Source organism: Flavobacterium ichthyis (assembly GCF_009915155.1).
Taxonomy (GTDB): domain Bacteria; phylum Bacteroidota; class Bacteroidia; order Flavobacteriales; family Flavobacteriaceae; genus Flavobacterium; species Flavobacterium ichthyis.
Map to the genome: position 1 here is coordinate 1 of NZ_JAABLM010000006.1, position 115,343 is coordinate 115,343.

The 115,343-nt window shown below is 36.2% G+C and carries 108 protein-coding genes, 1 tRNA gene and 1 pseudogene (1 of these 110 running past the window's edge); 80 read left to right on the forward strand and 30 right to left on the reverse strand.

The features are described 5' to 3' along the window. Window positions 1–131: 131 nt before the first annotated feature. Window positions 132–842, reverse strand: coding sequence for a dipeptidase PepE (pepE, locus tag GV828_RS05850; protein ID WP_166536551.1), 711 nt, complete (start codon window positions 840–842; stop codon window positions 132–134). Window positions 843–934: 92 nt separating this feature from the next. Between pepE and GV828_RS05855 the strand changes: the two genes are divergently transcribed. The 7 genes from GV828_RS05855 to GV828_RS05885 all read left to right on the forward strand — a co-directional run bounded on the left by GV828_RS05855 (window position 935) and on the right by GV828_RS05885 (window position 6,940). After that, window positions 935–1,660 (forward strand): peptidase associated/transthyretin-like domain-containing protein, encoded by a 726-nt coding sequence (locus tag GV828_RS05855; protein WP_166536552.1) that lies wholly within the window; start codon window positions 935–937, stop codon window positions 1,658–1,660. After that, the gene (locus GV828_RS05860) at window positions 1,647–2,387 is read left to right on the forward strand and encodes a hypothetical protein (protein ID WP_166536553.1); all 741 of its coding nucleotides are present in this window, start codon (window positions 1,647–1,649) and stop codon (window positions 2,385–2,387) included. The genes GV828_RS05855 and GV828_RS05860 overlap by 14 nt, the downstream gene beginning before the upstream one ends. Then, window positions 2,384–3,097: a hypothetical protein gene (locus GV828_RS05865; protein ID WP_166536554.1), complete on the forward strand. Its 714-nt coding sequence runs from the start codon at window positions 2,384–2,386 to the stop codon at window positions 3,095–3,097. Before GV828_RS05860 ends, GV828_RS05865 begins: the two co-directional genes overlap by 4 nt. Window positions 3,098–3,112: 15 nt before the next feature. Continuing rightward, complete coding sequence (locus GV828_RS05870) at window positions 3,113–3,604, forward strand: DUF6702 family protein (protein WP_166536555.1); 492 nt, start codon at window positions 3,113–3,115, stop codon at window positions 3,602–3,604. Window positions 3,605–3,663: 59 nt separating this feature from the next. Next, window positions 3,664–5,880, forward strand: a complete 2,217-nt coding sequence (locus tag GV828_RS05875; protein WP_166536556.1) for a M1 family metallopeptidase — start codon at window positions 3,664–3,666, stop codon at window positions 5,878–5,880. Window positions 5,881–5,962: 82 nt separating this feature from the next. Next, window positions 5,963–6,331 (forward strand): Sec-independent protein translocase subunit TatA/TatB, encoded by a 369-nt coding sequence (locus tag GV828_RS05880; RefSeq protein ID WP_166536557.1) that lies wholly within the window; start codon window positions 5,963–5,965, stop codon window positions 6,329–6,331. Between the two features lie 6 nt (window positions 6,332–6,337). Beyond that, window positions 6,338–6,940, forward strand: coding sequence for a phosphatase PAP2 family protein (locus tag GV828_RS05885; RefSeq protein WP_235935420.1), 603 nt, complete (start codon window positions 6,338–6,340; stop codon window positions 6,938–6,940). Here GV828_RS05885 and GV828_RS05890 read toward each other — a convergent pair whose 3' ends face one another. After that, window positions 6,941–7,582: an O-methyltransferase gene (locus GV828_RS05890; protein WP_166536559.1), complete on the reverse strand. Its 642-nt coding sequence runs from the start codon at window positions 7,580–7,582 to the stop codon at window positions 6,941–6,943. A 68-nt stretch (window positions 7,583–7,650) separates the two neighbouring features. Here GV828_RS05890 and rlmN point away from each other — a divergent pair, with 68 nt between their 5' ends. The 6 genes from rlmN (at window position 7,651) to dnaG (ending at window position 14,687) form a co-directional block, all read left to right on the forward strand. Then, entirely contained in the window at window positions 7,651–8,694 is a 1,044-nt protein-coding gene (rlmN, locus tag GV828_RS05895) for a 23S rRNA (adenine(2503)-C(2))-methyltransferase RlmN (RefSeq protein WP_166536560.1), read from the forward strand. Between the two features lie 220 nt (window positions 8,695–8,914). Continuing rightward, entirely contained in the window at window positions 8,915–9,895 is a 981-nt protein-coding gene (locus GV828_RS05900) for a polyprenyl synthetase family protein (RefSeq protein ID WP_166536561.1), read from the forward strand. A 234-nt stretch (window positions 9,896–10,129) separates the two neighbouring features. Continuing rightward, the gene (locus GV828_RS05905) at window positions 10,130–10,690 is read left to right on the forward strand and encodes an RNA polymerase sigma factor (protein WP_166536562.1); all 561 of its coding nucleotides are present in this window, start codon (window positions 10,130–10,132) and stop codon (window positions 10,688–10,690) included. Then, the gene (locus GV828_RS05910) at window positions 10,677–11,315 is read left to right on the forward strand and encodes a hypothetical protein (protein ID WP_166536563.1); all 639 of its coding nucleotides are present in this window, start codon (window positions 10,677–10,679) and stop codon (window positions 11,313–11,315) included. The genes GV828_RS05905 and GV828_RS05910 overlap by 14 nt, the downstream gene beginning before the upstream one ends. A gap of 34 nt (window positions 11,316–11,349) precedes the next feature. Continuing rightward, window positions 11,350–12,405, forward strand: coding sequence for a hypothetical protein (locus tag GV828_RS05915; protein WP_166536564.1), 1,056 nt, complete (start codon window positions 11,350–11,352; stop codon window positions 12,403–12,405). A 305-nt stretch (window positions 12,406–12,710) separates the two neighbouring features. After that, the gene (gene dnaG / locus GV828_RS05920) at window positions 12,711–14,687 is read left to right on the forward strand and encodes a DNA primase (protein WP_166536565.1); all 1,977 of its coding nucleotides are present in this window, start codon (window positions 12,711–12,713) and stop codon (window positions 14,685–14,687) included. Here dnaG and GV828_RS05925 read toward each other — a convergent pair. Both GV828_RS05925 and nadE read right to left on the reverse strand, forming a co-directional pair. After that, the gene (locus GV828_RS05925; RefSeq protein ID WP_166536566.1) at window positions 14,684–15,310 is read right to left on the reverse strand and encodes a response regulator transcription factor; all 627 of its coding nucleotides are present in this window, start codon (window positions 15,308–15,310) and stop codon (window positions 14,684–14,686) included. The genes dnaG and GV828_RS05925 overlap by 4 nt on opposite strands. 82 nt (window positions 15,311–15,392) lie before the next feature. Further along, entirely contained in the window at window positions 15,393–16,199 is an 807-nt protein-coding gene (nadE, locus tag GV828_RS05930) for an NAD(+) synthase (protein WP_166536567.1), read from the reverse strand. 115 nt (window positions 16,200–16,314) lie between these two features. On the opposite strand from nadE, the gene gldB reads away from it, so the two are divergent. Together gldB and gldC are read left to right on the forward strand one after the other, a co-directional pair. Further along, window positions 16,315–17,274 (forward strand): gliding motility lipoprotein GldB, encoded by a 960-nt coding sequence (gene gldB / locus GV828_RS05935; RefSeq protein WP_166536568.1) that lies wholly within the window; start codon window positions 16,315–16,317, stop codon window positions 17,272–17,274. Further along, window positions 17,274–17,612 (forward strand): gliding motility protein GldC, encoded by a 339-nt coding sequence (gene gldC / locus GV828_RS05940; protein ID WP_166536569.1) that lies wholly within the window; start codon window positions 17,274–17,276, stop codon window positions 17,610–17,612. Before gldB ends, gldC begins: the two co-directional genes overlap by 1 nt. Before the next feature lie 31 nt (window positions 17,613–17,643). Here the strand turns inward: gldC and yihA are convergent, their stop codons facing one another. Next, entirely contained in the window at window positions 17,644–18,267 is a 624-nt protein-coding gene (gene yihA, locus GV828_RS05945; protein ID WP_166536570.1) for a ribosome biogenesis GTP-binding protein YihA/YsxC, read from the reverse strand. Between the two features lie 69 nt (window positions 18,268–18,336). After that, window positions 18,337–19,101, reverse strand: a complete 765-nt coding sequence (locus GV828_RS05950) for an alpha/beta fold hydrolase (RefSeq protein WP_166536571.1) — start codon at window positions 19,099–19,101, stop codon at window positions 18,337–18,339. Window positions 19,102–19,456: 355 nt separating this feature from the next. Between GV828_RS05950 and mraZ the strand changes: the two genes are divergently transcribed. From mraZ to GV828_RS06030, 16 genes are all read left to right on the forward strand, one after another. After that, on the forward strand, window positions 19,457–19,930 hold the full coding sequence (gene mraZ, locus GV828_RS05955; protein WP_166536572.1) for a division/cell wall cluster transcriptional repressor MraZ: 474 nt from the start codon (window positions 19,457–19,459) through the stop codon (window positions 19,928–19,930). After that, window positions 19,917–20,813, forward strand: coding sequence for a 16S rRNA (cytosine(1402)-N(4))-methyltransferase RsmH (gene rsmH, locus GV828_RS05960; protein WP_166536573.1), 897 nt, complete (start codon window positions 19,917–19,919; stop codon window positions 20,811–20,813). The genes mraZ and rsmH overlap by 14 nt, the downstream gene beginning before the upstream one ends. 105 nt (window positions 20,814–20,918) lie before the next feature. After that, on the forward strand, window positions 20,919–21,266 hold the full coding sequence (locus GV828_RS05965) for an FtsL-like putative cell division protein (protein ID WP_166536574.1): 348 nt from the start codon (window positions 20,919–20,921) through the stop codon (window positions 21,264–21,266). Beyond that, the gene (locus GV828_RS05970; protein WP_166536575.1) at window positions 21,257–23,254 is read left to right on the forward strand and encodes a penicillin-binding protein; all 1,998 of its coding nucleotides are present in this window, start codon (window positions 21,257–21,259) and stop codon (window positions 23,252–23,254) included. Before GV828_RS05965 ends, GV828_RS05970 begins: the two co-directional genes overlap by 10 nt. Further along, window positions 23,251–24,714, forward strand: a complete 1,464-nt coding sequence (locus GV828_RS05975; protein WP_166536576.1) for a UDP-N-acetylmuramoyl-L-alanyl-D-glutamate--2,6-diaminopimelate ligase — start codon at window positions 23,251–23,253, stop codon at window positions 24,712–24,714. The genes GV828_RS05970 and GV828_RS05975 overlap by 4 nt, the downstream gene beginning before the upstream one ends. 7 nt (window positions 24,715–24,721) lie before the next feature. Next, the gene (gene mraY, locus GV828_RS05980) at window positions 24,722–25,945 is read left to right on the forward strand and encodes a phospho-N-acetylmuramoyl-pentapeptide-transferase (protein WP_166536577.1); all 1,224 of its coding nucleotides are present in this window, start codon (window positions 24,722–24,724) and stop codon (window positions 25,943–25,945) included. A gap of 1 nt (window position 25,946) precedes the next feature. Continuing rightward, window positions 25,947–27,284 (forward strand): UDP-N-acetylmuramoyl-L-alanine--D-glutamate ligase, encoded by a 1,338-nt coding sequence (gene murD, locus GV828_RS05985; protein ID WP_166536578.1) that lies wholly within the window; start codon window positions 25,947–25,949, stop codon window positions 27,282–27,284. Between the two features lie 122 nt (window positions 27,285–27,406). Beyond that, window positions 27,407–28,732 (forward strand): FtsW/RodA/SpoVE family cell cycle protein, encoded by a 1,326-nt coding sequence (locus GV828_RS05990; protein WP_166536579.1) that lies wholly within the window; start codon window positions 27,407–27,409, stop codon window positions 28,730–28,732. 92 nt (window positions 28,733–28,824) lie between these two features. Continuing rightward, window positions 28,825–29,913: an undecaprenyldiphospho-muramoylpentapeptide beta-N-acetylglucosaminyltransferase gene (gene murG / locus GV828_RS05995; RefSeq protein WP_166536580.1), complete on the forward strand. Its 1,089-nt coding sequence runs from the start codon at window positions 28,825–28,827 to the stop codon at window positions 29,911–29,913. 63 nt (window positions 29,914–29,976) lie between these two features. Next, window positions 29,977–31,350 (forward strand): UDP-N-acetylmuramate--L-alanine ligase, encoded by a 1,374-nt coding sequence (gene murC, locus GV828_RS06000; protein ID WP_166536581.1) that lies wholly within the window; start codon window positions 29,977–29,979, stop codon window positions 31,348–31,350. Then, window positions 31,337–32,062 carry a cell division protein FtsQ/DivIB gene (locus GV828_RS06005; RefSeq protein ID WP_166536582.1) on the forward strand — a complete coding sequence of 242 codons (726 nt, stop codon included), beginning with the start codon at window positions 31,337–31,339 and terminating at the stop codon, window positions 32,060–32,062. Before murC ends, GV828_RS06005 begins: the two co-directional genes overlap by 14 nt. Window positions 32,063–32,065: 3 nt before the next feature. Next, the gene (ftsA, locus tag GV828_RS06010; RefSeq protein ID WP_166536583.1) at window positions 32,066–33,445 is read left to right on the forward strand and encodes a cell division protein FtsA; all 1,380 of its coding nucleotides are present in this window, start codon (window positions 32,066–32,068) and stop codon (window positions 33,443–33,445) included. 58 nt (window positions 33,446–33,503) lie between these two features. After that, window positions 33,504–35,450, forward strand: a complete 1,947-nt coding sequence (gene ftsZ, locus GV828_RS06015; RefSeq protein WP_166536584.1) for a cell division protein FtsZ — start codon at window positions 33,504–33,506, stop codon at window positions 35,448–35,450. A gap of 247 nt (window positions 35,451–35,697) precedes the next feature. Next, on the forward strand, window positions 35,698–36,147 hold the full coding sequence (locus tag GV828_RS06020) for a GatB/YqeY domain-containing protein (RefSeq protein WP_166536585.1): 450 nt from the start codon (window positions 35,698–35,700) through the stop codon (window positions 36,145–36,147). Between the two features lie 44 nt (window positions 36,148–36,191). Next, a tRNA-Arg gene (locus GV828_RS06025) sits at window positions 36,192–36,265 on the forward strand. A gap of 104 nt (window positions 36,266–36,369) precedes the next feature. Next, window positions 36,370–37,164 carry a zinc-dependent peptidase gene (locus GV828_RS06030; RefSeq protein ID WP_166536586.1) on the forward strand — a complete coding sequence of 265 codons (795 nt, stop codon included), beginning with the start codon at window positions 36,370–36,372 and terminating at the stop codon, window positions 37,162–37,164. A 70-nt stretch (window positions 37,165–37,234) separates the two neighbouring features. On the opposite strand, the gene rpe is transcribed toward GV828_RS06030, so the two are convergent. From rpe to GV828_RS06045, 3 genes are all read right to left on the reverse strand, one after another. Then, window positions 37,235–37,897 carry a ribulose-phosphate 3-epimerase gene (gene rpe / locus GV828_RS06035; protein ID WP_166536587.1) on the reverse strand — a complete coding sequence of 221 codons (663 nt, stop codon included), beginning with the start codon at window positions 37,895–37,897 and terminating at the stop codon, window positions 37,235–37,237. A 376-nt stretch (window positions 37,898–38,273) separates the two neighbouring features. Beyond that, window positions 38,274–39,137 (reverse strand): sigma-70 family RNA polymerase sigma factor, encoded by an 864-nt coding sequence (locus GV828_RS06040; RefSeq protein WP_007804760.1) that lies wholly within the window; start codon window positions 39,135–39,137, stop codon window positions 38,274–38,276. 98 nt (window positions 39,138–39,235) lie between these two features. Continuing rightward, complete coding sequence (locus GV828_RS06045) at window positions 39,236–40,192, reverse strand: hypothetical protein (RefSeq protein ID WP_166536588.1); 957 nt, start codon at window positions 40,190–40,192, stop codon at window positions 39,236–39,238. 98 nt (window positions 40,193–40,290) lie between these two features. On the opposite strand from GV828_RS06045, the gene GV828_RS06050 reads away from it, so the two are divergent. Both GV828_RS06050 and GV828_RS06055 read left to right on the forward strand, forming a co-directional pair. Further along, entirely contained in the window at window positions 40,291–40,833 is a 543-nt protein-coding gene (locus tag GV828_RS06050) for a hypothetical protein (protein WP_208103146.1), read from the forward strand. Beyond that, on the forward strand, window positions 40,826–41,434 hold the full coding sequence (locus GV828_RS06055; protein WP_166536590.1) for a hypothetical protein: 609 nt from the start codon (window positions 40,826–40,828) through the stop codon (window positions 41,432–41,434). Before GV828_RS06050 ends, GV828_RS06055 begins: the two co-directional genes overlap by 8 nt. A gap of 69 nt (window positions 41,435–41,503) precedes the next feature. Here the strand turns inward: GV828_RS06055 and GV828_RS06060 are convergent, their stop codons facing one another. Together GV828_RS06060 and rpsO are read right to left on the reverse strand one after the other, a co-directional pair. Continuing rightward, window positions 41,504–43,708 carry a polyribonucleotide nucleotidyltransferase gene (locus tag GV828_RS06060; protein WP_166536591.1) on the reverse strand — a complete coding sequence of 735 codons (2,205 nt, stop codon included), beginning with the start codon at window positions 43,706–43,708 and terminating at the stop codon, window positions 41,504–41,506. A 155-nt stretch (window positions 43,709–43,863) separates the two neighbouring features. Then, window positions 43,864–44,133: a 30S ribosomal protein S15 gene (gene rpsO / locus GV828_RS06065; RefSeq protein ID WP_166536592.1), complete on the reverse strand. Its 270-nt coding sequence runs from the start codon at window positions 44,131–44,133 to the stop codon at window positions 43,864–43,866. A gap of 240 nt (window positions 44,134–44,373) precedes the next feature. Between rpsO and topA the strand changes: the two genes are divergently transcribed. From topA to GV828_RS06100, 7 genes are all read left to right on the forward strand, one after another. Beyond that, window positions 44,374–46,908: a type I DNA topoisomerase gene (topA, locus tag GV828_RS06070; protein ID WP_166536593.1), complete on the forward strand. Its 2,535-nt coding sequence runs from the start codon at window positions 44,374–44,376 to the stop codon at window positions 46,906–46,908. 3 nt (window positions 46,909–46,911) lie between these two features. Continuing rightward, entirely contained in the window at window positions 46,912–48,060 is a 1,149-nt protein-coding gene (locus tag GV828_RS06075; protein ID WP_166536594.1) for a formimidoylglutamase, read from the forward strand. Between the two features lie 167 nt (window positions 48,061–48,227). Next, the gene (porK, locus tag GV828_RS06080; RefSeq protein WP_166536595.1) at window positions 48,228–49,598 is read left to right on the forward strand and encodes a T9SS ring complex lipoprotein PorK/GldK; all 1,371 of its coding nucleotides are present in this window, start codon (window positions 48,228–48,230) and stop codon (window positions 49,596–49,598) included. A gap of 58 nt (window positions 49,599–49,656) precedes the next feature. Next, window positions 49,657–50,304 (forward strand): type IX secretion system motor protein PorL/GldL, encoded by a 648-nt coding sequence (gene porL / locus GV828_RS06085; protein ID WP_166536596.1) that lies wholly within the window; start codon window positions 49,657–49,659, stop codon window positions 50,302–50,304. A 50-nt stretch (window positions 50,305–50,354) separates the two neighbouring features. Continuing rightward, on the forward strand, window positions 50,355–51,893 hold the full coding sequence (porM, locus tag GV828_RS06090) for a type IX secretion system motor protein PorM/GldM (protein ID WP_166536597.1): 1,539 nt from the start codon (window positions 50,355–50,357) through the stop codon (window positions 51,891–51,893). A 49-nt stretch (window positions 51,894–51,942) separates the two neighbouring features. Beyond that, window positions 51,943–52,830 (forward strand): type IX secretion system ring subunit PorN/GldN, encoded by an 888-nt coding sequence (porN, locus tag GV828_RS06095; RefSeq protein WP_166536598.1) that lies wholly within the window; start codon window positions 51,943–51,945, stop codon window positions 52,828–52,830. A gap of 66 nt (window positions 52,831–52,896) precedes the next feature. Continuing rightward, window positions 52,897–53,946, forward strand: a complete 1,050-nt coding sequence (locus tag GV828_RS06100; protein ID WP_166536599.1) for an NAD(P)/FAD-dependent oxidoreductase — start codon at window positions 52,897–52,899, stop codon at window positions 53,944–53,946. On the opposite strand, the gene GV828_RS06105 is transcribed toward GV828_RS06100, so the two are convergent. After that, on the reverse strand, window positions 53,947–54,330 hold the full coding sequence (locus tag GV828_RS06105) for a DUF983 domain-containing protein (RefSeq protein WP_166536600.1): 384 nt from the start codon (window positions 54,328–54,330) through the stop codon (window positions 53,947–53,949). It lies immediately after the preceding gene. A 62-nt stretch (window positions 54,331–54,392) separates the two neighbouring features. Here GV828_RS06105 and GV828_RS06110 point away from each other — a divergent pair, with 62 nt between their 5' ends. After that, window positions 54,393–56,297 carry an ABC-F family ATP-binding cassette domain-containing protein gene (locus tag GV828_RS06110; protein WP_166536601.1) on the forward strand — a complete coding sequence of 635 codons (1,905 nt, stop codon included), beginning with the start codon at window positions 54,393–54,395 and terminating at the stop codon, window positions 56,295–56,297. Between the two features lie 218 nt (window positions 56,298–56,515). On the opposite strand, the gene GV828_RS13295 is transcribed toward GV828_RS06110, so the two are convergent. After that, entirely contained in the window at window positions 56,516–56,647 is a 132-nt protein-coding gene (locus tag GV828_RS13295) for a helix-turn-helix domain-containing protein (protein WP_166536602.1), read from the reverse strand. A 141-nt stretch (window positions 56,648–56,788) separates the two neighbouring features. Here GV828_RS13295 and GV828_RS06120 point away from each other — a divergent pair, with 141 nt between their 5' ends. From GV828_RS06120 to GV828_RS13170, 4 genes and pseudogenes are all read left to right on the forward strand, one after another. Next, window positions 56,789–57,658, forward strand: a complete 870-nt coding sequence (locus GV828_RS06120) for a hypothetical protein (protein ID WP_166536603.1) — start codon at window positions 56,789–56,791, stop codon at window positions 57,656–57,658. A 230-nt stretch (window positions 57,659–57,888) separates the two neighbouring features. Further along, window positions 57,889–58,143 (forward strand): hypothetical protein, encoded by a 255-nt coding sequence (locus tag GV828_RS06130; protein WP_208103147.1) that lies wholly within the window; start codon window positions 57,889–57,891, stop codon window positions 58,141–58,143. 36 nt (window positions 58,144–58,179) lie between these two features. Further along, window positions 58,180–58,521, forward strand: a pseudogene (locus tag GV828_RS13165) (cysteine peptidase family C39 domain-containing protein); the annotation flags it as partial. Between the two features lie 30 nt (window positions 58,522–58,551). Next, a complete protein-coding gene (locus GV828_RS13170) occupies window positions 58,552–58,989 on the forward strand; it encodes an HlyD family secretion protein (protein WP_317163813.1) in 438 nt (145 codons plus the stop codon). Here the strand turns inward: GV828_RS13170 and GV828_RS06140 are convergent, their stop codons facing one another. Then, complete coding sequence (locus GV828_RS06140) at window positions 58,990–59,967, reverse strand: App1 family protein (protein ID WP_166536606.1); 978 nt, start codon at window positions 59,965–59,967, stop codon at window positions 58,990–58,992. It abuts the gene before it with no gap. 65 nt (window positions 59,968–60,032) lie between these two features. Between GV828_RS06140 and GV828_RS06145 the strand changes: the two genes are divergently transcribed. Beyond that, complete coding sequence (locus GV828_RS06145; RefSeq protein ID WP_166536607.1) at window positions 60,033–60,908, forward strand: diacylglycerol/lipid kinase family protein; 876 nt, start codon at window positions 60,033–60,035, stop codon at window positions 60,906–60,908. Between the two features lie 176 nt (window positions 60,909–61,084). Here GV828_RS06145 and GV828_RS06150 read toward each other — a convergent pair whose 3' ends face one another. Continuing rightward, complete coding sequence (locus GV828_RS06150; protein ID WP_166536608.1) at window positions 61,085–62,611, reverse strand: GH3 auxin-responsive promoter family protein; 1,527 nt, start codon at window positions 62,609–62,611, stop codon at window positions 61,085–61,087. A 199-nt stretch (window positions 62,612–62,810) separates the two neighbouring features. On the opposite strand from GV828_RS06150, the gene GV828_RS06155 reads away from it, so the two are divergent. The 3 genes from GV828_RS06155 to GV828_RS06165 are packed head-to-tail and all read left to right on the forward strand — an operon-like array spanning window position 62,811 to window position 66,280. Further along, window positions 62,811–63,293: an acetyl-CoA carboxylase biotin carboxyl carrier protein subunit gene (locus tag GV828_RS06155; RefSeq protein ID WP_166536609.1), complete on the forward strand. Its 483-nt coding sequence runs from the start codon at window positions 62,811–62,813 to the stop codon at window positions 63,291–63,293. A 4-nt stretch (window positions 63,294–63,297) separates the two neighbouring features. Further along, window positions 63,298–64,749 carry an acetyl-CoA carboxylase biotin carboxylase subunit gene (accC, locus tag GV828_RS06160; protein WP_166536610.1) on the forward strand — a complete coding sequence of 484 codons (1,452 nt, stop codon included), beginning with the start codon at window positions 63,298–63,300 and terminating at the stop codon, window positions 64,747–64,749. Continuing rightward, window positions 64,739–66,280: an acyl-CoA carboxylase subunit beta gene (locus tag GV828_RS06165; RefSeq protein ID WP_166536611.1), complete on the forward strand. Its 1,542-nt coding sequence runs from the start codon at window positions 64,739–64,741 to the stop codon at window positions 66,278–66,280. The genes accC and GV828_RS06165 overlap by 11 nt, the downstream gene beginning before the upstream one ends. A 20-nt stretch (window positions 66,281–66,300) precedes the next feature. On the opposite strand, the gene queG is transcribed toward GV828_RS06165, so the two are convergent. The 3 genes from queG to GV828_RS06180 form a co-directional block, all read right to left on the reverse strand. After that, entirely contained in the window at window positions 66,301–67,224 is a 924-nt protein-coding gene (queG, locus tag GV828_RS06170; protein ID WP_166536612.1) for a tRNA epoxyqueuosine(34) reductase QueG, read from the reverse strand. Between the two features lie 192 nt (window positions 67,225–67,416). Continuing rightward, window positions 67,417–68,439, reverse strand: coding sequence for a Holliday junction branch migration DNA helicase RuvB (gene ruvB / locus GV828_RS06175; protein WP_166536613.1), 1,023 nt, complete (start codon window positions 68,437–68,439; stop codon window positions 67,417–67,419). 31 nt (window positions 68,440–68,470) lie between these two features. After that, the gene (locus tag GV828_RS06180; protein WP_166536614.1) at window positions 68,471–68,782 is read right to left on the reverse strand and encodes a GNAT family N-acetyltransferase; all 312 of its coding nucleotides are present in this window, start codon (window positions 68,780–68,782) and stop codon (window positions 68,471–68,473) included. Window positions 68,783–68,901: 119 nt separating this feature from the next. Here GV828_RS06180 and GV828_RS06185 point away from each other — a divergent pair, with 119 nt between their 5' ends. After that, the gene (locus GV828_RS06185) at window positions 68,902–69,636 is read left to right on the forward strand and encodes a YqjF family protein (RefSeq protein ID WP_166536615.1); all 735 of its coding nucleotides are present in this window, start codon (window positions 68,902–68,904) and stop codon (window positions 69,634–69,636) included. 233 nt (window positions 69,637–69,869) lie between these two features. On the opposite strand, the gene GV828_RS06190 is transcribed toward GV828_RS06185, so the two are convergent. From GV828_RS06190 to GV828_RS06225, 8 genes are read right to left on the reverse strand one after another with little or no spacing between them, the layout of a single operon-like run. Continuing rightward, complete coding sequence (locus GV828_RS06190; protein WP_166536616.1) at window positions 69,870–71,675, reverse strand: cytochrome c oxidase subunit I; 1,806 nt, start codon at window positions 71,673–71,675, stop codon at window positions 69,870–69,872. A gap of 35 nt (window positions 71,676–71,710) precedes the next feature. Beyond that, window positions 71,711–72,877 (reverse strand): cytochrome c oxidase subunit II, encoded by a 1,167-nt coding sequence (locus GV828_RS06195; protein ID WP_166536617.1) that lies wholly within the window; start codon window positions 72,875–72,877, stop codon window positions 71,711–71,713. A 19-nt stretch (window positions 72,878–72,896) separates the two neighbouring features. Beyond that, window positions 72,897–74,432 (reverse strand): quinol:cytochrome C oxidoreductase, encoded by a 1,536-nt coding sequence (locus GV828_RS06200; RefSeq protein ID WP_166536618.1) that lies wholly within the window; start codon window positions 74,430–74,432, stop codon window positions 72,897–72,899. A 28-nt stretch (window positions 74,433–74,460) separates the two neighbouring features. Continuing rightward, window positions 74,461–75,006, reverse strand: a complete 546-nt coding sequence (locus GV828_RS06205) for a c-type cytochrome (RefSeq protein ID WP_166536619.1) — start codon at window positions 75,004–75,006, stop codon at window positions 74,461–74,463. Window positions 75,007–75,014: 8 nt separating this feature from the next. Then, entirely contained in the window at window positions 75,015–75,539 is a 525-nt protein-coding gene (locus GV828_RS06210) for a DUF3341 domain-containing protein (protein ID WP_166536620.1), read from the reverse strand. Then, window positions 75,532–76,938 (reverse strand): NrfD/PsrC family molybdoenzyme membrane anchor subunit, encoded by a 1,407-nt coding sequence (gene nrfD, locus GV828_RS06215; RefSeq protein ID WP_166536621.1) that lies wholly within the window; start codon window positions 76,936–76,938, stop codon window positions 75,532–75,534. Before nrfD ends, GV828_RS06210 begins: the two co-directional genes overlap by 8 nt. 33 nt (window positions 76,939–76,971) lie before the next feature. Then, window positions 76,972–80,031: a TAT-variant-translocated molybdopterin oxidoreductase gene (locus GV828_RS06220; protein ID WP_166536622.1), complete on the reverse strand. Its 3,060-nt coding sequence runs from the start codon at window positions 80,029–80,031 to the stop codon at window positions 76,972–76,974. Window positions 80,032–80,062: 31 nt separating this feature from the next. Next, entirely contained in the window at window positions 80,063–81,397 is a 1,335-nt protein-coding gene (locus GV828_RS06225; RefSeq protein WP_166536623.1) for a c-type cytochrome, read from the reverse strand. Between the two features lie 218 nt (window positions 81,398–81,615). Between GV828_RS06225 and GV828_RS06230 the strand changes: the two genes are divergently transcribed. Continuing rightward, window positions 81,616–82,002 carry an SPOR domain-containing protein gene (locus tag GV828_RS06230; protein WP_166536624.1) on the forward strand — a complete coding sequence of 129 codons (387 nt, stop codon included), beginning with the start codon at window positions 81,616–81,618 and terminating at the stop codon, window positions 82,000–82,002. A gap of 318 nt (window positions 82,003–82,320) precedes the next feature. On the opposite strand, the gene tsf is transcribed toward GV828_RS06230, so the two are convergent. The 4 genes from tsf to rplM form a co-directional block, all read right to left on the reverse strand. Then, complete coding sequence (tsf, locus tag GV828_RS06235) at window positions 82,321–83,145, reverse strand: translation elongation factor Ts (protein ID WP_166536625.1); 825 nt, start codon at window positions 83,143–83,145, stop codon at window positions 82,321–82,323. 129 nt (window positions 83,146–83,274) lie between these two features. Beyond that, complete coding sequence (rpsB, locus tag GV828_RS06240; RefSeq protein ID WP_166536626.1) at window positions 83,275–84,051, reverse strand: 30S ribosomal protein S2; 777 nt, start codon at window positions 84,049–84,051, stop codon at window positions 83,275–83,277. Between the two features lie 195 nt (window positions 84,052–84,246). Beyond that, entirely contained in the window at window positions 84,247–84,633 is a 387-nt protein-coding gene (gene rpsI, locus GV828_RS06245; RefSeq protein ID WP_166536627.1) for a 30S ribosomal protein S9, read from the reverse strand. After that, window positions 84,633–85,088 (reverse strand): 50S ribosomal protein L13, encoded by a 456-nt coding sequence (gene rplM / locus GV828_RS06250; protein ID WP_166536628.1) that lies wholly within the window; start codon window positions 85,086–85,088, stop codon window positions 84,633–84,635. Before rplM ends, rpsI begins: the two co-directional genes overlap by 1 nt. Window positions 85,089–85,402: 314 nt before the next feature. Here rplM and recR point away from each other — a divergent pair, with 314 nt between their 5' ends. The 29 genes from recR to GV828_RS06395 form a co-directional block, all read left to right on the forward strand. Next, complete coding sequence (gene recR / locus GV828_RS06255) at window positions 85,403–86,023, forward strand: recombination mediator RecR (protein ID WP_166536629.1); 621 nt, start codon at window positions 85,403–85,405, stop codon at window positions 86,021–86,023. Window positions 86,024–86,078: 55 nt separating this feature from the next. Beyond that, on the forward strand, window positions 86,079–86,870 hold the full coding sequence (locus GV828_RS06260; protein WP_166536630.1) for a polysaccharide biosynthesis/export family protein: 792 nt from the start codon (window positions 86,079–86,081) through the stop codon (window positions 86,868–86,870). A gap of 14 nt (window positions 86,871–86,884) precedes the next feature. After that, window positions 86,885–89,329, forward strand: a complete 2,445-nt coding sequence (locus GV828_RS06265) for a polysaccharide biosynthesis tyrosine autokinase (RefSeq protein WP_166536631.1) — start codon at window positions 86,885–86,887, stop codon at window positions 89,327–89,329. Next, window positions 89,314–90,198, forward strand: a complete 885-nt coding sequence (locus GV828_RS06270) for an ABC transporter permease (RefSeq protein ID WP_208103148.1) — start codon at window positions 89,314–89,316, stop codon at window positions 90,196–90,198. Before GV828_RS06265 ends, GV828_RS06270 begins: the two co-directional genes overlap by 16 nt. A 70-nt stretch (window positions 90,199–90,268) precedes the next feature. Further along, complete coding sequence (locus GV828_RS06275; RefSeq protein ID WP_166536632.1) at window positions 90,269–91,660, forward strand: UDP-glucose 6-dehydrogenase; 1,392 nt, start codon at window positions 90,269–90,271, stop codon at window positions 91,658–91,660. Between the two features lie 221 nt (window positions 91,661–91,881). Continuing rightward, window positions 91,882–92,928, forward strand: coding sequence for a dTDP-glucose 4,6-dehydratase (gene rfbB / locus GV828_RS06280; protein WP_166536633.1), 1,047 nt, complete (start codon window positions 91,882–91,884; stop codon window positions 92,926–92,928). Then, window positions 92,928–93,476: a dTDP-4-dehydrorhamnose 3,5-epimerase gene (gene rfbC, locus GV828_RS06285; RefSeq protein WP_166536634.1), complete on the forward strand. Its 549-nt coding sequence runs from the start codon at window positions 92,928–92,930 to the stop codon at window positions 93,474–93,476. The genes rfbB and rfbC overlap by 1 nt, the downstream gene beginning before the upstream one ends. Further along, the gene (gene rfbD / locus GV828_RS06290) at window positions 93,473–94,339 is read left to right on the forward strand and encodes a dTDP-4-dehydrorhamnose reductase (RefSeq protein WP_166536635.1); all 867 of its coding nucleotides are present in this window, start codon (window positions 93,473–93,475) and stop codon (window positions 94,337–94,339) included. Before rfbC ends, rfbD begins: the two co-directional genes overlap by 4 nt. Window positions 94,340–94,345: 6 nt before the next feature. Then, the gene (gene rfbA, locus GV828_RS06295) at window positions 94,346–95,227 is read left to right on the forward strand and encodes a glucose-1-phosphate thymidylyltransferase RfbA (protein WP_166536636.1); all 882 of its coding nucleotides are present in this window, start codon (window positions 94,346–94,348) and stop codon (window positions 95,225–95,227) included. Then, entirely contained in the window at window positions 95,224–95,622 is a 399-nt protein-coding gene (locus tag GV828_RS06300; protein ID WP_317163812.1) for a sugar 3,4-ketoisomerase, read from the forward strand. Before rfbA ends, GV828_RS06300 begins: the two co-directional genes overlap by 4 nt. 1 nt (window position 95,623) lies before the next feature. Further along, window positions 95,624–96,034: a sugar 3,4-ketoisomerase gene (locus GV828_RS06305; protein WP_166536637.1), complete on the forward strand. Its 411-nt coding sequence runs from the start codon at window positions 95,624–95,626 to the stop codon at window positions 96,032–96,034. Then, entirely contained in the window at window positions 96,031–96,975 is a 945-nt protein-coding gene (locus tag GV828_RS06310) for a GNAT family N-acetyltransferase (RefSeq protein ID WP_166536638.1), read from the forward strand. The genes GV828_RS06305 and GV828_RS06310 overlap by 4 nt, the downstream gene beginning before the upstream one ends. Then, window positions 96,972–98,051 carry a DegT/DnrJ/EryC1/StrS family aminotransferase gene (locus GV828_RS06315; RefSeq protein WP_166536639.1) on the forward strand — a complete coding sequence of 360 codons (1,080 nt, stop codon included), beginning with the start codon at window positions 96,972–96,974 and terminating at the stop codon, window positions 98,049–98,051. Before GV828_RS06310 ends, GV828_RS06315 begins: the two co-directional genes overlap by 4 nt. A 29-nt stretch (window positions 98,052–98,080) precedes the next feature. Then, window positions 98,081–99,049, forward strand: coding sequence for an SDR family oxidoreductase (locus GV828_RS06320; protein WP_166536640.1), 969 nt, complete (start codon window positions 98,081–98,083; stop codon window positions 99,047–99,049). A 34-nt stretch (window positions 99,050–99,083) separates the two neighbouring features. Then, window positions 99,084–100,370: a nucleotide sugar dehydrogenase gene (locus GV828_RS06325; protein ID WP_166536641.1), complete on the forward strand. Its 1,287-nt coding sequence runs from the start codon at window positions 99,084–99,086 to the stop codon at window positions 100,368–100,370. A 21-nt stretch (window positions 100,371–100,391) separates the two neighbouring features. Beyond that, window positions 100,392–101,867 (forward strand): oligosaccharide flippase family protein, encoded by a 1,476-nt coding sequence (locus GV828_RS06330; RefSeq protein WP_166536642.1) that lies wholly within the window; start codon window positions 100,392–100,394, stop codon window positions 101,865–101,867. Further along, the gene (locus GV828_RS06335; RefSeq protein WP_166536643.1) at window positions 101,849–102,415 is read left to right on the forward strand and encodes an acyltransferase; all 567 of its coding nucleotides are present in this window, start codon (window positions 101,849–101,851) and stop codon (window positions 102,413–102,415) included. The genes GV828_RS06330 and GV828_RS06335 overlap by 19 nt, the downstream gene beginning before the upstream one ends. Continuing rightward, window positions 102,399–103,505: a polysaccharide pyruvyl transferase family protein gene (locus tag GV828_RS06340; RefSeq protein WP_166536644.1), complete on the forward strand. Its 1,107-nt coding sequence runs from the start codon at window positions 102,399–102,401 to the stop codon at window positions 103,503–103,505. Before GV828_RS06335 ends, GV828_RS06340 begins: the two co-directional genes overlap by 17 nt. Continuing rightward, window positions 103,502–104,356, forward strand: a complete 855-nt coding sequence (locus GV828_RS06345) for a glycosyltransferase family 2 protein (RefSeq protein WP_166536645.1) — start codon at window positions 103,502–103,504, stop codon at window positions 104,354–104,356. Before GV828_RS06340 ends, GV828_RS06345 begins: the two co-directional genes overlap by 4 nt. Window positions 104,357–104,394: 38 nt before the next feature. Then, complete coding sequence (locus tag GV828_RS06350; RefSeq protein ID WP_166536646.1) at window positions 104,395–105,453, forward strand: glycosyltransferase family 4 protein; 1,059 nt, start codon at window positions 104,395–104,397, stop codon at window positions 105,451–105,453. Between the two features lie 148 nt (window positions 105,454–105,601). Then, window positions 105,602–106,597, forward strand: a complete 996-nt coding sequence (locus GV828_RS06355; RefSeq protein ID WP_166536647.1) for a hypothetical protein — start codon at window positions 105,602–105,604, stop codon at window positions 106,595–106,597. A 67-nt stretch (window positions 106,598–106,664) separates the two neighbouring features. After that, complete coding sequence (locus GV828_RS06360; RefSeq protein WP_166536648.1) at window positions 106,665–107,813, forward strand: glycosyltransferase family 4 protein; 1,149 nt, start codon at window positions 106,665–106,667, stop codon at window positions 107,811–107,813. Beyond that, window positions 107,813–108,418 (forward strand): sugar transferase, encoded by a 606-nt coding sequence (locus GV828_RS06365; protein ID WP_166536649.1) that lies wholly within the window; start codon window positions 107,813–107,815, stop codon window positions 108,416–108,418. The genes GV828_RS06360 and GV828_RS06365 overlap by 1 nt, the downstream gene beginning before the upstream one ends. A gap of 2 nt (window positions 108,419–108,420) precedes the next feature. Then, entirely contained in the window at window positions 108,421–109,062 is a 642-nt protein-coding gene (locus GV828_RS06370) for an acetyltransferase (RefSeq protein ID WP_166536650.1), read from the forward strand. After that, window positions 109,063–109,620, forward strand: coding sequence for a sugar transferase (locus GV828_RS06375; RefSeq protein WP_166536651.1), 558 nt, complete (start codon window positions 109,063–109,065; stop codon window positions 109,618–109,620). It begins immediately after the preceding gene. After that, window positions 109,613–110,761: a DegT/DnrJ/EryC1/StrS family aminotransferase gene (locus tag GV828_RS06380; RefSeq protein ID WP_166536652.1), complete on the forward strand. Its 1,149-nt coding sequence runs from the start codon at window positions 109,613–109,615 to the stop codon at window positions 110,759–110,761. The genes GV828_RS06375 and GV828_RS06380 overlap by 8 nt, the downstream gene beginning before the upstream one ends. 373 nt (window positions 110,762–111,134) lie before the next feature. Continuing rightward, entirely contained in the window at window positions 111,135–112,943 is a 1,809-nt protein-coding gene (locus tag GV828_RS06385; protein ID WP_235935421.1) for a polysaccharide biosynthesis protein, read from the forward strand. Window positions 112,944–112,979: 36 nt separating this feature from the next. Further along, on the forward strand, window positions 112,980–113,756 hold the full coding sequence (locus tag GV828_RS06390; RefSeq protein WP_166536654.1) for a polysaccharide biosynthesis/export family protein: 777 nt from the start codon (window positions 112,980–112,982) through the stop codon (window positions 113,754–113,756). Window positions 113,757–113,758: 2 nt separating this feature from the next. Next, window positions 113,759–115,343: the 5' portion of a GumC family protein gene (locus tag GV828_RS06395; protein WP_166536655.1), read on the forward strand. 773 nt of this gene lie beyond the right edge of the window; only the first 1,585 of its 2,358 coding nucleotides appear in the window; the start codon lies at window positions 113,759–113,761; its stop codon lies off the right edge, out of view.

A 115,343-nucleotide genomic window follows, 5' to 3' on the forward strand; every position in this document is an offset into this window, starting at 1 on the left:
TGTTTTTTTTGGTGTGCACTTACTTGCGTGAGGGATTGAAGTGAAAAGCCCACAGCGAGGAGGAACGACGAGGGAGGACTTGAAACGAAAAGCCCGACCCGGAGCTTGCGGAGGGACACGCCCAAAATTTTTTAAGAGATTAAATCTGCAAGATTGGTTTTAGGAGAAATTTCTTTTGGTTCGTACGCTTTTGTAAAGAGTCGAGCTGTTAAATTTCCTTCAAGAATTGTTTTGTTATCAGTTACTCGTAGCCAACTTCCTTCACGTAAGCCAAGAACGGGAATATTATTTTGGGTATGGAACTCATTTATTCTAGTTTCTCGGGTTTCTCCCATATGTGTCGAGCCTGGCAGTGGGTCTAAATAATGTGGATTGAGGTTAAAATTTAAAATTTGCAGTGCATCGAAGCTTGGTGGATAAACAATTGGCATATCGTTTGTGGTTTTAATCGAAAGTCCCGTGATGTTGCTCCCGGCACTGGTTCCTAAGTAAGGAGTTCCGTTTTCAATTACAGTTTTTAATGGGTCAAGCAAGTTAAAATGGTATAGGTTTGTTAGAAGTACAAATGTGTTTCCGCCTCCAACGAAGATTCCTTGAGCTTTTTCAATGGCTTCAATTTTATTAGAAAATGCGTGTAAACCTTGTATTTTTTTATTAACTTTAGAGAAAGCGTCGGAAACGATTTGGGTATATTCATCGTGAGAAATTCCGTTTGGCCTTGCAAAGGGAATAAATAAAATTGTGTCACAGTTTTGAAAGAGCTTTTCTATTTCTGGAAAAAGATACGCAAGGTAATTTTCACCGTGCAAAGTGGAGGTAGAAGCTACTATTAAGTTTTTCATGGTAGTAAATTGTTTAACACAAATTTATCACCTCTTTGACAATTTATTTTGATCTTTCCCGAATATTTTTACAAAATTAAATATCTACAGCTATGAAAAAATTCTACACCATATTATTTTTTGCGTTATATTATAGTATTATGGCGCAATATCAAGAAAAAAAATTAACCGGTATTGTGATGGCTGGAGCCTATCCTGCGGAAGGTGTTGAGATTTTTTCTTTCTCTAACGCTGCTACAATAAAGTCCAATGTAAAAGGAGAGTTTTCGATTATGGCCAAACCGAATGATGTATTCGTTTTTTCGAGTGTTAATTTTGAAATAACGCGAAGAACACTAACCATCATGGAATATCAAGCCGGAAAAATCATTGTGACGTTAACTCCCAGAGTCACTCAATTGGAAGAGGTTATAGTCGAAAATAATGCTCTTAACTATGGAACTGGCTCCGATGTGAAACATTATTCTAGAGCTGAAAGGAAATTACGTACCGGGGCAACACCTGTTAGATTAGATCAAGGAATTATGGTAAGCAATGACGCCATTGCTAATGCCGTTACCGGACGCACAAAAGAAATGAAAAAGGAATTAGCGGTGGAGCGGCGAGAAAAGGCTATGGCAAAATTGCAAGCCTATTTTCCTGATGATTACTTGCTCGAAAATTATAGAATTAAAAAACAATTCCTTCAAGGTTTTCGTTTCTTTGCAGTAGAAGATGACGATATTAGAACGCTCCTTGAAATTGAAAAATCTCTTGAACTCGAAATTGAGTTGGCAAAATTGGCCGCCGTTTATAAAGATGCTCATGCGGATGAATAAAATTGGGCTATTAGTTATATTTTGGATTGCCGCCACAACTTTTGGTCAGGAAAAATTAATTTCTGGAAAAATTATTTTTGGAACTAGCCCGTTGAAAGGAATCGAAATTATCAATCTAGTGAATGATAAAACGACAATTTCTGAAAATGATGGAACCTTTTCAATTTTGGCGAAAGCCGATGATTTACTAGTATTTGCCTCAGAAAATTATCGGTATAGAAGAAAAATAATCTCAGAGGCCGAAGTGTTGTCAGGAAAAGTTTTGATTGAATTAGAACCAAAACCTATAGATATTGATGAAATTTTCATTTTTAACCAACAGCTTGATGCGGTAAAGATGGGAATTTTATCTAAACCTGCAAAACGATATACCCCAGCCGAAAGACGTTTAAAAACCGCATCTGAGGCACAATTATTTTTAGGGCCAGGAATGATATTAATGCCAACCGATTTTATTTTAAATGCCATTTCAGGTCGCACTAAATTGCTAAAAAAAGAATTGGCAATCGAGAGAAAAGAAATGGCAATAGCCTCTTTAGAAAATCTTTTTGATGAAAAATATATCATTACCTCTCTTCAAATTCCTAAGGATTACGTGGGAGAATTTAAATATTTTGCTGTTGAACAAGATGATTTTGGCAAAATTCTTCAAGAAAAAAACCGAATAAAAGCTGCATTTTTACTTACACAAATTTCTCAAAGATTCAAAATTCGACGTGGTTTATGAAGAAAACTATTTTCTTAATTTTTTTATTTTTAATTAAAATTTCGGTAGCACAAGAAAAAATGCTTGTGGGAAAAGTGAATGCATTTGGTAACCTTGAAGGTATTAATGTGGTAAATTTAGTAAATGAAAAATCAGCGATAACTAATGCAGTCGGCGAGTTTCAAATTTTGGCAAAGGAAGACGATCTCATAATCTTATCTTCTTTAGATTTGGAATACAAACGAAAAATTATCTCTGAAAGCGAATTTAAATTAGGAAAATTCGTGGTGGAAATGGTTGCTAAGCCACAACAAATTGATGAAGTAACCATTACAGAATACAGGATTGACGCGGTAAAAGCGGGAATTCTATCAAAACCTGCCAGACAATATACCCCAGCCGAAAGAAGACTTTATACCGCAACAACGGGTGGCGGAATTCTGCCAATTGATGCCATTATTAACCTGATCACCGGAAGAACTAAAATGTTAGTGAAGGAAGTTGAAATTGAAAAAAGAGAAATGGCTCGCGAACAGATAAATAATTGGTTTGACGATCAATACTTAATGAAAACTTACAATATTTCTGAGGAAAAGATTGAGGCATTCAAATTTTACGTAGTAGAAAATGATGAATTGAGAACTCATCTAAAATCAAAAAATAAAGAACGAACAAAGTTGCTACTTACCAAACTTTCCATAGATTACCTAAAATTAAATTCCGAACAATAATTGTAAATTTATCAAATGAAAAAATGGGTATTTTTGATTTTGGTCTTTGCGGCAACTTCTGGATTCACCACGCATAAATTCTACGTTTCTATTAACGAAGTAAATTTTTCTGCATCCAAAAACCGATTAGAAATTACATCTAGAATCTTTATCGACGACCTTGAATTGGCATTAGAAAAAAGATTTAACACTAAGTTTAACCTTGGAACTTCTCAACAAAAAAGCGATTTCGTAGCATTTCTTCAAAAATATTTCAACGAAAAATTGCAGGTAAAAGTAAACCAAGTTTCAAGAACGCCTCAAATAGTCAACACCGAAATAGAAGATGGCGTATTTATTTGTTACTTTTTGATAAAAGATGTAGCGAAAATTCAAAACATCGAGATAAAAAACACAGCATTGATGGAACTTTATGACCAGCAACACATATTCCACATTAACGTTTCAGGAAATAAAAAAAGTGTTATGCTTACTGATGCAAACCAGTCAGAATTGTTAAAATTTTAGCTTTCTTTTCGGCTCTCAATCAAAAACCGTAATTTTCATCGTTATTTCAATTCAACAAAATGAAAAAAATCTGTTGCCTCTTATTACTTTTTCCAGCAATAATTTTTGCCCAAGAAAAAGAGTCTGAAAAAAAACGAGAATCCGGACGTTATGACAACAATCGTTTCAGTCAAATGTACGATATAATGGCAACTCCAAATATGTTCAGAACAGCTTCTGGAGCTCCCGGATCTGCTTATTATCAACAACAGGCAGATTATAAAATAGACATTGAACTTGACGATAAAAACACCAAAATTTTTGGAAAAGAGACCATCACTTACCATAATAATGCTCCTGAAGGTTTAGAATATTTATGGATTCAGTTGGATCAAAATCAAAACGCGCGTTCTTCAAAAAGTCCATTGGTTGAAAACCAAAGAATGGATCAAGCGTTGACACCTTCTGGTTTTGCCAAAAAATATAACGAAGAAGATTTTGACGGCGGCTTTAATATCGAATATGTTCGGGACGCTTCGGGAAAACCAATGCGTTATGTGATTAACGAAACCATGATGCGGATTGATTTGCCAAAACCATTAAAACCTAAAGAAAAAATTTCTTTTTCGATAAAATGGTGGTACAACATCAATAATTACAGAGTTTATGGTGGAAGATCAGGTTACGAACATTTTGATTCTGACGGAAATAATATCTACGTGATTGCACAGTTTTACCCTCGAATGGCGGTTTACAACGATGTTGAAGGTTGGCAAAATATGCAATTTTGGGGATCGGGAGAATTTGCGCTTCCGTTCGGAAATTTTGATGTAAATATTACCGTACCAGCAGATCACGTTTTGGAAGCCACCGGAGAGTTGCTTAATCGAGATGAAGTTTTTACTAAAGAACAACTAAAACGGTACAAACTCGCCGAAAACACATTTGATAAACCTATTGAAATTGTTACCCAAGCCGAAGCAGAAGCCGCATCAAAAGGATTTTCTAACAAGAAAAAAACCTGGAAATTTAGCGCCAAAAATGTAAGAGACTTTGGGATTTCATCGTCCAGAAAATTTATTTACGATGCGATGGCGGTGCAGTTATCATCTCGAAAAACCATGGCAATCTCGCTTTATCCGCCAGAAGCCAATCCGTTATGGGGAGAACTTTCTACCAAAACCGTAGCTCATACTTTAAAATGTTATTCTGCCAGAACTTTTGATTATCCGTATCCAAAAGCCATTTCAATTTCAGCGGAAGATCAAGGAATGGAATACCCAATGATTTGCTGGAATTACGGTCGTCCGGACGACAAAGGTTTTGTGAGCGACAGAATTCGTTATGGCATGCAAAGCGTGATTATTCACGAAGTGGGACACAATTTTTTTCCAATGATTGTCAATTCTGATGAACGCCAATGGTCTTGGATGGACGAAGGCCTCAACACTTTTTTGCAATATTTAGCCGAGAAAGATTTAGACCCAAATTATCCCTCGCAACGTGGTCCGGCAAAAAATATCGTGCCGTACATGAAAGGTGCCCAAAATTTCCTCGAACCCATAATGTCTAATTCCGAAACCATTCATCAATTTGGTGCCAACGCTTACGCAAAACCGGCAACGGGACTCAATATTTTGCGCGAAACCATTATGGGACACGAACTCTTTGACTTTGCTTTTAAAACGTATGCCAATCGCTGGAAATTTAAACATCCCACTCCAGAAGATTTTTTCCGAACCATGGAAGATGCTTCCGCTGTAGATTTAGACTGGTTTTGGCGAGGCTGGTTTTATTCCACCAACTATGTTGACCTTGGAATAAAAGACGTAAAACAATATCGTGTAACCGATAAAAAACCAGAAGATTTAGAAAAAGTTTCCATAAGACGCGGCAGATTTAATCAGGAAGCCGGGCCGTTTGTATATTTCGTAGAAGATAAAAATAATTTGGCTTCCGCCGATGTAACGCTTTTACAGGATTTCATTAACCAAAAATATTCATTGGAAGAACGAGCAAAAATACGTCAGCCAAAATACTTTTATGAAGTAACTTTTGAAAAACCTGGCGATATGTTGATGCCAATTTTGGTACAATTAACCTATGATGATGGTACTTCAGAAGATTTTAATTTTCCAGTACAAATTTGGCGAAAAGGTAATGATGTTGTAGGGAGAGTTTTTGCCACAGAAAAAAAAGTGACAAAAATTCAGTTGGATCCAAAAGAGCAAACTGCCGATATTGATGTTTCAAATAATACTTGGCCGAAGGAGCAGTTAAAATCTAAATTTGATTAAGCGTTAAAATTTTAGTAAGGTTTGAGTTCAAAAAAAGCCAAACGTACATTTTTAACGTATCTTTGAAAAAAATAGAAAGACTATGTTTGGAATAGGAGGTTCAGAATTGTTTTTTATTATCATCGTAGCTATTATGCTTTTCGGTGCCGATAAAATTCCAGAAGTAGCAAGAGGTTTGGGCAAAGGAATGCAACAATTACGCAACGCTACTGACGATTTAAAAAGCGAAATACATAAAACAGCCGAAGAAAATGGACTAGACAAAAATTCATTAACTGGCGGAATTTCGGACGAAGTACAAAAAGTTAAAGAAAATTTTTCCAAAATCATGGAAAACTCTAACGACAGAAGTTTTGGCTTAGACAAAATTACAGAAGATATCAACTCAGAAATCAACGAAGTTAAAGATGATATCGAGTCGATTCAAGGTCCAATTAAAAGACAACGCTAGAATTTGATGGAAACATTACTGGAGTTAGACAGAAATATTTTTATTTTTTTAAACAATTTAGGTGCTGAAACCTTTGATGGTTTTTGGGCATTTATCACCAAACAAATCAACTGGATTCCAGTTTTTGCCATTTTTGCCTATTTGGTTTTCAAACATTTAGGCTGGCGTCACGCTGTTTTGATTTTGTTGATGTTGGCATTGCTCATCACTTTAACCGATCAAACCACTAATTTTTTTAAAAATTATTTCCTTCGCCTTCGTCCCGGAAGTGATCCTTCCCTCGACGGTTTGATTAGAGCGGTTCAAACACGAAAATCTTACAGTTTTATTTCGGGCCACGCATCAAATTCTATGGCGGCAGCGTATTTTTTGTTCAGAGTTTTGAAACCCTACGTAAAATTCATGGGCTTCATATTCATTTGGCCATTCATCTTTGCTTACAGTAGGATTTATTTAGGACTGCATTATCCAGGCGATATTTTGGCCGGATACGTTTGGGGAATTTTAACTGCTACGTTAATTATGCAGTTGTATATTTTTCTTCGAAATAAATATTTTCCGCAAAAGGAACAAGTGGATCACCCCACTAACGACGAACCTTTAACTTAATCACAAAACCCGGCAAACCGTTAAGCCATCTCTAACAGGTAATAAAACAGTTTCCACTCTCGGGTCTTCTTTTAGTTTTTTATTGTATTCTAAAAGAACTTGTGTTTTTTTGTCGTTCGTTTTTATTTGTTCCAAAATTTTTCCGCTCCAAAGCACATTGTCCGATAAAATGATGCCGCCTTTATTCATCATCGGAACAATCATTTCAAAATAGTTGATGTAATTGTCTTTGTCAGCATCTATAAAAACCAAATCAAATTTTTTGTTCAAATTAGGAATTATCTCCAAAGCATTTCCTAAATGTTGAAAAATCTGGTTTCCCCAATTTGATAAATCAAAATACTTCCGTTGAATCGAAACCAATTCTTCGTTATTATCAATCGTATCAACCGAACCATTTTCTTCCAAACCTTCCGCTAAACAAAGCGTGGCATAACCCGTGTAAGTCCCAATTTCCAAAATATTTTTCGGCCGAATTAATTTCGACAACATACTTAAAACACGCCCTTGAAAATGACCGCTTAACATTCTCGGTTGCATAATTTTTTGATGCGTTTCCCGGTTTAAAGCCGCCAAAAGTTGGGGTTCATTTTCGGAGTGTTGTTCCACATAAAGTTCGAGTTCTGGAGAAATAAAATGCATAATCGTTTGGTTTTAGGCAAAATTATAAAAATATAGCAGGTATTAAAAGTAATAGTTACCTTTGCACCATGCAAATGGAGAAGAAAGACATCAGAGCGTTAAGCAAAGAACAATTGCGTGATTTTTTTGTGGCAAATGGCGAAAAAGCCTTTCGTGGCAATCAGGTTTACGAATGGTTGTGGAGCAAATCTGCCCATACTTTTGCCGACATGACCAATTTGGCAAAACCAACACGTGAAATGCTCGAAAATAATTTTGTCATCAATCACATCAAAGTCGATCAGATGCAAAAAAGCGAAGACGGAACCGTGAAAAATGCCGTTCGTTTGCACGATGGTTTGGTGGTAGAATCCGTTTTAATTCCTACCGAAACCCGTACCACGGCTTGTGTTTCCAGCCAAGTAGGTTGTAGTCTCGATTGTAATTTTTGCGCAACAGCGCGACTTAAAAGAATGCGAAATTTGGGTCCTGACGAAATTTTTGACCAAGTGGTTGCCATCGATAACGAAAGTAAATTGTACCACAACCGTCCACTTTCAAACATTGTTTTTATGGGAATGGGCGAACCGCTCATGAACTACAACAACGTTCTAAAAGCCATCGAAAAAATTACTTCGCCCGAAGGTTTGGGCATGTCACCAAAACGCATCACCTTGTCCACTTCCGGAATCCCGAAAATGATTAAAAAATTGGCGGACGACGAAGTAAAGTTCAAATTGGCCGTTTCGCTTCACTCTGCAATCGACGAAATTCGCAGCAAAATTATGCCGTTTAGCGAAAATTTTCCGTTAAAAGATTTGCGCGAAGCCTTACAATATTGGTATTCTAAAACCAAAAGTCGCGTTACCTACGAATACGTCGTTTGGCGTGACATCAATGACAACAAGGCTTCCATCGATGCCTTGGTCAAGTTTTGCAAATATGTTCCTTGCAAAGTCAACCTAATCGAGTACAACCCAATCGACGATGGCGAATTTCAGCAAGCCTCAGAAGCCTCGATAAATGCTTACATCCAAGCCTTGGAAGCTAACGATATCGTGGTAAAAGTTCGCCGAAGCCGCGGAAAAGACATCGATGCCGCTTGTGGTCAATTGGCCAATAAAGAAGGATAATTTTTTATTTTTTCGGAGCCAATCGTCAGGCATTTTTTAAACCATTTTCCCGCTTTCCGCTTCAATCTTTTCTCAATTACTGGGGTAATTGAGAAAAGGATTTCCGCTTTAATCGGGGCTAAAAAAAACTTTAGGCATTTTTTAAGCGTTTGGAAAAACTGCCGGAATCTTTCAATCTTCAATTTTCAATCATAAATCCGAAATTCCTATCTTTGCTTCAATGAAAATCACAGAGCAAATAAAGCAGCCCATCTTGCACGAAATGGAACTTTTCGAAAAAAAGTTTCATCAGGCAATGTCTTCAAAAGTGGCTTTGCTCAACCGAATCACCTATTACATCGTCAACCGAAAAGGAAAACAAATGCGACCCATGTTTGTTTTTCTGACCGCCAAAATGGTTTCGGGTGGAACAATCAACGAACGAACTTATCGTGGTGCTTCAGTAATCGAATTGATTCACACCGCAACTTTAGTTCACGATGACGTCGTGGATGATAGCAATCGTCGTCGCGGATTTTTTTCGATAAACGCTTTGTGGAAAAATAAAATTGCCGTCCTCGTTGGCGATTATTTGCTTTCAAAAGGTTTATTGCTTTCCATCGACAACGGCGATTTTGATTTGCTCAAAATTATTTCCGTAGCCGTTCGGGAAATGAGTGAAGGTGAACTTTTGCAAATAGAAAAAGCCCGAAGACTTGACATTACGGAAGACGTTTATTACGAAATCATTCGCCAAAAAACCGCCACATTAATAGCCGCTTGTTGTTCGCTTGGTGCTTGTTCTGTGTTACCCGAAAATGCAGAATTGGTCGAAAAAATGCGAAAATTCGGTGAATTGATTGGCATGGCTTTTCAAATCAAAGACGATTTGTTCGATTATACTGATGATGCTATCGGAAAACCAACCGGAATCGACATTAAAGAACAAAAAATGACACTTCCCTTAATTTATGTATTAAATACTTGTTCGCCAAAAGAAAAATCGTGGCTCATCAATTCCATCAAAAACCACAATAAGAATAAAAAACGCGTCAAAGAGGTTATAACTTTTGTAAAAGAAAAAGAAGGCTTACTGTATGCTGAAGAAAAAATGATTCAATTTCAGCGGGAAGCCTTGTCGTTAATTGAAAATTTTCCTCCTTCGCCATATAAAGAGGCTTTAGTTTTGATGGTGAACTATGTGATTGATAGAAAGATTTGATTATTCGATTATTAGATTATTCGATTATTAGATTATTAGATCATTAGATTATTAGATAATTAGAAAAATAGATAATTAGAAAAAAAGTGATTAAATATCGATAGTTAAGTCTTATTTAATTACCCACATTAACAAATTTTCTAATTTTTTTCACTTCCATGCAACCATTTTAAATCCGCAATCGTCTATGTAATAGAAATCGGATACAAATTCAATTTCCTTAAAACAAAAAAGTTGAAAGTAATTAATTTACATCAAAACGAAAAAAAATTGATTTTGCAAGCGGCGGAAAATAACCGTCAGGCACAACAGCAATTGTACTCAAAATTTTCGCCAAAGATGTTAGGGATTTGCCGGCAATATGTAAAAGATTTGCATCAAGCCGAAGATGTGATGATTACAGCTTTTATGAAGGTTTTTGCCAACTTAAAAAATTTTGAGCATAAGGGAAGTTTTGAAGGCTGGATCAGGCGAATTATGGTAAACGAATGCATTTCCTTTCTTCGAAGTAATAAAAAATTACAATACACAGAAGACGAAAATTTTTTCGAAGAAAGCCATAACAATACGGAAAGCCATTTTAATGTTGAAGAAATTCAATTGTTGATTGATAGTTTGCCGGACGGTTACAAAATGGTTTTTAACCTTTATTGCATCGAAGGATTTAAACACCAAGAAATTGCAAAGATGTTGTCCATTTCGGAAGGAACATCAAAATCGCAATTATCACACGCCAGAAAATTATTACAACAACAGATTAACAAAATAAAGAATTTTCAAAATGGGACTGAATAAATTAGAGCAGGATTTTAGAGAAAAGCTGGGTTCCCGGGAAATTCAGCCGACTGAAATGGCTTGGGACAAACTCAACGCCATGTTGGATCAAAACGAACAAAAAATCGCCAAAAAAAATAATAAAAACTGGTTGTACATTGCCGCTGCAATTTTTGTTTTTGTAGGATTAGGTTCGGTTTTTTTCAATAATTCAGAAACAATTCCGGTAGAAAAAACGGTAACCGAAGCACCCAAAAAAATAGAGAAATCGGTAACCCCAGATATAGTTCCGGTTGTTAAAAATAAGAGCCAAATTGCCGCAGCTCCTACTTTTGCGAAAGCGATAATAATAGAATCTAAAATTCCAGAAATTGCTCCAGAAGTCAACTTTGAAGAAACGCCGGCAATAACTCCGTCAAACCGCTACATCGAAGCCGATCAACTTTTGGCGGAAGCCGAAACCCGTCTTCAAGCCGAAAGAATTAATAAATATGTAACGAAATCGAATATTAAAGTAGATGCTAAAAATTTGCTTCAAAATGCTGATGATGAGGTAAATGAAGATTTTAAAAATCGATTAGTCAACTCCATTAATAAAAACTACGAAACCGTAAAAACCTCTCTCGCAAATCGCAATTACGAATAAATCAAAAATCGAACAATAATTAACACCATCAATCATGCAAAAAATAATTTTTTACGCAGTGGCAATGTTATGCCTCTTTACCGCCAAAATTTTCGCACAAGAATCTTTTGAAACACAGGCGAAAAAAATTGCCAAACAAATTCAAGTCATTACTAAACAAGAAAAAGATTCCCTAAAAATGGAGATTGAAAAGGTGAATAATGACCTTGATGACAACAAAATTACTAATGAACAAGCCGACGAACGCAAAATGCAGCTGGCTGACAAACGTGCAAAAAACATCGAAACTCGCGTAGCTCTTGAAGAAGCAAAACTTACCGAACTGGTAAAAAAACAAGTTGAAGGCACTTTACCAAGTCAAAAAGGCGTGAAACTTTCCTATCAATGGGACAATTGGGAAAACGACAAAAAAGTACGTGACAGCGTGAGAAAAACCATCAGCGAATTTCGCACAACCTCCCAATTTGTTTTCGCTTTCGGGTTCAATAACGTATTGGAAGACGGCAATTTAGGTTCAATTGAAGGCAATGATTTCAAGGTTTGGGGCTCTCGATTTGTCGAAACCGGAATCACTTTCAACACCCGAATTCTTAAAAATCACAACCTTTTACACGCCAAATACGGAGTTTCATTGATGAAAAACACGCTTCGTCCAACAGACAATCGGGTTTTCGTAAACCAAGGAGATCAAACCACGCTTGAAAATTATCCTTTAAACTTAAAAGACAGTAAGTTAAGAAATATTTATGTAGTAGTTCCCGTACATTTAGAGTTTGATTTCACTAAAAAACAAAACACCGGTGAACGCACTTATTTTCGCACTCATGAAAGTTTTCGCATCGGGATTGGCGGTTATGCAGGAGGAAATATCAAATCGAAAAGCGTGATTAGATACGAGGAAAACGGTAACAAAGTTCGCGAACGAAGCCGTGGCGATTACAACGTCAACGATTTTATCTACGGTTTGAGCGCTTACATCGGTTACGGCGAAATTTCGCTCTACGCAAAATATGACCTCAATCCCATTTTTGAGAACAACACAATCGACCAAAATAACGTTTCGCTCGGAATTCGTTTCGATCTTAATTAGTAGTTAAATAGTTAGTTAACAAATACCTGCAAAATTATTTTGTAGGTATTTTTTTATTTGGAGCAAACACTTTTGGCATTTTTTTAATCGTCGTCCCGCTTTCCGCTTCAATCTTTTATCAATTGCCCCGGATTAAAATCCGGGCAATTGACAAAAGGATTTCCGCTGCAATCGGGGCTAAAAACAAAGGTCATTTCATATTTTAATCGTCAGTAAAAAAGCAGCACGAGAAAATTTGGCGAAAGCCAAAAAATTTTCTACACAACAAATAAAAAAGTAAATTTACAGGCTCAAAACAAGCCAACATGATTTCTCGCAATACCATAGATACCGTTTTCGAAACCGCTCGCGTGGAAGAAGTCATTGGCGATTTTGTACAACTCAAGCGTGCCGGAAGTAATCTTAAAGGTTTGAGCCCTTTTTCTGACGAACGTTCACCGTCATTTATGGTTTCGCCCGTTAAACAAATTTGGAAAGACTTTAGTTCCGGAAAAGGCGGAAATGCCGTCACTTTCCTAATGGAACACGAGCATTTCACTTATCCGGAAGCCATTCGATATTTGGCAAAAAAATACAATATTGAGATTGAAGAAACCGAACAAACGGACGAAGCCAAAGCCGAAGCAAACGAAAAAGAAAGTATGTTTTTGGTATCGGAATTTGCAACTAAATATTTTCACAACACTTTATTGAACGATGAGGAAGGTCAGGCAATTGGCTATTCTTACTTTAAAGAACGTGGTTTCACTGCCGAAACCATTAAGAAATTCCAGTTGGGTTATTCACCAGATTCCTGGGATGCTTTCACCAAAGAAGCTTTAGGAAAAGGTTATCAATTAGAATTTTTAGAAAAAACCGGACTGACAATTGTAAAAGACGAAAAACAATTTGACCGTTTCAAAGGTCGCGTGATGTTCCCTATTCTTAGTATTTCCGGGCGAACTTTAGGTTTTGGCGGAAGAATTTTAACCGGCGACAAAAAAGCGGCCAAATACCTCAATTCTCCCGAAAGCGATATTTACCACAAAAGTAAAGTGCTTTACGGAATTTTTCATGCCAAGCAAGCAATTGCCAAACTAAATAATTGTTTTTTAGTAGAAGGTTATACCGATGTGATTCAGATGCATCAATCTGGTATTGAGAATGTTGTGGCTTCTTCGGGAACGGCTTTAACTCCAGATCAAATTCGGTTGATTAATCGTTTGACGAAAAATATTACAGTTCTTTTTGACGGTGATGCCGCAGGTTTGAGAGCTTCTGTGAGAGGAATTGATTTGATTTTAGAAGAAGGGATGAATGTTCGGGTTTGTACTTTTCCGGATGGCGATGACCCGGATAGTTTTGCCAGAAAAAATTCGCATGAGGATTTAGTGAAATATTTGGAGGAAAATGCCAAAGATTTTATTCAGTTCAAGGCTTCACTTCTAATGAAAGAATCGCAAAATGATCCCATTAAAAAAGCAGAACTGATTAGAGACATGGTTTCTTCTATTTCTAAAATTCCGGACAGGATTCAGCGGGAAATTTACATTCAGGAAACCGCTAGAATTATGGATATTTCGGAGCAGGTTTTGGTGAATACTTTAGCACAATTGGTTCAGAAAGATATTTCGGAATTAGATAAAAAGATAAAACAAGAGCAAAAAGTTTTTGAAGTAGTGAAAAATGAAAATTTTCAGCAGGCTTCTAAAATTGATGTTTTATATGAATTGGAACGAAAAATCATCGAAATTTTATTGTTGTACGGAAACAAGCAAGAAGAATTTGAGGATGTTTTGTTGAAAACTAATGATGAAGGTGAGATTCAAAAAGTAACAGAGAAGAAAGAATATCTAGTTCATCAACGAATTTATTTGAGTCTTCAGGAAGATGAGGTGGAGTTTACAAATCCTATTTTTAAAGAGATTTATAATAATCTTATTAATTATTTTCATCAAAACGAAAATTTCAGCGTAGAAACTTATCTTATGCAACTTCCTGTGGAATTAGCTCAAGAGGTTACTGATATTTTTATGCAAGAGGAAAAGGAAGTATTGCACAATTGGGAAGGTCAAAATATTATTGTGAAACAAAAAGACCAAACGATAGGGCAATATGTATCGGAAACTATTTTGTCGCTCCGTTGGTTTTTAGTAAATAAAATAATCGAAGATTTAAAACAAGAAATTTCAACTGAAGTCGATGCCGATAACAGTGAGATACTTTCTATGGCAATGGATTATTACCAGTTAGTCAATTTTTTTTCGGAAAAATTAGGAAGAGTAATGTCGCGCTATAGTTAAACAATTTCTAAGGTTTTTGCTTTGTTTACTAAATCTACAAGATTAGTTACATTTAGTTTAGCTAATAATCTTAGCTTGTAAGTACTAACAGTTTTTTCGTTTAGGTCTAAAATTTCAGCTATCTCCTTGTTCTTTTTACCGTCACTTAAGTATCTTAAAACCTCAATTTCTCTTGATGATAATTTACGATAGAGCCTGTCATTTTTAGCTTTTTTACCCATCATTGCAAGATTTTTTCTCACAATTTCGCTGATTACTTGGTTGCCAGTTTTTACTTTGTTTACAGCGTTGACTAAGTTATCCATCTTAGAAGTTTTGCTAATGAAAGCGCTAATTCCAGCTTTAACCGCATTTGGTCCAAACATCACTTCGGACAAACTAGTAAAAACCACAATTTTAAGATTAGGATAATCACGTTTCATAGATTTCACAAGATTAATACTTGAGAGTCCTTTGAGTTCGAGATCTAGAATTAAAATTTCAATATTTTTGTTAGCAAGTACTTCTTCTAATTCGTCGTAATTTTCTACGTGTGCCAAAATTGTAATGTCCCTGTCGCGGAAGTAACTCTTTAAACCAAAATGCACAACAGGATGGTTGTCGGCAATGCAAACTTTTATCATGTCGTTTTAAATTAAAGTTAATTATTTTAAATATTTAGTAAATTTAGTTAAAAATTCATAATTATATTAAATTTTATATAAATTATTTTAATTCTTTTGGAATTTTACACACTGGTATTGGTTCCATCTTATGTTGGTTACTTTTATTAAGCCTTTCGAATATTGAAAAAACCTCGAGTTCACGACCCGTAAAAGCTTCTTTTTCTCTACCATTTTGGTGCTGTTCCATTGCCCATTCTAACTCGTCATAACTTGCCCCTAATTGTTGTTCGTCAGTTCTATCATCGCCAAATAATCCATCTGTTGGTGCTGCAATTAAGATTGAGTTTGGCACTTGTAAATATTCTGCCAATGTAAAAACTTCAGATTTCATCAAATCCGCAATGGGACTTAAATCAACACCACCGTCACCATACTTTGTAAAAAAGCCCACCCCAAAATCCTCTACTTTATTTCCCGTTCCGGCAACTAATAAACTATTTATTCCAGCATGATAATATAAAGTCATCATTCTCAATCTAGCACGAGTATTTGCTAGAGTAAGATGGTATTTTTTATCATCATTGCTTGCTGGTACAACTGTTTGAAACAAGTCGAACACTGTGGTCAAATTAGTTTCTGCCGAAGTAACGTTGCTAAAACGAGATTTTAATTGCGCAATATGTTCTTTTGCTCGAGAAACATGACTTTCAGCCTGATGTATAGGCATTTCCACACAAAGCGTTGGCAATCCCGTTGCGGCGCAAAGTGATGAGGTTACTGCCGAATCTACTCCTCCGGAAATTCCCACAACAAAACCATTTACTTTTGCGTTTAGAGCATAATCTCTTAACCAATTAATGATGTGGTTAGCAATATTTTTTGTTTGAAATGTATTGTTTTTTTGCATCTTATTTTATTTTGATAATATTTGTTCGCCTTATATTTGTATCCGTTACTAAAGTTAAAAAAACTAATCAAAAGTAACGGTTAAGTTTTAAAAGAAAAACACTAATAAAACCTAAATGAAGAAAATTTCATTATTGCTTTTTTTGATAATAGCTTTTGTCAATTGTGATAAAAAATCAAAAATCGAAAAACAAATAGAAGAAGTTCCGGTAAAATTAGAGGTAGAGCGGTTTGATAAAATTTTCTACGAATCGGCTCCAACAGAATTAACGGCAATTAAGGCTAAATTCCCCTATTTTTTTCCTGCTGGAGAACCTGACGAGGTGTGGCTTGCTAAAAAGAAAGATCCTTTGCTGAACGAAGTTCATGACGAAGTACAAAAAACTTTTGGCGATTTTTCCGCAGAAACTACTGAATTAGAATCCGCTTTTCAACACCTGAAGTATTATTATCCGCAGACCAATTTACCTAAAATAGTAACACTTATTTCTGAAGTAGATGTGGAATCTCGTATCATTTATGCCGATACTTTACTCCTAATTTCTCTGGATGTTTATCTCGGTAAAGACCACCGTTATTACGAAGGTTTTCCGCAATACCAAAGAAAAAATTTCGAAAAAAATCAAATCTTGCCCGATGTTGTTCAGGCTTTCGCCGAAACCAAAACAGCAATACCAACGGAGAAAAATTTGCTTAATTTATTAATTTACCACGGAAAAATGTTGTATTTCAAAGATCAAATTATTCCGGAAGCTTCTGATGCTGATAAAATAGGTTATACCAATGAAGAACTAAATTGGTCTCAAGAAAACGAAGGCTACATTTGGCGTTATTTTGTGGACGAAAATTTATTGTACGACAACGACCCAAAATTACCTGGAAGATTTGTAAATCCGGCTCCGTTTTCTAAATTTTATTTGGAAATTGATAACGAATCTCCGGGAAGAATTGGGCAATTTATAGGTTGGCAAATTGTTCGCTCCTATATGAAAAACAATGATGTATCTTTGCAAGACTTATTGCAAAAAGATGCAAAAGAAATTTTTGAAAATTCTAAATACAAACCCAAAAAATAATGTCGAAAATCATTAAATCTGACATAAAAATTACCGTAGAACTTGATGAAAATCGAGTGCCCGAAAAATTATTCTGGACCGCAAAAGATGGTGGTCTTGCGAAAGAACAAGCAAAAGCTATGATGCTTTCCTTCTGGGATAGCAATGTTCAGGAAACCATGCGAATTGATCTATGGACAAAAGATATGCCGGTGGACGAAATGAAAAAATTCTATCACCAAAGCTTAGTGGCGATGGCAGATAATTTCCAGAGAGCAACGGGAGACGAAAAAATGGCAGACACCATGCGTGATTTCTGCGATTATTTTGCCGAAAAAATGGACTTGATTAAAAAATAAAAAAAGCGGATTTTTCAATAATCCGCTTTTTTTAAATAAAATTATTTTGATCCTGAAACATCTCTTGGTTAATGTCATCAATATATTGTAAAACCGCGTCTTTCCCCGTTCCTTCGGTTGAAGAAGTGATAAAGTAAGGTGGCATTTCTTCCCAATTGTTCGCCAAAAGTGCTTTTCTGTAAGCAGCAACATTCGTTTCTGCTTTGTTTTTGCCAATTTTATCAGCTTTGGTAAATATAATTCCAAACGGAACTTCAATCGTACCTAAATAATTGATAAACTCCAAATCAATTTTTTGGGCTTCATGGCGAATATCAATCAACACAAAAGCGCAAACTAATTGTTCTCTTTTCTCGAAATATTCAGTAATAAATTTCTGAAAAACTTCTTTGGTTTTTTTTGAAACTTTGGCATACCCATAACCTGGCAAATCTACCAAAAACCAATTGCTGTTAATTTTAAAATGGTTGATTAACTGCGTTTTTCCTGGTCTTGCAGAAGTTTTTGCTAAATTTTTATTGCCCGTAATCATATTGATTAATGACGATTTTCCCACGTTCGACCGTCCGATAAACGCGTATTCCGGGATTCTTTCTGCGGGACATTTGGCAACGTTGCTGTTGCTAATGATAAATTCTGCCGTGTTAACTTTCATAAAAAAATTTTGGCAAAGGTAATTAAAATAAAAAAACCGCTTTCAATTGTCAGAAAACGGTTTCAAGTTTTATAAATTGGTTTTTTTGAGCCAGTCGTGCATCAATTGGTTAAATTCGTCCGGATGTTCCATCATAGCGGCATGCCCACATTTGTCAATCCAATATAAGGAAGAATTCGGCAACAATTCATGAAATTCTTCTGCAACTTCCGGTGGTGTCACTTTATCGTTTTTCCCCCAAATAATACAAGTTGGAACATGCATTTTCGGTAAATCTTTCGCCATGTTATGACGAATCGCACTCTTGGCAATTGTTAGGGTTTTAATCAATTTAATTCTGTCATTTGCCACAGCATAAACCTCATCCACAATTTCTTTGGTGGCAATTTTCGGGTCATAAAAAACATCTTCAGCTTTTTTCTGAATGTAATCATAATCACCACGTCTTGGATAACTGTCGCCCATCGCGCTTTCATAAAGTCCTGAACTTCCGGTAATTACAAGTCCAAGCATTTTCTCAGGATACATTTTCGTATGGTACAATGCAATGTGACCTCCTAAAGAATTTCCTAACAAAATCACCCGGTCGTATCCCTTATGCGTGATAAAATCTTTTACAAATTTGGCAAAAGCCTTCACATTTGTTTTTAAAATACTTTGGGTATAAATCGGTAATTCTGGGATAACCACTTTGTACCCCTGTTTCGGAAAATATTCTGCAACACCATCAAAGTTACTCAAACCTCCCATCAAGCCATGCAAAATGATAATTGGAGTTCCTTCTCCAGCTTCAAAGTAGGTATATTTGCCGTCTTTCTTTAAATTCTCTTTCATAGTGTGATACCTCATCTACGAGGTACACAAATATATAATTTTATCGGGAAAATTATAATGCTTCGCTTTAAAATCCATTTTCATATTTGTAAGTGTTGACTTTCAGGTGTTTATTATTTTTTAAAAAATTCCACTTACGCAAAATTTACTCGTCTTAGGTACAAATTCGCTGCAAAATCAACTCCAAATCGCTTTAACACTGATAATCGCTAAAATGCTTCAAAAAAAAACCGCCTCAAATATTTGTCAGAATTTCCTATCAAGTGGTAAAACTTATTAACAAAGTGGTAGATTGTGGTAAATTGTGGTAATAATTTTTTTATTTTTGCTATTGAACAATTTAAAATGTAACTCGTTGAATACCATTACTGGAACATACGAATGTAAGGTTGATGCCAAAGGACGGATCATGATTCCGGCTCCTTTGAAGAAGCAATTGACCGATTCGCTAAACGATGGGTTCGTTTTAAAACGTTCGGTTTTTCAGCCTTGCCTCGAATTATACCCGATGCATGAATGGAATAAAATGATGGAAAAAATCAACAAGCTCAACCGCTTTGTTAAAAAAAATAATGACTTCATCAGGAAATTTACTGCCGGAGTAAAAATGGTAGAAATTGATAGTCTAGGCCGGTTGCTCATCCCTAAAGATTTGGTGGTATTTGCTAATATTTCTAAAGATTTAGTGCTGTCATCAGCGATAAATATAGTGGAAATTTGGGATAAAGATTTATATGAAGCTTCGCTTTCTAATGACGATGTCGATTTTGCAGATTTGGCAGAAGATGTAATGGGAAATTTAAACGATGACAATAATGGAATATCATAACCCTGTACTTTTAAAAGAAACCGTTGATGGACTCAACATTAATCCTGATGGAGTTTATGTGGATGTCACTTTCGGTGGTGGTGGACATTCCCGTGAAATATTGAGTCGTTTAGGGTCAAGAGGGAAATTATTTGCCTTTGACCAAGATGAAGACGCGCTTGCTAATGTTATTAACGATGACCGATTCACTCTAATAAACGAGAATTTTCGCTTTATCAAAAGATTTTTACGTTTTCACGGAATTAAAAAAGTGGACGGAATATTAGCAGATCTTGGTGTTTCATCACATCAATTTGATGTTGCCGAACGTGGATTTTCAACCCGTTTTGACGCATTATTGGACATGAGAATGAGTCAAAAAAGTGAACTTTCGGCTTATCATGTAGTAAATGAATACGACGAAACTTCGCTTCGACGTGTTTTTTTCGATTATGGCGAACTCAAAAATGCACCTGCTTTGGCTAGAACCATTTTGGAAGCCAGAGAAAAAAATCCGATAAGAAATACTGAGCAACTTAAAAATGTATTGGCAAAATATTTACCGGCTCATAAAAGCAATAAAATTTTAGCTCAAATTTATCAAGCGATTCGTATTGAGGTGAATCAGGAAATGGAAGTTTTGAAAGAATTTTTACAGCAATCGCTCGAAATTTTAGAAGAGAACGGTCGATTGAGTGTGATTTCCTATCATTCATTAGAAGATCGATTGGTAAAAAGATTTATGCGAAACGGTTTGTTCGAGGGTGAACCAGAACGCGATTTTTTTGGGAATTTTACAGTTCCGTTTAAAATTATTCAAAAATTAATTGTGCCAACCGAAGCCGAAATTGCCGTTAACAATCGTGCCCGAAGTGCCAAATTAAGAGTCGCAGAAAAAGTTTAGAGTAAGGAGTTTAGAGTAGGGAGTTTGGAGTTTGAAGTAAGAAGTTTGGAGCCAAAATCATAAATCATAAATCATAAATCATAAATCAAAAATCATAAATAAAAAATGAAAGGAGGAATGTACAGCATCTTAAAAGCAAAATTTTTAATTAATGATGACGCCGCAAAAAACTGGCAGTTCATCATCTTTTTAATTTTTTTAGCATTGCTGATGATTGCCAACTCTCACAATTACGAACAAAAAACCTACAGAATAACAGAATTAGACAAAGAAGTAAAAGAGCTTCGGTCAGAATTTGTGGACCGTCGATCAGAGTTGATGAAATTAAAAATGGAATCAACTATTTCACAAAAAATGGAACCAAAAGGAATTTTTCCGTCATCCGTTCCACCCAAAAAAATTAAAGTAGTAGAGAAAAAAGAAAAAAACTTTTTTGAAAAATTATGGCAGTAGAAGAAAAAAATATTTCTTCCAGAATTTACTGGGTTGCGTTTGCAATTTTGGTAATGTCCGTTGGAATCGTTATTAAACTCACAAATATTCAGTGGGTTGAAGGCGATTATTACCGCGAATTAGCCAAACAGCGAACCGTGAAAACCTTTGTGATTCCGGCAAATAAAGGAAATGTTTATTCAGCTGACGGAAGTTTGCTGGCTACTTCTATCCCAAATTACAATATTCGTTTTGATGCCGTTGCACCAAAAGAAGAACATTTCAAAAAAAATGTCGAAAATCTTGCCGATTCACTCGCGGTTCTTTTGGGAAAACCAAGTTCTTTTTATTTAAACGAATTTAGAAAAGCACGAGCCAACAAAAACCGTTATTTATTGGTTGCCAGAAACTTAAGTTATACTGATTATATGCGGATCAAAAGTTTTCCGCTTTTTAAATTAGGCCCAAACAAAGGTGGAATAATTGCCGAACAAAAAACGGTGAGAGAACATCCTATTGGTAAAATTGCCGAAAGAACAATTGGTTATGAACGTTTCGACGAAAACGGAAAACCCACCAGAATCGGAATCGAAGGTGCTTTCGAAAATTACTTAAATGGCAAAGACGGACGCATTTTGAAACAAAAAATTGCCAAAGGCCAATGGAAACCTATCAGCGATAATAATCAATTAGAACCTCAAGACGGTTATGATGTGGTCTCAACCATTGATGTTTACATCCAGGATATTGCACATCATGCTTTGCTAAAGCAGTTAGAATTTTATGAAGCCGAACACGGTTGCGTTGTCGTGATGGAATCTCACACTGGCGAAGTAAAAGCGATTTCTAATTTGGGTCGCGCTTCAGACGGTCATTATTACGAAAAAATAAATTATGCCGTTGCCGAATCACATGAACCTGGTTCAACTTTTAAATTAATTGATTTAATCGCTTTGCTCGATGATAAAAAAGTAGATACAAGCCATGTTTACGATACCAAAGGCGGCGACATCGTGATTAAAAATCGTCATGTTCGAGACTCAAAAAAGGGTGGTTATGGCAAAATTTCTTTAGCTAGAGGTTTCGAGGTTTCGTCCAACACAGTTTTGGTTCAGGCGGTTTATGAAAATTATAAAAATAACCCGAAACAATTTATCGATCGCATTAATTCTTATGGATTGAACAAACCGTTAGGATTGCCATTTGCTGGAGAAGGAAGACCTGTTGTGCCGCAACCTGGAGATCCAAATTGGTACGGAACCACTTTGCCTTGGATGGCTTTTGGTTACAACGTTTCGGTTACACCTTTGCAAATGTTATCAGTTTATAATGCTGTGGCAAATAATGGCGAAATGGTAAAACCAATTTTTGTAAAAGAAATAAAAAATTGGAACAAAACCATCAAATCTTTTGATAAACAAATTATTAACCCGAAGATTTGTTCGGATGAAACCCTTAAAAAAGTAAGAGCGATTTTAGAAAATACGGTAAAACGTGGAACGGGTTCTAAATTATATTCCAAAGATTTTTCTATGGCAGGAAAAACCGGAACGGCTCAAGTGGATTATGGCAAAGGAAAGCATACTGATGCCATGTATTACGCTTCATCTTTTGCAGGATATTTTCCGGCGGATAACCCAAAATATTCTTGCATTGTCATCATTCATAAGCCATCGAAAAGTAAAGGATATTATGGAGCCGACGTTTCGGGACCAGTTTTTAAAAGAATCGCCCAAAAGATTTTTACAGATGTTCCTTCTACTAATGAAATCAAAAATTTACAGCAAAAAGTAAATCTGCAGGAAAAAAGTTATGCCAATTACGGCAACTTAACCAGTAGCCATAAAGTGCCAAATGTACATGGAATGCCGGCAATGGATGCAATCGCATTGTTTGAAAATTTGAAAATGAAAGTTAAAATAATTGGTTCAGGAAAAGTGAAAAAACAATCAATTCCGGCTGGAAATCCAATCGAAAAAAATAAAACCATAATATTAGAATTATCGTGAAATCGTTAAAAGAAATATTGTATAAAGTTGCCATCGAAGCGGTAAAAGGAAGCACTGAAGTTAACATCAATAAAATTGATTTCGACTCCAGAAAGATTGCTTCTGGTGATGCTTTTGTTGCCATTCGCGGTGCTTTGGCTAACGGTCACGATTATATCGAAACTGCTGTAAACAATGGAGCAGTTGCAGTGATTTGCGATGTTTTTCCAAAAAATATTCAGCCGGATGTAACCTATATTTTGGTAAAAGATACCAATGCGGCTTTGGCATTTATGGCTTCCAATTATTATGATAATCCTTCGCAAAACCTCAAGTTGGTTGGTATTACTGGAACTAATGGAAAAACCACCATTGCATCACTTTTGTTCCAATTGTTTAAAAAAGCGGGGTACAAAGTGGGATTGCTTTCTACCGTAAAAAATGTGGTGGATGAGGTAGAATACAAGTCCTTATTAACCACTTCTGATTCGCTTACCATCAATAAATTTTTGCGTGAAATGAACGACGTTGGTGTGGAATATTGTTTTATGGAAGTGAGTTCACACGGTGTTGCACAAAAAAGAACCGAAGGTTTGCAATTCGCCGGAGGTGTTTTTACCAATCTTTCGCACGATCATTTAGATTACCACAAAACTTTTGCCGAGTACCGTGATGTCAAAAAATCGTTTTTTGATCATTTGCCCAAAAATGCTTTTGCTTTGGTCAATATCGATGATAAAAATGGTTTGGTAATGTTACAAAATACACAAGCCAAAAAGTTGACTTATGCTTTAAAAACCTATTCGGATTACAAAGCGCAAATTCTCGAAAACCAATTGTCAGGACTATTGATGAAAATTAACGGACAAGAAGTTTGGGTAAGATTAATAGGTACGTTCAATGCTTATAATTTGTTGGCAATTTTCGGAACTGCTGTTCAATTAGGCTTAGAAGAAATTGAGGTTTTGAGGTTATTATCAGAATTAGAAAGCGTTTCGGGAAGATTTCAATTTATTATTTCAGAGGGAAATATCACAGCAATCGTCGATTATGCCCACACGCCAGATGCGCTCGAAAATGTGCTCAATACCATTAACGATATCAGAACCAAAAATGAACAATTAATTTCAATTGTAGGTTGCGGTGGTGATCGAGATAAAACCAAAAGACCTTTGATGGCAAACATTGCTTCAACCTTAAGCGACAAAGCCATTTTAACTTCAGATAATCCCCGAACCGAAAATCCGGAAACCATCATTGAAGAAATGGAAAAAGGAGTCGAAGCTCAAAATTATAAAAAAACACTTTCAATAATTGATAGAAAACAAGCAATCAAAACGGCTTGTCAACTGGCAAATTCAGGCGATATAATTTTAATTGCCGGAAAAGGACACGAAACATATCAAGAAATTAACGGCGTTCGCCACGATTTTGACGATATGAAAATAGTAACCCAAATTTTACAACAACTGAACAAATAAAGAAACTATGCTTTATTACTTTTTTGAATATTTAAACAGTTTAGACGTTCCCGGAACCGGTGTTTTTCAATACATCACGTTCCGCTCAGGACTTGCAATTATACTATCATTGTTGTTGTCAACAGTTTTTGGAAAAAAAATCATCAACTTTTTGCGTCGCCAGCAAGTAGGAGAAACCGTTCGAGAATTAGGTCTTGCCGGACAAAACGAAAAAGCGGGAACGCCAACAATGGGTGGATTGATTATTATTTTTTCAACGTTAGTTCCGGTATTATTATTGGCGAAGCTGAATAATATTTACGTGATTTTGTTGATTGTCACCACCCTTTGGATGGGAACCATTGGTTTTATTGACGATTATATCAAAATATTTAAAAAAGATAAAGAAGGTTTAAAAGGAAAATTCAAGGTAATCGGGCAAGTTGGTTTAGGTTTAATTGTGGGAACGGTTTTATACTTTCACCCAGCTGTTACCGTAAGAACTGATACCGGAAACACCAATATTTTTTCAACCAATCAAACAACGGTTTCGGCAGCTCCGTTAGAAGAAAAATCTACCGCAACAACGATTCCTTTTTTTAAAAATAATGAATTTGATTACGCCGAAATTTTATCGTTTTTAGGCAATGATTATAAGGATTTCGCTTGGTTAATTTTCATTCCTGTGGTCATTTTTATCATCACAGCGGTTTCAAATGGCGCCAATTTAACCGATGGAATTGATGGTCTTGCTGCAGGAACTTCCGCCATCACCGTAGTTGCCATCGGGATTCTCACATTTGTTTCCGGAAATATTATTTTTTCCAATTATCTGAACATAATGTACATCCCAAATTCCGGTGAAATGACGGTTTACATTGCAGCATTCGTGGGAGCTTTGGTAGGATTTTTATGGTATAACACCTATCCGGCATCCGTTTTTATGGGAGATACAGGAAGTTTAACCATCGGCGGAATCATTGCTGTTCTGGCCATTGCTGTTCGAAAAGAATTGATGATTCCGGTGCTTTGCGGTATTTTCTTGGCAGAAAATTTATCAGTAATGCTACAAGTTTCCTATTTCAAATACACCAAAAAACGTTTTGGAGAAGGAAGAAGAATTTTTCTTATGTCGCCACTTCATCACCATTATCAAAAAAAGGGTTACCACGAAAGTAAAATTGTAACCCGTTTTTGGATTGTAGGAATTTTATTAGCCATTCTTTCCATCGTAACCCTAAAATTGAGATAACATGCAAAAAAAATTGGTCATTTTAGGAGGTGGAGAAAGCGGGGTTGGAACCGCAATTTTAGGAAAGAAGAAAGGCTATGACGTTTTTCTTTCTGACTTCGGAAAAATAAAAAATAATTACAAGGAAGTGCTTACCCTTAATGGAATTAAATGGGAAGAGGAAAAGCACACCGAAGATTTAATTTTAAATGCCGATTTAGTGATGAAAAGTCCGGGAATTCCGGAAAAGTCGCCAATGGTAAAAAAGATTTTGGCAAAAAATATTCCGGTCATTTCCGAAATAGAATTTGCCAACCAATACACCAAAGCTTTAACCGTGGGAATTACCGGAAGTAACGGTAAAACCACCACCACAATGCTTACCTATCATTTGCTAAAACAAGCTGGATTAAATGTAGGATTGGCAGGAAACATCGGAAAAAGTTTTGCTTGGCAAGTAGCCGATGAAAAACACGATGTCTATGTTTTGGAATTGAGCAGTTTTCAGTTAGACGGAATAATCAATTACAAACCACACATTGCCATTATCACTAACATCAGTCCGGATCATTTAGACCGTTACGATTATGATTATGGAAAATATATTGCAGCCAAATTTAGAATAACAGAAAACCAAACCAATGAAGATTACCTAATTTTTGATGCCGATGACGAAACCATTACCAATTGGCTCAAACTCAATAAAACCAAAGCGCAATTATTACCATTTTCGATGACAAAAATTATTGAAAACGGTGCATTTTGCCAAGACCAAACCATTAATATCAACATCAATAACCACCAATTTACCATGCCAACCGACAAATTAGCTTTAGAAGGAAAACACAACGTAAAAAATGCAATGGCAGCCACAACTGTTGCCCAACTTTTACGCATCAGAAAACAAACCATTCGCGAGAGTCTTTCTGATTTTCAAGGGGTTGAACATCGATTAGAAAAAGTTTTAAAAATTCAAAATGTACAATACATCAACGATTCTAAAGCCACCAATGTTAATGCGGCGTTTTTTGCCTTAGACAGTATGAATGCTCAAACCATTTGGATTGTTGGAGGTGTTGACAAAGGAAATGATTACAACGAACTCATGCCTTTGGTTCGTGAAAAAGTAAAAGCAATAATTTGTTTAGGAATTGATAACGCCAAAATTATCGACGCTTTTGGCGATGTTGTGGACGAAATGATCGAAGCTCAAAACATGAACGACGCAGTGAGATATGCTCAAAAAATGGCAGAAAGTGGCGACATAGTTTTGCTTTCGCCTGCCTGTGCAAGTTTCGATTTATTTGAAAATTATGAAGACCGCGGAAGGCAATTTAAGCAAGCCGTGCAAAATTTATAGAATGATTTTTTTGGAGCTAATCCCGCTTTCCGCTACAATCTTTTCCCTCGCAAAAAGAGCGAGAGAAAAGGATTTCCGCTGTAATCGGGGCTAGGGCGTCCTGCTAAAAAATAAACCAAGTTATGAAAGAACTAATAAACAATTTAAGAGGAGACAAAGTCATTTGGGCGTTTATCGCACTTTTGGCGTTGATTTCGTTTATGCCAGTTTATAGCGCAAGTAGTAACTTGGCACATGGAGCAAATGGTTCGGGCAATACTGTTAGCTTTTTAGTGAAACATTTTGCTCACGTAGGTATTGGTTTTCTAATGGTATATTGGGTTCACAAAGTTCCTTATCATTATTATAAAGCATTGGCAACGCCATTAATGTTTATCGCTTTTGCGACATTAGCTTTCACATTATTTCAAGGAAAAACCATTGGTGGTGCTAACGCAAGTAGATGGATACAAATCCCTTTCGTAGGAATTAGTTTCCAGCCTTCTACCATGGCGTTTATGATTTTAATGATATATGTTTCGCGTTATCTTTCTAAAAAACGAGAGGTCGAAGATACTTTTCAGCAATCATTAATCAACCTTTGGTTACCAGTATTTGCCATTTTAGCACTAATTCTTCCGGCCAACTTTTCTACAACCGCATTAATCTTCTCAATGGTTTTGATGCTTGTTTTCGTAGGAAAATATCCCGTAAAATACATCGGAATTATTTTAGGCGCCGGAATCATTTTCCTCACATTTTTTATTTTGCTTGCCAAAGCGTTTCCAGATGCCTTTCCAAACCGTGTAGATACTTGGATTAGCCGTGTGGAAAACTTCACAAGTGACAAACCGGACGAAGATGTTTACCAAATCGAGAAAGCAAAAATTGCCATAGCCACAGGTGGTATTTACGGACTTGGTCCTGGAAAAAGCGTGCAAAAAAACTTTCTACCGCAATCTTCTTCAGATTTTATTTATGCTATTATCGTTGAAGAACACGGACTAATTGGCGCCATTCTAATTTTGTCGCTTTATCTCATTTTGTTCATTCGGTTTTTGATTGCATCACATAAAGCCAACACCTTATTTGGAAAATTACTCGTCGTAGGGCTTGGATTCCCCATCGTTTTTCAGGCCTTGATCAATATGGGTGTTGCGGTAGAATTGCTTCCCGTAACCGGACAAACTTTGCCTTTAATTAGTTCCGGAGGAAGTTCAATTTGGATGACCTGTATTTCTTTGGGAATTATTTTAAGTGTCACCAAAAAAGAAGAAGAAATTGCACAAGAATTAGCCGAAAAAGAACAACGCGAAGAAGCTTTGCAACGTTTGATTGATAGAGAAATAAATGGTGAAACCGAAGAAATTTTGGAAACCACAAAACAATATACTAACGAAGAAGTTGAAAAAAGTTATGCCGTCGAAGACCATTCGGATAACCCTATGAAAGCCGTGATAGGGAAGTGATTTAAGGTATAGGATTTGAGAATTTTGATTTTCTGTAAAAAAAAATCTTAAAATCATTTTAATGTACGCAAAAAGAATAAAACAAAAATAAAATGCAAAAGTTAAAATTCATACTAAGTGGTGGCGGAACCGGAGGACATATCTATCCTGCAATTGCAATAGCCAATGAATTAAAATTGCGTTTTCCGGATTGCGAAATTCTTTTTGTGGGTGCCAAAGATAAAATGGAAATGCAAAAAGTGCCACAAGCAGGTTATCCTATCAAAGGTTTGTGGATCGCAGGTTTGCAACGAAAATTCACCATTGATAACGCTATCTTTCCCGTCAAACTATTCGATAGTTTACTGGCTTCACGAAAAATTATTAGAGAATTTAAACCAAATGTTGTCATCGGAACCGGAGGTTTTGCAAGTGGTCCGTTGCTTCGTGTTGCTGGATTTGCTGATATTCCCACGGTAATTCAGGAACAAAATTCTTTTCCGGGAATCACTAACAAGTGGTTGAGTAAAACCGCACATAAAATTTGTGTGGCATACGATAATTTGGAAAGATTTTTTCCGGCGCATAAATTAATACAAACCGGAAATCCCGTTCGTCAGGATTTGTTAGATATTGAAAATAAAAAACAAGAAGGCATTCAATATTTTGGACTTTCAGAAAATAAAAAAACAGTTTTGGTTCTTGGCGGAAGTTTAGGCTCTCGCCGAATTAACCAATTGATTGAGCAAGAAATTCCAAATTTTAAAAACCAAGATGTGCAGGTAATTTGGCAGTGCGGGAAATTTTATTTCGAAGATTATCAAAAATATTCCGATGATCAAATTCAGGTAAAAGCTTTTATCGACAGAATGGATTTGGTTTATGCTGCCGCAGATTACATTATTTCTCGGGCTGGAGCTTCGTCGGTTTCAGAACTTTGTTTGGTAGGAAAACCAGTTATTTTCATTCCGTCACCGAATGTAGCCGAAGACCATCAAACTAAAAATGCTAAAGCCATTGTGGATAAAAACGGTGCTTTGATGTTGAAAGAAAATGAACTAAACGAAAAATTTACGTCAACATTTAGCCACTTGTTAAACAACGAAAATTTACAAATTAGCTTAAGTCAAAACATAAAAAAATTAGCGAAACCGAATGCCACAAAAGACATCGTGGACGAAATAGAAAAATTAATTCAATAAAGTACATAAAAAAGTTTCAGTGAAAGGTACTCTGAAAACACAGAAACTAGCAAACAAAAAAAAATGAATCTCAATCAAATACATAACGTTTATTTCATCGGTATTGGAGGCATCGGGATGAGTGCTTTGGCTCGTTATTTTCAAAACATTGGAAAAAATATTTCGGGTTATGACAAAACGCCAACTATGTTGACTGATGAATTGATTGCTGACGGAATGCAAATTCATTTTGAAGATAATATTAGTTTAATTCCTGAAAATTATACGGTTGAAAATACACTTGTAGTTTATACTCCAGCAGTAAAACAACTTTCAGAATGGGAATATTTTAAAGAAAAAGGTTTTACGATTAAAAAGCGTGCCGAAGTTTTAGGCATTATTACCAAAGACACTTTTTGTTTTGCCGTTGCCGGAACACACGGAAAAACCACAACTTCCAGTATACTCGGACATATTTTACACCAAAGTGGCGTAGATGTTACCGCTTTTTTAGGTGGAATTGTAGAAAATTATAATTCAAATTTAATTGGTTCAGGAAAAACGGTAACGGTTGTAGAAGCCGACGAGTTTGACCGTTCGTTTTTACACCTTCATCCAAATATTGCTTGCGTGACTTCAATGGATGCGGATCATTTGGATATATATGGAGATGCTACTGCAATCGAGGCGTCGTTTGTAGAATTTTCCGAAAAAATAACCAACAAAAATAATTTATTTGTCATTGAAGGTCTTCCGTTGAAAGGCATTACCGTTGATGTAGCAGTTAAAGGCGAAACCATTCAGCCGAACGCTACTCCAAAATTTTTCGCCCATAATGTCAGAATTGAAAACGGCAGTTACCTCTTTGATGTGGCAACGCCTTCAAGAATTTTCAGAAACGTTGCTTTCAATCTTCCCGGGAAACACAATTTACAAAATGCACTTTTGGCTTATGCCATGGCATTTACCTACGGAGTTTCGGCAGAAAATATCGCAGCAGCTTTAGCTACTTTCAAAGGCGTCAAAAGGCGTTTTTCGTATCAAATCAAAAAAAATAATTTAGTTTATATTGATGATTATGCACATCATCCTACAGAAATTAATGCTGTGCATCAAGCCGTTAGAGAATTATACCCAAGGCAAAAAGTGTTAGCTGTTTTTCAACCACACCTTTTTAGCAGAACGCGCGATTTTCTACAAGGATTTGCTGAAAGTCTTTCACAATTTGACGAAGTGATTTTGCTTGATATTTATCCTGCAAGAGAATTGCCAATTCCAGAAATTACTTCCCATTTATTGTTGGAAAATATAACAAATAATAACAAGAAAATTATTGCAAAAACCGATTTAATTTCCGTAATTTTAAATACCGATGCTACCGTAATTGTTACCATTGGTGCGGGTGATATAGGGGAGATGGTCAAACCAATTAAAAACGCTTTAGATGAAAAAATTTAATTGGACAAATATTAGATTGCTTGTCATTTTTGGTGTGGCAATCTTCTTGTTTTCATTTTCTGGAAAGAGAAATGAGAATCGAAAAATTTTAAAAACTAAGGTGGAGTTTGTGTCAGAAAACAATCCGTTTTTAACGAAAGAATCGGTTAATAAATTGTTAATAGAAAAAAATCGAGGGCGTTTGGGCTTCAAAAAAGTTGAATTAGATTTGAGTAATTTGGAGAAAAAGCTCAACAGTCACAATATGATTAAAAAAACAGAGGTATATGTGAGTGTTGATGGTGTGTTAAAAGCTGTGGTGGAGCAGAAAACTCCAGTTGCCAGAGTGTTTAACGATAATAGTTCTTTTTATGTTGATTATCAAGGTGGTAGAATGCCTGTTTCGGATAATTTTTCAGCGCGAGTTCCGCTGATAAGTGGTGCTTTACACGAGTTAAAAAATGAAAAAATCACTCGGGTTTTACAAACCATTCATGATGATGATTTTTTACAAAAAAATATCATTGGCGTCAACATTTTGCCGTCCGGAAACCTTAAAATGAGCTCGCGTAATTTTAACTACGTGATTGATTTTGGAAAACCTATCAACATCGAAAAGAAATTTAAAAATTACAAAGCATTTTTTCAACGGGCTGTTCAAGACACTTTGATAAAAAATTATAAGACAGTAAATCTTAAGTTCACGCAACAAGTTGTTTGCACCAAAAATTAAGTTATGGAAAAAGAGAACATTGCAGTAGGTTTAGACATTGGGACCACAAAAATTGTCGCAATGATTGGAAAGAAAAATGAGTATGGAAAACTGGAGATTTTAGGCGTTGGACGATCTAAAAGCCTTGGCGTGGCTCGTGGTGTTGTAAATAATATTACTCAAACCATTCAATCCATCCAACAAGCAATTCATGAAGCAGAAGAAAATTCTGGATATAAAATTAAAGATGTAGTGGTAGGTATCGCCGGACAACACATCCGCAGTTTACAACACAGCGATTACATCAGCCGAAATAATCCTGACGAAGTAATTAGCGACAATGACATTGATTTGTTAGTGAATCAAGTGCATAAGTTAGCAATGCTTCCAGGCGAAGAAATTATTCACGTTTTACCACAAGAATTCAAAATTGATGGTCAAAGCGAAATAAAAGAACCAATTGGTATGCATGGCGGAAGATTGGAGTCAAGTTTTCACGTTGTGGTAGGTCAAGCAGCTTCTATCAGAAATGTTGGAAGATGCATCAAAAGTTCTGGTTTAGATCTTTCGGGATTAACCTTAGAACCGTTGGCTTCTGCAGATGCGGTTTTGAGTCAGGAAGAAAAAGAGGCAGGTGTTGCTTTGATTGATATTGGAGGAGGAACAACAGATTTGGCTATTTTTAAAGACGGAATTATTCGTCATACCGCTGTTATTCCTTTCGGAGGAAATGTCATTACGGAAGATATAAAAGAAGGATGTTCCATCATCGAAAAGCAAGCCGAATTATTAAAAGTAAAATTTGGTTCTGCTTGGCCAGGTGAAAATAAAGACAACGAAATTGTGTCAATTCCGGGATTACGAGGAAGAGAACCAAAAGAAATTTCTTTAAAAAACCTTTCGAAAATCATCCACGCACGTGTCGTAGAAATCATCGATCAAGTTTTTGCCGAAATCAAAGCGTATGGTCACGAAGATCCACGTAAAAAGTTAATTGCAGGTATTGTATTGACCGGAGGTGGTTCGGAACTAAAACACATCAAGCAATTGGTGGAATACATCACAGGAATGGACACCAGAATTGGTTACCCTAATGAACATTTGGCAGGAAATTCTGACGAAGAAATCTCAAGTCCGTTATATGCAACAGCAGTTGGATTGGTAATGAATTCCGTTAGAAATAATACCAATAGCGCGGTTCCAAACATGCCACAACTTGCCAAACCAGTTTATGTAGCTCCAGTGGCAACAGAAGTGGAACCGGAAGTTGAAAAACCGGTTGTAGCCGAAGAAGTGCACGAATCGCCAATGACACCAAACAAAAGTCAAGGAGAAAGAGTAAAAAAATCAATCCTCGACAAATATTTAGAGAAAATAAGAGAATTTTTAGATAATGCTGAATAAAGTAGTATCAGCCAAATAAAATAAGTAGAAAAAGAAATTAAAAAAAAAACCAAATATTATGACAAGCAACTCAGATTTTGGAAATATTGCATTCGATTTGCCTAAAAATCAATCCAATGTAATCAAAGTAATAGGCGTTGGAGGTGGCGGAAGTAACGCAATCAACCACATGTTTCAACAAGGAATAAAAGGAGTAGATTTCATCGTTTGTAATACCGATTCTCAAGCGTTGCAAAATAGCGCTGTTCCCAATAAAATTCAGTTAGGAGTAAACCTTACAGAAGGTCTTGGAGCAGGAGCAAACCCCGAAGTAGGACAACAATCAGCAATTGAAAGTATCGCTGACATCGAAAAAATGCTTGACAGCAATACCAAAATGGTTTTTATCACAGCAGGAATGGGTGGTGGAACCGGAACTGGTGCAGCACCAGTAATTGCTCAATTAGCTAAAGAACGTGACATATTAACCGTAGGAATCGTAACCATCCCATTCCAATTTGAAGGAAAAGTACGTTCAGAACAAGCACTTTTAGGTGTTGAAAGATTAAGAAAGCAAGTTGATTCATTAATTGTAATTAACAATAATAAACTTCGCGAAGTTTACGGAAACCTTGGTTTTAAAGCAGGATTCTCAAAAGCTGATGAGGTTTTGGCAACCGCCTCAAGGGGAATTGCCGAAGTAATTACACATCACTACACACAAAATATTGACCTAAAAGATGCTAAAACCGTATTGTCTAACAGCGGAACCGCCATCATGGGATCATCAACCGCCATTGGAGATAACAGAGCCAAAGAAGCCATCGTGGCCGCTTTAGATTCGCCATTGCTTAACGACAATAAAATCACAGGTGCCAAAAACGTATTGTTGCTTATCGTTTCTGGAACCAACGAAATCACCATTGACGAAATTGGAGAAATCAACGATCACATCCAAGCCGAAGCGGGATACAACGCAAACATCATCATGGGTGTTGGCGAAGATCAATCTTTAGGCGAATCAATTGCAGTAACCATTATTGCAACAGGTTTCAACATCGAACAACAAGCCGAAATCGTAAACACAGAACCGAAAAAAATTATTCATGCCCTTGAAGATGAGCAAAGAATGGGACATGATTTATCTCATAAACCCGTTCAGTCATTCGACTTTACAGCACCAGTGATTGAAGAAAAAAAAATTCCGGTAGTTGAAGAAAAAATAATTTTCTCTTTAGAAGAACCAGAAATCATTCCTGCAAAACCAGAACCGGTTGCAGAAGTATCTGATTTAGTGAAAACTACCGAATTCATCAAAAACATCGACGTAGAATTTCAAATCGTATCGCCAATCAGCGAACACGAATTTTACATCACAACAGATGAAGTAAGAGAAATGGAAGTGCGTGAACCACAGTTTATTATCAACAAAAAAGAAGAAGAACAAACCACCTTCTCCTTTGATGTTCCAGCTCCAAAACCCGCAGCCGAAACACCAAAACCAGAAAAGATTTTCTTCGACTTAAGCGATGATACTAACGAAATTCAGGTAAACCAACCTGTTCAAGTGGTACCCGTTACCGAAGTAAACCAAAACGGCGTTATCAAATATTCTTTGGAAGATTACATGGAAATCGAAAACGAACTGATGCAATCAAAGCCAGTTTCCAAAACCGAAACCCCAATCGACAAAGAACTCGACCTTCAGGTAAAAGAAGTAGAAACACCAAAATTCAACAACCCAAGCTTCGAAGAAATTTCTCCATTAGAAATGACAATCGAGCAAACCCTGAAAAAAAGAGCCGACGAGAGAAGAGCAAAAATGAAAGAATTTAATTACAAATTCCACAACAACCCTTCACGCGTTGACGAATTCGAAAAAGAACCAGCCTACAAGCGAATGGGAATCGACCTCACCAGCAAACAGGCAGACAATAGCAAGTCCCGAATGTCTTTAGGAACCGACAGCAACGACGATTTACAATTGCGTTCCAACAACTCGTTTCTTCACGACAATGTGGATTAACTAACTCAAACCAAAACCCTGTAACCCGGATTTTTCATTGAAATTCCGGGTTATTTTTTTATCTTCGCTTTCGAAAATATGGAGCCAATCGCTTGGGCATTTTTTAATCGAAACTCCCGCTTTCGGCACTATCTTTTTCATTGCCTCGGAAAAATCCAGGCAATCAAAAAAGGATAGTCGCCTCAATCGGGGCTATCAAACCAGCAAAAGGCATTTTTTAAACTTTAGGCAATCAAAAAAAAATACAATGAGCTTACAAAACCAAATCAACGACGAAATTAAAAACGCAATGCGAGCCAAAGACACCCTAAGTCTTGAAGCCTTAAGAGCTGTAAAATCCGCATTGTTATTAGCCCAAACCGAAACCGGATCAAAAGAAGAAATTTCACAAGAAAACGAAATCAAACTTTTACAAAGATTAGTAAAACAACGCAAAGATTCGGCTAACATTTACAAAGAACAAGGACGCGAAGACCTCGCAGAACCCGAAATTCAACAAGCCGCCATCATCGAAAAATTCCTTCCCGCACAATTATCCGAAACCGAAATTGAAGCAGTAGTTTCTAAAATTATCGCCGAAAATAACGCATCGGGAATGCAAGCCATGGGATTAGTAATGGGATTGGCTTCAGCACAACTAGCCGGCAAAGCCGATGGAAAAACAATCTCCACCATCGTTAAAAAATTATTGTCATAAACTAATTTCTCATTAAAAATCGGCTATATTTGCAATCCTAAAATGGCCTCGTAGTTCAACTGGATAGAATGACGGATTTCGGCTCCGTTGGTTGGGGGTTCGAATCCCTCCGGGGTCACAACCGTAAAATCAAACTTTTGATTTTACGGTTTTTTTTATTTTCCACATTAAAACTTTTCAATCCCGCAAATTAGTTCTATCTTAACCCTTCTGAAATTTTTTATGGAAAGTTCCACCATTTTAGCGTTTTTTGTCGGGTTTGTATTAATCGCTTTGGCGTTCATCAAATTCATTGAACCGGCTTACGCCATCCTATTCAAAAAACCACTTTTAGTTCATTTTTATCTTTTCCCATCCAAATTTTCGCCGGAGCAAAAATCCTTTATGCTCAAAGAATTTCCGTTTTATAAAAGATTGTCACCTAGAAAACAACGCTATTTTGAGAATCGCGTTAAGTGTTTTTTAAAACGGCATCAATTCATTGGAAAAGATATTGAAGTCACGGCAGGAATGAAATTTTTAATCGCCGGAACTTATGTCATGCTTACCTTTGGCTTCCGGAATTACTTAACCGGACTTTTAAAAACCATCGTGATTTATCCGGATATTTATTTTTCCGAAACAAACCTAACGCATCACAAAGGTGAATTTAATCCTAAGATGAAAACTGTTGCTTTTTCGTGGCAACATTTTATCGAAGGTCATCAATCTGCCAACGACAATGTAAATCTGGGTTTGCACGAATTTGCCCATGTGATTCACTTGCATTCCATCAAAAGTCGTGATGTGAATGCCAGCATTTTTTTCGACGAATTTACCTCGATTACCAAATTATTAAAGGATGAAAATTTTACTACCAGTTTAATCGAAAAAAATTATTTCCGCAAATATGCCTTTGAAAATCAGTATGAATTTCTGGCGGTAATTTTAGAACATTTTTTTGAATCACCAAAAGACTTCGAAAACCATTTCCCAGATTTATTTCAAAAGGTAAAACGCATGATCAATCACCAATAATTTTCGAATTTTTAAATAAAAAAAGCCTGCAAAATACACTTCTGCAGGCTTTGCTTTTTATGTTGAAATTTTAAACTGAAGCGATTTTTTTCAAATCAGCAATGGTTTCGATTTGGTTTTCGGCTTTAAAAACATAGCTTCCGGCAACCAAAACATCAGCTCCAGCTTCTGCTAATTGTTTGGCGTTTTTATTCGTCACGCCACCGTCAATTTCAATTAAAGTCGCCGCGTTATTGCGAACAATAATTTCTTTTAACTGCTTTACTTTTTTGTAAGTATTTTCAATAAAAGATTGTCCGCCGAAACCTGGATTGACACTCATGACACAAACCACATCGATGTCGTTAATCAAATCTTCTAGCAAAGAAACTGGTGTATGCGGATTGATGGCAACACCCGCTTTCATGCCTTCGGCTTTGATGGCTTGAAGCGTTCTGTGAAGATGGTTACACGCTTCGTAATGGACGCTTAAAACATTGGCGCCAAGCGAAGCAAAAGTTTTGATATAACGATCCGGATCAACAATCATTAGGTGAACATCGATGGTTTTTTTGGCGTGTTTCTGGATGGTTTCTAAAACCGGCATTCCGTAGGAAATATTAGGAACAAAGACGCCGTCCATAATGTCGATGTGAAACCAATCGGCTTGGCTGCTATTGATCATTTCGAGGTCGCGTTGCAAATTTCCAAAATCGGCGGCAAGAACCGATGGTGCAATGAGTGTGTTTTTCATGATGTAGTTGTTGTGTGTTTAATTGAAAATTCAAAAGTCCAGGATGGATATTCAAAATTTTTGCAAAGGTACGAATTTCGGATTTTATTTTTACCGCAATGTTCGCAATGTTTCTCTCAAAGGCGCGAAGTAGCAAATAGATTTGTCGGAATTTTGCTTGGCTTTTTGCCACAGATTACAGGATTTTTTTGATTTGGAATTTTCAACCCTGAACATTAAAAAGCAAAACTCCGGATACCCGAGCGATAGCGAACAGACTGGAGTTTTGCTACCTTAAAAAGCAAAACTCCGGTAATCAGCCGGAGTTTCAATCATCAATCAAAAAACGAACAGTTTTGAAACTGTTTGTTGCGGTATTTCCGAAATGGAAAATATTTTAGCCTAAATAGGTTTTTAAAATTTTGCTTCGCGAAGTGTGTTTTAACCTTCGAATTGCTTTTTCCTTAATTTGACGAACGCGTTCTCTTGTTAAATCGAAAGTTTCGCCAATTTCTTCCAAAGTCATTGGATGTTGATCGCCTAAACCGAAGTATAGTCTTACAACATCGGCTTCTCTTGGGGTTAAAGTTTCCAAAGATCGCTCGATTTCGGTACGTAAAGATTCGTGGATTAATTCTCTGTCAGGATTTGGAGATTCGCCTGAACGCAATACGTCGTAAAGGTTTGAATCTTCGCCTTCCACTAAAGGAGCATCCATTGACAAGTGGCGACCAGAATTTTTCATGGATTCTTTAACGTCGTTCACGGTCATGTCTAATTCTTTGGCGATTTCTTCAGCAGATGGTGGTCTTTCGTTAGATTGCTCTAACAAAGCGTACATCTTGTTGATTTTATTGATCGAACCGATTTTGTTCAACGGCAAACGCACGATACGTGATTGCTCTGCCAATGCTTGTAAAATAGACTGACGAATCCACCAAACGGCATAGGAAATAAATTTAAAACCACGGGTTTCGTCAAAACGTTGTGCGGCTTTAATTAATCCTAAATTTCCTTCGTTGATAAGATCTGGAAGTGTAAGTCCTTGATTTTGATACTGTTTTGCTACCGAAACTACGAAACGCAAGTTGGCTTTTGTAAGTTTTTCAAGAGCTCTTTGGTCACCGGCTTTAATTCTTTGTGCTAATTCTACCTCTTCATCTGCCGTGATAAGGTCAACTTTACCAATTTCTTGTAGGTATTTGTCCAGGGAAGCAGTCTCACGATTTGTTACCTGCTTGGTAATTTTGAGTTGTCTCATTTAAATTGTTCCTTCAAATTTAGTTTCAGATTGTTATACGTAAGCTAACGCAAAAAAGTTACAAATGTTTTGAAATTTTTTTTCAGGTGTTTGTTTTTTTACAAATCGAATTCGGTGGTATTGATTTTTTGTAGGTAAAAATCTACCTTTTGGTTGGCCTTGTTGAAAAATAATTTGCGATCACGCGTTCCAGAAAGGTTCAACGATTTTGAATTTTTGATTTGATGCAAAAAATATTCTGAAGCATTGTTACAAGTGGAACTGTCTTCGGTAATAAAATATCCGAGCATGGTGTAAGGAACGAAAAGCGACTTTTTTTCTAGATTTGACATCAAAACATTGTTATTGAGAATCAAAAGTTCGTTATAATATAAGTGATAACTCGACGCATTTTTACTTGATTTTGCTTCGGCTTTATGCAACAAATTTTTCAAATCTTCATATAAAAGTGTTGCATTTTCGTGAGACAATAATCCTGATTCGAAAAAATATAAAATCTGTTGTAAAGTACTGTTAATGGTGGTATCGTTCCAAATTTCATGCACTTCGGCGTTTTCGTAAACCTTTTGCAATTGCGAACTGTATTCTAAAAGCGATTGGTCCACGGTAAATTTTTCAAAACGTTGCTGGTTTTCGGGAGCAATCAATAAATTCATCCAAACGTATAATTTGAACTTGGACAGTAAAGTCCCGCCAATAGTGTAAAATAGCGGAATGTCTTTGGCCGAATAAAACATTTTTGAACTGGTTTCATACGATTTTAAATTTTCGGCAGATTGCTTAAAGTACAAGCTCAAGTCCGCTAAAGATTGAATTTCTTTTGTTTTTTCGACAATTACTTTCTGGTTGTTTTGGCTAAATATTTTATCCATGGATATGGAAAAATGCTGGCAAAGTTTTACCGTTTCTTCAATTGAAAATTTACTTTTTTCCGAAACCCTTCGGTGTGAAGCATCATAACTGATTTGCAAAATGGTAGCAATTTCTTCAATTATAGAAGAATTTTTGCTTAATGATTTCCGAATCGTTCCCAATAAAATAGCTTGATTATTCATCTTTTTTGCGATTTTCACAAATGTATAAAATTTTTTAATTGATTGTAGCGACACAATTTGTGTTTACTGCAATAATTTTGGTTTAAAATTTTAATTAGATGATTATGAAAAAACTTTTTAAAATCATAAATGTTTTGGTTCTCGCCATGTGCGTTTCTTCGTGTAGCGTGCGAGAAGAAATCAACAAAGACAACTTTAGACGAATGTCGAAAAATTTTTCAGGACGATTTTTTGATGTTTTGGACACAATTAAGAATACTCATGATGATAGAATCCTCACGAGTAGTTTGCTAAAAAACTTGTCAAACATCGATAATATTGATTATTCAAAACCGATTCACATTGCAATTTTTGAAAAAGAATTACAGCTAAAATTTAATTGTTTAAATGAAAAATCGGTGGTATTAATAATTCCGGGACAACGATACCGCAGAAGATTTGTGTTTTACACCAATTATGAAACCGTTTCGTTTCCAGTGCTTTTTATCACAAAAGAAATGACGAAATACACGATTTATTTGCCAGATGAAAATCAAGTTATGTTTAGAAAACACAACGTAAACGAAGGAATGTTGCTGCTTTTTGGAGCGGGATTTTCTTATCATTCAAATGCTAATTTTAAACTTTTACCCAATGAATAAATGGCTATTTTTTGTTTTGATTGCGTTTCAGATGAATGCTCAAGACACGATTGTTTTCCCGAAAATCGATTTGTACAAACGCAATATTTTGGAAATTAGTTATGGCATTCCACTCGGAAATTTGTCAGATAAATACCAAAGTTCGATTAATACCGCTTTTTATATGAGAACCAAAGTAGCCAAACGACAGTTTATCGATTTTGGTGCGGAATTGGGAGGTATTATTAGTGGAAAAAATGTGAATTATCAATTTGGCGATGAAATCTTAAATTTAGAAGGAAGTAAAACTTCATTTTTGCTGGGTTTTCGGTATTCGAGATTTCTAGTACAATCTAAGAACGAAAATTTTCACATTGAAACAAATACTGGTTTGGGTTGGAAATATTTACATTACACCAAACCCGATGGTGACGCCTACAAAGATTTAAAACCGACTCTAAATACTTTTGCGGTCACGCAAGGTTTGAAAATAATGTATTATGGTTTTGGAGTGCATTGCAGTTATCATTATTCGCCTTATGATTTTTTTAATTCAAAGGTCGAAAATAATTTCGGAAGTTCGTCTTTGAACTTTGGAATTTCCGGAAGCTGGAATTTTTAAACTAATTTAAAACCCCCGCTTCAACTGAATGAAACGGGGGTTTAGGTGAATTAACCTTTATTTAAAAAATTAATTTTCTTTTATGTCCTCACGTGGTGGACGATTTTCATTACGAGGAGGTCTGTTTTCATCTCGTGGCGGACGGTTTTCATCTCTTGGAGGTCTTGGTAGTAAAGCTTTTTTAGAAACCTTTTCTTTTCTAGTTTTAGGATCAAGTCCTAAATACTTCACTTCAAAAACATCGCCCAATTTCACAACATCGGCAACATTTTCGGTTCTTTCCCAAGCCAATTCAGATACGTGAAGCAATACTTCGTTTCCTGGTGCTGCAGTATATTCCACCACGGCTCCAAAATCAAGCATTTTAATTACTTTTACTTCGTAAGTTTCGCCCATTTGTGGTTTGAAAATAATGGAATCGATTTTTGCCAACACAGCATCAATTCCTTCTGGCGAAGTACCTAAAATTTCTACAACTCCTTGCTCGTCAACTTCGTTGATTACAATTGTAGTTCCGGTTGCTTTTTGTAGTTCTTGAATCACTTTTCCACCAGGTCCAATTAACGCTCCAATAAAGTTTCCAGGAATGGTTCTGGTAATGATTTTTGGTGCATGACGTTTTACTTCTGCTTTTGGTTGTGCAATTACTTCGGTGATTTTGTCAAGAATATGAAGACGTCCATCTCTTGCTTGTTCCAAAGCTTTTTCCATGATATCGTATGCCAAACCTTCAATTTTAATATCCATTTGGCAAGCGGTAATTCCGTCAGCAGTTCCGGTTACTTTAAAGTCCATATCTCCAAGGTGATCTTCGTCTCCTAAAATATCAGACAATACAGCCCATTTTCCAGTTTTTTCATCAGAAATTAATCCCATTGCAATTCCAGAAACTGGTTTTGTCATTTGAACTCCAGCATCCATTAGAGCAAGTGTTCCGGCACAAACTGTTGCCATTGATGACGAACCGTTAGATTCTAAAACTTCAGAAACCACACGAATTGTGTAAGGATTTTCCGCTGGAATCATGTTTTTCAAAGCACGTTGTGCTAAGTTTCCGTGACCAACTTCTCTTCTTGATGTTCCTCTCAAAGGTTTTGCTTCCCCAGTTGAGAAAGGAGGGAAATTATAATGTAAGTAAAATTTTTCCTCACCTTGATCTGAAGGTAAATCAATTACGTTAGCTTCTCTTGAAGTTCCTAAAGTTACCGTTGCCAAAGCCTGAGTTTCTCCTCTTGTAAAAATTGAAGATCCGTGAACAGACGGTAAATAATCAATTTCACACCAGATTGGCCTGATTTCGGTTGTTTTTCTTCCGTCAAGACGAATTCCTAAATCTAAGATTACGTTTCTAACGGCTTCTTTTTGAGATTTGTAAAGATATTTGCTGATTAAATCTGCATTTTCAAGTAATTCTTCTTCGGTAAAAGCAGCTTTAACTTCATCTTTAATAACGCTGAATTTTTCCGAACGTTCATGTTTTGCAGAACTTTCTTGAGCGATTGCAAAATATTTATCATAAGAAAGTTCGTAAACCTTTGCTTTTATCGCTTCATCATTACGTTCTTCTTCATAAGTACGAATTTCTTTTCCTAAAGCTGCTTTTAATTTCTCTTGAGCAACAATCTGATTTTTGATGGCTTCGTGCGCAAATTTAATGGCTTCAACCATGTCTTTTTCAGAAATTTCTTTCATTTCTCCTTCAACCATCGCAATGGAATCTTTTGAAGCACCAATCATCATATCAATGTCTGATTGTTCTAATTGTGATTTGCTTGGGTTGATGATAAATTTTCCGTCAATTCTGGCTACACGAACTTCAGAAATCAATGTTGAAAACGGAATGTCTGAAACCGCTAATGCTGCAGAAGCGGCCAATCCAGCTAAAGCATCCGGCATCACTTCTTCGTCATGAGACATTAATTGGATCATTACTTGCGTTTCGGCATGGTAATCGTCCGGGAAAAGCGGACGCAAAACGCGGTCAACCAAACGCATTGTCAATACTTCTGCATCACTTGGTCTTGCTTCTCGTTTGAAAAATCCGCCAGGAAAACGTCCTGCTGCTGCAAATTTTTCGCGATAATCTACCGTCAAAGGTAAAAAATCAATTCCAGGAGCGGCTGTTCTTGCTGATACTACAGTTGCTAAAAGCATGGCGTTGCCCATTTGAACAACTACTGAACCATCTGCTTGTTTTGCCAATTTCCCTGTTTCGATTGAGATGCTTCGTCCATCTCCCAAATCGATAATTTCTTTTGAAACTTGTGGAATCATAAATTTCTTTCTTTTTGATTAAACAATGGGTTTTAGTTGTGTTGTTGTGTGTTGTTGTTGTGTAGTTGTCTAAAACCCAATGAAAAACCAAACTTTTTTCGGCAATATTTTATAAAACAAAAAGAGGCGCGTTTGCACCTCTTTTTTGTATCGAATTATTTTCTGATACCCAATTCTTTGATAATCTCACGATATCTATTGATATCTTTCTTTTTAAGATAATCAAGCAAGCTTCTTCTTTTACCTACCAAAAGAACAAGCGAACGCTCAGTATTGTAGTCGTGACGATTTTTTTTCAAATGCTCAGTTAAATGACTGATTCTGTGTGTGAACAAAGCGATTTGCCCCTCAGCAGATCCAGTGTTTGTAGCAGCTCCACCGTGTTTTGCGAAGATTTGCTCTTTTACTTCTTTAGTTAAGTACATGCCAATATTATTTTAATGATTTTTATGTAGAAAGGTTTTTCCTTTTCGAGTGCAAAGGTAATATTAATTTTTATAAACACAACTTTTTTTTATTTTTTATCTAAAGACTAAAGCGTTTATAATTAGTGATAAAACAAGATTTTGAGTCTTTCAATATGGTATATATATTAAGGTATAAAATTAAATTATAAATGAAGATTTAAAAATTTGCCTACTTTTGCCTCAGATAGAAAAAATGATATGGCAAAAAATTTAGTAATTGTTGAGTCGCCTGCCAAGGCAAAAACCATAGAGAAATTTTTAGGAAAAGAGTTTCAAGTAGAATCGAGCTACGGTCACATTGCGGATCTTCCTTCAAAAGAAATTGGTGTAGATGTAGAACACGGTTTTAAACCTAAATATGAAGTTTCTCCGGATAAAAAAGCTTTGGTGAAAAAACTCAAAGATTTATCAAAAAATGCCGAAACGGTTTGGTTGGCAAGTGATGAAGACCGCGAGGGAGAAGCTATTTCTTGGCACTTGGCGGAAGAATTAAAACTGGATAAAAAACGCACCAAACGTATTGTGTTTCATGAAATTACTAAATCTGCTATTCAAAAAGCAATCGAAAATCCACGTGATATCAATTATGATTTAGTAGATGCACAACAAGCAAGACGGGTTTTAGATCGTTTAGTAGGTTATGAGCTTTCTCCTGTTTTATGGCGAAAAATTAAAGGCGGACTCTCGGCTGGACGGGTTCAGTCGGTTTCGGTAAGATTAATTGTGGAACGCGAACGCGAAATCCAGAATTTCAATGCCGTTGCCACATATTCGGTTACAGCAGAATTTTCAAATGAAGCGGGTAAGACGTTTAAAGCAAAACTTCCAAAAAATTTTAATACTAAAAAAGAAGCTGAGGATTTTTTGCAAAAAAATATAGGATCAACTTATAAAGTAGCGGATCTCGAGACAAAACCTACCAAAAAATCGCCAGCAGCACCTTTCACAACTTCTACATTACAACAGGAAGCCGCTAGGAAATTATACCTTCCGGTTGGGATTACCATGCAATTGGCACAAAGGTTATATGAAGCCGGTTTGATCACTTATATGAGAACCGATAGTGTAAATCTTTCACAAGAGGCGATGAATGCTGCACAAGCCGAAATTGTTCGTTCTTACGGAAAAGAATTTTCTAAACCTCGAAATTTTACCACAAAAAGTAAAGGAGCTCAAGAAGCACACGAGGCTATCCGTCCTACGGATATGTCGCTTCATACGGTAAATGTGGATCGTGATCAGGCGCGTTTGTATGATTTAATTTGGAAAAGAACTTTAGCTTCGCAAATGGCTGATGCCGAATTAGAACGTACCAATGTGAAGATTGAAGCCAATAATCATCCCGAAATTTTTTCTGCTACGGGAGAAGTGTTGCTTTTTGAAGGTTTCTTAAAAGTGTATTTGGAAGGAAACGATGATGAAGATGAAGAGCAAGAAGGGATGCTTCCGGCTTTAAAAATTAGTGAAAAATTGCTCAATAGTTATATCACGGCAACCGAAAGATATTCTCGTCCGCCTTCAAGATACACCGAAGCTTCTTTGGTAAAAAAATTAGAAGAATTAGGAATTGGCCGTCCTTCAACATATGCACCAACAATTTCTACCATTATCAACAGAAATTATGTAGAAAAAGGTAGTTTGGAAGGTGTTGAAAGAAATTACACACAATTAACATTGGAATCTGGAAAGTTACGTGAAAAATTGCTGACTGAAACAACTGGTTCTGATAAAGGAAAGTTGGTTCCAACGGATATTGGGACGATTGTTACGGACTTTCTGGTGAAAAATTTCGAACGAATTTTAGATTATAATTTTACTGCAAAAGTTGAGCAGGATTTTGATGAAATTGCCGAAGGAAACATGAATTGGGCAAAAATGATGCAGGAATTTTATAACGAATTTCATCCTACGGTAAAAGATGTTGAAGCCAATGCCGAAAGAGAATCAGGCGAGAGAATTTTAGGAAAAGACCCGAAAACCGGGAAACCAGTCAGTGTTCGTTTAGGGAAATTTGGTCCGATGGCACAAATTGGCGAACCAGATGACGAAGAAAAATCTTTTGCCAGCTTAAAATCTGACCAAAATATCGGCACGATTACTTTAGAAGAAGCCTTAAATTTATTTTTGCTACCTAAAAATTTAGGAACACATAAAGGAGAGGAAGTGGAAGTGAACAACGGCCGTTTTGGTCCTTACGTGCGGTTTGGTAAAACATTTATTTCGTTGCCGAAAGGCGAAGATCCTTTGGATGTAACTTTTGAACGTGCCAAAGAATTGATTGCCGAAAAAGAGCAAGCCGATGCACCAATTGCTACTTATAAAAATGAACCCGTTCAAAAGGGAGTGGGGCGTTTTGGACCTTTTATCAAATGGAACGGCATGTTTATCAACGTGAATAAGAAATATAACTTTGATAATCTTTCTCAAACGGATATTATTGAATTAATTGAAGATAAACTGCAAAAAGATATCGATAAAGTGATTCATCATTGGGAAGATGAAGGAATTAAGGTTGAAAAAGCGCGTTGGGGAAGATCGGTGATTACTAAGGGGAAAATTAAAATTGAGTTGAGTAAAGACGTTGATGCAACTGCCATGACGCTTGATGAGATTAAAGATTTGATTGAGAAAAAAACGCCGGCAAAAAAAACAGCAGCAAAAAAAACAACGGCAAAAAAAACAACCGAAACAAAATCTGCAGCTAAGAAAAAAACTACTGCTAAAAAGAAATAACAAATGGAATTCGATTTTCTTTCACCGCTTGATTCGGAAACTGTCGCAACCATTAAAAACTTGACTTCGCAACATCTGGGAAGTAAAGTGGTTTTACATACTGATGAAGATTTTCCGGATTTGAATAAAATAAAAATTGCCATTTTTGGCGTTAAGGAAAATCGAGGCGCACATTTAGAGCACGAAAACACCAAGTTGTCGCACATTAGAAAAGAATTTTATAGTCTTTTTCCAGGAAATTGGGAGGCTTCAATTGCTGACTTAGGGAATATTTTGCCCGGAAATTCTGTAGAAGATACTTATTTTGCTGTAAAAACAACAGTAGCATTTCTTCTTAAAAATAAAATTATCCCGATTATTATTGGTGGTTCGCAAGATTTGACGTATCCCATTTACAGAGGTTTTGATCAATTAGAACAAATGGTGAATTTAGTGGCTATTGATAGTAAATTTGATTTCGGAAAAGCAGAAAAGTTAACTTCTAATTCGTATTTGACAAAAATAATAGTCGAAGAGCCAAATAATCTGTTTAACTTTAGTAATGTAGGTTATCAAACCTACTACAACTCGCAAGAAGAAATCGACCTGACCGAAAAATTATTTTTTGACGCTTATCGTTTGGGAGAAGTTTCCAGTAATATCTCTATTGCAGAGCCTGTTTTTCGTGATGCCGATATTGTGAGTTTAGATTTAACGTCAGTAAAATCTTGTGATTCGGGTAATTTTGTTACATTTACACCCAACGGATTTAATGGAAAAGAGATATGTTCTTTAGCCAGATATGCCGGAATTAGTGATAAAGTTTCGGTTTTTGGTATATTTAATCATAATAATTCAAAACAAGAAGCTGTATTAATTGCGCAGATCTTGTGGTATTTTATCGAAGGTTACCATTATCGGTCTAATGAATATCCTTTCGGAACCAGAGACCATTACACCAAGTATATTGTTCCTTTGGACGAAGAAGAATTAGTTTTTTACAAAAGCAATAAGACAGAAAGATGGTGGATTGAAATACCTTTTCTTTCAAATGTTAATAATAAATTAAAAAGAAATACGTTATTACCTTGCACACATGAAGATTATTTAGGTGCATGCTCGGCTGAAATCCCGGAAAGATGGTGGAAAGCTCAGCGAAAAAACGTAGTTTAACGGAATAGATTGTCGGCATAAAAACCTTAAATATTTTTTTTAACAAAAGTTTATTTAAATATTATAGTTTGATTAAGCAATTTTTGAAAAAAAAATTGCTTTTTAAAAAAATTATAGATAGGTTTACGCCCTTAAAAATTAAAGAATTTATAATAACCCAAATTTATATGAAGAAGTTCATTGCATTTGCAGCATTAGCGTCAATTTTATCCAGCTGTGGCTCCAGCGATAAAGGGGAATTGGTAGGTGTTAAAGGCAAAAAGTGGCATCCGGAGAAACCCTACGGCATGACCTTAGTTCCTGGAGGTGCTTTTATAATGGGTAAATCGGATGACGATTTAGCTAACGTGCAGGATGCTCCAACCAAAACGGTTACCGTTCGTGCTTTTTACATGGATGAAACCGAGATTACAAATAGCGAATACAAGCAATTTGTAGAATGGGTAAAAGATTCTACAATCAGAATGCGTTTGGCAATAGCCGCCGAAGATTTCGGTCAAACGGCTGGAAGCGGTGGAATTGGTGAATTTGCATTTGATGATACAGATCCTGCAACAATGTCTCCTTACGACAAATATATGTATGAAAATTACTATAGTTTAGGTACAGGTGATGATCCGTATGCGGGAAGAAAAATCAATAAAAAGGCTAAATTAATCACTGATCCTCAAAAATATCCGGATGAATATTATGTTGAGGTGATGGATTCAATGTATTTGCCTGCAGCAGAATCGTATAATGGTTTAAGAACAATTGATGTTTCTAAATTGAAATTCCGTTATTCTGAAGTAAACCTTAACGAAGCTGTTAAAGTAAAAGGAAGAAAAGATTTCTACAAAAAAACTGAGCCAATAGAAATTTATCCTGATACAACCGTTTGGATTAAAGACTTTGCTTATTCTTACAATGAGCCAATGCATAATGATTATTTTTGGCATCAAGCGTATGACGATTATCCAGTTGTGGGTGTAAGTCATAAACAAGCGAAAGCTTTTTGTGCTTGGAGAACGCTTTATAAAAATGCATTCATCAAATCAAAGAAAAAAGGTAGAAACCAAATCAACTCTTTCCGTTTACCAAGTGAAGCAGAATGGGAATATGCTGCAAGAGGTGGTCTAGAGTCAGGAACTTTCCCTTGGGGTGGTCCATACGCTAAAAACGACAGAGGTTGTTTCTTGGCAAACTTTAAACCAAACCGTGGAGATTATGCGGCAGATGGTGCTTTATATACAGTAGAAGCAAAATCTTATGATCCGAACGATTATAATCTTTACAATATGGCTGGTAACGTAGCAGAATGGACAAATACTTCTTACGATGCTGCAGCTTATGAATATGTTTCAACCATGAACCCGAATATCCCAGATGTAAAAAACCAACGTAAAGTGATACGTGGTGGCTCTTGGAAAGATGTTGCTTATTTCTTACAAGTTAGTACTCGTGATTTTGAATACGCAGATTCTGCCAGAAGCTTTATCGGTTTCAGAACAGTTCAAGATTACATGGGAACTCAAAACACAGGAAACACAGCACGATAATTTGTAACCAACTTTTAACTATTTATATTTCTTAACTAACTAAAAACTATTATTTATTATGGCAATTTTAAGCAAAAAAGCAATGAACTTCGCTTACGGTATGGGTGCAGCAGTTGTAATTATCGGAGCGTTATTCAAAATCACTCACTTTGAAATCGGACCTTTAAATGGAACGTTAATGTTATCGATTGGTTTGATTACTGAGGCTTTGATCTTTGCTATTTCGGCGTTCGAACCAGTAGATCAAGAATTAGATTGGTCATTGGTATATCCTGAGCTAGCAGGTGGCGAAGCTAAAAAGAGAGAATTGAAAAAAGAAAACCCTACTGAAGCTCAAGGACTATTATCTCAAAAATTAGACAACTTGTTGAAAGAGGCTAAAATTGACGGTGATTTGATGGCTTCTTTAGGAAATTCTATCAAAAATTTTGAAGGTGCAGCTAAAAACATGGCGCCAACAGTAGATGCTATCGCTTCTCAAAGAAAATATGCTGACGAAATGACTAATGCAGCTGCTTCTCTAGAAGCACTTAATGGTCTTTACAAAGTACAATTGGATAGCGCTTCTAGAAACGCTGAAGCTAACAAAGAAATCGCTGACAACGCTGCTAAATTGAAAGAACAAATGCAATTAATGAGCTCTAACATTGCTTCTTTGAACAACGTTTATGGAGGTATGTTATCTGCAATGAGCAACAGAGGTTAATTAGTTTATCACTCAATTATTAATTAAAAAAGTAAACTAATAAACACACAATGGCAGGAGGAAAATTAACCCCTAGACAGAAGATGATTAACCTGATGTATCTGGTTTTCATCGCAATGTTGGCAATGAACATGTCGAAAGAAGTTTTATCTGCTTTCGGATTGATGAACGAAAAATTTGAAGTTTCAAATAAATCAGCTATCGAAAATAACCAATCGATGATGCAGGCTTTAGATGCTAAAGCAAGCGAAGCTGGTGGAGAGTTTGCTGCTGCTGCGGCAACAGCTCATAAAGTGGAAGCAGCTACTAAAAAATTCTATGATTTCTTAGGAGGTCTAAAAGCGGATGCTTCAAAAGGAACAGATGCTGAAGATGCAACAAACTACGAAATTCAAGATAAAGCTGACAACTTAGACAATGCTTTATTCGTTGGAGATAATTATACTCCAAGAGGAAATGCAGTTATCGCAGCTATCGAAAGTTACAAAGCAGAAATGAAAGCTGCTTTAGGAACTGAAAAAAAATATGCAGCAATTTTAAAACAAGTTGACGAAACTTTCAGCACTGCTGATGTTGCCAACAGAGAAGGTATTAAAGTCAAATTTTTAGATTACCACTTTAAAGGATATCCTCAGGTAGCTTCAGTTGCGAAGATTTCTGCTTGGCAAAACGATGCTAAAAAAGCGGAAACTGATGTAATCAATGCTGCTTTAGGTAAAGCTGCGGTTCAAGCGGCTTCTTACAGCAACTACCAAGCGATTGTTGTTTTAGACAAAAATGCTTATTTCCAAGGTGAAGCGGTAACTGGTAAAGTAGTGTTAGGTCGATATGACGAAAATACTAAACCAACTTCTTTCCAAGGTCCTGGAAAACTAGAAAACGGGCAAGCTGTAATTAGAATGACTGCAGGTGGTATTGGAGAACAAAACATTAACGGTCAATTTACTTTCGTGGAAGATGGAAAAACTATTCCGTTGAAATTCCAAGGAAAATACGTAGTAGTTCCGCGTCCAAACTCAGCTACTATTTCTGCTGATAAAATGAACGTGGTGTACCGTGGTGTTGATAACCCAATTACAATTTCATTTGCTGGTATTTCTGACAACAATGTAAATGCATCTGCAGCTGGATTAAGCAAGGCTGGTGGTTCAGGGAAATATATAATGAGACCTGGAGCAGGACGTGAAGTTGTAATTAATGTTACAGGTAAAATGTCTGACGGTAAAACAGCAAGTGATAAAAAACTTTTCCGCATCAAAAATATTCCTGGACCAACAGGTGCTTTAAGAGGTAAAGAAACAGGTACCGTTAAAGGTCCAAAATCTAACCTTGAAGTACAAACTGTAAATGCAATTTTGGAGGATTTTGATTTTGATGTAAACCTAGATGTGGTTGGATTTAATATTAAAGTTCCTGGACAGCCTACTATCGTTGTTTCTGGTAATAAGTTAGACGCTCGTGCTAAGGCTGCTGTTCAAAAAGCAAGTAGAGGTGATGTTGTAGTGATTTCTGAAATCAAGACAAAATTAGTAGGAAGTACAATCATGTTGCCTAAAACAGCACCGGTTGCATACGAAATCACACAATAATTTATTAAAGTTTGAGTTATACACTCTAAAGACTAATAAGATTAAAAAAATGAATTGGAGAAAATTTTCATTAATGATTGCATTCGGTTTAGTTACCGCAACTGGTTTTGCACAGTCAAACTTACTTAATGCAAAAACTCCTGAGGATATCGGGAAAAAAACTGCCGCTCAATTAGAGTCGGATAACGACAAGCCACTTCCGTATGGATATGTTCACGATCGTGATGTATTAATGGGAAAAATGGTTTGGGAGTTTGTTGATCTTGACGAGAGAATCAATTTTCCAATGTATTTTCCGGTTGAAGGAAATCTTGGGGAAGGCAGAAAGTCATTGTACCAAACATTGGTTGACGGTATGAAAGATGGTACAATTACTGAAGTTTATGATGACAGTTATTTTATTACTAAAAAGACACTTAGGGACATCGAGATGTCAATGTCTAAAATTGATACTTCGGATGCTGGACGTGAACAATACAATGCTGGTGAACAAATTTCAGAAGAATATATTGTTCGAACTGATATTCTTCCGGCTGATGTTAAAGGGTATAAAATCAAAGGATACTGGTATTTTGACAAACGTCAAGGTGAATTGAAATACCGTATGCAAGGAATTTGTCCTGTAGTTCCAGATGTTTATACAATGGGTTCTGAAGAAGAAGATTTAATCGAATTGTTTTGGGTTTATTTCCCAGCTGTAAGAGATGTCTTGCATGAAGGAAAAGCTTTCAACAACAAAAATTCTGCAATGCCAATTACTTTTGACCACTTGCTAAATTCAAGACGTTTTAACGCTACAATTTACAAGGTTGAAAACGTAATGGGCGACAGACAAATTGAAGAATACATCAAAGACAACGCACAAATGCAGTTGCTCGAGTCTGAACGAATCAAAGATAATATCCGCAATTTCGAACAAGATATGTGGAATTATTAATCAAAATTTTCTCCAATTACAACGTAAAACTCCTGCTTAACAGCGGGAGTTTTTTATTTTTGTATTATGATCGATTATATAATTGTGGGTTCGGGTTTGGCAGGAATATCGTTCGCCGAAACCGCGCTTCAAAATAATAAAACCATTATTCTGTTTGATAATCATTCGCAGAATTCCTCTACCGTTGCCGGTGGAATGTACAATGCTGTTATTTTAAAAAGATATACAAAAGCATGGAAAGCAAGCGAACAATTGCAATTATTGGATTCGTTTTATGAAGCTGTTGAAAATAGGATAGGAACAAAAGTCAATATCCCCATTCGGATTTTTAGAAAAATATTTTCAGCCGAAGAACAAAATGATTTCATCCATGCAAGTGACAAACGTGACCTCGAGGACTTTCTTTCGCCAGAAATTGTTCACAAAAATTATAACGGAATTACAGCTCCTTTTGGTTTTGGTGAAATCTTGAAAACCGGATATGTTGATACCGCTTTGTTACTTAAAAAATATCAAAGTTGGCTCAAAGAAAATAATTTCCTTCAAGAAAATTCTTTTCAATTTTCCGAATTGCAAATTTTTCCCGACTACGTTCAATACCAGAATATTCAGGCGAAAAATATTGTGTTTGCAGAAGGTTTCGGGGTGGTAAACAATCCTTTTTTTAATAATTTACCCATTGTAGGAACCAAAGGCGAATTACTTTTAGTCAAAATTCCAAACCTCAATCTCGATGCGGTTATCAAATCTTCCGTTTTTATCATGCCTTTGGGAAACGATTTGTACAAAGTTGGCGCTACTTACAATTGGGACGACAAAACGAACGAACCAACGGTTGAAGGAAAAAAAGAATTGATGGAAAGTTTAAAATCCATCGTTTCATTAGATTTTGAAATCGTGGACCATGTAGCCGGAATTCGCCCGACTACCAAAGATAGAAAACCTTTGGCAGGAACGCATCCAAAACATGCAAACGTGCATATCTTAAACGGTTTGGGAACAAGAGGTGTGATGATTGGACCGCATTTGGCGCTTCAACTTTATAATTCCATCGAAAAAAATATTGAAATTGATATTGAAGCCAATATCAAAAGATTCAAGAAAATTATTTGGTAGTTATTTTTTGGCTTCGGCTGGATCATAATCCACAAAAAAGTTAATCCAAATATTTCTTGACAGTCGCATGATAATCGGCATAAAAATGACCAAAGTGGCAATAATGGCAATAAAAGCTGTTTTTAAATTGCTATTAAATAAAAAATACGAAACAATAAATGCTGCAACACCAAATGCGATTCCCACTGCATAACTTACATACATCGCACCATAGAAAAATGACGGTTCAATTTTGTACTTTTGCCCACAATGTCCACAATGCTCATGCATTTTGAAAACTTCGGTTAAAACAAATGGATTAGGATTGACGTACATTTTTTCATTTTGGCATTTCGGGCACGTTCCTGTTAAAATGCTATTGAGTTTGGTTCCTTTTTTAAACATTTGCAAAATATTTTAGGAGTAGTAAATATGCTACAAATTTACGCATTACAAATCATCAAATCATGTTAAACATCCACAATTTATCGGTTTCTTTTGGAGGAACTTATTTATTTGAAGAAATCACTTTTCGTCTAAATTCAGGAGATCGCGTTGGTCTTGTTGGCAAAAATGGAGCGGGAAAATCAACCATGCTTAAAATTTTAGCCAGAGACATTGCGCCAGATTCCGGAAGCATTGCAACCGAAAAAGAAGTGAAAATTGGATTTTTACGACAAGACATTGATTTTGAGCAAGGTAGAACCGTTCTCGAGGAAGCCTATGAAGCTTTTACAGAAATTAAAATTGTAGAAAAAAGATTGGCAGAAATCAACCAACAGTTGGTAGAAAGAACCGATTATGAAAGTGAATCCTATTCAAAATTAATTGAAGATTTGTCAGATTTGACGCATCGGTTTGAGTTGCTCGACGGTTACAATTATGTAGGAAATACCGAACGAATTTTGTTAGGTTTGGGTTTCAAACGAGAAGATTTTAACAACCAAACCGAAACTTTTTCCGGCGGATGGCGAATGCGAATTGAATTGGCAAAATTACTCTTGCAATCTAACGATATTTTGCTTCTGGATGAACCTACCAACCACTTGGATATTGAGTCGATTATTTGGTTGGAAAATTTCCTCAAAACCTTCCCGGGTGTCGTGGTGATTGTTTCACACGATAAAATGTTTTTGGACAATGTGACCAATCGTACCATCGAAATTTCCCTAGGAAAAGCCTACGATTTCAACAAACCGTATTCACAATATTTAGAATTGCGTCAGGAAATTCGCGAAAAGCAATTGGCTACACAAAAAAACCAAGCCAAAAAAATTGAGGAAACCCAAAAATTAATCGAGCGTTTCCGTTATAGTGCTACGAAATCTTCGATGGCACAATCGCTGATAAAAAAGTTGGATAAAGTAGAGCGAATTGAAGTTGACGAAGATGATAATTCGGTGATGAATATTTCTTTTCCTGTCTCAATAACGCCAGGTAGAGTGGTGGTTGAAGCCGAAGAAGTGACCAAAAAATACGGAGACAAAACCATTTTAAAAGACATTTCGCTTTTGGTGGAAAGAGGAAGTAAAATTGCTTTTGTGGGGCAAAATGGCCAAGGAAAATCCACTTTTATCAAAGCCATTGTAAAAGACATCGATTACACCGGAACCATCAAATTAGGACATAACGTGCAATTGGGATATTTTGCCCAAAACCAAGCCGAATATTTAGACGGCGAAATCACGCTTTTGCAAACCATGCAAGATGCCGCAAACGATTCTAACCGCTCGAAAGTTCGCGATATGTTGGGTGCTTTTTTGTTTAGAGGTGATGATGTGGAAAAAAAGGTAAAAGTGCTTTCCGGAGGTGAGCGAAACCGATTGGCGCTTTGTAAATTATTGCTTCAGCCAATTAACGTTTTGGTGATGGATGAACCTACAAACCACTTAGATATCAAATCTAAAAATGTTTTGAAAGCCGCTTTGCAACAATACGAAGGCACGCTTTTGCTGGTTTCTCACGACCGTGATTTCTTGCAAGGAATGTCGAATATTGTGTATGAATTTAAAGATCAAAAGATAAAAGAATATTTAGGCGATATTAATTTTTTCCTCGAACAACACAACCTCGAAAATATGCGTGAAGTGGAAAAGAAAGACGTGGTGAAAACCGAAGCTCCAAAGGAAAATAAATCGCTTTCGTATGAAGAACAAAAGAAAAACAAGGCGTTGCAAAACAAGTTGAGTAAAGTGGAAAGCCAAATCAAACAGTTGGAAACCGATATCCAAAACGACGATAAAATGTTGGCTTCAAACTACGACAAACACATTGAAGATGCCGCGTTTTTTACCGCTTACAACAAAAAGAAAAAAGACCTCGACCAACTTTTAGAAGATTGGGAAATGATACAGTTGGAGTTGGAGGGGTAATCAAATTTTTAGGTTATTCTTCTTAAATGTTAATGTTTTTAACAAAGTGGGATAAAACATAAAGTATCCATGGCTTTGCTATGGCTATGCTATAAGGATAATCTGTCCTGAATCACTAATTTTTCTGGATTATTTATTATGATTTCAGATTTAATAATTTCTTCTAAAGTTACGTTTAGTGCTTGTCTAATTTTCTTTAATACATCGATAGTTAATTTTTAAGTCCCCTTTTCGATTTTGCTATATTGTGATTGTGACATATTTAGCTCATCTGCCATTTGTTCTTGTGATATTTTGCTGGTTTTTCGGAGTTTAATAATGTTGGCACGTATGTTATATTCTAAGTTCATATTGTGTTTATTTTTCAACTTGTGTGTTTATTCTTTCAAATATAAACAATAATTGAATTATTTTTAAATTTTAACAAATTAGTCGTGATGAGAATAGTTTTTTAAAAGTTTATTAAATAAAATTGTATAAAAATATTAACGTTGAAAAAAGTAGCTTTTGCAGTTCTATCGTGTTTATCTCTAATTTCATGTAAGACAACTAAAATCAAGTTAGACCGTGAGGTTAATTATATTCCTTATTATGTAAAAGTATATGAGGCAGATAGTTTGTATTTAGAGGGAGACTACGCAAAGAGCTACATAATTTTAGATAGCCTGTTTAAGAAGTTTAAACCTATTAATAGAGAGGTATATTCCGAGTATGAAGCATATATTGCTACTTCCGTAGCAACAAATAATACAAAAAATGTAAAAGACTTAGTTCGAACTTCATTTGAAAAATATGGAAGCAGAGTTATTGATTTTGAAGCAGATAGTCTACTTATGGAGTCAATTCGATTAAGCGGGTGGAATTCCTCGGATTTAAAATTATTTTCTGAAAAATACAGGAAGAAGATAAAAATTGACATTCGGAAACAGGTTGCTGAAATTATGAGACGGGACCAAGAAGTACGATTGATAGAACACATCGATATAGAGAAATTGCGAGAGGTAGATAATGTTAACGATTTTACTCTAAGAAACATAATTAAAAAGTATGGTTTCCCTCATAAGGGAGTTATCGGTGGAAGTGGATTTGACGAAAATTATGTTAATCTAGGTGGATTTTTCAAACATGTCGCAGATTCCAGTTTTTTCAATTTTTATCTCCCAATTCTTACAGACCTTTCAAAAAAGGGAAAATGTGAACCTAGCTTATTTACTGGACGAGTTGATCGAAAATTGATAAATGAGAAAAAAAAACAACTATATGGTTCATATCGAGATGATGACTACAAACTAATGCCACTAATAGATGAAAAAAAGGTCGATTCTGTCAGAAAATCCGTCGGATTGGACTCTGTTGACTAGCAAATATGGAGATTGAAAAAAAAATACGGAGTAAGCGTAAACAAACAATAATATTAACTAAATTTTAATATTATGACTAAATTGAAATCATTGAAGGATTTTCAAAAAGAAAATCCAGAATTGAAAACAAATGGAATCCAGAATTTGGTGGGTGGCACACATGGCTTGTCTGACAACTTTGAAATTGATTTAAAAAAAAATACATCAACATCCCAAAAGAAGGGTTTTTTGTGGTTCTGGAAAATATTGGCGACAAACAGAATGTTGACCTAACAAATGAATCATCAAACACCAAACCGAATCATCGGTTGTTAATGCCTTACATAATCGTAACAGATAAAGTAAACAAACAGTTAACTTATTTCAGAAATATTTTTAGGCAAGGTGATACTTGGCACAATTTATCTGACATAAATCTTACGCCAATAAGCAAAAAATTTCAAATAGAAAATATTGGGATTGGATGGGAAGTCGATTTGTATTGATGGAAGTGCCTTTTATACATCTCTTAAAAAAAATTAATGCCTAATTTCCCTTTCTATAAACAAGCTGATTCCAAAGATTGCGGACCTACATGTTTAAAAATTATCGCAAAACACTACGGTAAAAATCTTAAGATTCAGCAGCTTCGCCACTTATCTGAAACTACCCGAGAAGGGAGTAATTTATTATCGTTAAGCGACGCCGCAGAACAACTGGGTTTTAGAACACTTGGAGTTAAACTTTCGTTAGATAAATTAGCTTAGGCACCATTACCTTGTATTTTACATTGGAACAACGACCATTATGTGGTTCTTTACAAAATTAAAGTTCGAAAGGCTCAGATTGAATTCATTCAAATTTCTGACCCTGCTTTTGGATTGCAATTAAAGAAAGCAATTTCCGATTGGGAATTGGCCTATGTACTGAAGTCATCTATCAAGGGTAACGTGTCATTTTTGCAAATTTGGACAGAAAATCAAACCATCAATGCGGTAGACAATGTTTTCACGATAATTCCGAGTGAAGAAGATAGCTTTATTGGAAAAGTGAAAGCCAAAGCTCAAAATTCAGGAAAGATTAAGGAAAATCAAGATGTAAATATTCGATTGGCAAATTACCCTGACCGTGAATTTGGTGTAATCAAAGGCAAAGTAAAGTCAATTTCGCTAACTCCGGACAAGGGAGGAAATATTTTAATAGATGTTTCTTTGCCAAATAAACTCAAAACATCTTACAACAAAAACATCGCTTTTCAACAAGAAATGACCGGAACCGCAGATATCGTGACAGAAGATTTACGATTGATCGAAAGATTACTGTATCAATTTCGAGATGTTTTTAGAAGATAATTATACTTTCTCCGAAATAATCCCAATTTTCTCAGAATGCGCCAAAGCTTCACTGCTTTCTCTAAAATAACAAGTGTCAACTCCCATGCTTTCCATGTTTTTTAGAGCGTCAATGGCTTTTTGTTTTTTCGAACTTCCGGTTTGACGGATGTAAACAGCTTTTACGGTTATAGGAAAAATTTTACAAATATCTTCGTATAAAAAAGGATCGTGTTGGGAATCATCGCCAAGCAAAACATATTTTAAATGCGGATAAAACTCTAATATATGTTTGATTTTGTCAAATTTATGGTCGTGATCACCTCTTCCTGTAAAGAAAAAATCCATCAAACTGGTTTTAATGTCTTTTAGAAGCAAAACGGCTTTGGGCAATTCGTGCAACTCTGCAAATTTCGTAATAAAACGGTATAAATTCCATTCGCTACTCGACACATAAAAAAACGCATTTTTCTCGGCATCGCTATCTCTTCCGGCAGAACTCAAGGCTTGGTAATGCGGTACAACATCTTCAAAAATTTTGCGGTCGTTTACATTTCTAAACAATAAAATGTACATTTTTTTAAAAATATTACGCGTATGCGAAACCAAAAAAGTATCGTCAATATCGCTGATAAAACCCAAATCTCCTTCGTAAGGCCTGATGTACATTCCTTTCACGGAAATTTCCTTTTGATTGTGGTAAATGCTCACCCGATATTCGTTCCAGCCGTAAGCCAAATCTTTATTCAGCGGAATGCAAAATTTAAAATAACCGTCGTCTAAGGTTTTGGTGTGAATTTTTAAACCGTTGTGTTCCAAATAAACCGACGCATTTTGTTGGGTTTTAATCCGAAACATACGAATTACCGAAACGGCATTCTTAAAATTTTTTTTCTGAAAATCGTAATCAGTTTTGGTTGTGGGTTTAAACACATGTCCCATCACAATGAGCTCCTGATCGTTTGCATAACCGCGGTATAATTTTAAGATTGGCTTCATAAAAAAAAGATGTATATTTAGATTGCGATACAACAATTTACAAAAATCGTCGCAAATTAAAAAGTATGAAACCGAATAAAACCGTTTTGTTAGTGGTAAACCCAATTTCGGGTGATGAAGATAAAGCCGAATTAATCGAGGCTGTCAGCGATTTTGCCGCTTCAAAAAATATTGATTTGGAAGTGTATGAAACTACCGGAGATGATGACGACCAAAACATTTTGGAACTACAAAAAAAAGTAAACGCCGAACGAGTTTTAGTGGCGGGAGGCGACGGCACGATAAAAATGGTGGCCGAAGCTTTGCATGATTCAGATATAATTATAGGAATTTTACCCGCAGGTTCGGCAAACGGTTTGGCAGTAGATTTGGATTTGCCCGATGATATGCAGGAAAATATTAGAATTGCCATGGAAAATGATGCCATGGAAATGGACATGGTGTGCATCAACGGTAAAAAAAGTTTGCATTTGAGCGACATTGGTCTAAATGCCGAATTGGTGAAAAATTACGAAAACAGTTCTATTCGCGGGAAATTAGGCTATGCTTTGCAAGCGATTACCACTTTAGCGGAAAGAAATGGTCCGTTTTTGGCAAAAATTTCCGCCAATGATGAAACCATTGAAACCGAAGCACGGATGATTGTGATTGCCAATTCGCAAAAATACGGAACCGGAGTGGTTATCAATCCTGACGGGAAAATGAACGACGGAAATTTTGAAATTGTAATTTTGAAAAATTTGGATATTGTGGTTTTCACCAAAATTTTAGCCGGAAATATTCCGGTGGAAAGTGGGGATGTCAAAATTATTTCTACCCAAAATGCCTTTATCGAAACCAATCGGCCGGTGAGTTTTCAGGTGGATGGCGAATATTGCGAAGAAGTTTCCAAACTCGATATTTCTATTCTAAAAAATCAAATGAAAGTGGCATTGCCGTAAAATGAAAATCCCATCAACGCGATGGGATTTTTTGTATCTGATTTTTCTGTGGTGTTGCAAATTCTTTTCGGGCCACAACTAAACCTTTTCGGTCCGCAAGACACCAAAGAAAATAAAAATACGATTGCTAAAAAATAGCGTAATTTGTTCATTTTTAAAAATTTACAACCATAACGCTACAATGTTGCCGAATATTGCATGGCTTTCAGTTCTTCTAAATAACTTCTTTGGTTAGACAATCTCGGAATTTTGTGTTGTCCGCCTAATTTGTCATTTTCCTTAAGCCAGTCGTAAAATAAATTTTTTCGGGAAACATTTAAAACCAACAAGTTAAGGGTCATGTTGTTGTGTCTTTTCGCTTCATAATCCGAATTTAAAGCTTGCAAATTTTTGTCTAATAATTCCCGAAATGCTTCAATATCTTCCGGATCGTGCTTAAACTCAATCATCCATTCGTGAGCGCCTTTTTCTTTTCCTTCCATAAAAACCGGGGCAACGGTGTAATCCATCACCTCACAATTCAAGGTTTTGCAGGTTTTGGCAATCGCACGATCGGTATTTTCCACCATTAATTCTTCGCCAAAAACATTAATATGGTGTTTGGTTCTGCCGCTTACGCGAATTCTAAACGGATTCAACGAAGTAAATCTTACGGTATCACCAATCATGTAACGCCACAAACCAGCATTTGTCGTGATCACGACCGCATAATTTTTATTGATTTCCACTTCGGAAAGTCGCACGATTTTTTGTTCCGGAGTTCCAAAGGTGTCCATCGGAATAAATTCGTAAAAAATGCCGTAGTCTAACATCAGCAGCAAATCGCTGGAATCATTCAAATCCTGAATGGCAAAAAATCCTTCGGAAGCATTGTAAATTTCATAATACTGAAAATCTTTGCTCGGAATAATTTTGTTATATTGAGTGCGATAGGGCTCAAAACTCACGCCTCCGTGAAAATAAACTTCGAGATTAGGCCAAATTTCCAACAAATTTTCTTTTCCGGTGGCTTCTAAAGTTTTGTTCATCAAAACCAACATCCACGATGGAACGCCTGCAAAACTCGTCACATTTTCCTGAATCGTTTCTTTAATAATCGCCGGAATTTTAGTTTCCCATTCACTCATCAACGAAACTTTGTTGCTTGGCGTAGAACTAAATTCTGCCCAAATTGGCATATTGTCAATCAATATTGCCGAAAGGTCTCCAAAAAAAGTATTGTTGTCTTCATACAATTGTTTGCTTCCGCCGAGACGTAAACTTTTTCCAGTAAAAAGTTGGGATTCTTCGTTGTTGTTCAAATACAAACTCAGCAAATCTTTACTGGCTTTGTAATGGCAATTTTCCAAAGCTTCGCTACTAACCGGAATAAATTTACTCTTCGCATTTGTCGTGCCGCTAGATTTGGCAAACCATTTAATTGGCGTATGCCAAAAAACATTTTGTTCGCCTAAACGGGTTCTTTCAATCATGGGTTCCAAATCTTCATAGGTAGAAATGGGAACGCGATTGCTAAATTCATTGTAAGATTTTATTGACGAAAAGCCGTAATTTTTACCAACAAAAGTATTTTCGGCTGATTTAATTAAGCTTAGTAACAATTCTTCTTGAACTTCGTTCGGGTATTTTAAAAACAATTCTATTTGATGGATTCTTTTTTTTAAAATCCAACTTGCTAATGAATTGATAATTGGTATCGCCATTTTTATCAGTTAAGTTAAGTTCGTTAGAAACAATTATGATTTAAGATTGTCTAACTTATCAAAAATAATCAAAAGATTTTACAAGACAATAATAAAAAAGCTGAAGACATTAGGCAAAAAAGCCAAAAAACTTCTTATGAAAAATCATCTCACTTAGTTCATTAAATTTTGGTATATTTACGTTCATAAGCCTAAAAATATGAAGTCAAATTTTAATGTTATAGTAAATAATCGCGAATTTACCAGTATAGATTTAGAACAGGAAACTATTGTTTTAAACGATCTTGGAAATAATCGATTTCACGTTATCAAGGATTATAAAAACTACTCAATTCAAATCACCAAAGCTAATTATTCTAGCAAATCCTATACAGTAGAAGTAAACGCAAACCAATATGAAGTGGCGTTGCACAGTCCACTTGATCAACTCATTGCGCAAATGGGATTCACCCTAGGCGGTAAAAAAGAAATCAATTCCATCAACGCACCAATGCCAGGAATGATATTGGAAATTGCTGTTCGAGTAGGGCAGGAAGTGGGGTTAAACGAGCCTTTGCTAATCCTTGAGGCGATGAAAATGGAAAACAGCTTCCATTCTCCACGTGCAGGAATTATTAAATCTATTGCGGTAAAGATAGGAGATGCAGTAGAAAAAGGCCAATTATTAATTGAATTTGAATAGCTGTATGAAAAAAATAGTCATCGCCAATCGAGGTGAAATTGCACTTCGAATTATGAAAACGGCTCGCAAAATGGGCATTAAAACCGTGGCAGTATATTCGGATGCTGATAGGAACGCACCTCATGTACATTTTGCCGACGAAGCCTTCCATATTGGAGAATCGCTCTCGAGCCAATCGTATTTGGTCGGCGAAAAAATTATTAAAGTAGCGCAAACTGCCAATGCCGAGGCCATTCATCCAGGATATGGATTCTTAAGTGAAAATGCAGCTTTCGCGGAAAAAGTTACACAATCAGGATTAATTTTCATCGGACCAAAGCCACACGCTATTCGGGTGATGGGAAGCAAATTAGCAGCCAAGGAAGCTGTAAAAAAATATAATATTCCAATGGTTCCAGGTATAGACGAAGCCATTGAAGATGTGGAAAAAGCCAAAGAAATTGCAACAGAAATTGGCTATCCCATCCTCATCAAAGCTTCTGCTGGAGGCGGTGGAAAAGGCATGAGAATTGTGGAAAAAGCTGAAAACCTCGAGTCGCAAATGAACCGTGCCATCAGCGAAGCCATATCTGCTTTTGGAGACGGTTCGGTTTTTATTGAAAAATACGTTGCCTCTCCACGACACATCGAAATTCAAGTAATGGCCGACGGTCATGGCAATATTGTGCATCTGTTCGAACGGGAATGTAGCATTCAAAGACGACATCAAAAAGTGGTGGAAGAGGCACCTTCTTCCGTCTTAACGCCCGAAATCAGAAAACAAATGGGAGAAGCTGCTGTAAAAGTGGCGCGTTCATGTAATTATTTAGGAGCCGGAACTGTAGAATTTTTGTTGGATGAAAAACTCAATTTCTACTTTTTGGAAATGAACACCCGTTTGCAAGTGGAACATCCGGTAACCGAACTTATCACAGGTTTAGATTTGGTGGAACTGCAGATTAAAATTGCTCGAGGCGAAAAATTACCATTCGGCCAAGAAGATTTAAAAATAAAAGGTCATGCGATAGAATTACGGGTGTATGCCGAAGATCCGCTGGATGATTTTCTTCCAAGTGTGGGAAAATTAGAAAACTACCAACCGCCAAAAGGCGAAAGAATTAGAGTGGACGATGGTTTCCGCGAGGGAATGGAGGTTCCAATTCATTATGATCCAATGCTTTCCAAGCTAATCACGTACGGTAAAAATAGGGAAGAAGCCATTGCATTAATGACACATGCAATCAACAATTACAAAGTGCGAGGAGTACAAACAACACTTCCTTTCGGGAAATTTGTCATGGAGCACGAAGCCTTTCAGTCAGGGAATTTTGATACACATTTTGTGAAATTACATTATAATGCAAATGAACTGAAAAAAGAGCAGGACAATGAAGCACAAATTGCAGCATTCATCGCCTTACAACAATATGTAAAAGACCAACAACAATTACGTTTGCCAAATACTCATGAAAGATAAAATTAAAGTTTTAGAAGATAAAATTGCGTTGGCTCATCAAGCTGGTGGAACCAATCGATTGGCCAAACAACATGACAAAAAGAAACTCTCAGCCCGTGAGCGGGTAGAATATTTACTAGACGATGGTTCATTTGAAGAAATCGGAATGTTGGTCACACACCGAACAACTGACTTCGGAATGGAAAAGGAAAAATACTATGGCGATGGTGTCATCACGGGGTACGGAACCATAAATGGTCGAGCGGTTTACATCTTCGCCCAAGACTTCACCGTGTTTGGAGGAGCGCTTTCGGAAACCCATGCCGAAAAAATTTGTAAAGTGATGGACATGGCGCTTAAAACCGGAACTCCGATGATTGGTTTAAACGATTCTGGTGGTGCGAGAATTCAAGAAGGCGTGCGATCTTTGGGTGGTTATGCCGATATTTTTTATAGAAATGTGCAAGCGTCCGGTGTGATTCCGCAAATTTCTGCCATTATGGGGCCTTGTGCCGGTGGCGCGGTTTATTCGCCAGCGATGACAGATTTTACCATGATGGTCGAACACAGCAGTTATATGTTTGTTACAGGACCAAATGTGGTGAAAACGGTGACCAACGAAACCGTTACTTCGGAAGAATTAGGAGGAGCTCATACGCATTCGTCTAAATCAGGAGTGGCGCATATCACTTCTACAAACGATGTGGAATGTCTGGAAGATTTAAAACATTTATTAAGTTATCTGCCACAAAATAATACTGAAAAAGCGCCTCATTTGCCATTTGATTTTGGCGATGAAATTCGAGAACAACTGTCCAATGTTATTCCTGAAAATGCCAGTAAACCTTATGATATGCACGACGTGATTAAAGGGATTATTGATGAAGATTCGTTTTACGAAATCCACAAAGAATTTGCCGAAAATATCATTGTAGGTTTTGCCCGTTTGGGCGGTCGAAGCATTGGCATTATTGCCAATCAGCCTTTGTATTTGGCCGGAGTTTTGGATGTGAATAGTTCCGTGAAAGCGGCGCGTTTTACAAGATTTTGTGATTGCTTCAATATTCCGTTGTTAGTGTTGGTCGATGTTCCGGGATTTCTTCCGGGAACCGATCAGGAATGGAACGGCATCATTGTTCACGGTGCGAAATTGTTGTATGCTTTAAGTGAAGCAACGGTTCCGAGAGTCACAGTAATTACCAGAAAAGCGTACGGTGGTGCTTATGATGTAATGAATTCCAAACATATTGGTGCCGATATGAATTTTGCGTGGCCAACCGCCGAAATTGCAGTGATGGGTGCCAAAGGTGCCAGTGAAATTATTTTCAAAAAAGAAATTGCCCAAGCCGAAAATCCGCAAGCGAAATTATTGGAAAAAGAAGCCCAATATGCCGATAAATTTGCCAACCCTTATCGTGCTGCCGAACGCGGTTTTATAGACGAAGTGATTTTGCCAAAAGACACACGACGCAAATTGATTAAAGCTTTTAGTATATTAGAAAACAAAAAAGTGGTGCCGCCGAAAAGGAAACACGGAAACATTCCTTTGTAACGAAGGCATTTTTGTGAAGGTTATTTTAAAAAATTGATATTCCGTTGCAATCCGGCAAATTTGGTTCTTTTTACAGCAGAATTTTTAAAAACAGCCCGAAAAGTTTCTTCGGTGATTTCTTCCCAATCTTTTTTGGAGTATTTCAAAAGATTTTCGTTGGGTTGCAACAAAGGTTCATTGTGCGGTTTTGAGAAACGATTCCACGGACAAACATCTTGGCAAACATCGCAACCAAACATCCAATCGTCAAATTGTCCTTTTACCTCTTGCGGAATATTTTCTTTCAATTCGATGGTAAAATACGAAATGCACTTGCTGCCGTCCACCACGTAAGGCGAGACGATGGCTTGTGTGGGACAAGCATCGATACATTTGGTGCAAGAACCGCAATGATCCGTTGTGGGATTGTCGTATTCGAGGTCTAGATCAACGATGAGTTCGGCAATAAAAAAAAAAGAACCTACTTGTTTGCTCAACAAATTAGCATTTTTTCCTATCCAACCCAAACCGCTTTTGGCAGCCCAAGCTTTGTCTAAAACAGGAGCCGAATCTACAAAGGCACGACCGGAAACATCGCCGATATTTTCCTGAATGGAATAAAGTAACTCTTTTAATTTTTCTTTGATGACGTAATGATAATCTTGTCCGTAAGCGTATTTTGAAATTTTGTACGAATCTGGATTTTGCTGTTCGTGCGGGAAATAATTTAACAGCAACGAAATCACGCTTTTAGAATCTTCCAATAAAAGAGTCGGGTCGAGGCGTTTGTCAAAATGATTTTCCATATACGACATTTCGCCGTGGTGATTTTGCTTGAGCCAATTTTCCAATCGTGGCGCTTCTTCTTCTAAAAATCCGGCTTTGGAAATGCCACAGGAAATAAACCCAAGCCGTTTGGCTTCGGATTTGATGAAACTCGTATTTTTTGTCTTGCTCTCTATCATGCGTCTTTTCTTGCAGTTTGCCCTAGCCCTGATTGCAGCGGAAAGCCCGGAGTTTTAAAAATTTTATTTTTTGCTGCTGCAAAAGAGCGACTCCCGACACTTCGGGAGAAGCTCCTTTTGTGGCTTGCAAAATTAATTTTTAAAACGAGGACTTGTAGCGAAAAGCAGGATTAGCTTCTAAAAAATCTTAAATCAAAAAAGTTCTCCTTGGTTGAAACCTTTTATTTTTCCAAGGTGCTTGTATGCCTTTTCGGTGACTTCTCGGCCCCGAGGTGTTCTGATAATAAAACCTTCTTGAATTAAAAACGGCTCATAAACTTCTTCGATGGTTTCGCCACTTTCGGAAACGGCGGTTGCTAATGTGGAAAGCCCAACGGGACCACCTTTGAATTTGTCGATGATGGTGTTGAGAATTTTATTGTCCATTTCGTCGAGTCCGTGAGCATCTACGTGAAGCGCACGAAGTGAAAATTTGGCGATTTCGATGTCGATTTTTCCGTTTCCTTTGATTTGGGCAAAATCCCGTACGCGACGTAAAAGCGCGTTGGCAATCCTTGGTGTTCCGCGGCTTCGACCCGCAATTTCAATTGCGGCTTCCATAGTGATGGGCATTTTTAAAATTTCGGAGCTTCGCTGAACGATGGTGGTCAACAATTCGGTAGTGTAATATTGCAGGCGACTTTGGATTCCGAAACGGGCTCGCATTGGAGCCGTTAACAATCCCGAACGTGTGGTCGCGCCAACTAAGGTGAATGGGTTGAGGTTGATTTGTACGGTTCTGGCGTTTGGTCCGGATTCTATCATGATGTCGATTTTAAAATCTTCCATGGCAGAATACAAGTATTCCTCAACAATGGGACTCAAACGGTGAATTTCGTCAATGAAAAGCACATCGCGTTCGTCGAGATTGGTGAGCAATCCTGCTAAATCTCCGGGTTTGTCTAAAACCGGACCGCTGGTAATTTTGATGCCAACCCCTAATTCGTTTGCTAAAATATTGGCCAAAGTCGTTTTTCCCAATCCAGGAGGTCCGTGAAAAAGGGTGTGATCGAGAGCTTCGTTTCGATAATTGGCGGCTTGCACAAAAACCTGAAGATTTTCGAGTACTTGGGCTTGACCTGTAAAATCGTCAAAGGAGAGCGGTCTCAACTTTTTTTCAAGGTCTAATTCTTCCGGATTGTAACCTTCGTTTGTGGGATCTAAATTGGCATTCATTTGGCAAAGATAAGGAAACTTGGGTGTTTTTTTAACCGATGTTGTACCCGTTCGCTAATATAGATTTCCATTCCGGATGGCGTTTTACATAAGCGGCGACAAATGGACAAAGTGGTGCTAATTTGTAATTATTTTCTTTTAAAAATTCGAGTGTTTTAACCACCAAGCTGCTACCAACGCCTTTGCCTTCTAATTCTGTGGGAACTTCGGTATGGGTGAGGAACATAATATTTTCGTTGTTGACAATGTATTCGATAAACGAGATGTGGTTGTCCATTTTTAATTCAAATCGTTTTTTTTCTTCGTTTTGAAGTAATTGCGTTTCGGGAAATTTATCTGCCATAGTTTCTTTTGTTGGTTGATGACAGAAAGATAGGAATTTTTGGGAATGATTGTTATCTTTATTTAGGTGTTTTTTTGATTTTTTGTCAAAAGCTGGAAAAATTTTAAAGTTTTAATTTTATGAAAATAAAGCAAATTTTACAACAATCCGATCACAGACCTTGGGAAATACCGCAGTCGCCTTGGCGTTTTTATCAGGAATGGAATGACGCTATTTTTTTGCATTGGGAAGTGGAATTGGAAGCGTTGCAAAAATTTGTTCCGAAGGAATTAGAAATTGATTTATTTGAAGGAAAAGCCTGGGTTTCAGTGGTGGCGTTTGCGATGGAGGAAATTCGGCCGCGGTTTTTGCCGGCTTTTGGGGCGGTTTCTAATTTTTTTGAAATCAATATCCGAACGTATGTGAAAAGAAAAAACAAAACGGGTGTTTATTTTTTGAGTATGGAAGGCGGGAAGGACATTTCGTGTAGGGTTGCCAAATTTATTTCGGAGTTACCGTATCGGTTTTCGAAAATTGAACGGACGATGGAATATTATCGGTCGAGCAATAAGGTGTTCAAAGATCGTTTGGACATAAAATTTAAAGTAGGGGAAACGGTTGAAAAAACACCTTTGGATATTTGGCTAACGGAAAGATATGCCTTGTTTCAAGATGCCGGAAATTATATTAATGAATATGAAATTCACCACCAAGAATGGCCATTGAAAGAAGCGGTTATTGAAAATTTAGAATTGCATTATCCACGTTTTGAAAAGTTGTTTGGCTCAAAACCGAATTTATGTGGTTATTCGCCCGGAGTGAAAGTTGTGGCTTGGGGAAAGAAAAAAATCGGGAAGGATTTGTGGCATTTGTGATTTCCTAAAGTTTAATCCCGAAGCTGTCGGAAGCCTCAAGTATTCTCTTACCCCCGATAGCAGCAACTATCCTTTTGTGTAGCGTAGCGGAGCAAAAGATAGTGCGGATAGCGGGAACATGGATTATTAAAATGCCTGATGTATTGGTCTTAAAAAAAAAATTATGATTGTTGATATACGACTTATGATATAGCCAAAAAAAACCCGATTCTTGTGGAACCGGGTTTTGTGTTTTATGAGTGGTGAAGTTCTTCTTCGCCTTCGCGCATTGGAACTGTTTGTGGCACGAAATCTTCTTCGAAGCCTGGTTTGCTGTAGTCGTAAGGCCAACGGTGTACTTCTGGGATTTCTCCTGGCCAGTTTCCGTGGATGTGTTCTACTGGTGTAGTCCACTCTAATGTGTTAGATTTCCAAGGATTTTGGGTTGCTTTTGCTCCAAAGAAAATGCTGTGGAAAAAGTTCCAAAGGAAAACCAATTGGAAAGCGCCACCAATTAAGGCAAACATGGTGATCAATACGTTTACGTTTTGTAAATCGTCGAACAACGGGAATGCGGTGTTGGTGTAGTAACGACGTGGTAATCCTGCCATTCCGATGAAGTGCATTGGGAAAAATACGCCGTAAGCACAGATTGCTGTTACCCAAAAGTGGATGTATCCTAGATTTTTGTTTAACATTCTTCCGAACATTTTAGGGAACCAATGGTAGATTCCGGCAAACATTCCGTAGAGTGCCGAGATACCCATTACTAAGTGGAAGTGAGCGACTACGAAATAAGTGTCGTGAACGTTAATGTCGAGTGTACTGTCTCCCAAAATGATTCCGGTTAAACCTCCAGTGATGAAGGTAGAAACCAATCCGATGGAGAATAACATTGCAGGGTTCATTTGCAGGTTTCCTTTCCACAACGTGGTGATGTAGTTGAAGGCTTTTACTGCAGATGGAATTGCAATTAATAGTGTTGTAAAGGTAAATACCGAACCAAGGAATGGGTTCATTCCTGAGATGAACATGTGGTGACCCCAAACGATGGTTGATAAAAATGCGATAGCAAGGATTGAAGCAATCATGGCACGATAACCGAAAATTGGTTTACGAGCGTTGGTTGCGATAATTTCTGATGTGATTCCTAAAGCTGGTAATAATACGATGTACACTTCAGGGTGACCTAAGAACCAGAATAGGTGTTCGAATAATACTGGTGAACCACCTTGGTAATGTAATACTTCTCCTGCAATATAAATGTCTGAAAGGTAAAACGATGTTCCGAAACTTCTATCAAAAATTAATAATAACGCAGCTGAAAGCAATACAGGGAATGATACGATACCAATTACTGCTGTGATGAAAAATGCCCAGATGGTTAAAGGCATTCTTGTCATCGACATTCCTTTAGTTCTTAAATTGATTACGGTAACTACGTAATTAAGTGATCCCATTAATGATGAAGCGATGAATATTGCCATGGAAACTAACCAAAGTGTCATACCTGCTCCAGAACCTGGAATGGCTTGAGGCAATGCGGAAAGTGGCGGATAAATTGTCCATCCTGCAGATGCCGGACCTGATTCTACAAATAAAGAAATTACCATGATGACACTCGAAAGGAAGAATAACCAATAAGAGATCATGTTCATGAAACCAGAAGCCATATCTCGAGCTCCAATTTGTAATGGAATTAATAAGTTACTAAAAGTTCCACTTAATCCTGCCGTTAATACGAAGAAAACCATGATGGTTCCGTGAATGGTAACTAATGCAAGGTATGCGTCGTTTTTCATGACACCATCAGGAGCCATTTTATCACCAAGGAAAAACTTGAAAACACCGAAAGATTCTTCCGGCCAAGCCAACTGCATTCTGAAAAGCAATGACATTCCCACACCAATGATTCCCATGATGATACCTGTAATTAGGTATTGTTTGGCGATCATTTTGTGATCCAAGCTAAAGATGTACTTTGTGATAAAAGTATCTTTGTGGTGGTGTTCGTGTTCGTGATCGTGTGCGTGATCCATATCGTGAGCTACTGCTGACATATATTCTGGTTTAAATTTTATTTAAATACTACTAATTAACGTGCCGTTGGGATGGTTGGTACTCCAGTTGCTGCATGAGCTGAATCTTTAATTGGAGCAGTAGGACCTACAACTTCAGTTTCTTCCGGAGCATTTTCTGCTTTCACAGCAGATACTAAAGTTGGTTGTTCTTTCATCCAAGCATTAAAATCTTTCTCGTCTTCCACTACAATTTTCATTTGCATATTGTAGTGTGAAGCGCCACAAATTTTATTACATAGCAACAAGAAATCAAACGTATAAGGATCTAAAGCCGTTTCACCTTTAGCGATTAATTCTTGGCTTTTTTTCGCTCTTAATTCGTTAATATGTGCTACTTTTTCTACAATATCCGGATGTTGGCGCATTTCGGAAGTTGTTTTAGTAGGAGTGAAGGCAAATTGCGTCACCATACCTGGAACACAGTTCATTTGTGCACGGAAATGCGGCATGTAAGCAGAGTGCAATACATCTTGCGAACGCATTTTGAATAAGATTTTTTTACCTTTCGGCAAATGTAACTCGTTTGTAACACGATCGTCTTGCGCATTTGGATCCGTTACGTCAACACCTGTAGTATTTACTCCTTTGATGTAACGAACGTTTGCTTTTCCAAGAACGTTGTCTTCACCAGAATATCTTGCTTCCCACGAGAATTGTTTTGCGTAAAGCTCTACTACAATTACATCTTCGTCTTCATCCACAAACATAATGTTCGTCCAAGCGTATAATCCATATAGAATTAAACCTGCTAAAACGATTACTGGAATAATGGTCCAGATAAATTCTAATTTGTCATTATCAGCAAAATATAAAGCTTTTTGCCCTTGTTTTCCTCTGTATTTGAAAGAAAAATAGTGTAGTAATGCTTGTGTAATGATTTGTACAATGAAAATTAAAATCATTGAAATCCACATGAGGTTATCTACATCAGTTCCATGTTCAGAAGCTGGATTGCTCATTAACGGAAGGTGTCCGAATTTGGCAACACAATAAATCATTGTGATGTAAATGAACACTAAGAATCCGAACATTAAATAACCATTAACATTATTATCTTTATCATTAGCGATTTGCGAATTGTCGCGCAAACCTCCAACTTGAGTTAAGTCGAAAATTTTAGTCAACTGCCAAACTGCGACAGCCAATAAAACTAAAACTACAATTACCAACAAACTTGTCATCTGTTTTTACCTTTAAATATTAATAATGAAAATGTTTACTTTCTTCAATGAATGGGTTGTTTTTAGGAACCAATGGCGATTTTGTAAGAGCCGTGAAAATTACTAAGATAAACAATCCTAAGAAGAATAAAATTGAGCCGATTTCTGCGATACCAATAAACCACCGGTCTCCAACGGTTGCTGGCATAATCATGTTGTAGAAATCTAAGTAGTGACCACAAAGGATTACAATTCCCGCCATTACTACAATCCAAGTTAAGCGTTTGAAATCTGTATTGATTAAAATTAAAACAGGGAATAAGAAGTTCATGGCTACCATTCCGAAGAAAGGCAAGTTGTATTGCTCAATTCTGGTAATGAAGTAAGTTACCTCTTCCGGAATATCTGCATACCAGATTAGCATAAATTGTGAAAACCAAAGGTAAGTCCAGAAAACTGAAATACCGAACATGAATTTTGCCAAATCGTGAATGTGGCTAGTATTTACATATTCTAAATAACCTCGGGATTTTAGGTACAGCGTTACCATTGCGATAACAGTAATTCCACTTACAAAGAAACTTGCAAATACATACCAAGCGAATAATGTACTGAACCAGTGTGGATCAACGGACATAATCCAGTCCCAAGACATGATTGACTCAGTTACAATGAAAAATACTAAAAATCCAGCTGAAATTTTGAAATTCTTTTTATAGAACGCATTGTCTGAAGCTTCGTCTTGTGCCAAACAATTTTTTCTTGAGAAATAACGATACAAGTTCCATCCGATGATGAAAACAGCTGCTCTGATTAACCAGAACCATTCGTTTAAATATCCTGATTTATTTGCAATCAATTTGTCATATTTTGGGCTTGTTGGGTCTAACAACTCGTGATCCATCCAGACAAATAAATGGTGAACATGGAAAGCTCCCAATGCCAATAAAATAAATACAATAATCGAACCTACTGGTAAATAAGCTGTTATGCCTTGCATCACACGGAATAAAACCGGAGACCATCCTGCTTGTGCCACTTGTTGAATAGCGTAAAAAGCTAAAACTCCAAGTGAAATCAACATAAAAAATAAGCCGGCAACGTAAACAGCAGCCCATGGTTTATTTTGTAATTGGTGCAAAACGTGCTCTAAATGTTTTTCATGTGAAGCGTGATCATCATGACCAGCAGCATCATGGTGATGTGCAGCTGCTGTAACAGCGTGAGTTTCGTGTTCTTTTTCTGCAACTGTTGCAGAATCGCTAACGTGAACAACTGAATCTGTATGGGCTTCTGCAACGGCATGCGCTTCAGCAGTAGGTTCTGCGTGAGGTGCATTTGTAGTGTCGTGAGTAGCTTCTGCGTGTGCATGAGCTTTTTCTGAAGTTGTTGAAGCGTGTGCATCTGCGTGATGAGCATCACCGTGTCCGTGATGTGCTTCAGCTTCTTTTTTCAGAATTTGTTCAACTTCCGCAATATCTTTTGGTGCAGTTAAAAAACCGTATCCTATCCCAAGAATTCCTAAGACCATCAGGATAAACGAAAACGTTTTTAATTTGCTGGAAAATGTGTACATATCTATTAAGATCAGTTTGTTCTACAATTTATAATTCACTTTTAAGTTTCATCACGTAGGCCGCAACCATCCAACGCTCTTCTTGAGATAATTGGTTAGCGTGAGATCCCATTGCGTTTAAACCATAAGTTTCAACGTGGAAAACACTACCTTCAGTGATTACTCTATCGGCATAACTTGGTACTCCAAGGAATTTTTCTCTTTTTACAAGATTTCCTTTACCGTCTCCTTTTTCACCGTGGCAAATAGCACAGTAAATTCCGTAAAGTTGTGCTCCTTTATCGCTATTTCTTTGAATAGAATCTAATGGAGATTGTAGGCTGGCTTTTGCCGCTTCGTAACCTTCGGTTGTATTTGGGTATTCGTAAGGCTCAAATCCTCTTGGAATAGATCCTTGTGCAGGCAATTGTCCTTCTTTTCCTCCTTTAAAAGCAGCAGATTCTGAATAAGTTTCATAACCCACTGATTCGTACATGTTTGGAAAATATTGGTAGTTTGGCTTTTTCTTATTTTGGCAAGAAACAGCAGCAACCGCAATCCCTACTAAAAGTGTTATTTTATATAAACCTTTCATATTCCTTATTAATGCTTTTCTATTACTTTAACTTCTACTGCTCCGGTATTTTGAAAAAACGAAACCATTTCATTTTCATCTCCGTGAACGGAAACTTCCATCAAGAAATGATCATCTGTAGTTCTTACATCCGGGTTTTCAGCTTGTTTGAATGGCCATAATCTACTTCTCATGTAAAAAGTGATAACCATTAAGTGAGCTGCAAAAAATACGGTCATCTCAAACATTACAGGTACAAAAGCCGGCATATTTTGGATGTAGCTAAAACTTGGTTTTCCTCCGATGTCTTGTGGCCAATCCGAAATCATGATATAGTTCATCATTGTAGTTGCAACTGATAAACCTACTAATCCATATAGAAAAGCACAAATTGCTAATCGCGTAGGTGCAATACCCATAGCTTTATCTAAACCGTGAACCGGGAATGGTGTAAAAACGTCTTCGATATGATGATGAGCTGCACGTGTTTTTTTAACGGCATCCATAAGCACGTCATCGTCATTATAAATTGCGTGTATAACTTTATTACTCATGGTGTGAATGTGAATGGTTGTTTTCTCTTTCTCGTTTGTAATTTTCTCCTGAAGATTTCAAAATTGTTTTAACCTCTGCTTGTGCAATCACAGGGAAAGATCTTGCATAAAGAAGGAATAACACGAAGAAGAATCCTATTGTTCCGATGTAAATACCAATATCAACAAAAGTAGGAGAGAACATTGTCCAAGATGATGGAAGGTAATCTCTGTGAAGTGAGGTTACGATAATTACAAATCGCTCAAACCACATTCCGATGTTTACCACAATCGAGATTACGAACGAGAACATAATACTTGTTCTTAATTTTTTGAACCACATAAATTGTGGAGAGAATACATTACAGGTCATCATTGCCCAATATGCCCAAGCATAAGGTCCTGTTGCTCTGTTTAAGAAAGCATATTGCTCATATTCTACTCCAGAATACCATGCTACGAAAAGTTCTGTGATATACGCAACCCCTACGATTGATCCTGTAATCATGATCACAATGTTCATCAATTCGATATGCTGAATCGTAATGTATGCTTCTAAGTTTGAAACCTTTCTCATGATAATCAAAAGCGTATTTACCATAGCAAATCCTGAGAAAACTGCTCCAGCAACGAAGTAAGGAGGGAAGATGGTCGTATGCCATCCTGGAATAACTGAAGTTGCGAAGTCAAAGGATACAATCGTGTGAACCGAAAGTACAAGTGGTGTTGCCAAACCTGCCAAAACCAATGATACTTCTTCAAAACGTTGCCAGTCTTTTGCTCTTCCACTCCAACCGAAACTTAAAATGGAATAAACTCTTTTAGTAAACGGGGTTACAGCTCTATCACGTAACATTGCAAAATCGGGTAATAAACCAGTCCACCAGAATACTAATGATACGGATAAATACGTAGAAATTGCAAATACGTCCCAAAGTAATGGTGAGTTAAAGTTTACCCAAAGAGAACCAAATTGATTCGGGATAGGTAAAACCCAGTATCCTAACCATGGACGACCCATGTGAATAATCGGGAATAAACCTGCCTGAACTACCGAGAAAATAGTCATCGCTTCAGCTGAACGGTTAATTGCCATTCTCCATTTTTGACGGAATAATAACAATACGGCTGAAATTAACGTTCCGGCGTGACCGATACCAACCCACCAAACGAAGTTCGTGATATCCCAAGCCCAACCAACAGTTTTATTTAGTCCCCAAGTTCCGATACCGGTAGAGACAGTGTAAATGATACAACCTAATCCCCAAAGAAAAGCAACTAGTGAGATTGAAAAGACAATCCACCATTGTTTGTTGGCTCTTCCTTCAACAGGAGCAGCAACATCTACTGTTACATCGTGATAAGTTTTATCACCTATAACTAAAGGTTTTCTAATGGGTGCTTCGTAGTGAGACGACATAATCCTTTATATTGTTTCTTATTAATTAATTATTTAGGTATTTCTAACTTTTACGTGGTAGAATACATTCGGTTTTGTGCCAACATGCTCTAACAAATGGTACATTCTTGGATCTTGTTCCAATTTTGCAATTTCACTTGATTTGTCGTTAACGTCTCCAAAAATCATGGATCCAGAAGTACAAGCTGCTGAACAAGCTGTTTGGAATTCACCATCTTTAACAGCTCTGCCATCGCGTTTTGCATCAAGAATTGTTTTTTGTGTCATTTGAATACACATTGAACATTTCTCCATCACCCCACGTGAACGAACTACAACGTCCGGATTTAATACCATTCGGCCTAAATCATCATTCATGTGGAAATCAAATTCTTCGTTTTTGTTGTATAAGAACCAGTTGAAACGACGTACTTTATAAGGACAGTTGTTTGCGCAATATCTTGTTCCAACACAACGGTTATAAGCCATATGGTTTTGTCCCTGACGGCCGTGTGAAGTTGCCGCAACCGGGCAAACTGTTTCACATGGAGCATGGTTACAGTGCTGACACATTACTGGTTGGAAAGCTACTTGTGGATTGTCTGACGGATCTTCCATTTCTCCAAATCCACCCAAAGAACCTTTGTCTCCAAATAATCCTTCAAATCCTTCTTTTTTCTCGTTGTCTTTTTCAAAAGTTTCTTCAGAAGAATAATACCTGTCAATACGTAACCAATGCATATCACGGCTTCTTCTTACTTCTGCTTTTCCAACAACTGGAACGTTATTTTCTGCGTGACAAGCAATAACGCAAGCGCCACAACCTGTACATGAATTTAAGTCAATTGATAATTTAAAATGATGACCGGCACTTCTGTCAAAAGATTCCCAAAGATCTACAGTGTTTGCTTTTACAGGATTGTGGTCTAATGAAACCATTGGTGCTACATTCCATACAGAAGCATCTTCTTTGTTGAAAGTGTCTAAAGTAGTTTCTTTAATAATATCGCCACGACCCATTAAAGTTTTTTGCAATTGTACACAAGCAAATTCGTGTTCGCCACCTGTTTTGGTAATTTTTGCAGTTTGGTTTGCATTAGCATTAACATACAAAGTATAAGCGTTAACCCCAACTTGCATTTCTTCTTTTAAAGATTCTTTTCGGCCGTAACCTAAAGCAACCCCAATCGTTCCAACCGCTTGACCTGGTTGGATAATTACCGGAACGTTTTCTAGTTTTGTACCGGCAACTTCAATATTAACATAGCTACCATTTAAACCTCCGTTAGCTACATTATAATTTTCAAGATTTAATCTTTCAGCGTCTGCTTTGGAAACGGTAACGTAGTTGTCCCACGAAACACGGGTAATTGGATCAGGAAACTCTTGCAACCATGGATTGTTGGCTTGCTGTCCGTCTCCCATGCCAGTTTTGGTATAAAGTACTAATTCAAAATCTCCTTGTTTTTTGGCTTGCGCCAAAGTTGAAGCAGCTCCTGCAAAATCAGCACTTCCGCTGCCAGAACTAGTTACAGGTGTTGATGAAACACCATCGTGCACTAATTTATTCCAAGTAATTCCCGAAACTTGCGAAGTTCCGAATGCTTTTAAGTAATCGTAATATGAGGTTGGATTTTCATTCCAAACTAACAATGCATCCTGAAATTGACGGCTGTCAAACAATGGTCTGATAGTTGGTTGCATGATGCTGTAATTTCCTTTAGAAATTGTAACATCTCCCCAAGATTCTAAATAGTGTTGAGCAGGCAAAGCAATAGTTGTTTGCGAAGCCGTTTCATCTTCTCTTAAAGAAAAAGCAACAGAAGTTTTTACTTTTTTAAGTCCTTCAGTAAAATCTTTTGATGCGGCTAGAGTGTAAACCGGATTCACGCCACTCATTATAAGAGTGTGTACATTGCCCGCTTTCATGTCTTGCAATAATTGTGCAACTGCTTTAGCATCACCTTTACGGGTCAATCTTGCACCAGCAGGATTAAATGCTTCCGATTGTAAGGCATTGTTAATGGCAAAAACCAATAACTGTGCATTGATATCATCTAAACCACTTACTAAAACCCCTTTTGATCCAGCAGATTTTAATTGTTGAGCGGCTTTCATCACTTCTTCTTCACGAGCTACTTTTTGAGTGCCCACAGAATTTCCGGTGACGGCATTGTATATTTTTACTAAAGCTTGTTTTTGATCTGTAATAGTTAAAGGGATACGTTTGTCTGCATTGGCTCCAGACATTGACATATTCGCTTCAATTTGGATGTGTTTCGACATTTTTCCATTACGAGGCACACGACCTTTTGCGTAACCAGAATCGAAACCGCCACCTTGCCAATCTCCTAAAAAATCTGCTCCAACTGATACAATCACTTCAGATTTTGAAAAATCGTAATCGGCTAAAGCTCTTTCTCCATAAGCCATTTGGAAAGCATCTAACGCATTGGTTTCTGAAACCGCATCATAAATAATATGTTTGGCTGTTGGGTTTTTGGCAATAAATTCTGCAATTAACTTATCAGTTGATGGGCTTGCCATAGTACCTGTTAATAGCACAACTTGTTTGCTGGATGCTTTTGCTTCTGCAAGGCTAGCTTTTACTTGAGTGTCAACATCCGTCCAAGAAGCAGCTTTTTTAGCAATTTTAGGGGCTTTTAATCTACCGCTATCATATAAAGAAAGTACTGAAGCATGAACTCTTGCATTGGCAGCAACTTTAGCGCCTTCAGTGGTGTTATTTTCAACTTTAATCGGACGACCTTCTCTGGTTTTGATTAGGATATTTGCAAAATCAAATCCATCTGCGATTGTAGTTGCATAATAATCTGCTACTCCCGGAATAATTTCTTCCGGTTGTACTACGTACGGAATTGATTTAATAACTGGACCTTCGCAAGCAGCTAATGATGCAGCAGCAGTACTGAATCCTACATATTTCAAGAAATCACGTCGTGATGTTGATGATGCTGATAATGCTTCTTTATCTCCTAAAAACTGTTCTACAGGAATTGGTTCCGCGAATTCGTTGTTTCTGAGCGTCTCAACAATAGAACTATTATCTTTTAGTTCTTCAACACTTTGCCAGTATTTTTTGTTTGATGACATGTATATAAATATTTGCTTCTTTAATAATTGATTAATAGTGACACTTACCGCATTCTAAACCACCCATTTCAGCAGCTGTAAGTTTAGACTTGCCATATTTTTTAGCAAGTTCTGCGTGAATTTTTTCATAGTAAGCGTTACCCTCCATCTTAACATCAGTTTTGCGGTGACAATCAATACACCATCCCATTGTTAATGGAGAAAATTGTTCCATGAACTCGTAAGTTTCTACTGGACCGTGACATGTTTGACATTCAACTCCTGCTACTGAAACGTGTTGAGAGTGGTTGAAGTAAACAAAGTCTGGAAGATTGTGAATCCTAACCCATTTAACTGGTTGGGTTTTTCCGGTGTATTTTTGAGCTGCTTTGTCCCAACCTACAGCATCGTACAATTTTTGGATTTCTCCATCGTAGAATGCTTTGCTGTGTTCTGGTGTCGCGGTAGATTCTGCTACTTCCGAAATGTTTTTATGACAATTCATACAAACGTTTAACGACGGAATTCCTGCATTTTTACTAACACGAGCCGAAGAGTGGCAATATTTACAGTCGATAGCGTTATCACCAGCGTGAATTTTATGCGAATAATGAATGGGTTGAATGGGTTGGTAACCTTGGTCAACACCTACTTGCATCAAATATCCGTAAATAAAGTATCCTGAAGCCAACATAAGTAAAATGGCTGTTACCAATACTAAAAATTGATTTTTAGCAAAAGCAATCCAGATTGGAGTAGTTGGTTCTTTTTTAACTGGTTCGATTCCGTTAGCACGAGCAATTTTTCCAAGAACATTGTTTACCAAAAACAACATTACTACTAGCATTGCCATTACAACCACAAGAGCTCCTAAAATTATATTGTTAGAAAGACCGTCTTGCGATGTCCCACCAGTAGTTGCACCACCTATTTCGGGTTTTGGAGCTTCGGCTTTTGGTTCAGCAGTATAAGCTAAAATGTTGTCAATATCTGCATCAGACAGTTGCGGGAAAGCAGTCATCACAGATTTATTATACTCTTCGAAAATTTTTACAGCTTCTGCATCTCCAGATTTAATCAAAGCCTGACTGTCTTTGATCCATTTGTGTAACCAATCACGGTCACGACGTTCTGTAACTCCGCGTAAAGCAGGTCCTGTCATTTTTGCGTCAAGCTTATGGCATGCAGCACAATTGGCATTAAATAATGCTTTTCCTGCAGCAGCATCACCGGCAGCACCTTCGGCTGGAGCTGCAGCTTGTGCGGCTTCAGGAGCTGGTGTTGCAGCAGCTTCTTGAGCAATAGATGAAACGGAAAATGTTAGCAAAAAAGCTAAACTTAATAAGAGAATCTTCGAAATCGAATTATGGTGACCCACCTTTTTCATATTTTATAATGATTATCGACTAATTTGGTACGGTTTTTTTTGTATTCAATACAGTTAAAACATAATACCCCTTTTAAAACTTCGCACAAAAATACGACTTAGAAACTATTCTCAAAACCCTAAAGAAGTCTTAATATTCAATTTATATCAATTCTAAATAATATTTTTAAATTGTGTATAATTAATATGTAGTACCTTTGTTTAAAACTAACTTCATTATGAGAATTTTAAAGCCAAAAAAACTTTATTTTTTTATCGGAACTTGTCTTTTATTGATGGGTTCAGTTTTTGCTCAAGAGCAAAACATTAAGGTTATCCAGAATCCAAAATTTGAGCAAATGCTTACCGAAAAGCGAAAAATCAATGCTTCGTTGACGGTAAATGAGCGTTATAAAATTCAGGTTTTTAGTGGTGATAGCGAGACAGCCAAAAAAACTTTGAATGAAGTAAAAAAGGATTTAAAGATGGATGGTACGATTGTGTTTTACACGCCGGTTTATAAAGTGTGGATTGGGAATTTTAAAACCAAAATTGAAGCGGAACGCCATTTGCAAGAAATTAAACGAAAATATGCTGGGGCGTTGTTGATCAAGCCTGGTAAATAAGATAAGTCGTTTCAGTTTTGATTGAAACGGCTTTTTTTGTTTTGTCTGAAAGGTTTTGTGAAATTTAATTATTTTGGTAGAGATTTTCATTATTTTTTGTAGGCGAATTTTCAAAAAATGCCTGAAGTTTTCCAGTAGCCCCGATTGCAGCGGATATCCTTTATTGATTACCTTGGGTGAAACCCGAAGGTAATGGATAAAGATTGTAGCGGAAAGCGGGAATTACGATTAAAAAAATGCCTGTTGTGTTGCTCTAAAAAATCCAAAAAAAAAGCCCCGCAATAAATGCGAGGCGATTTAATATGAGTTGTTGGACGATTATCCAAGTGCTGCTCTTTTGAAGCCTGTTACGGTAAGATTAGCGTCAACAGATTTTACGTAGCCTGCTACGTTCATTTGTCCGTCTTTGATATAATCTTGGTTTACCAAAGTATTGTCTTTGTAGAAACGTTGGATTTTTCCTTTAGCGATATTGTCTAACATGGCTTCTGGTTTTCCTTCTTGACGCAATTGATCTTTAGCGATTTCGATTTCTTTTTCGATGATTGCGCTGTCAACACCTTCTTCGTTAAGTGCGATTGGGTTCATGGCAGCAGCTTGCATGGCTACATTTCTCGCAGCTTCTTCAGCACCGTTTACGTTAGCAGAAAGCGCTACTAAAGTGGCGATTTTGTTACCAGCGTGGATGTAAGATCCTACGAAAGCACCTTCTAATTTTTCGAAAGTACCGATTTCGATTTTTTCTCCGATTACACCAGTTTGCTCGATTAATTTTTCAGATACAGTGATTCCGTTAAAATCAGCTGCTAAAAATTCGTCTTTTGAGTTGTAGTTTAAAGCAAGGTTTGCTAGGTCTGTGGCTAATTTTACGAAGCCTTCGTTTTTACCTACGAAGTCAGTTTCGCAGTTTAATGTAATTACAACACCTTGTGTTTTATCTGCATTTACAACAGCAATTGCAGCACCTTCGGTAGATTCTCTGTCAGATCTGTTTGCTGCTACTTTTTGACCTTTTTTACGTAGGTTTTCGATAGCCAATTCAAAATCTCCGTCAGCTTCTACTAAAGCTTTTTTACAGTCCATCATTCCGGCACCTGTAAGTGTTCTTAATTTATTTACGTCTGCAGCAGTAATTGTTGCCATAATATTTTTTTTGTTTTTAATGTTAAAAGTAAAAATTCCAATCTTCAAATCCCAAATTCCAACGTTATCAGATGGTTAAAAATCTGATTTTGGAATTTGGAATTCAAAATTTGGAATTTAAAATTTGATTTATTCTTCGGTTGAAGTAGGAGCTGCTTCTGTTTGTGCTGCTTTTACTTCTTCTGCTGGTTGTTCAGTTTCTTTTTCAGAATTTGTGTTTCTGTCAGAAAGGCCTTCGGTTACAGCAGCTGTTACTAAAGAAAGGATTTTTTCGATTGATTTAGAAGCATCATCATTTGCTGGGATTACATAATCAACCTCACGTGGGTCTGAGTTTGTATCCACCATTGCAAAAACTGGAATGTTTAATTTTTGAGCTTCTTTAACCGCGATGTGTTCAGCTTTAATATCTACAATGAACAATGCCGCTGGAAGTCTTGACATATCAGCGATAGAACCTAAATTCTTTTCTAATTTTGCACGAAGACGATCAACTTGTAAACGTTCTTTTTTAGATAATGTGTTGAAAGTACCGTCTTTTTTCATTCTATCGATAGAAGCCATTTTTTTAACTGCTTTACGGATAGTAACGAAGTTAGTTAACATACCGCCAGGCCATCTTTCAGTGATGTAAGGCATGTTAGCTGCAGCTGCTTTTTCAGCCACGATATCTTTCGCTTGTTTTTTGGTAGCTACGAATAAAATTTTTCTACCTGATGCAGCGATTTTTTTCAAAGCTTCATTTGCTTCTTCGATTTTAGCTGCGGTTTTATATAGATTGATAATGTGAATTCCATTACGTTCCATATAAATGTAAGGAGCCATATTTGGATCCCATTTTCTGGTCATGTGTCCAAAGTGAACACCTGCTTCCAGTAAGTCTTTAACTTCTACTTTGTTTGCCATTTTAATAATAGTTTACGTTCTGTTGAATTAGCAATGTCCCTTTATGGATTTTAATGATTTAAAAATTTCAGTTGGTAATTTTTTAATTATTCAATCTTTTAATCTTTCAATCCTGGTTTCATTTAGATGCTAAACTACTTCCTGCCTCAGCAGGCTTGCAACAAAAACTTAGTTTTTATAAATAGTGAATAAATATTAACGTTTAGAGAATTGGAATCTTTTACGCGCTTTTTTCTGTCCGAATTTTTTACGCTCTACCATTCTTGGATCTCTTGTTAATAATCCTTCTGGTTTCAAGATAGCTCTGTTCTCGGTATTTACTTCACACATTACGCGTGCTAACGCCATACGAACTGCTTCTGCTTGTCCGGTTGTACCTCCACCATAAACATTTACTTTTACGTCAAAGTTTTCAGCGTTTTCAGTCATTGAAAGCGGTTGTAAAACTTTGTACTGCAATGTTGCGGTTGGGAAGTAAGTTGTAAATTCTTTTTTGTTTACCGTGATGTTTCCAGTTCCTTCTGTTACATAAACACGGGCTACTGCAGTTTTTCTTCTGCCGATTTTGTGAATTGTAGCCATTACTTTAGATCGTTTAAGTTAACGGTTTTAGGTTTTTGAGCTTCCATTTTGTGCTCAGAACCTACATTTACATTTAGGTTACGGAAAAGTTGAGCACCCAATTTGTTTTTTGGAAGCATTCCTTTTACCGCTTTTTCTACTAACGCTGCAGGATTTTTTGCCTGAAGTACTTTAGCAGAAAGGATTCTTTGTCCTCCTGGGTAACCTGTGTGGCGGATGTAAGTTTTGTCATCCAACTTGTTACCGGTAAGGTTGATTTTTTCTGCGTTGATAATAATTACATTATCTCCACAGTCCACGTGCGGGGTGTAGCTTGGTTTGTACTTACCTCTAAGGATCATAGCCACTTTAGAAGCAAGACGGCCCAAGTTGTGCCCTTCAGCATCTACAACAATCCACTCTTTTTGTACGGTGGCTTTGTTAGCTGAAATTGTCTTGTAGCTTAAATTGTTCACAATAATTTATTTTAATTAAACATTCCATCCCCAATAAAGGGGTTGCAAAAGTACAAATATTTTCTACAAATACAAACTACTGTAAAATATAATTTTAATTGCTGATTTTCAGTGGCTAAAAAACACATTTCAAAGATTAAAATCTTTCACATTAATCGTTTAATTGTCTTGATTATTAATCTAAAATCTAAAGCAATGAATTTTTTTTTAAAGTTTAAAGATATATTAGGGTATGTCTTTTTTTTGGAAAAATTTACTCTTGATTACACAACACGGCCATGCTTCAAGTATGAAATATTGATTAACTTTGCGTCATGGAATTTTCATCAAAATTATTAGAAAAAGCAGTAGCTGAAATTTCTCAACTCCCAGGAATCGGAAAACGTACTGCATTACGACTCGTATTGCATTTGCTTAAGCAGCCTAAAGACCAGACGCATTTTTTAGCCGAAGCATTACTGAATATGCGAGACGAAATAAAATTCTGTAAAAATTGCCACAGCATCTCTGACACTGAAGTCTGTGAAATATGTAATAATCCAAAACGTGATCATGAACTTGTTTGCGTAGTGGAAGACATAAGAGATGTGATGGCGATAGAAAATACTGCTACTTTTAGAGGAGTGTATCACGTTTTAGGAGGAAAAATTTCTCCTATTGATGGAGTTGGCCCGAGTCAGTTACATATCCACTCGTTAGTGGAGAAAGTGAGAACTGGGGGTATCCGCGAAATTATTTTTGCGTTAAGCGCGACCATGGAAGGTGATACCACCAACTTTTATATTTACAAGCAAATCAAAGACTTTTCTGTGTTAACTTCTACCATTGCCAGAGGAATTCCCATTGGCGATGAGCTGGAATATGCGGACGAGGCTACACTTGGGAGAAGCATCTTGCATCGAATTCCTTTTGAAAATTCGCTTAAAAATAATTAGAAAGGGTTAGCATTTTCTAAATGAAAAACTATATTTGTTTCGAAATTATTTAACAATGAGAAAAATATTTGTGTTGTGTTGTTTGGCTATTGGCGTTGTATTTACGTCATGCGTTCCGGCTCAAGACCTAATTTATTTGCAGAAAAAAAATGATGGAGCTACTGCTGCCGTAAATCCAGTAGCTTTAAAACCTTATCGTGTTCAAGTAAACGACGTTTTGAGTATTAAAATTAAAGCTTTAGACGCTGCTTTAGTGGAAATGTTTAACACGCAACCTGGAGGTGGGGGAAATCAGGGTCAAAGTACACAACAGCTATATTTTGATGGTTATACGGTAAACGATCATGGAAATATCCGAATTCCGGTATTAGGAGAAGTAAATGTACTGGGTTTTACGGTTGAGGAAATTCGGGCTAAAATTGAAAAACAATTATTAGATGAGTACTTCAATAAGGTTGCTAATATCTTTGTAAATGTAAAATTAGCTGGAGTTCGGTTTACCGTCAACGGTGAAATCAACAGTCCCGGAACTCAAACTTTATTTCAAGACAGGGTTACTGTACTTGAAGCGGTTGCCAATGCCGGAGATATTACAACCGTGGGAAATAGGAAAGAAGTAGTAATTGTAAGGCAATATCCTCAAGGGACAGAAATGCATTCTTTAGATTTGACAGATGCAGAAGTAATGAATTCTCCTTATTATTATGTGCAACCTAACGATTATATATACGTCAAACCATTAAAGCAAAAAACTTGGGGAACCGGAACAACTGGCTTGCAAACCCTTGGTTTGGTAATGACAATGATTTCTCTTGTTACCACCGTACTTTTGCTTATTAACAGATAATTTTTTTTGAAAAAATGTTAGACTCGAAAGATTTTGCCCTTTTTGACAATCAAAACCATTTTGATTTTAAGGGTTTTTTGATGAAAATTCTCAGCTATTGGAAATGGTTTTTGCTTAGTCTTGCCATTTGTCTTTTTGTAGCGTATCAAGTCAACACCAGAAAAGAAAAAATTTATGGGATGGAGAGCTTGATTACCGTTCGCGATGAAAGTAATCCTTTTTTTACCTCAAATACCAGTTTAGTTTTTAACTGGGGAGGAACTTCGGATAAAGTGCAAACTGTGATTACTACACTCAGATCCCGAAGCCATAATGAATTAGTAGTCGCAAAACTTCAATATTACATTCAATATCTACAAGAAGGAAAATATAATTATGTAGATGTTTACGGCAATACGCCATTCAAAGTAAATATAGATACTAAAGCGCCTCAACTAGCGGGAAAGCCAATTAAAATAAAATTTATAACTGAAACGGAATACGAAATTAGTATAGATTTTACCTCAGAATCAGCAGAAACGGTGGTTTATGCCACCGAGACATACAATCCTGTTAAGACGGCTTCGGGCGAATATAAAAAACGTTTCCGTGTAGGTTCACCAGTAAAATTACCCTTTTTAAATTGGACTTTGGAGCTTAATCCTGATGCTCACAATTATAAGGATAGCGAATATTTTATAAGATTCGATAATTTCAACGGAACGGTTAGTCACTATAAAGGAATTAGTGTTGAACCGGATGCTAAAGGCGGTTCAATTCTAAAATTGAGCCTTCAAGGAACTAACAAGGCCAAATTAGTGGACTACCTTAATACAACGGTTGATGTCTTGAGAAAAAATCAACTCGACAGTAAAAATCAATTTGCCATCAACACAATTGCATTTATTGACAGTACACTTGTATCAATGGAAAGTCAATTAAAAGGAGCTCAAGGTGAATTAAAAAGTTTTAGGAAAGGGAAAAACGTTTTTGAATTAGAAGGTAACGGTGAACAACTTTCAGAAAAACTCTCGACTTTGGATTTAGAACGCGATGGAATTAACCGGAAACTAGCTTATTATAACACATTACGAAATTATCTTAGCAACAGTAAAGATTATAGCAAACTTCCCGCTCCAGCAGTTGCCGGAATCGATGATCCAAACGTGGTAGGAAATGTCTCAAGATTAATTGCATTATCAGTTCAAAGATCGGAAAAAGCTTATGCGGTTAAAAACGAGAAATTTTTCCGTGATTTTGATAACGAAATGGAAGCCATCAAAAAAGTTTTGTTAGAAAATATCGCTGCCGCAAAATCGGTTATTCAAAATGATCTATCCTTAGTGAATAGCAAAATTTCAGCAGCAGAAAGCACCATAAGACGCCTTCCAGAAGAACAACAAGATTTGCTTAAAATTACCCGAGATTATGATTTGGCAGAAAAAATATTCAATACTTTTTTAGAAAAAAGAAATGAAGCCGACATCGTAAAAGCCGCAAACCTTTCAGATATCCATTTTATTGATCCGGCTAAAGATATTGGAAACGGCCCTATCGGGCCAAAAACTAGTGTCAATTATATAATGGCATTATTTTTAGGCTTGCTTTTTCCGTTATTGGTAACATTTATCATTGTATATCTAGATAACGGCGTAAATTCTCCTGAAGATTTAAATGCCCTTACTAAAATTCCACTGTTGGGAGTGGTAGGAAAAAAAACCACTTTATCAAATTTAACGGTTTACGAAAAGCCTAAATCTGCCCTTTCGGAAGCCTTTCGAGCCATTCGCTCATCATTACAATTTATGTATAAAAAGCACAACGTAGTAGGTGCAAAAACCTTGATGGTTACTTCTTCAATAAGTGGTGAAGGCAAAACGTTTTGCTCTATAAATATTGCAACAGTTTTTGCGCTAAGCGATAAAAAAACCGTTATCGTAGGCTTGGATTTAAGAAAGCCAAAAATCTTTGGCGACTTCAACCTCAACAATACTTTTGGCGTTGTTAATTATTTGATTGGACAAAAATCTCTCAACGAAATCATACAAAAATCTGGAATAGATAATTTAGATGTCATTACTTCAGGTCCAATTCCGCCAAACCCGGGAGAATTAATCTTAGGCGATTCAATAAAAGAAATGCTTGAAGAACTTCGCAATCAATACGATTATATTATTCTTGATACTCCTCCAGTAGGATTAGTGGCGGATGCACTCGAACTCGCGCAACACTGTGATGCAACACTTTACGTTGTAAGACAAAATAGAACTAAAAAAGGCATGCTAAATTTGGTCAACGACAAATATAAAAAAGGCGAGTTAACCAATATTAGTATTGTTTTTAACGGATTTGAAAATAAAAATCGTTATGGATACGGTTATGGATATGGCTACGGCTATGGAAGTTACAGCGATGGTTATCACGAAGACGAACCAAGAGGAACATTTACCAAGTTAAAATCAAAATGGAAGAAAAAATAAATCAAAGCCTCGAGAATAAAGATTGGCTGTATGAAATTAGTCCAAAAGGAAATCTTTTTGAGTTTAATTTTTCCGAAATTTGGCGTTACCGCGATTTGCTGCTTTTATTTGTAAAACGCGATATTGTTACCTATTACAAACAAACCATTTTAGGACCATTGTGGTTTCTAATTCAGCCCGTTTTAACCTCAGTGGTTCAATTTGTTATTTTTAATAAAATTGCCCAAATTGAATCGGATGGCGTAAACTATTTTCTATTTGCGTTAGCAGGAAATACACTTTGGCTCTACTTTGCGGATTGTTTTAAATCTACCTCCGACACTTTTAAATCTAACCAAAATATTTTCGGCAAAGTTTATTTTCCAAGAGTCATAATGCCCATGTCCGTCACGGTTTCTAACTTACTTAAATTTGGTATTCAGTTTTTGTTTTTCTTGATAGCATTAGGTTATTTTATTTTTCAAGACAGCACATTAAGACCAAATTGGACAGTTGTGTTCCTTCCAATATTGTTAATTTTAATGGCGTTAATTTCAATGGGTTTCGGAATGGTAATTTCATCCATGACTACCAAATATCGAGATTTGTCCTTTTTAGTAGGATTTGGAATTCAATTGTATATGTACCTCACACCAGTGGTTTATCCAACTTCGTTGGTGGTAGAAAAATTAAGACCCTATGGATACGAGAATTTTGTTTACTTGAACCCATTAACCAGTATTTTTGAGTTTTTCAAATATTCTTTTTTAGGTCAAGGAGAATTTAACACCTTTGGAATCATTTATTCAATAACATTTTCTGTATTTATTTTCTTGTTCGGATTAGTGATATTTAACAAAACCGAAAAGAATTTTATAGACACCGTATAAATTTACCAATGTTTTATGGTCAAATTTATCCAACGGCATGATTAATTAAATTACAAAATTTAGTAGTAGAATGAAAATAAAAAAAATATGCTGCATTGGAGCCGGATACGTTGGAGGACCAACTATGGCTGTTATTGCGCAAAAATGTCCCGAAATTCAAGTAACCGTTGTAGATCTTAACGAGGCAAGAATTGCCGCTTGGAACCACCCCGATGTAAATCAAATTCCTATCTACGAGCCAGGATTAGCAGAAGTCGTAGCCGAAGCCAGAGGCAGAAATTTATTTTTTTCTACCGAAGTTGAAAAAGCCATTGCCGAAGCCGAAATGATTTTTATTTCAGTAAACACGCCAACAAAAACCTATGGTTCGGGAAAAGGTATGGCGGCAGATTTAAAATACATAGAACTTTGTGCGCGACAAATTGCCAAGGTATCCACTTCGGATAAAATTGTTGTCGAAAAATCTACTCTTCCGGTGAGAACTGCCGAAGCGGTTAAAAATATTTTGGAAAATACCGGAAATGGTGTTCGTTTTCAAATTCTTTCCAACCCAGAGTTTTTAGCTGAAGGAACCGCAGTTCAAGATTTATTAAACCCGGACAGAATTTTAATTGGCGGAGATCCTTCGCCGGAAGGTCAGGAAGCCGTCGAAAAATTAATTGAAGTGTACGCCAATTGGGTGGATCGAAATAAAATTCTAACCACAAATTTATGGTCGTCAGAATTGTCAAAACTTACAGCAAATGCTTATTTAGCACAAAGAGTTTCCTCGATCAATGCATTGTCTGAACTTTGCGAAAAAACCGGTGCAAACGTTAATGAAGTGGCAAAAGCAATTGGAATGGACAGCCGAATAGGATCGAAATTTTTAAAAGCCTCTGTCGGTTTTGGAGGATCTTGTTTTCAAAAAGATATTTTGAATCTGGTTTACATTGCAAAATCTTATGGATTAACTGAAGTAGCCGATTATTGGGAACAGGTGATCATCATGAACGACCATCAAAAGCGTCGATTTGCACAAAAAATAGTTTCTACCTTATATAATACCGTTTCCGGAAAAAAAATAGCATTTTTAGGTTGGGCTTTTAAAAAAGATACAAATGATACCCGTGAATCCGCAGCAATATACGTAGCAGACGAATTAATTAACGAGCAAGCCCAACTTGCTGTTTATGACCCCAAAGTAGAAGCACATCAAATTTATAATGACTTAAATTATTTAGGAAACAGAACCGTTGATGAAAATAAAAGCAGCGTTTCCGTTACAAAAAATCCTTACGAAGCTATGGGAAATTCTCACGCTGTAGCCGTGCTAACCGAATGGGACGAATTTCGGGATTATGACTGGCAAAAAATTTATGACAAGATGTTAAAACCTGCTTTTATATTTGATGGACGAAACATTCTAAATGCCGAAAAATTAAAAGAAATAGGATTTATATACCACGGAATTGGGTCATAAGTTGATTAATAAATTTCAAAAAAAATATGTGTAGTAAGAAAAATAGGGAGGCTTTTACCAACGAACAATCGATTGAAGGAAACATTTTTGATGTCAATAAAGCCTCACAGATTTTACTATAAGTTTACACAATAAATCAAAAAATGTTTTTAATTTAGTAACATATACCGCAAGAAAACCATTAATTTTGCCAACCATTCAAAAAATTTAATTTTGTTTCGATGAAAAATATTTTAATTACCGGAGGTGCCGGATTTATCGGTTCTCACGTAGTGAGAAGATTTGTAAACCAGTATCCAGATTATCACATTTTTAATTTAGATGCCCTAACTTATGCTGGAAACCTCGAAAATATTTCGGATATCGAACAAGCTCCTAACTATACTTTTTTAAAGGGAGATATTACTGATGCCGCTTTTATCGATTCATTATTCGAAAAATATCAATTTGATGGCGTTTTACATTTAGCAGCAGAATCTCACGTGGATCGCTCAATTACAGATCCTTTGGCTTTTGTGAAAACAAATGTTTTCGGAACAATGAACTTATTAAATGCCGCCAAAAACACCTGGAAAGAGAATTTTGAGGGCAAAAGATTTTACCATATTAGTACTGATGAAGTGTATGGAAGCTTAGGTCAAACCGGTCTTTTTACCGAAACAACACCTTACGACCCGAACTCTCCTTATTCTGCATCTAAAGCGAGTTCGGATCATTTTGTAAGAGCATACGGAGAAACATACGGTTTACCTTATGTATTGACCAATTGCTCTAACAATTACGGTCCTAACCATTTCCCGGAAAAATTAATTCCGCTTTTTATCAATAATATCATCAACAATAAGCCTTTACCAGTTTACGGCGACGGAAATTATACTAGAGATTGGCTTTTTGTAGAGGATCATGCTGTGGCAATTGACTTGGTTTTTCACAAAGGAAAAAATCACGAAACTTATAACATTGGAGGTTTCAACGAATGGAAAAATATTGATTTAGTGAAGCTGCTTTGTCAACAAATGGATCAAAAATTAAACAGAGAAAAAGGAACTTCCGAACAATTAATTACTTACGTAAAAGACCGTCCGGGTCATGATTTGCGCTATGCAATTGATGCTACAAAAATTAACCGCGAACTGGGTTGGAAACCATCCGTTACTTTTGAGCAAGGTTTAGAAAAAACCATCGATTGGTTTTTGAATAACCAAGAGTGGTTAAACAATGTAACCAGTGGAGAATACGCCAATTATTATACAAAACAATACAATTAATGTTAGTTGAACAAACCACAATCGAAGGATTAAAAATTATTACGCCAAAGATTTTTGGGGACGACAGAGGTTATTTTTTCGAAGCCTACAATCAAAATGCTTATACTAAAAATGGGATTGACTTAGTTTTTATTCAAGATAATCAAAGTTCCTCCAAAAAAAATGTCATCAGAGGTTTACATTTGCAATTACCACCATTTGCTCAAAGTAAATTGGTGAGAGTTTTACAGGGCGAAATTTTGGATGTTGCCGTAGATGTTCGACCGGAATCACCCACTTTTGGACAGCATTTTAGCATTGTACTTTCTGAGGAAAACCATAAACAATTGTTGATTCCCAAAGGTTTTGCACACGGATTTTCCGTCTTAAGCGAAGAAGCAGTTGTAGCCTATAAAATTGATGAAGTTTACGATAAAGACAGCGAAAGAAGCATTAAATTTGACGATCCGGCATTAGCAATTGATTGGAAAGTAAATTCAAGAGACGCTATCGTTTCTGAAAAAGACCAAATCGCTGGAACCTTAGCGGATTTAAAACCATTTTTATGAAAAAAATTCTCGTAACTGGAGCAAACGGTCAGCTGGGAAGTGAAATTAACGCAATTTCTCGCAACCTATCCGGCTACGAATTCGTTTTTGCCACCCGTGAAAATTTTTCCTTAGAAGATTCTTTCTATATTTCGGAATATTTAGAACATTTACAACCAGATATAATTATAAATTGTGCCGCATACACGGCCGTTGACAAAGCAGAAACTGACAAAGCCGCAGCAGAAGCCGTCAACCACACAGCTGTAGAAGCGATGGCAAAATATTGTTTTAAAAAAAATTCAAATTTATTGCATATTTCTACCGATTACGTTTTTAACGGAAATTCGGCAAAAGCATTAGACGAAAACGCAGCAGTTGCACCAATCAATTTTTATGGCGAAAGTAAATTGCGTGGGGAAGAAGCTGCAATGAGGGAAAATCCTACCAGCATTATCATCAGAACCGCTTGGGTTTATTCGGAATTTGGGAATAATTTTGTAAAAACGATGATGAAGCTCATGAACGAGCGAGATAGCTTAAACATTGTGAATGATCAAATAGGAAGTCCAACATATGCAGGCGATTTGGCGAAAGCCATTTTAAAAATAATCGATTCGGGCGTTTGGCATCCAGGAATGTATCATTATTCGAACAAAGGTGAAATTTCCTGGTATGATTTTGCAAAAGATATTAAAGAACTGGCAAATTTAAACTGTGAACTTACTGGAATCCCAACAACGGCATACCCAACTCCGGCAAAAAGACCAGCATTTTCGCTACTAAATACTAAAAAAATTAGTGAAACCTATCAAGTAGAAATTCCTTTTTATAAAGATAGTTTACAAAAAGTGATTCAAAAATTACAATCCAATAAAAATTAAAAATACATGAAAGGCATCATATTAGCAGGAGGTTCAGGAACAAGATTGTACCCGTTAACCCGTTCGATTTCAAAACAGTTAATGGCAATTTACGACAAGCCAATGATTTATTATCCGCTTTCGGTATTGATGCTTTCGGGAATTAATGAAATTTTGATCATTTCTACACCTCATGACTTGCCTAATTTCAAAAACCTTTTAGGCGATGGCTCTGATTTTGGAATCAAACTTGAATATTCCGAACAACCTAGCCCTGATGGTTTGGCACAAGCGTTCATTATAGGGGAGAAATTTATTGGGAATGACGATGTTTGCCTCATTTTAGGCGACAATATATTTTATGGTCACGGTTTAACCGAATTGCTGAAAACCGCAGTTCAAAATGTAACGGTTGCCAAAAAAGCAACTGTTTTTGGGTACTACGTTCAAGACCCGGAACGTTATGGCGTGGCAGAGTTTGACAAGCAAGGAAATGTAATTTCAATTGAAGAAAAACCGGCAGCCCCTAAAAGTAATTATGCCGTTGTCGGACTTTATTTTTATCCAAATTCTGTGGTTAAAATTGCCAAAGGAATCAAGCCAAGTGCGAGAGGTGAACTAGAAATTACCACAGTAAACCAAGAATATTTGGCGGAGAAAAATCTAAAAGTAGAACTCATGGGACGTGGTTACGCTTGGCTTGATACCGGAACCCACGAGTCTTTATTGGAAGCTTCTAATTTTATTCAAACCATTGAAAAAAGACAAGGGTTAAAAGTAGCTTGTTTAGAAGAAATTGCTTACGAAATGGGGTATATTTCTAAAGAAAAATTAATTGAGCTAGCAACACCACTTCAAAAAAACGAATACGGACAATATTTGTTGAGATTAGCAAACCGAAAAAAGTGATTTCACAAAAAGCACATATCATCCAGTTGCCACAAATTCCCGATGAACGAGGGAATTTGTCGTTTTTTGAATTTCCTAATCAAATTCCGTTTGAAATAAAAAGAACTTACTGGATTTATGATATTCCGGGAGGCGAAAATAACGGGCACGCTTTTCGAAATCAAACCGAACTAATTGTGGCGCTTTCGGGTAGTTTTGAGATTCTAACCCATGATGGAAAAGTTGAAGAAAAATTTACTTTAAATCGGGCAAACAAAGGTGTTTTAGTTCCCAAAATGCATTGGCGACAAATACACAATATTTCGACAAATGCTGTGGTTTTAGTAGTTAGTGATGCTGCTTTCGATGAAAATGATTATATTCGAGACTTTGACGATTTTTTAAAACAAATATAAAATGCAAACTATTGACGATTGCCACAAAATCTCCTTACCAACTGTCTTGAGTAGCGAAGGAAAGCTGGTGGCTTTGGAAAACAATTTGCAGCTACCATTCACTGTTCGTCGTGTTTATTATTTATACGACATTCCCTTTGGAAGTCAACGCGGTGGACATGCACACAAAAAGTTAGCGCAATATCTCATTGCCGTTAGCGGGTCTTTCACCGTAACTTTAGACGACGGAACTAATAAAAAAGAAATTTTTTTAAACAATCCTTCCGAAGCACTGTTTTTGCAACCGGGAGTTTGGCGTGAAATTCATAATTTTTCTAGCGGTAGCATTTGTTTGGTTTTGGCTTCCGCCGAATTTACAGAAGATGACTACATTCGGGATTATCATTCATTTCAAAAATTTCGGACACTATGATTTCGGTAAAAAAATACCAACCAGAATATGCAGATGGCTGGAATAATTTTGTTGAAAACAGCAAAAACGGCATTTTTTTATTTCACCGAAAATACATGGAATACCATCAACATCGTTTTGAAGATGCTTCATTAATTTTCTATAAAAAAAATAAAGTAGTGGCTGTTTTTCCTGCCAATGTTATGGGAAACGTTGTTTATTCTCACCAAGGACTTACTTTTGGAGGATTAATTTTGGCAAAAAAAATAACAACGCCAGAAGTTTTTGAAGTTTATAATTTGCTCAAAAAGCAGTACCAATCCTTAAGTTTTGAAAAGATAATTTATAAAAAAATTCCCACTATTTTTTCGGAAATAGCTTCAGAGGAAGATCTTTATGCCATGTTTTTGGACGATGCAGTACTTTTTCGCAGAGATTTATCTTCTGTAATCAATCTGCAAAACGCAATAAATTTTTCTGAAACTAAAAAACAAAATGTACGAAAAGGCAAGGCAAAAAAATTACAGGTTCGGGAAATTTTTGAAGCAAATCTGTTTTGGGAACTTTTAGAAAAAACTTTACAAAAATTTGACGTAAAGCCGGTTCATACATTACAAGAAATCGATTACCTTCGAAGTTCATTTCCTGAAAATATTAAATTTTTTGGGGTTTACGATTCTGAAAAATTATTAGCGGGAACTGTGATTTACCAATTTAAAAATGTGGTGCACACACAATATATGGCAAGTAGCGTTGAAGGTAAAAAAATAGGGGCTTTAGACTACTTGATTTTCGAATTGCTCAAAAAATATGCTGATTCGGAAAAATATTTTAGCTTTGGTATTTCCACCGAAAACAATGGTAGAGATTTAAACGAAGGCTTGCTATTGCAAAAAGAAATGTTCGGTGCAAGGGCTTTAGTTTTAGATCATTATGAAATAAATTTAATTTCAAAAAGATGATTAAGTTTCTTGATTTACAACAAAAAAACCTCGTTCACCAAGAAGAGATTGAGCAAAAGCTATTAGAGGTGTTTCGCAGTGGTCATTATTTGCTTGGAAATGAAACAGCGGCTTTCGAGAAAAATCTTTCACAATATATTGGAGCACCTTATTGTATAAGTTGTGGTAACGGATACGATGCGTTGAGGTTAATTTTTAGGGCCTACATAGAGTTAGGGTTCATGAAACCTGGCGACGAGATAATTGTTCCAGCTCATACGTTTATAGCATCTATTTTAGCCATTACCGAAAATGGTTTGGTTCCCGTTTTTGTGGAGCCTGATTTAGAAACTTATAATATCGATATCAATTTAATCGAAAGCCATATAACCGAAAAAACAAAAGGCATTATGTTAGTTCATCTCTATGGTCGCGCGGTTTTTTCGGAAAAAATCACACAATTAAAACAAAAGTATTCCCTTAAAATCATTGAAGATAATGCACAAGCGATTGGGGCAATTATTCAAGATAAAAAGTCAGGTAACTTGGGAGATGCTTCCGGATTTAGTTTTTATCCGGGGAAAAATTTAGGCGCTTTGGGTGATGCTGGAGCCGTTTGTTGTCAAGATGAAGAACTTGCTACAACCATCAGGGCAATTGCCAATTACGGTTCTCAAAAAAAATATGTTAACCAATACAAAGGATTAAACAGTAGGATTGATGAATTTCAAGCTGCGATATTGAATATAAAGTTGCAATATTTGGACGCTGAAAACGAAGCTCGCAGAAAAATTGCTGAACAATATTGTAGGCAAATTCAAAATCCTGACGTATTTTTGCCGTCCCTACCGCAAAACCGCGAAGAACACGTGTGGCATTTGTTTGTAGTTAGAAGCAAAAACCGCGAATACCTTCAGCGTATTTTACGGGAAAATGGAGTAGAAACGCTTATCCATTATCCTATTCCTCCCCACAAACAAGAAGCGTACAAAGAATACCATGCTGTTCATTTGCCTATTACGGAAATGTTAGCAGATGAGGTGCTAAGTTTGCCTATTGTCTCGAAAGGTTTTGTAAGTTTAAGTAAAGTAATTTGACCGCTAGAAGTCAATAACTAATAAAAAATATGTTGAAAATATTAATAACAGGAGGAGCAGGTTTTATAGGCTCTAATTTATGCGAACATTTTTTGGGTAAAGGGTATCAAGTAGTATGCTTGGATAACTTTGCAACTGGTCATCGACATAATATTGAACCTTTCTTTGCGAATCCAAATTTTAAATTGATTGAAGGCGATATTAGAAATTTAGATACGTGTCATGAAGCTACAAAAAATGTAGATTACGTTTTGCATCAGGCCGCATTAGGTTCGGTTCCTCGATCTATCAATGATCCCATTACAAGTAATGACGTAAATGTTTCTGGTTTTTTAAACATGTTAGTCGCCTCAAGAGATGCTCATGTAAAGCGGTTTATTTATGCAGCAAGTTCCTCTACCTATGGAGATTCTGAAGCGTTGCCAAAAGTAGAAGATATCATTGGAAAACCATTATCGCCATACGCCATAACAAAATATGTCAATGAGTTATATGCCGATATTTTTAGTAAAACTTATGGGCTTGAAACCATTGGACTTCGATATTTTAATGTCTTCGGACGGCGTCAAGATCCAAACGGAGCTTATGCAGCTGTAATTCCGTTGTTTGTAAAACAATTTATGAATTATGAAAGTCCGGTAATTAACGGAACAGGAGATTTTTCGCGCGATTTTACTTATGTAGATAACGTGGTACAAATGAATGAGCTTGCCATGACGACTGATAATCCTTTGGCTATCAACACGGTATATAATACGGCGGTTGGAGATCGAACTACGTTAAACGAATTGGTTAACTATTTAAAAGAATTTTTAAGCGAAAAGGATCAAGCCATCGCTCAAGTCGAAATACAATATGGTCCAAATAGGAAAGGTGATATTCCACATTCATTGGCTAGTATTGATAAGGCCAATAAATTGTTAGGATACAAACCCACTCATGTAATAAAAGCCGGTTTAAAAGAAGCTGTCGATTGGTATTGGGAAAATTTAAAATAATAACAACACTATATTTAAAATCAAAATACATTTAATGAGCTTACCAAAAATTGCAGTTATAGGTTTAGGATATGTTGGATTGCCTTTGGCGAGATTATTTGCTACAAAATATCCGGTAGTGGGATTTGATATTAATCAATCCCGTATAGACAGTTTAAATTCCGGGACTGATAACACGCTGGAAGTGGAAGATGAAGTTTTACAAGAAGTACTCGTAAAAACGCTCAACGAAACTACTCATGGATTGTTATGTTCATCATCGTTGGCGGATATTGCGGACTGTAATTATTATATTGTTACTGTACCAACTCCAGTTGATAAAAACAACCGTCCGGATTTAACGCCACTTTACAAAGCCAGCGAAACAGTTGGAAAAGTTCTTAAAAAAGGTGATATCGTTATCTACGAATCAACCGTTTATCCTGGAGCGACAGAAGATGACTGCATTCCGGTAGTAGAAAAAACTTCGGGCTTACAATTCAATGTCGATTTTTTTGCAGGATATTCTCCTGAAAGAATTAATCCTGGCGATAAAGAACATACAGTCGAGAAAATATTGAAAGTAACTTCAGGTTCCACACCAGAAGTAGGCGAAAAAGTAAATGATTTGTACAAATCAGTTATCACAGCGGGAACGCATTTAGCACCAACCATAAAAGTAGCCGAAGCAGCCAAAGTGATTGAAAATTCGCAAAGAGACATCAACATTGCATTTGTCAATGAATTGGCTAAAATTTTCAATTTGATGGACATTGATACCCATGCCGTTTTAGAAGCAGCGGGAACCAAATGGAATTTTTTACCCTTTAAACCAGGATTGGTAGGAGGTCATTGCATTGGGGTAGATCCTTATTATTTGGCACAAAAAGCGCAGGAACACGGTTACCATCCCGAAATTATTTTGGCGGGAAGACGCTTAAACGATTCTATGGGAGAATATGTCGCTTCGCAAGTAGTGAAATGCATGATTAAAAAAGGAATTAAAGTAAATGGTGCAGAAATCCTGATGCTAGGGGTTACTTTCAAAGAAAATTGTCCGGACGTTAGAAATACTAAAATTGTAGATGTGATTAAAGCTTTGAAAGAATATTCTGTAAATGTTACGATTTTCGATCCATGGGCAAATCCACAAGAACTGTTACACGAATATAACTTAGAATCTCATTCCACGCTAATTGATGGGAAAAAATTTGACGCTGTAGTTTTAGGAGTCGCACACAATGAATTTAAAACATTAAATTTCGATACACTCAAAAAAGACAATGCAATTGTATATGATGTAAAAGGCGTTTTAGAAGTAGAGGTCAACGGAAAGTTGTAATAGTTAGCCAAAAAAACATACATGAAAATACCGTCAATATTTCGTAGAATTAATCAATCCAGTTTTATAAAAAAACTCTTATATGGTTCCTTATGGATGACATTAGGAACCCTTGTTTCCAGAGGATTGTTAATGTTAGCCTCTATTATATTGGCTCGTATTTTAACAGTTTCTGAATATGGCGAATTTGGAATGATTAAATCCACAATTGATAACTTCTTAATTTTTGCTTCTTTAGGAATTGGGCTTACTACTACTAAATATGTATCTGAACGTAAAGATCATGACAAAGCGGGTACTTCATCAATTTTAGGAGCGTCTATTTCTTTAGTTTTATTGTTAAGTACGGTAGTCTCAATTTTAATTGCACTTTTTTCGGGTTTTATTGTAGAAAATATTTTAAACAACGAAAGCCTTCAACTGCCCTTAATTATGGGGAGTTTTACGTTAATGTTTGTAGCGTTAAACGGTACCCAAATGGGAGCTCTTTTAGGATTTCAAGCTTATAGAAAAAATTCCTTTTCTAATATACTGCAAGGTATTTTTCTTTTTTCGGGATTAACGATAGGAGGCTATTTCGGTGGTGTTACAGGTGCTTTCTTGGGAAATTTAATCGCAATATTTTTAGTTTCGGTAGTATTGCAAAAATTACTTAGAGACGAAGGTAAACTTCACAACGTAAGTATCAATTTACACAATTGGCGTGACAATGTAAAAACCATCTACAAGTTTGCCATTCCTGCTTCACTCAGCACAATAATTGTAGCTCCTACGATTTGGTTTTTAAATACTTTACTTGTAAACCAACCCAACGGCTATAAACAATTAGGACTGTACAGTGCCGTAATTATTTTTTCCACTGCTATTCAAATGTTTAACGGATCAATAAGTAACGTACTCTTGCCAATTTTTCTGTCAAAATCAGAAGAAAAAACACCTAAAAAAGAGTTTTTTAACTATTTTGGAGGATGGATTATTTCAATACTCTTAGCATTTCCTATCTTATCTTTTCCCGAAATTGTTGCCGCCATACTTGGTGATAAATATGTAGATACCGAAATTGTGCCCATTCTCGGAATGTCTGTAATTTCAACTTTGGTAATTGCCAATCGAGGAGGTGTCAGCAGAGATTTGATTATAAAAAATAAAATGTGGCTTAGCGTTTTCAGTATGGGACAATGGGCATTGACTAACTTAGTTGTCTTTTATTTTCTAAAATCTTATGGCGCTTGGGGTTTTGCATTGTCGTATATGATTTCATACCTCATTAACTATGTACTATTTGTACCCTTTTTTATTTCAAAAAATATTGTGCCTAAAATAGTTTTTTACAGCAAATGGAACTTCGCTATCTGGATTTTACTTTTTTCGTTAGCTTTTGTTTGCACTTATTATTATGAAGCCATCATTATAAGATTATTTTCAGTAATAGCTATTTTTGGGTTGTTGTCCTATTCTATTTTTAAATATTATAAAGAATGTTTGATAAAATTGTAAAATTATATTGGAAATTAACTTCAAGAAAAGTGATGAAACGACTTGGAGCAAGAGGAACTAATACTGTTATATCTTATCCGATAGATGTGACAAAACCTGAAAATTTATTTATCGGAAAAAATGCTTACATCGGTCCTCATTCATGGATTTCAACATATGGAAAAGTTGAAATTAAAGATGGGGCATTAGTTGGACCCAGAGTAAAGATTTATACAGGTAATCATAATTATGATAGCGACACTATTATTCCGTATGACGAATTAACAATCGCTAAAAAAGTGGTAATTGGAGAAAATGTATGGATTGGTGGCGACGTAACCATTTTACCTGGCGTGACGATTAGTGAAGGCGCCATAATTGCAGCGTCAACAGTCGTTACTAAGGATGTTCCAAAAGGTGCGATTATTGGCGGTAATCCGGGAAAATTAATAAAATATAGAGACCTAGACAAATATGATAGATTGAAAGCTGAAGGTAAATTTTATATGAACGAAAAATCTAAAGGAAACATAAAACCCATTGTAAAACAGTATGAAAGCGATATTTAACGGTTATTACGGTGTAAAAAATTCTGGAGATGATGCTTTTGTAGAAGTGTCTGCTTGGGGAGCTCAAAAATATTGGGAATCCACAGAGCAATTCTTTTTTGCGAAAGACCTTCCCAAAACCATTACCCCAACCACCTTTTATCCACCGCATAAAAATCATTTTAATTTCGCCAAAGCCGTAAAAGATGTTTTTCTTAGCGACGTTTTTGCATCGGCAGGAGGATCAACCTTTCATTCTGCCTTAAAAAAAACCGACCTCCGTACTTATGCCAAATTGAAAAAAAAACTAGGATTTAGCGGAAAAACCGGAGCCATAGGCATTTCATTAGGACCTTTCCGAAATACTGAAGCCGAAAAAAATACCATTGCTTACCTAAAAACGCTCGATTTTTTGGCACTACGAGACGAATATTCTTTTAAGTTAGCCCAAAGTTATAACTTACCATATCAGCCTGTAAAAGCATTTGATTTAGCAGCACTAATGCCGGAAATATACCAGTTTAATAAATCAAGCATCACTACAAAACCACAAAAAATTGTAGGGATAAGCATTTGTAATTATGAAAGTTATACCGGAGGTAATCTCGCCAAAGAAGCGAATAGAAATCAATTTATAGAATCGTTGATTGGCAAATTAAAAATCCATAAAAATATACTTTTTAGGTTTTTTATCTTTAACGGAAATGACATTATGGGTGACGAAAAGCTAACCTTCGAAATAATAAATCGCCTCAATATAACTAACGATTTAAACTTTGAAGTGATACCGTATTTGCCCAAAGTACAAGATATGTTCTTGAAAATTGCCGAATGTGATGCCGTTGTTTCCACCAGGCTTCATGCCAGTATCTTTGCCTGTTATAGCAATACGCCATTCTTTTTACTTGAATATCATAGAAAATGCACCGATTTTTTAAATGATGTAGGGCAAGCAAAACAATATCTTTTGGGAGATGGAGAAATCGCGCCGCAGGAAATTGCCAAAGAAATAGAAAATATTGTTTTTGATCAAAACATTCAGCAACCGCTTTATATAGCCGAAACTATTGAAAGAGCACGTTTAAATTTTACACAAACTTATACGTTATGATTTCTGTAGTAATTCCGTTGTACAACAAAGAGAAAAGCATTACAGATACTATTAATTCTGTACTGGCGCAAACCTTTACAAACTTTGAATTAATTATTGTAAATGACGGGTCTAAAGACAATAGTCTGGAAGTGGTACAAAGGTTTTCTGATGATAGAATTGTTGTGGTCGATAAACCCAATGGAGGCGTTTCGTCTGCAAGAAATCAAGGGATTTTAAATGCTAAAAATGAATACATTGCTTTTTTAGACGGCGATGACATTTGGCATCACAAGCATCTAGAGGTTTTAGCTGCCGGACTTTTGGAACATGATGCTCCAGATGTAGCAGGAATAGGAACCAGCTTTTATAAATCAAACTCAAAATTATTTGAAGCCGAGAAATTTCAGCTCCAAAAAGTCATAGTTGTAGAAGATTATTGTGCGTTTATGACAAGCCCCTATCCAAGGTTTAATTCCTCAACGCTTTTGGTTAAAAAATCCAAAGTGATGGAAACCGGTTTATTTGATGAGCAACTTAAATATGGCGAAGATGTAAAATTTTGGTACAATTTGTTTACCAACTTTAAATTGCTTTATACCCCAACAGTTACAGCCATTTATTTCATTGCCGCAGAAAATCGAAGTGTTCATTATGTCATGCCGTTAGAAAAACGGTTTCATAAATTTGACTATACCGGAAAATCTAAAAGCGAAAAACGTTATTTAGATAAACTAGTTGCCTTAATCCTAATAGATTATTTTAATCAACGAGCATTTAAGCAGGTTTTCACGATACTAAAAATGTATTCGCACCGGATTTTTGGCGTATTCAATTACGTTAGTAAGTTAATTGTTAAAAAAATTAGTTAAACATTCTATTTCATCCGTTAATCATTTTACCGAAAAAAATGCCTAAAGTAATATACTTTACGAAATATACTAAACTTGGAGCAAGCAGCAGACTTCGAAGTATTCAGTTTTTTCCGTTTTTGGAAGAACAAGGTTTTCGTATAACACATCAAGCCCTTTTTGGTAACCAATATTTATCCTATTTGTATAAAAAAAGTAAACTAAAACTTCTTTATCTATTTTTGGGATATGTAAAAAGGTTTTTAAGTCTTCTTTTTATTTTTAGGTATGATTTTATAGTAATCGAAAAAGAATTATTTCCGTATTTTCCTGCTTGGATTGAAATTGCCTTAAACCGCTTGGGCAAAAAATATTATGTAGATTATGACGATGCTATTTTTCATAAATACGATTTGTCCCGCAATCCATTTATCAAAAAATTCCTTCATGATAAAATTGATATCGTGATGAAAAACAGCCAATGTGTTTTTGCAGGAAATAGTTACCTTGCCGAAAGAGCCCAAAAAGCAGGGGCGAAAAATATTAAACTTTTACCTACGGTAATAGATATTGGTAAGTATAAAAAAATTGATAATAAAAATAAAGCAAACTTTACCTTGGGTTGGATTGGGTCGCCCTCTACTTATAAATATGTAGAAAAACTACTTCCTACATTCTATCAACTTAAAGAAAGCTATCCTCATTTTTACGTCAATATTATTGGTGCAAAACCTTATCCGGACACTATAGATTTTATAAATTATATACCTTGGAGCGAAAATCAAGAAGTTTTAGAAATCAATAAATTTGATATCGGTGTGATGCCGCTGGAGCTTAGCCCATGGGAATTGGGTAAATGTTCGTACAAGTTAATTCAGTATATGGGTTGCAATGTTGCAGTGTTAGCCTCGCCAGTAGGCATGAATGTTGAGGTGGTACAAGATAATTACAATGGATTTTTGGTAGAAGACACTGCGTGGTTTGAATTTATAGAAAAATATATTTTAGATAAAAATCTAACCACTATTCATGGGGAAAATGGGCGGCAATTAGTGGATACAAAATTTAATATTCAAGTAAACTTAGATACAATTATTAAAGAATTTCAAAACCAATAAATTTAAGATATTGCAAAAAAATAAAATAATAACAATTTTATCCATTGCATTCCTTTTTAGGTTGGTGCTTTGGTATATACAGTATTTTGTAACCAATCTTCCGCAAGCCGGTAGAGATACCATTATGTTTGACAGTTGGGCTTATCGAATGATTAATGATAATTATGGGCATAGTTATCAGGAAATTTTTATGAACGGAGCATTGCTTAACGGTTATATAGGTTCTGTAATTTATTCCATCGTTGGACGTGAGCCTATGATATGGGGTTTTGTATATTTAATTTTGGGATTATGTACCATTTTTAATATACATAGAGCTGTTTACATTATTACCCAAAATTACAAATTTGCCAATAGAGCTGCTTGGGTTGCAGGATTATTTCCCAATATGGCAATTATGTCGGTCATCATTTTAAGGGAACAGCCTATTCATTTTTTTATTTCCTTGTCTTTGCTCTATTTTATAAAATATCTAAAAAATAAAAACGCTTTAAATTTTACCGTTTTTTTATTAACAGGAGCAGTAGCATCCATCTTTCATTCAGCTGTTTTTGCGCTATTTTTAGGAGCAATTTTGTATCTTACGATATTTGCGAAAAAGATTGGTGTTTTTTCCAAAGTTTTAGTAGTGAGTCTAGCGATTGGCGGGTTATTTTTTATTAACACTACTGGTATTGGTTTAAGTAAATTTGGCGGTTCGTTTGAAAGTGCTATAGAAATAGCTTCGGACGGAGGAGGAGCAATGAAAGAAGATGCCGGATCAAATTATCCAGATTGGCTGGTATTAAAAGGTTCAATTACTGACCTTGCGCTAATTCCTGTAAGGATTATAGCTTTTTTATTTGCACCCTTAATCCCATTTCTTGTTCGATCTGGTGGGCAAGCAATCGGATTGATAGATGCCTTGTTTTACCTTGTACTTTTTTTTAATATTTTTAAAAATAAATTAATTCATGAAAAATCTGATGCTGCGAAATTTTTATTTGTTACCATCTTTATCATGGCATTTGCATTTTCGTTTGGAGCCTCTAACTTTGGAACCAATATTCGACATAGAGCCAAATTACTTCCTATTATATTAATGATACCATTAATTACAGCAAAAGAGCGAAAGTCAATTGTAAAGTTTCAGCAACTTAAATAATTAAATTTACTAAGCCATCATTATAATTTTTAATGTTAGAAATCATAAAAAATAAAACCGAATCTCAATGAATAATCCAAAACTTATCCGTATCACCACCGTTCCTCAATCTTTGCGTGGACTATTAAAAGGACAGCTGGGATTTATATCGGAAAATGGTTTTGAAGTAATTGGGATATCCAGTCCATCAGAAATATTGGATGAGGTTTCACGAGATGAAGCCGTCACTACTATTCCGGTGGAAATGACCCGGACGATTTCGCCAATTAAAGACTTAAAAGCCTTGCTTGCACTGATAAAAATTTTTCGAAAAGAAAAACCAAATATTGTACATACCCATACGCCAAAAGCAGGATTATTAGGGATGATGGCTGCCAAAATATGTGGTGTGCCTCATCGATTACATACCGTTGCCGGAATGCCATTACTTGTGGCTACAGGAAACAAAAGAAAATTACTAAACTTTATAGAAAAGTTAACCTATAGTTGTGCTACAAAAATCTATCCCAATTCATATGGGTTAAAAAATATTATAATTGAACAAAAATTTACCAAAATTTCTAAAATTAAAGTTTTAGGCAACGGTAGCTCAAACGGAATTGATACCTCTGTATTTAATCCGGCGTTAAACGCTGATGAGCAAAAAGCCTTATTAAAAGAATCACTTGGAATTTCGGCACAAGATTTTGTGTTCATTTTTGTGGGGCGATTGGTAGGTGACAAGGGGCTAAATGAGTTGGTTGCTGCTTTCGAAAATCTCAACTCGGAACGAGCAAAATTAATTTTGGTGGGAAGTTATGAGCCTGAATTGGATCCACTAAGTTCTAATACTATGAATAGCATAAATAATAATCCAAATATTATTTCAGTTGGTTATCAAACCGATGTGAAACCCTATTTCGGTATCGCAGATGTTTTGACTTTTCCGAGTTATCGCGAAGGTTTTCCTAATGTAGTAATGCAAGCTGCAGCTATGCAACTAAATTGTATAGTGTCAGACATCAATGGTTGTAATGAAATCATTAAAGATGGCGAAAATGGGTGGATTGTTCCTGTGAAAAATTCCGAAAAATTACAAGATAAAATGAGCTGGTGCATCCAGAACAGAAGCACGTCAAAAAATATGGGGATTCAAAGCCGTGACCTTATGATTCAAAATTATGAGCGGGCCTTTATTTGGAATGAAATTTTAAAAGAATATAAAAACTTATCGTAGTGTACAAACAATTTTTTAAACGATTAATAGATTTCGTATTAGCCTTCATCGGACTCATAATTTTAAGTCCAATATTTCTTTTGGTAACGGTTGCACTTTATTTTGCTAATCAAGGAAAACCTTTCTTCCTGCAAGAAAGACCTGGTTTAAACGAAAAAATATTTAAAATAATTAAGTTTAAAACCATGAATGATAAAAAAAATGACCAAGGAAATCTTTTACCCGATTCAGACCGTATGACCAAAACGGGATCATTTATCCGAAAATCATCATTAGACGAAATTCCACAATTAATAAATGTTCTTAAAGGAGATATGTCACTAATTGGCCCGAGACCCTTGAGAACTTATTACCTCCCAATTTATAATCAAGAACAAAAAAAACGGCATAACGTACGTCCCGGAATTACTGGTTGGGCACAAGTCAATGGGCGAAATGCCATTTCTTGGACAAAAAAATTTGAATATGACGTTTGGTACGTTCACAATATATCTTTTTTATTAGACCTTAAAATTATTTTTAAAACTGTAAAAAAAGTTTTAATAAGAGAAGGTATTTCTCAAGAAGGCAAAGCTACAACCGAGAGATTTAATGGAAATAATTAGCAATGAAAAGTAAGTGTATTATCGTTGGTGCTGGAACTTATGGACAAGTCTATGCCGAATATTTAAAGGATTTTTACGACATCATAGGTTACATCGATGACAATGAAACCCTATTAAATTCGAGTATAAAAAATATTAAGGTAATAGGAAATAGGGATTTTCTTTTGAATAAGGTTGATAAAGCCGTGTCAGTTTTTGTACCTATAGGAAATAATGTGTTAAGAGTAGAAATTCTAAAAGAATTAAAACAAGCAGGCTTCAAAACGCCTTCGTTTATACATCCGCAAACTGTAATCCATAAGAGCGTCAAAATAGGAGATGCTGTATATATTTTACCCGGAACATATATCATGCCGGACACAGTTATCGAAAATTCAGTCATGATAAGTATGGGAGTAAATATAGCACATCATACAAATATTGCCACAGGTTGTTTTTTTTCACAAGGCACTAATATTGGAGCCTCAATCGAAATAAAGGAATATGCTTACCATGGGATAGCCTCAACAGTTATGACGGGAGTTAAAACTATTGGAAAAAATGCGCTAATTGGAGCAGGAACCGTAATAATAAGAGATGTACCAGATTTTGCCGTAGTTGTTGGCAATCCGGGAAAAATAATCAAATATAATTCCGAAAGTTAATTGAAACGCATTTTTGATTTCATAGTCGCATTACTCGCAATTCTGGTTATTTTACCATTTGCTATATTAATTTTTTTAGTATGTACTATTGATACTAATTCAAACGGATTATTTTTGCAAAAAAGAGTAGGGAGGTTCGGAAAAACATTTACGATTTTTAAATTCAAAACCGTTCACCCAAAAACAAGAAAAATTTCTGGTATTGGACGTTTTTTAAGAAAATCAAAATTAGACGAATTACCACAGTTAATCAATGTTTTAAAAGGAGAAATGACTTGCGTAGGTCCGCGTCCAGACATTCCAGGATACTACGATACATTGCAAGGAGAAAACAGAAAAATACTAGAATTGAAACCAGGAATTACCAGTGAAGCTTCTATTAAATATCGAAACGAAGAACAATTACTTGCCAATCAAATCAATCCGCTGCAATACAACGACGAGGTTATTTTCCCCGATAAAGTAAAAATGAATCTTGAATATTACTATAATCGATCATTTATTGGAGACTTAAAAATCATAATTAAAACTTTTACACCAAATAAACAAAATGGATAAATCAAAAATATGGCTGTCATCACCCCACATGGGTGGTACCGAACAAAATTATGTTAACCAAGCCTTTGAAGAAAACTGGGTAGCACCACTCGGACCAAATGTAAACGGATTTGAAAATGATTTAGAAAAATATGTTGGCGAAAATTCTTATGTTGGTGCATTAAGTTCCGGAACAGCAGCATTGCATCTAGGTTTGATAATTTTAGGTGTAAAAGCAGGTGACGAAGTGATTTGCCAAAGTATGACTTTTTCGGCATCGGCTAATCCAATTATGTACCAAGGAGCAACTCCCATTTTTATCGATAGCGAATCCACAACTTGGAATATTTGCCCTATTGCGCTTGAAGAAGCAATTAAAGACCGAATGGAAAAAGGCTCAAAACCAAAAGCAATTATCGCCGTTCATCTATATGGAATGCCCTATCAAAAAGAAGCACTTCACGCAGTTGCTGAAAAATACAATATCCCAATTTTAGAAGACAGTGCAGAAGCTTTGGGAAGTAGCTATAAAGGGCAAAAATGTGGGACCTTCGGCGAAATTGGAGCGCTTTCTTTTAACGGAAATAAAATCATCACCACGTCAGGAGGTGGGGCTTTGGTTACAAAAACAAAAGCGATTAAAGACAAAGCAGTTTTTTTATCCACTCAAGCCAGAGATAATGCACCACATTATCAACACAGCGAAGTAGGATATAATTACCGCATGAGTAATATTTCGGCAGGAATTGGTCGTGGGCAAATGGAGGTGTTGGACAAGCACATTGCACTTCGAAGAAAAATGCATGATTTTTACGCAGAATTTTTTTCAAAAATAGAAGGAGTGACAATCCTGAAAGAACCTTCATCGGATTACTTCTCTAACCATTGGTTATCAGCAATTGTAATTGATCCTGAGAAAACAAACGGCATCACACGCGAAACTTTAAGGTTAGCATTTGAGACAGAAAACATTGAAAGTCGTCCATTATGGAAACCAATGCATTTGCAACCCATATTTGAACAATATCCTTACTACGGCTCAAATGTTGCAGAAAAATTGTTTCAAAACGGCTTGTGCTTACCATCTGGGTCAAATCTTTCAGATAAAGATAGATGCCGCATTCAAAAGGTATTGAATGAAGTATTTAATACAAATTTGTAGTAAAATTAATAAAACATCATTAAGGATTATTGGCAATTACACCATAAAAAAGTTGTTGAGTACAGAATCAGGCACGATCGCTCAAAAACATCAATTAAACGAAAAACTTTGCGAAAATTAAGGGTGAAATATATTAACATATTCAATTTTTCGGCTAACTTTGCTGCGTAAAATTTCCCCCCGAGAATTAAATTAATGGAGTTGGATGAATCCGTATCAGAAATTTAAGTCCAATGCCTCAGAAGTGGCGGGCAGTTTAAACTTGAAATTTAATTTCAAAAATTTAGGTTACTTACCCCGATGGGTGATTTTGATAATAGATATTTCAATAGTCATTCTAACCGGGTTACTTACTTATTTGTTATTGCGAGGGATGAAGTTGATCTTTATTCCCTATGATTTTTTGGCAGAAGCGTTAGGCGTTTATTTTGTAGTCAATATATTCTTCTTCTGGGTTTTTAGAACTTATAGTGGAATTATTCGCCACTCATCCTATATAGACGGTGTGAAATTATTTTTTACACAACTTTGTGCACTCATCACATTGGTGTTCGTCAATTTTGTCTTTTTACTGGATCACGATTTTAAATTATATCTAAACACAGGACTTTTTCTTAATACAGTATTGTCCTTTTTCTTCTTGTTTTTCTATAGAATAGTAGTAAAACAAACGTTTGAACGTTATTTTAACGTAAGCAAAGAAGCCGAAGTTACACCTATACTCATTTATGGGTTTAACAATAATGCCATTGCTGTCGCAAATGCACTTCGCGCAGAAAGTCCCGCGAGATTTAAACTTTTAGGATTTATTGAAAAAAGCAAGCAAAATGCTTCAAAGCGTATTCTTGATTTACCCATTATTCCTCTAAAACACAGAGTTCCGGTGATGATGCGTTCCGTTGGAGCTAGAGCTGTAATTATTGCCGATAAATCGCTCACCAAGCAGGAAAGAATGGCAATAGTAGAGGATTGTTTAGAATTTAATTACAAAGTATTTACAGTCTCGTTAGTGACTGACTGGGAAAACCAAGAAGACATTGCTCGAAATATTAAAACTTTTGAAATCCAAGATTTGTTAGAAAGAAAACCTATCGTTTTGGATATGAAAGCAATTTCTGCACAACTGCAAAATAAAACCATTATGGTAACTGGAGCCGCTGGTTCCATAGGAAGCGAAATTGTGCGACAGGTAATAAATTTTAATCCCAGACAAATTATTATTTTAGACCAGGCCGAAACACCTTTACATTCGCTTAGCCTAGAGTTAGCCTCCATCAATCCTGATGTGCAAATCCGAAATATTCTGGCAGACATACGGAATAAAACGGTAATGGATCAAATTTTTAAAGACATTCGTCCGCAAGTGGTGTATCATGCTGCAGCATATAAGCACGTGCCATTGATGGAAGAAAATCCTTGTCAGGCCGTTTTTACCAATATTTTAGGTACAAAAAATATGGCTGATTTAGCCGTGGAATACGCGGTTGAACGTTTCGTAATGGTTTCTACTGACAAAGCGGTAAACCCAAGTAGCGTTATGGGGGCTTCAAAAAGAATCGCCGAAAAATATGTACAATCACTTTATTTTAAAAATCGAGCACTTAACGGTAATACTACTAAATTTATTACCACTCGATTTGGAAATGTTTTGGGCTCTAACGGGTCTGTTGTGCCACTTTTCAAAAAGCAAATAGAAGAAGGCGGTCCTATTACCATCACACATCCCGAAATCATTCGGTATTTTATGACCATACCAGAAGCCTGTCAATTGGTTCTTGAAGCAGGAGCTATGGGACGAGGAGGAGAAATTTTCATATTTGATATGGGCAAACCGGTTAAAATTATAGATTTAGCCAAAAAAATGATCAAATTAGCAGGATATATTCCTAATAAAGATATTTCAATAAAAATTGTTGGACTTCGTCCGGGAGAAAAATTATTTGAAGAATTACTAAACGATGCAGCCAAAACCCTGCCCACTCACCACAAAAAAATTATGATTGCTGAGGAAGTTTTTGACAATTATGAATTTGTTAGTCAGGCTGTGGAAGAAATTATAAATTCGGGTACTGATGTTAGTAACGAACAATTGGTATGGCAAATGAAACAAATTGTACCAGAATTTAAAAGTTTGAACTCCGAGTTTTCAAGCTTAGACGAAAAGTCAGTATCGAACACTTAAAAAATTGCTGTCAATAAATATTTCTAAAAAAATTAAATGAAAAAAAATAAAATTCTACTGTTTATAGGAATTGCGTTACTGCTCATCAGTACAAGCTGTGCATCTAAAAAAGGATATAATTATTATCAAAATATTGAGGAAGTTGTTAATGCTGTTAATGAGCAAAAGTATCAAACAGCAATACATCCAGATGATTTATTAATGATTACTGTAATGGGGATTGATCCTGAAGTCACAGCACCATTTAACCAATCTACCAATGGCAACATTAGCAGTATGAGATTAGGAAATGAATCCGTACCTATGAATTCCTACCTTGTAGATGCTGCAGGAGAAATTTCTTTCCCCATGGTTGGTAAAATGAAACTTGCAGGATTGTCACGCGAACAAGCCGTTACTACTATTAAAGAGGCCTTAAAGAAATACATAAAAGATCCAGAAATTAACTTAAGAATCCTAAACTATAAGATTACTGTACAAGGAGAAGTTAACCGCCCAGGTGTTTTTCCAATTAATAGTGAACGCATCACGTTACCTGAAGCTTTGAGTATGGCAGGTGACTTAACAGGCTACGGAAAACGAAATAATATTTTAGTGATCCGAGACAATGGAGGGAAAAAAGAAATGGCTCGAGTAGATATTACACAAGCTGATTTTTTAAACTCCCCTTATTACTACCTTGCACAAAATGATGTTATTTATGTAGAACCTAACAAAACACGAATTAACGCATCTGCAGTAGGACCAAACACATCCATCATCATCTCGTCCTTATCATTACTCTTGACCGTGATTGCGCTAATTATTAGATAAATATGACTGAATATACTGACGCCCGAACGAACACCGAACCAGAATTTAATTTAAGAACAGAAATCGATAAATACCGCATCCATTGGAAATGGTTTATCGTGTCAATCATAGTATTTTTAACGTTAGCATTTTTGTATTTGCGTTATGCTACACCCATTTTTAACGCAACCTCAACAATTCTTGTAAAAGATGATCGAAGAGGAGGAGTAGCTTCAGAATTAAGTGTACTTTCCGAACTCACTGGAAGCGGTCCTAAAAATAACGTTGACAATGAAATTGAAGTGCTTAAATCTCGAACCTTAGCAGGAAAAACAGTAGATGAACTCGATTTAAATGTCTATTACATCTCTAATGGTCGCGTAAAATCGGTTGATTTATACACTAATTCTCCTATCAAGGCTATCTTCAGTCCAAATGAACAATTCGAAGAAAAAACCGTATTTTTTACGATTCAATCTACAAAAGAAGCTAACAAATTTAAGTTGTTAACAAGCGAAGAAAATGAACTTGGTACATTTGAATTTGGAAAATTGATAAAAACCCCTCAAGGAATGTTATCAATTTCATTAAATGATATTAAATCTGTACCCAATTTTCAAATTGATTGCGTAATTCTTCCAATCGCACAAACTACCGCTAAATATCGCTCACTTTTACAAGTTTCCCCAGTAGGAAAATTTACAAGCGTGTTAGAACTTTCTATTGATGATGCCGTTCCGCAAAGAGCTGCCGATTACTTAAACAAGTTGGTAGAAATTTATAACGATGATGCAGTTGAGGCGAAGAACATGGTGGCAGAAAAAACTTCTCAGTTTATTTCCACGAGATTGAAACTCATAAGCGAAGAATTAACCGACGTTGAAAAAGATGCGGAAGCATTCAAACGCGCCAACAATCTAACCGATATACCTCGAGAAGCAGAGCTATATTTAACTAGCGGTTCTGAATATGAAAGAAAAGTTATTGATACAGAAATCCAACTAAATGTAGTCGCCAGTATGCGCGAATACTTGCGTTCAAGCGGTCCTGAAGATTTAATTCCCACTAATTTGCTTTCAACAGACAGTGATGCTTCAGCCCTAATCACAGAATATAACCAGTTAATTTTAGAATATAAAAGAATATCAGCAACTGCAACTGCCGAAAATCCTATAGTTGCCAATACGGTCGCTCGAATCAAATCTTTAAAGGCTAATATTGCCCAAAGTTTGCAAAAAATGCAATCGGCGTTAAATATCACTAAAAATAACCTAAGTCGCCAAGAAAATATTATTGGTAACAAAAAATCGCAAGTGCCCACTTTAGAGCGTGAATTTAGAGTTATTGGACGTCAGCAAAAAGTAAAAGAAGAACTCTATCTATATTTACTTCAAAAACGAGAAGAAACAGCCTTAACATTTGCAGCCACCGAGCAAAACGCCAAAATTATTGACGAAGCAAGCTTTTCTAAAGTGCCAGTTTCGCCTAAAAAAATGATTATTTATTTTGGAGCGTTAATTATGGGTTTACTAATACCATTTGCTGTAATCTACTTGTCAAATTTATTGAACACTAAAGTAAGAACCCGTTTAGACTTAGAAAAACGTT

Excerpts from the sequence above, each read along its gene's own strand:
- pepE (WP_166536551.1), bottom strand. The coding sequence starts at position 842 with ATGAAAAACTTAATAGTAGCTTCTACCTCCACTTTGCACGGTGAAAAT.
- GV828_RS05855 (WP_166536552.1), top strand. The coding sequence starts at position 935 with ATGAAAAAATTCTACACCATATTATTTTTTGCGTTATATTATAGTATT.
- GV828_RS05860 (WP_166536553.1), top strand. The coding sequence starts at position 1,647 with ATGCGGATGAATAAAATTGGGCTATTAGTTATATTTTGGATTGCCGCC.
- GV828_RS05865 (WP_166536554.1), top strand. The coding sequence starts at position 2,384 with ATGAAGAAAACTATTTTCTTAATTTTTTTATTTTTAATTAAAATTTCG.
- GV828_RS05870 (WP_166536555.1), top strand. The coding sequence starts at position 3,113 with ATGAAAAAATGGGTATTTTTGATTTTGGTCTTTGCGGCAACTTCTGGA.
- GV828_RS05875 (WP_166536556.1), top strand. The coding sequence starts at position 3,664 with ATGAAAAAAATCTGTTGCCTCTTATTACTTTTTCCAGCAATAATTTTT.
- GV828_RS05880 (WP_166536557.1), top strand. The coding sequence starts at position 5,963 with ATGTTTGGAATAGGAGGTTCAGAATTGTTTTTTATTATCATCGTAGCT.
- GV828_RS05885 (WP_235935420.1), top strand. The coding sequence starts at position 6,338 with ATGGAAACATTACTGGAGTTAGACAGAAATATTTTTATTTTTTTAAAC.
- GV828_RS05890 (WP_166536559.1), bottom strand. The coding sequence starts at position 7,582 with ATGCATTTTATTTCTCCAGAACTCGAACTTTATGTGGAACAACACTCC.
- rlmN (WP_166536560.1), top strand. The coding sequence starts at position 7,651 with ATGCAAATGGAGAAGAAAGACATCAGAGCGTTAAGCAAAGAACAATTG.
- GV828_RS05900 (WP_166536561.1), top strand. The coding sequence starts at position 8,915 with ATGAAAATCACAGAGCAAATAAAGCAGCCCATCTTGCACGAAATGGAA.
- GV828_RS05910 (WP_166536563.1), top strand. The coding sequence starts at position 10,677 with ATGGGACTGAATAAATTAGAGCAGGATTTTAGAGAAAAGCTGGGTTCC.
- GV828_RS05915 (WP_166536564.1), top strand. The coding sequence starts at position 11,350 with ATGCAAAAAATAATTTTTTACGCAGTGGCAATGTTATGCCTCTTTACC.
- dnaG (WP_166536565.1), top strand. The coding sequence starts at position 12,711 with ATGATTTCTCGCAATACCATAGATACCGTTTTCGAAACCGCTCGCGTG.
- GV828_RS05925 (WP_166536566.1), bottom strand. The coding sequence starts at position 15,310 with ATGATAAAAGTTTGCATTGCCGACAACCATCCTGTTGTGCATTTTGGT.
- nadE (WP_166536567.1), bottom strand. The coding sequence starts at position 16,199 with ATGCAAAAAAACAATACATTTCAAACAAAAAATATTGCTAACCACATC.
- gldB (WP_166536568.1), top strand. The coding sequence starts at position 16,315 with ATGAAGAAAATTTCATTATTGCTTTTTTTGATAATAGCTTTTGTCAAT.
- gldC (WP_166536569.1), top strand. The coding sequence starts at position 17,274 with ATGTCGAAAATCATTAAATCTGACATAAAAATTACCGTAGAACTTGAT.
- yihA (WP_166536570.1), bottom strand. The coding sequence starts at position 18,267 with ATGAAAGTTAACACGGCAGAATTTATCATTAGCAACAGCAACGTTGCC.
- GV828_RS05950 (WP_166536571.1), bottom strand. The coding sequence starts at position 19,101 with ATGAAAGAGAATTTAAAGAAAGACGGCAAATATACCTACTTTGAAGCT.
- rsmH (WP_166536573.1), top strand. The coding sequence starts at position 19,917 with ATGGAATATCATAACCCTGTACTTTTAAAAGAAACCGTTGATGGACTC.
- GV828_RS05965 (WP_166536574.1), top strand. The coding sequence starts at position 20,919 with ATGAAAGGAGGAATGTACAGCATCTTAAAAGCAAAATTTTTAATTAAT.
- GV828_RS05970 (WP_166536575.1), top strand. The coding sequence starts at position 21,257 with ATGGCAGTAGAAGAAAAAAATATTTCTTCCAGAATTTACTGGGTTGCG.
- mraY (WP_166536577.1), top strand. The coding sequence starts at position 24,722 with ATGCTTTATTACTTTTTTGAATATTTAAACAGTTTAGACGTTCCCGGA.
- murD (WP_166536578.1), top strand. The coding sequence starts at position 25,947 with ATGCAAAAAAAATTGGTCATTTTAGGAGGTGGAGAAAGCGGGGTTGGA.
- GV828_RS05990 (WP_166536579.1), top strand. The coding sequence starts at position 27,407 with ATGAAAGAACTAATAAACAATTTAAGAGGAGACAAAGTCATTTGGGCG.
- murG (WP_166536580.1), top strand. The coding sequence starts at position 28,825 with ATGCAAAAGTTAAAATTCATACTAAGTGGTGGCGGAACCGGAGGACAT.
- murC (WP_166536581.1), top strand. The coding sequence starts at position 29,977 with ATGAATCTCAATCAAATACATAACGTTTATTTCATCGGTATTGGAGGC.
- GV828_RS06005 (WP_166536582.1), top strand. The coding sequence starts at position 31,337 with ATGAAAAAATTTAATTGGACAAATATTAGATTGCTTGTCATTTTTGGT.
- ftsA (WP_166536583.1), top strand. The coding sequence starts at position 32,066 with ATGGAAAAAGAGAACATTGCAGTAGGTTTAGACATTGGGACCACAAAA.
- ftsZ (WP_166536584.1), top strand. The coding sequence starts at position 33,504 with ATGACAAGCAACTCAGATTTTGGAAATATTGCATTCGATTTGCCTAAA.
- GV828_RS06020 (WP_166536585.1), top strand. The coding sequence starts at position 35,698 with ATGAGCTTACAAAACCAAATCAACGACGAAATTAAAAACGCAATGCGA.
- GV828_RS06030 (WP_166536586.1), top strand. The coding sequence starts at position 36,370 with ATGGAAAGTTCCACCATTTTAGCGTTTTTTGTCGGGTTTGTATTAATC.
- rpe (WP_166536587.1), bottom strand. The coding sequence starts at position 37,897 with ATGAAAAACACACTCATTGCACCATCGGTTCTTGCCGCCGATTTTGGA.
- GV828_RS06040 (WP_007804760.1), bottom strand. The coding sequence starts at position 39,137 with ATGAGACAACTCAAAATTACCAAGCAGGTAACAAATCGTGAGACTGCT.
- GV828_RS06045 (WP_166536588.1), bottom strand. The coding sequence starts at position 40,192 with ATGAATAATCAAGCTATTTTATTGGGAACGATTCGGAAATCATTAAGC.
- GV828_RS06050 (WP_208103146.1), top strand. The coding sequence starts at position 40,291 with ATGATTATGAAAAAACTTTTTAAAATCATAAATGTTTTGGTTCTCGCC.
- GV828_RS06055 (WP_166536590.1), top strand. The coding sequence starts at position 40,826 with ATGAATAAATGGCTATTTTTTGTTTTGATTGCGTTTCAGATGAATGCT.
- GV828_RS06060 (WP_166536591.1), bottom strand. The coding sequence starts at position 43,708 with ATGATTCCACAAGTTTCAAAAGAAATTATCGATTTGGGAGATGGACGA.
- rpsO (WP_166536592.1), bottom strand. The coding sequence starts at position 44,133 with ATGTACTTAACTAAAGAAGTAAAAGAGCAAATCTTCGCAAAACACGGT.
- topA (WP_166536593.1), top strand. The coding sequence starts at position 44,374 with ATGGCAAAAAATTTAGTAATTGTTGAGTCGCCTGCCAAGGCAAAAACC.
- GV828_RS06075 (WP_166536594.1), top strand. The coding sequence starts at position 46,912 with ATGGAATTCGATTTTCTTTCACCGCTTGATTCGGAAACTGTCGCAACC.
- porK (WP_166536595.1), top strand. The coding sequence starts at position 48,228 with ATGAAGAAGTTCATTGCATTTGCAGCATTAGCGTCAATTTTATCCAGC.
- porL (WP_166536596.1), top strand. The coding sequence starts at position 49,657 with ATGGCAATTTTAAGCAAAAAAGCAATGAACTTCGCTTACGGTATGGGT.
- porM (WP_166536597.1), top strand. The coding sequence starts at position 50,355 with ATGGCAGGAGGAAAATTAACCCCTAGACAGAAGATGATTAACCTGATG.
- porN (WP_166536598.1), top strand. The coding sequence starts at position 51,943 with ATGAATTGGAGAAAATTTTCATTAATGATTGCATTCGGTTTAGTTACC.
- GV828_RS06100 (WP_166536599.1), top strand. The coding sequence starts at position 52,897 with ATGATCGATTATATAATTGTGGGTTCGGGTTTGGCAGGAATATCGTTC.
- GV828_RS06105 (WP_166536600.1), bottom strand. The coding sequence starts at position 54,330 with ATGTTTAAAAAAGGAACCAAACTCAATAGCATTTTAACAGGAACGTGC.
- GV828_RS06110 (WP_166536601.1), top strand. The coding sequence starts at position 54,393 with ATGTTAAACATCCACAATTTATCGGTTTCTTTTGGAGGAACTTATTTA.
- GV828_RS13295 (WP_166536602.1), bottom strand. The coding sequence starts at position 56,647 with ATGAACTTAGAATATAACATACGTGCCAACATTATTAAACTCCGAAAA.
- GV828_RS06140 (WP_166536606.1), bottom strand. The coding sequence starts at position 59,967 with ATGAAGCCAATCTTAAAATTATACCGCGGTTATGCAAACGATCAGGAG.
- GV828_RS06145 (WP_166536607.1), top strand. The coding sequence starts at position 60,033 with ATGAAACCGAATAAAACCGTTTTGTTAGTGGTAAACCCAATTTCGGGT.
- GV828_RS06150 (WP_166536608.1), bottom strand. The coding sequence starts at position 62,611 with ATGGCGATACCAATTATCAATTCATTAGCAAGTTGGATTTTAAAAAAA.
- GV828_RS06155 (WP_166536609.1), top strand. The coding sequence starts at position 62,811 with ATGAAGTCAAATTTTAATGTTATAGTAAATAATCGCGAATTTACCAGT.
- accC (WP_166536610.1), top strand. The coding sequence starts at position 63,298 with ATGAAAAAAATAGTCATCGCCAATCGAGGTGAAATTGCACTTCGAATT.
- GV828_RS06165 (WP_166536611.1), top strand. The coding sequence starts at position 64,739 with ATGAAAGATAAAATTAAAGTTTTAGAAGATAAAATTGCGTTGGCTCAT.
- queG (WP_166536612.1), bottom strand. The coding sequence starts at position 67,224 with ATGATAGAGAGCAAGACAAAAAATACGAGTTTCATCAAATCCGAAGCC.
- ruvB (WP_166536613.1), bottom strand. The coding sequence starts at position 68,439 with ATGAATGCCAATTTAGATCCCACAAACGAAGGTTACAATCCGGAAGAA.
- GV828_RS06180 (WP_166536614.1), bottom strand. The coding sequence starts at position 68,782 with ATGGCAGATAAATTTCCCGAAACGCAATTACTTCAAAACGAAGAAAAA.
- GV828_RS06185 (WP_166536615.1), top strand. The coding sequence starts at position 68,902 with ATGAAAATAAAGCAAATTTTACAACAATCCGATCACAGACCTTGGGAA.
- GV828_RS06190 (WP_166536616.1), bottom strand. The coding sequence starts at position 71,675 with ATGTCAGCAGTAGCTCACGATATGGATCACGCACACGATCACGAACAC.
- GV828_RS06195 (WP_166536617.1), bottom strand. The coding sequence starts at position 72,877 with ATGACAAGTTTGTTGGTAATTGTAGTTTTAGTTTTATTGGCTGTCGCA.
- GV828_RS06200 (WP_166536618.1), bottom strand. The coding sequence starts at position 74,432 with ATGTACACATTTTCCAGCAAATTAAAAACGTTTTCGTTTATCCTGATG.
- GV828_RS06205 (WP_166536619.1), bottom strand. The coding sequence starts at position 75,006 with ATGAAAGGTTTATATAAAATAACACTTTTAGTAGGGATTGCGGTTGCT.
- GV828_RS06210 (WP_166536620.1), bottom strand. The coding sequence starts at position 75,539 with ATGAGTAATAAAGTTATACACGCAATTTATAATGACGATGACGTGCTT.
- nrfD (WP_166536621.1), bottom strand. The coding sequence starts at position 76,938 with ATGTCGTCTCACTACGAAGCACCCATTAGAAAACCTTTAGTTATAGGT.
- GV828_RS06220 (WP_166536622.1), bottom strand. The coding sequence starts at position 80,031 with ATGTCATCAAACAAAAAATACTGGCAAAGTGTTGAAGAACTAAAAGAT.
- GV828_RS06225 (WP_166536623.1), bottom strand. The coding sequence starts at position 81,397 with ATGAAAAAGGTGGGTCACCATAATTCGATTTCGAAGATTCTCTTATTA.
- GV828_RS06230 (WP_166536624.1), top strand. The coding sequence starts at position 81,616 with ATGAGAATTTTAAAGCCAAAAAAACTTTATTTTTTTATCGGAACTTGT.
- tsf (WP_166536625.1), bottom strand. The coding sequence starts at position 83,145 with ATGGCAACAATTACTGCTGCAGACGTAAATAAATTAAGAACACTTACA.
- rpsB (WP_166536626.1), bottom strand. The coding sequence starts at position 84,051 with ATGGCAAACAAAGTAGAAGTTAAAGACTTACTGGAAGCAGGTGTTCAC.
- rpsI (WP_166536627.1), bottom strand. The coding sequence starts at position 84,633 with ATGGCTACAATTCACAAAATCGGCAGAAGAAAAACTGCAGTAGCCCGT.
- recR (WP_166536629.1), top strand. The coding sequence starts at position 85,403 with ATGGAATTTTCATCAAAATTATTAGAAAAAGCAGTAGCTGAAATTTCT.
- GV828_RS06260 (WP_166536630.1), top strand. The coding sequence starts at position 86,079 with ATGAGAAAAATATTTGTGTTGTGTTGTTTGGCTATTGGCGTTGTATTT.
- GV828_RS06265 (WP_166536631.1), top strand. The coding sequence starts at position 86,885 with ATGTTAGACTCGAAAGATTTTGCCCTTTTTGACAATCAAAACCATTTT.
- GV828_RS06270 (WP_208103148.1), top strand. The coding sequence starts at position 89,314 with ATGGAAGAAAAAATAAATCAAAGCCTCGAGAATAAAGATTGGCTGTAT.
- GV828_RS06275 (WP_166536632.1), top strand. The coding sequence starts at position 90,269 with ATGAAAATAAAAAAAATATGCTGCATTGGAGCCGGATACGTTGGAGGA.
- rfbB (WP_166536633.1), top strand. The coding sequence starts at position 91,882 with ATGAAAAATATTTTAATTACCGGAGGTGCCGGATTTATCGGTTCTCAC.
- rfbC (WP_166536634.1), top strand. The coding sequence starts at position 92,928 with ATGTTAGTTGAACAAACCACAATCGAAGGATTAAAAATTATTACGCCA.
- rfbD (WP_166536635.1), top strand. The coding sequence starts at position 93,473 with ATGAAAAAAATTCTCGTAACTGGAGCAAACGGTCAGCTGGGAAGTGAA.
- rfbA (WP_166536636.1), top strand. The coding sequence starts at position 94,346 with ATGAAAGGCATCATATTAGCAGGAGGTTCAGGAACAAGATTGTACCCG.
- GV828_RS06305 (WP_166536637.1), top strand. The coding sequence starts at position 95,624 with ATGCAAACTATTGACGATTGCCACAAAATCTCCTTACCAACTGTCTTG.
- GV828_RS06310 (WP_166536638.1), top strand. The coding sequence starts at position 96,031 with ATGATTTCGGTAAAAAAATACCAACCAGAATATGCAGATGGCTGGAAT.
- GV828_RS06315 (WP_166536639.1), top strand. The coding sequence starts at position 96,972 with ATGATTAAGTTTCTTGATTTACAACAAAAAAACCTCGTTCACCAAGAA.
- GV828_RS06320 (WP_166536640.1), top strand. The coding sequence starts at position 98,081 with ATGTTGAAAATATTAATAACAGGAGGAGCAGGTTTTATAGGCTCTAAT.
- GV828_RS06325 (WP_166536641.1), top strand. The coding sequence starts at position 99,084 with ATGAGCTTACCAAAAATTGCAGTTATAGGTTTAGGATATGTTGGATTG.
- GV828_RS06330 (WP_166536642.1), top strand. The coding sequence starts at position 100,392 with ATGAAAATACCGTCAATATTTCGTAGAATTAATCAATCCAGTTTTATA.
- GV828_RS06335 (WP_166536643.1), top strand. The coding sequence starts at position 101,849 with ATGTTTGATAAAATTGTAAAATTATATTGGAAATTAACTTCAAGAAAA.
- GV828_RS06340 (WP_166536644.1), top strand. The coding sequence starts at position 102,399 with ATGAAAGCGATATTTAACGGTTATTACGGTGTAAAAAATTCTGGAGAT.
- GV828_RS06345 (WP_166536645.1), top strand. The coding sequence starts at position 103,502 with ATGATTTCTGTAGTAATTCCGTTGTACAACAAAGAGAAAAGCATTACA.
- GV828_RS06350 (WP_166536646.1), top strand. The coding sequence starts at position 104,395 with ATGCCTAAAGTAATATACTTTACGAAATATACTAAACTTGGAGCAAGC.
- GV828_RS06355 (WP_166536647.1), top strand. The coding sequence starts at position 105,602 with ATGATTAATGATAATTATGGGCATAGTTATCAGGAAATTTTTATGAAC.
- GV828_RS06360 (WP_166536648.1), top strand. The coding sequence starts at position 106,665 with ATGAATAATCCAAAACTTATCCGTATCACCACCGTTCCTCAATCTTTG.
- GV828_RS06370 (WP_166536650.1), top strand. The coding sequence starts at position 108,421 with ATGAAAAGTAAGTGTATTATCGTTGGTGCTGGAACTTATGGACAAGTC.
- GV828_RS06380 (WP_166536652.1), top strand. The coding sequence starts at position 109,613 with ATGGATAAATCAAAAATATGGCTGTCATCACCCCACATGGGTGGTACC.
- GV828_RS06385 (WP_235935421.1), top strand. The coding sequence starts at position 111,135 with ATGAAGTTGATCTTTATTCCCTATGATTTTTTGGCAGAAGCGTTAGGC.
- GV828_RS06390 (WP_166536654.1), top strand. The coding sequence starts at position 112,980 with ATGAAAAAAAATAAAATTCTACTGTTTATAGGAATTGCGTTACTGCTC.